This is a genomic window from Aporhodopirellula rubra, assembly GCF_014192335.1.
GTDB classification, from domain to species: domain Bacteria; phylum Planctomycetota; class Planctomycetia; order Pirellulales; family Pirellulaceae; genus Rhodopirellula; species Rhodopirellula rubra.
The window spans coordinates 57,672-163,052 of sequence record NZ_JACHXU010000020.1 but is presented as its reverse complement, the minus strand read 5'-3'; the positions used below and the strand labels follow the sequence as shown (position 1 = coordinate 163,052).

80 protein-coding genes, 1 tRNA gene and 1 pseudogene (1 of these 82 cut by a window edge) are annotated in these 105,381 nt (G+C 55.3%); 51 read left to right on the top strand and 31 right to left on the bottom strand.

Annotated features, from left to right (window positions below):
* Positions 1 to 115 precede the first annotated feature (115 nt).
* On the bottom strand, positions 116 to 1,432 hold the full coding sequence (locus FHS27_RS23195; protein ID WP_184307473.1) for a 3-keto-disaccharide hydrolase: 1,317 nt from the start codon (positions 1,430 to 1,432) through the stop codon (positions 116 to 118).
* 1,155 nt (positions 1,433 to 2,587) lie between these two features.
* Here FHS27_RS23195 and FHS27_RS23190 point away from each other — a divergent pair.
* Positions 2,588 to 3,208, top strand: coding sequence for an outer membrane protein (locus FHS27_RS23190; RefSeq protein ID WP_184307471.1), 621 nt, complete (start codon positions 2,588 to 2,590; stop codon positions 3,206 to 3,208).
* Positions 3,209 to 3,460: 252 nt separating this feature from the next.
* Here FHS27_RS23190 and FHS27_RS23185 read toward each other — a convergent pair whose 3' ends face one another.
* The 4 genes from FHS27_RS23185 to FHS27_RS23170 form a co-directional block, all read right to left on the bottom strand.
* Positions 3,461 to 4,162 carry a CAP domain-containing protein gene (locus FHS27_RS23185; RefSeq protein ID WP_184307469.1) on the bottom strand — a complete coding sequence of 234 codons (702 nt, stop codon included), beginning with the start codon at positions 4,160 to 4,162 and terminating at the stop codon, positions 3,461 to 3,463.
* A gap of 173 nt (positions 4,163 to 4,335) precedes the next feature.
* Positions 4,336 to 5,868, bottom strand: a complete 1,533-nt coding sequence (locus tag FHS27_RS23180) for an ankyrin repeat domain-containing protein (protein WP_184307467.1) — start codon at positions 5,866 to 5,868, stop codon at positions 4,336 to 4,338.
* A complete protein-coding gene (locus FHS27_RS23175) occupies positions 5,861 to 7,198 on the bottom strand; it encodes a DUF1552 domain-containing protein (protein WP_184307465.1) in 1,338 nt (445 codons plus the stop codon). Before FHS27_RS23175 ends, FHS27_RS23180 begins: the two co-directional genes overlap by 8 nt.
* Before the next feature lie 30 nt (positions 7,199 to 7,228).
* Complete coding sequence (locus tag FHS27_RS23170) at positions 7,229 to 9,742, bottom strand: DUF1592 domain-containing protein (protein WP_184307463.1); 2,514 nt, start codon at positions 9,740 to 9,742, stop codon at positions 7,229 to 7,231.
* Positions 9,743 to 9,980: 238 nt separating this feature from the next.
* On the opposite strand from FHS27_RS23170, the gene FHS27_RS23165 reads away from it, so the two are divergent.
* The 4 genes from FHS27_RS23165 to FHS27_RS23150 all read left to right on the top strand — a co-directional run bounded on the left by FHS27_RS23165 (position 9,981) and on the right by FHS27_RS23150 (position 13,134).
* Complete coding sequence (locus FHS27_RS23165; RefSeq protein ID WP_246420656.1) at positions 9,981 to 11,381, top strand: chromosome condensation protein; 1,401 nt, start codon at positions 9,981 to 9,983, stop codon at positions 11,379 to 11,381.
* A 185-nt stretch (positions 11,382 to 11,566) separates the two neighbouring features.
* Complete coding sequence (locus FHS27_RS23160; RefSeq protein ID WP_184307461.1) at positions 11,567 to 11,905, top strand: hypothetical protein; 339 nt, start codon at positions 11,567 to 11,569, stop codon at positions 11,903 to 11,905.
* Between the two features lie 39 nt (positions 11,906 to 11,944).
* A complete protein-coding gene (locus FHS27_RS23155; RefSeq protein WP_184307459.1) occupies positions 11,945 to 12,688 on the top strand; it encodes a hypothetical protein in 744 nt (247 codons plus the stop codon).
* A gap of 20 nt (positions 12,689 to 12,708) precedes the next feature.
* Positions 12,709 to 13,134: a hypothetical protein gene (locus FHS27_RS23150; RefSeq protein ID WP_184307457.1), complete on the top strand. Its 426-nt coding sequence runs from the start codon at positions 12,709 to 12,711 to the stop codon at positions 13,132 to 13,134.
* Positions 13,135 to 13,278: 144 nt separating this feature from the next.
* Here FHS27_RS23150 and FHS27_RS23145 read toward each other — a convergent pair whose 3' ends face one another.
* Positions 13,279 to 14,628, bottom strand: a complete 1,350-nt coding sequence (locus FHS27_RS23145; RefSeq protein ID WP_184307455.1) for a DUF4013 domain-containing protein — start codon at positions 14,626 to 14,628, stop codon at positions 13,279 to 13,281.
* A gap of 674 nt (positions 14,629 to 15,302) precedes the next feature.
* Between FHS27_RS23145 and FHS27_RS23140 the strand changes: the two genes are divergently transcribed.
* Together FHS27_RS23140 and FHS27_RS23135 are read left to right on the top strand one after the other, a co-directional pair.
* Entirely contained in the window at positions 15,303 to 17,474 is a 2,172-nt protein-coding gene (locus tag FHS27_RS23140; protein ID WP_184307452.1) for an alpha-amylase/4-alpha-glucanotransferase domain-containing protein, read from the top strand.
* Positions 17,475 to 17,683: 209 nt separating this feature from the next.
* The gene (locus FHS27_RS23135; protein WP_184307450.1) at positions 17,684 to 18,559 is read left to right on the top strand and encodes a serine/threonine-protein kinase; all 876 of its coding nucleotides are present in this window, start codon (positions 17,684 to 17,686) and stop codon (positions 18,557 to 18,559) included.
* Between the two features lie 149 nt (positions 18,560 to 18,708).
* Here the strand turns inward: FHS27_RS23135 and FHS27_RS23130 are convergent, their stop codons facing one another.
* Both FHS27_RS23130 and FHS27_RS23125 read right to left on the bottom strand, forming a co-directional pair.
* Positions 18,709 to 20,202, bottom strand: coding sequence for a chemotaxis protein CheA (locus tag FHS27_RS23130; protein WP_184307448.1), 1,494 nt, complete (start codon positions 20,200 to 20,202; stop codon positions 18,709 to 18,711).
* 350 nt (positions 20,203 to 20,552) lie between these two features.
* On the bottom strand, positions 20,553 to 21,401 hold the full coding sequence (locus FHS27_RS23125; protein WP_246420654.1) for a 3-keto-disaccharide hydrolase: 849 nt from the start codon (positions 21,399 to 21,401) through the stop codon (positions 20,553 to 20,555).
* 174 nt (positions 21,402 to 21,575) lie between these two features.
* Here FHS27_RS23125 and FHS27_RS23120 point away from each other — a divergent pair, with 174 nt between their 5' ends.
* From FHS27_RS23120 to FHS27_RS23090, 7 genes are all read left to right on the top strand, one after another.
* The gene (locus FHS27_RS23120; protein WP_009102108.1) at positions 21,576 to 21,752 is read left to right on the top strand and encodes a DUF6800 family protein; all 177 of its coding nucleotides are present in this window, start codon (positions 21,576 to 21,578) and stop codon (positions 21,750 to 21,752) included.
* A 270-nt stretch (positions 21,753 to 22,022) separates the two neighbouring features.
* Positions 22,023 to 22,742: an ABC transporter ATP-binding protein gene (locus tag FHS27_RS23115; protein WP_144059233.1), complete on the top strand. Its 720-nt coding sequence runs from the start codon at positions 22,023 to 22,025 to the stop codon at positions 22,740 to 22,742.
* Positions 22,743 to 22,857: 115 nt separating this feature from the next.
* Complete coding sequence (locus tag FHS27_RS23110) at positions 22,858 to 25,761, top strand: Gldg family protein (protein WP_184307446.1); 2,904 nt, start codon at positions 22,858 to 22,860, stop codon at positions 25,759 to 25,761.
* Between the two features lie 138 nt (positions 25,762 to 25,899).
* On the top strand, positions 25,900 to 27,921 hold the full coding sequence (locus FHS27_RS23105; protein WP_184307444.1) for a DUF4340 domain-containing protein: 2,022 nt from the start codon (positions 25,900 to 25,902) through the stop codon (positions 27,919 to 27,921).
* A gap of 104 nt (positions 27,922 to 28,025) precedes the next feature.
* On the top strand, positions 28,026 to 29,090 hold the full coding sequence (locus tag FHS27_RS23100; RefSeq protein ID WP_184307442.1) for a helix-turn-helix transcriptional regulator: 1,065 nt from the start codon (positions 28,026 to 28,028) through the stop codon (positions 29,088 to 29,090).
* Positions 29,091 to 29,518: 428 nt separating this feature from the next.
* Positions 29,519 to 30,991, top strand: coding sequence for a decarboxylating NADP(+)-dependent phosphogluconate dehydrogenase (gene gnd, locus FHS27_RS23095; RefSeq protein ID WP_184307440.1), 1,473 nt, complete (start codon positions 29,519 to 29,521; stop codon positions 30,989 to 30,991).
* Positions 30,992 to 31,271: 280 nt separating this feature from the next.
* Positions 31,272 to 31,436, top strand: a complete 165-nt coding sequence (locus tag FHS27_RS23090) for a hypothetical protein (RefSeq protein WP_184307438.1) — start codon at positions 31,272 to 31,274, stop codon at positions 31,434 to 31,436.
* Between the two features lie 14 nt (positions 31,437 to 31,450).
* Here FHS27_RS23090 and FHS27_RS23085 read toward each other — a convergent pair whose 3' ends face one another.
* Positions 31,451 to 32,131 (bottom strand): GNAT family N-acetyltransferase, encoded by a 681-nt coding sequence (locus FHS27_RS23085; RefSeq protein WP_184307436.1) that lies wholly within the window; start codon positions 32,129 to 32,131, stop codon positions 31,451 to 31,453.
* A gap of 306 nt (positions 32,132 to 32,437) precedes the next feature.
* Between FHS27_RS23085 and FHS27_RS23080 the strand changes: the two genes are divergently transcribed.
* Positions 32,438 to 33,073 (top strand): DNA-3-methyladenine glycosylase I, encoded by a 636-nt coding sequence (locus FHS27_RS23080; protein ID WP_184307434.1) that lies wholly within the window; start codon positions 32,438 to 32,440, stop codon positions 33,071 to 33,073.
* Here the strand turns inward: FHS27_RS23080 and FHS27_RS23075 are convergent.
* The 4 genes from FHS27_RS23075 to FHS27_RS23060 all read right to left on the bottom strand — a co-directional run bounded on the left by FHS27_RS23075 (position 33,070) and on the right by FHS27_RS23060 (position 39,865).
* Complete coding sequence (locus tag FHS27_RS23075; protein WP_184307432.1) at positions 33,070 to 34,593, bottom strand: sodium:solute symporter family protein; 1,524 nt, start codon at positions 34,591 to 34,593, stop codon at positions 33,070 to 33,072. The genes FHS27_RS23080 and FHS27_RS23075 overlap by 4 nt on opposite strands.
* Positions 34,594 to 34,791: 198 nt before the next feature.
* Positions 34,792 to 37,962 (bottom strand): ATPase, T2SS/T4P/T4SS family, encoded by a 3,171-nt coding sequence (locus FHS27_RS23070; RefSeq protein ID WP_184307430.1) that lies wholly within the window; start codon positions 37,960 to 37,962, stop codon positions 34,792 to 34,794.
* 27 nt (positions 37,963 to 37,989) lie between these two features.
* Positions 37,990 to 38,679 carry a helix-turn-helix domain-containing protein gene (locus tag FHS27_RS23065; RefSeq protein ID WP_184307428.1) on the bottom strand — a complete coding sequence of 230 codons (690 nt, stop codon included), beginning with the start codon at positions 38,677 to 38,679 and terminating at the stop codon, positions 37,990 to 37,992.
* A gap of 724 nt (positions 38,680 to 39,403) precedes the next feature.
* Positions 39,404 to 39,865: a CYTH domain-containing protein gene (locus tag FHS27_RS23060; protein ID WP_184307426.1), complete on the bottom strand. Its 462-nt coding sequence runs from the start codon at positions 39,863 to 39,865 to the stop codon at positions 39,404 to 39,406.
* 1,044 nt (positions 39,866 to 40,909) lie between these two features.
* Between FHS27_RS23060 and FHS27_RS23055 the strand changes: the two genes are divergently transcribed.
* Both FHS27_RS23055 and FHS27_RS23050 read left to right on the top strand, forming a co-directional pair.
* On the top strand, positions 40,910 to 41,761 hold the full coding sequence (locus FHS27_RS23055; RefSeq protein WP_184307424.1) for an HAD-IIA family hydrolase: 852 nt from the start codon (positions 40,910 to 40,912) through the stop codon (positions 41,759 to 41,761).
* 357 nt (positions 41,762 to 42,118) lie between these two features.
* Positions 42,119 to 43,642, top strand: a complete 1,524-nt coding sequence (locus FHS27_RS23050; protein ID WP_184307422.1) for a hypothetical protein — start codon at positions 42,119 to 42,121, stop codon at positions 43,640 to 43,642.
* A gap of 152 nt (positions 43,643 to 43,794) precedes the next feature.
* On the opposite strand, the gene FHS27_RS23045 is transcribed toward FHS27_RS23050, so the two are convergent.
* Positions 43,795 to 45,786 (bottom strand): LamG-like jellyroll fold domain-containing protein, encoded by a 1,992-nt coding sequence (locus FHS27_RS23045; protein WP_184307420.1) that lies wholly within the window; start codon positions 45,784 to 45,786, stop codon positions 43,795 to 43,797.
* Positions 45,787 to 46,274: 488 nt separating this feature from the next.
* On the opposite strand from FHS27_RS23045, the gene FHS27_RS23040 reads away from it, so the two are divergent.
* Genes FHS27_RS23040 through FHS27_RS23020 form a run of 5 tightly spaced genes read left to right on the top strand, consistent with a single transcriptional unit; the run spans position 46,275 to position 51,478 of the window.
* Positions 46,275 to 47,396: a DUF1559 family PulG-like putative transporter gene (locus FHS27_RS23040; protein ID WP_449224080.1), complete on the top strand. Its 1,122-nt coding sequence runs from the start codon at positions 46,275 to 46,277 to the stop codon at positions 47,394 to 47,396.
* Between the two features lie 37 nt (positions 47,397 to 47,433).
* Positions 47,434 to 47,844 carry a hypothetical protein gene (locus FHS27_RS23035; RefSeq protein ID WP_009102132.1) on the top strand — a complete coding sequence of 137 codons (411 nt, stop codon included), beginning with the start codon at positions 47,434 to 47,436 and terminating at the stop codon, positions 47,842 to 47,844.
* A gap of 36 nt (positions 47,845 to 47,880) precedes the next feature.
* Complete coding sequence (locus FHS27_RS23030; protein WP_184307418.1) at positions 47,881 to 49,275, top strand: multiheme c-type cytochrome; 1,395 nt, start codon at positions 47,881 to 47,883, stop codon at positions 49,273 to 49,275.
* Positions 49,272 to 50,285, top strand: coding sequence for a hypothetical protein (locus FHS27_RS23025; RefSeq protein ID WP_184307416.1), 1,014 nt, complete (start codon positions 49,272 to 49,274; stop codon positions 50,283 to 50,285). The genes FHS27_RS23030 and FHS27_RS23025 overlap by 4 nt, the downstream gene beginning before the upstream one ends.
* Positions 50,234 to 51,478, top strand: coding sequence for a hypothetical protein (locus FHS27_RS23020; RefSeq protein WP_246420650.1), 1,245 nt, complete (start codon positions 50,234 to 50,236; stop codon positions 51,476 to 51,478). Before FHS27_RS23025 ends, FHS27_RS23020 begins: the two co-directional genes overlap by 52 nt.
* 96 nt (positions 51,479 to 51,574) lie before the next feature.
* Here the strand turns inward: FHS27_RS23020 and FHS27_RS23015 are convergent, their stop codons facing one another.
* Both FHS27_RS23015 and FHS27_RS23010 read right to left on the bottom strand, forming a co-directional pair.
* Positions 51,575 to 52,048, bottom strand: a complete 474-nt coding sequence (locus FHS27_RS23015; protein ID WP_390854324.1) for a YbjQ family protein — start codon at positions 52,046 to 52,048, stop codon at positions 51,575 to 51,577.
* A 119-nt stretch (positions 52,049 to 52,167) separates the two neighbouring features.
* Positions 52,168 to 52,449, bottom strand: coding sequence for a hypothetical protein (locus FHS27_RS23010; RefSeq protein ID WP_144059229.1), 282 nt, complete (start codon positions 52,447 to 52,449; stop codon positions 52,168 to 52,170).
* A 294-nt stretch (positions 52,450 to 52,743) separates the two neighbouring features.
* On the opposite strand from FHS27_RS23010, the pseudogene FHS27_RS31715 reads away from it, so the two are divergent.
* Positions 52,744 to 52,965, top strand: a pseudogene (locus FHS27_RS31715) (hypothetical protein); the annotation flags it as partial.
* Between the two features lies 1 nt (position 52,966).
* Here the strand turns inward: FHS27_RS31715 and FHS27_RS31195 are convergent.
* Entirely contained in the window at positions 52,967 to 53,986 is a 1,020-nt protein-coding gene (locus tag FHS27_RS31195; RefSeq protein ID WP_246420648.1) for a hypothetical protein, read from the bottom strand.
* Positions 53,987 to 54,407: 421 nt separating this feature from the next.
* Here FHS27_RS31195 and FHS27_RS23000 point away from each other — a divergent pair, with 421 nt between their 5' ends.
* Together FHS27_RS23000 and FHS27_RS22995 are read left to right on the top strand one after the other, a co-directional pair.
* Positions 54,408 to 55,346: an archaemetzincin gene (locus FHS27_RS23000; protein WP_184307412.1), complete on the top strand. Its 939-nt coding sequence runs from the start codon at positions 54,408 to 54,410 to the stop codon at positions 55,344 to 55,346.
* Positions 55,347 to 55,794: 448 nt separating this feature from the next.
* Complete coding sequence (locus FHS27_RS22995; protein WP_184307410.1) at positions 55,795 to 56,931, top strand: hypothetical protein; 1,137 nt, start codon at positions 55,795 to 55,797, stop codon at positions 56,929 to 56,931.
* 694 nt (positions 56,932 to 57,625) lie between these two features.
* Here the strand turns inward: FHS27_RS22995 and FHS27_RS22990 are convergent.
* Positions 57,626 to 58,615 carry a metallophosphoesterase gene (locus FHS27_RS22990; protein WP_315854667.1) on the bottom strand — a complete coding sequence of 330 codons (990 nt, stop codon included), beginning with the start codon at positions 58,613 to 58,615 and terminating at the stop codon, positions 57,626 to 57,628.
* Between the two features lie 483 nt (positions 58,616 to 59,098).
* Here FHS27_RS22990 and FHS27_RS22985 point away from each other — a divergent pair, with 483 nt between their 5' ends.
* From FHS27_RS22985 to FHS27_RS22955, 8 genes are all read left to right on the top strand, one after another.
* Positions 59,099 to 59,620, top strand: coding sequence for a MarR family winged helix-turn-helix transcriptional regulator (locus FHS27_RS22985; RefSeq protein ID WP_184307408.1), 522 nt, complete (start codon positions 59,099 to 59,101; stop codon positions 59,618 to 59,620).
* A gap of 28 nt (positions 59,621 to 59,648) precedes the next feature.
* Positions 59,649 to 60,692, top strand: a complete 1,044-nt coding sequence (locus tag FHS27_RS22980; protein ID WP_184307406.1) for an alpha/beta hydrolase family protein — start codon at positions 59,649 to 59,651, stop codon at positions 60,690 to 60,692.
* A gap of 453 nt (positions 60,693 to 61,145) precedes the next feature.
* Complete coding sequence (locus FHS27_RS22975; protein WP_184307404.1) at positions 61,146 to 61,301, top strand: hypothetical protein; 156 nt, start codon at positions 61,146 to 61,148, stop codon at positions 61,299 to 61,301.
* A gap of 935 nt (positions 61,302 to 62,236) precedes the next feature.
* Entirely contained in the window at positions 62,237 to 63,649 is a 1,413-nt protein-coding gene (locus FHS27_RS22970) for a hypothetical protein (protein WP_221225322.1), read from the top strand.
* A 128-nt stretch (positions 63,650 to 63,777) separates the two neighbouring features.
* A complete protein-coding gene (locus tag FHS27_RS31710; RefSeq protein WP_390854318.1) occupies positions 63,778 to 64,026 on the top strand; it encodes a helix-turn-helix transcriptional regulator in 249 nt (82 codons plus the stop codon).
* Between the two features lie 147 nt (positions 64,027 to 64,173).
* The gene (locus FHS27_RS22965) at positions 64,174 to 65,394 is read left to right on the top strand and encodes a hypothetical protein (protein WP_184307400.1); all 1,221 of its coding nucleotides are present in this window, start codon (positions 64,174 to 64,176) and stop codon (positions 65,392 to 65,394) included.
* 41 nt (positions 65,395 to 65,435) lie between these two features.
* Positions 65,436 to 67,364 (top strand): type IV secretory system conjugative DNA transfer family protein, encoded by a 1,929-nt coding sequence (locus tag FHS27_RS22960; RefSeq protein WP_221225321.1) that lies wholly within the window; start codon positions 65,436 to 65,438, stop codon positions 67,362 to 67,364.
* Positions 67,365 to 67,536: 172 nt separating this feature from the next.
* The gene (locus FHS27_RS22955) at positions 67,537 to 67,749 is read left to right on the top strand and encodes a hypothetical protein (protein ID WP_184307396.1); all 213 of its coding nucleotides are present in this window, start codon (positions 67,537 to 67,539) and stop codon (positions 67,747 to 67,749) included.
* Positions 67,750 to 67,932: 183 nt separating this feature from the next.
* On the opposite strand, the gene FHS27_RS22950 is transcribed toward FHS27_RS22955, so the two are convergent.
* Entirely contained in the window at positions 67,933 to 68,322 is a 390-nt protein-coding gene (locus FHS27_RS22950) for a hypothetical protein (RefSeq protein ID WP_184307394.1), read from the bottom strand.
* Positions 68,323 to 68,941: 619 nt separating this feature from the next.
* Here FHS27_RS22950 and FHS27_RS22945 point away from each other — a divergent pair.
* The 6 genes from FHS27_RS22945 (at position 68,942) to FHS27_RS22920 (ending at position 74,497) form a co-directional block, all read left to right on the top strand.
* Complete coding sequence (locus tag FHS27_RS22945) at positions 68,942 to 70,252, top strand: hypothetical protein (protein WP_184307392.1); 1,311 nt, start codon at positions 68,942 to 68,944, stop codon at positions 70,250 to 70,252.
* A 115-nt stretch (positions 70,253 to 70,367) separates the two neighbouring features.
* Positions 70,368 to 71,273 (top strand): DUF5677 domain-containing protein, encoded by a 906-nt coding sequence (locus tag FHS27_RS22940; RefSeq protein WP_184307390.1) that lies wholly within the window; start codon positions 70,368 to 70,370, stop codon positions 71,271 to 71,273.
* Positions 71,274 to 71,646: 373 nt separating this feature from the next.
* Complete coding sequence (locus tag FHS27_RS22935; RefSeq protein ID WP_184307389.1) at positions 71,647 to 72,573, top strand: replication-relaxation family protein; 927 nt, start codon at positions 71,647 to 71,649, stop codon at positions 72,571 to 72,573.
* Between the two features lie 48 nt (positions 72,574 to 72,621).
* Entirely contained in the window at positions 72,622 to 72,882 is a 261-nt protein-coding gene (locus FHS27_RS22930; RefSeq protein ID WP_184307387.1) for a hypothetical protein, read from the top strand.
* A 360-nt stretch (positions 72,883 to 73,242) separates the two neighbouring features.
* The gene (locus tag FHS27_RS22925; RefSeq protein ID WP_184307385.1) at positions 73,243 to 73,704 is read left to right on the top strand and encodes a hypothetical protein; all 462 of its coding nucleotides are present in this window, start codon (positions 73,243 to 73,245) and stop codon (positions 73,702 to 73,704) included.
* Positions 73,705 to 74,230: 526 nt separating this feature from the next.
* On the top strand, positions 74,231 to 74,497 hold the full coding sequence (locus FHS27_RS22920) for a helix-turn-helix domain-containing protein (RefSeq protein ID WP_246420646.1): 267 nt from the start codon (positions 74,231 to 74,233) through the stop codon (positions 74,495 to 74,497).
* 43 nt (positions 74,498 to 74,540) lie between these two features.
* Here FHS27_RS22920 and FHS27_RS22915 read toward each other — a convergent pair whose 3' ends face one another.
* From FHS27_RS22915 to FHS27_RS22905, 3 genes are all read right to left on the bottom strand, one after another.
* On the bottom strand, positions 74,541 to 75,419 hold the full coding sequence (locus FHS27_RS22915) for a tyrosine-type recombinase/integrase (protein WP_184307383.1): 879 nt from the start codon (positions 75,417 to 75,419) through the stop codon (positions 74,541 to 74,543).
* A 198-nt stretch (positions 75,420 to 75,617) separates the two neighbouring features.
* Positions 75,618 to 75,702: transfer RNA gene (locus tag FHS27_RS22910), tRNA-Leu, on the bottom strand.
* Between the two features lie 47 nt (positions 75,703 to 75,749).
* A complete protein-coding gene (locus tag FHS27_RS22905; RefSeq protein WP_184307381.1) occupies positions 75,750 to 76,445 on the bottom strand; it encodes a phosphoribosylanthranilate isomerase in 696 nt (231 codons plus the stop codon).
* Positions 76,446 to 76,524: 79 nt separating this feature from the next.
* Between FHS27_RS22905 and FHS27_RS22900 the strand changes: the two genes are divergently transcribed.
* The 6 genes from FHS27_RS22900 (at position 76,525) to FHS27_RS22875 (ending at position 85,884) form a co-directional block, all read left to right on the top strand.
* A complete protein-coding gene (locus FHS27_RS22900; protein WP_184307379.1) occupies positions 76,525 to 77,418 on the top strand; it encodes a hypothetical protein in 894 nt (297 codons plus the stop codon).
* A 329-nt stretch (positions 77,419 to 77,747) separates the two neighbouring features.
* A complete protein-coding gene (mscL, locus tag FHS27_RS22895; RefSeq protein WP_184307377.1) occupies positions 77,748 to 78,218 on the top strand; it encodes a large conductance mechanosensitive channel protein MscL in 471 nt (156 codons plus the stop codon).
* A 61-nt stretch (positions 78,219 to 78,279) separates the two neighbouring features.
* On the top strand, positions 78,280 to 79,089 hold the full coding sequence (locus FHS27_RS22890) for a TetR/AcrR family transcriptional regulator (protein ID WP_246420644.1): 810 nt from the start codon (positions 78,280 to 78,282) through the stop codon (positions 79,087 to 79,089).
* A complete protein-coding gene (locus FHS27_RS22885; protein WP_184307375.1) occupies positions 79,086 to 80,684 on the top strand; it encodes an efflux RND transporter periplasmic adaptor subunit in 1,599 nt (532 codons plus the stop codon). Before FHS27_RS22890 ends, FHS27_RS22885 begins: the two co-directional genes overlap by 4 nt.
* An 80-nt stretch (positions 80,685 to 80,764) precedes the next feature.
* The gene (locus tag FHS27_RS22880) at positions 80,765 to 83,851 is read left to right on the top strand and encodes an efflux RND transporter permease subunit (RefSeq protein WP_184307486.1); all 3,087 of its coding nucleotides are present in this window, start codon (positions 80,765 to 80,767) and stop codon (positions 83,849 to 83,851) included.
* A 221-nt stretch (positions 83,852 to 84,072) separates the two neighbouring features.
* On the top strand, positions 84,073 to 85,884 hold the full coding sequence (locus tag FHS27_RS22875) for a sporulation stage II, protein E (protein WP_184307373.1): 1,812 nt from the start codon (positions 84,073 to 84,075) through the stop codon (positions 85,882 to 85,884).
* Here FHS27_RS22875 and FHS27_RS22870 read toward each other — a convergent pair.
* Both FHS27_RS22870 and FHS27_RS22865 read right to left on the bottom strand, forming a co-directional pair.
* Positions 85,876 to 87,201 carry an adenosylmethionine--8-amino-7-oxononanoate transaminase gene (locus tag FHS27_RS22870; RefSeq protein ID WP_184307371.1) on the bottom strand — a complete coding sequence of 442 codons (1,326 nt, stop codon included), beginning with the start codon at positions 87,199 to 87,201 and terminating at the stop codon, positions 85,876 to 85,878. The two genes, FHS27_RS22875 and FHS27_RS22870, sit on opposite strands and share 9 nt — an antisense overlap.
* Before the next feature lie 49 nt (positions 87,202 to 87,250).
* The gene (locus FHS27_RS22865; protein WP_184307369.1) at positions 87,251 to 89,440 is read right to left on the bottom strand and encodes an FdhF/YdeP family oxidoreductase; all 2,190 of its coding nucleotides are present in this window, start codon (positions 89,438 to 89,440) and stop codon (positions 87,251 to 87,253) included.
* Positions 89,441 to 89,572: 132 nt separating this feature from the next.
* Between FHS27_RS22865 and FHS27_RS22860 the strand changes: the two genes are divergently transcribed.
* From FHS27_RS22860 to FHS27_RS22840, 5 genes are all read left to right on the top strand, one after another.
* On the top strand, positions 89,573 to 89,758 hold the full coding sequence (locus FHS27_RS22860) for a hypothetical protein (protein ID WP_184307368.1): 186 nt from the start codon (positions 89,573 to 89,575) through the stop codon (positions 89,756 to 89,758).
* Positions 89,759 to 90,125: 367 nt separating this feature from the next.
* Positions 90,126 to 91,691 (top strand): alpha-L-fucosidase, encoded by a 1,566-nt coding sequence (locus FHS27_RS22855; RefSeq protein ID WP_184307366.1) that lies wholly within the window; start codon positions 90,126 to 90,128, stop codon positions 91,689 to 91,691.
* 512 nt (positions 91,692 to 92,203) lie between these two features.
* Positions 92,204 to 92,824 (top strand): RNA polymerase sigma factor, encoded by a 621-nt coding sequence (locus FHS27_RS22850; protein ID WP_009102164.1) that lies wholly within the window; start codon positions 92,204 to 92,206, stop codon positions 92,822 to 92,824.
* 56 nt (positions 92,825 to 92,880) lie between these two features.
* Positions 92,881 to 94,962 carry a serine/threonine-protein kinase gene (locus FHS27_RS22845; RefSeq protein ID WP_009102165.1) on the top strand — a complete coding sequence of 694 codons (2,082 nt, stop codon included), beginning with the start codon at positions 92,881 to 92,883 and terminating at the stop codon, positions 94,960 to 94,962.
* A 264-nt stretch (positions 94,963 to 95,226) separates the two neighbouring features.
* Positions 95,227 to 96,684 carry a sulfatase-like hydrolase/transferase gene (locus tag FHS27_RS22840; protein ID WP_184307364.1) on the top strand — a complete coding sequence of 486 codons (1,458 nt, stop codon included), beginning with the start codon at positions 95,227 to 95,229 and terminating at the stop codon, positions 96,682 to 96,684.
* Between the two features lie 53 nt (positions 96,685 to 96,737).
* On the opposite strand, the gene FHS27_RS22835 is transcribed toward FHS27_RS22840, so the two are convergent.
* From FHS27_RS22835 to FHS27_RS22805, 7 genes are all read right to left on the bottom strand, one after another.
* Positions 96,738 to 97,676 (bottom strand): dihydrodipicolinate synthase family protein, encoded by a 939-nt coding sequence (locus FHS27_RS22835; RefSeq protein WP_009102167.1) that lies wholly within the window; start codon positions 97,674 to 97,676, stop codon positions 96,738 to 96,740.
* Between the two features lie 24 nt (positions 97,677 to 97,700).
* Positions 97,701 to 98,246 (bottom strand): thioredoxin family protein, encoded by a 546-nt coding sequence (locus FHS27_RS22830; RefSeq protein ID WP_236625035.1) that lies wholly within the window; start codon positions 98,244 to 98,246, stop codon positions 97,701 to 97,703.
* 293 nt (positions 98,247 to 98,539) lie between these two features.
* Positions 98,540 to 99,739: a radical SAM family heme chaperone HemW gene (gene hemW / locus FHS27_RS22825; protein ID WP_184307362.1), complete on the bottom strand. Its 1,200-nt coding sequence runs from the start codon at positions 99,737 to 99,739 to the stop codon at positions 98,540 to 98,542.
* A 4-nt stretch (positions 99,740 to 99,743) separates the two neighbouring features.
* The gene (locus tag FHS27_RS22820) at positions 99,744 to 100,583 is read right to left on the bottom strand and encodes an MBL fold metallo-hydrolase (protein ID WP_009102170.1); all 840 of its coding nucleotides are present in this window, start codon (positions 100,581 to 100,583) and stop codon (positions 99,744 to 99,746) included.
* A 93-nt stretch (positions 100,584 to 100,676) separates the two neighbouring features.
* A complete protein-coding gene (locus tag FHS27_RS22815; protein WP_184307360.1) occupies positions 100,677 to 101,480 on the bottom strand; it encodes a segregation and condensation protein A in 804 nt (267 codons plus the stop codon).
* A gap of 161 nt (positions 101,481 to 101,641) precedes the next feature.
* Positions 101,642 to 102,112, bottom strand: coding sequence for a YraN family protein (locus tag FHS27_RS22810; protein ID WP_246420642.1), 471 nt, complete (start codon positions 102,110 to 102,112; stop codon positions 101,642 to 101,644).
* 30 nt (positions 102,113 to 102,142) lie between these two features.
* On the bottom strand, positions 102,143 to 104,629 hold the full coding sequence (locus FHS27_RS22805; protein WP_246420640.1) for a DUF4159 domain-containing protein: 2,487 nt from the start codon (positions 104,627 to 104,629) through the stop codon (positions 102,143 to 102,145).
* A 296-nt stretch (positions 104,630 to 104,925) separates the two neighbouring features.
* Between FHS27_RS22805 and FHS27_RS22800 the strand changes: the two genes are divergently transcribed.
* Positions 104,926 to 105,381, top strand: partial view of an AAA family ATPase gene (locus FHS27_RS22800; RefSeq protein WP_009102177.1) — the beginning only. 534 nt of this gene lie beyond the right edge of the window; 456 of the gene's 990 nt are visible here — the first part of the coding sequence; the start codon lies at positions 104,926 to 104,928; its stop codon lies off the right edge, out of view.

Below are 105,381 nucleotides of genomic sequence, written 5' to 3'. Positions count from 1 at the left end.
GGGACCCACTGACTGGAGAGCCGTGTGCGGGAGAACCGCACGCACGGTTCGGAGGGAGGGGAGTCCGGCTCAACCGGACTTCCCTACCCCTATCGTTTTGAAAATCCGTTGGCGGCTACGGGAGCGTTTTGATTTGGACGTTGCGAAATTCAACGGCGTCACCGTGGCCGGCGAAGCCGAAGAAACCTTGTTTGAGGTCCTTGCCGGGGTGAGGTGAATTCGCCATGAACTCCGTCACGCCCTCGAGATCCCCATCGAGAATGACCGTTCCGTTGAGTTCGACTTTGATCTTCGATCCCCGTACGGTCACTTCTTGGAAATTCCACTCGCCGGTCGGACGCAGATAGCCGCGCTGCGCCGCGATCATGCCGTAAGCGGATCCGTGTGCTTGGCGTGGATCGATGCTTTGGTAACGCGGGTGTTCGGTATCGAGAACCTGCAATTCACACATGCCAGCGTATGCCGGATCACCGGAACCGGGATACCGGATCGCCAAACCGTTGTTACCGGCCGGTGGCAGTTTGAATTCAATCCTCGCGACGAAATCCGCGTACTCTTCGGGCGTGTGCAGAACGCCGCCTTTGCCCTTCTTGCAGCGAATCGCACCGTCGACGACTTCATAGTTGTCTGCCGCACCGGCCCAGTTGGACAGGTCCTGGCCATTGGACAGAACGGTGAAACCGTCGTTGTCGTGCGACCTCAAAATCTCGTTTGCTTCCTCAGGTTCGATTTCGCGGATCATGATATTTCGCCATCGGATTTCGCCACCGTGAGTTTGCAACTGGATCGGCCCCTTGGCGACCAAGGGCATTTTGCGATCCCAGTAGTTCTCCATGATCGCGTGGTCGACGATGTGTTTGTCGTTGAGCCAAACGCTGGTCCGGGTGCCGACTTGGAGGATTCGAAATTGGTTCCATTCGCCGAAGGGCCGGTCGGCGATCTCACTGGGATCTTTGCCAGGTGCGCCGGGTGAATTGTTCCACAAACCTCCCGAGCCTTTGTCTTGTCCCGCCGAAAGTCGTTCGGCTTGGTGATTCCATATCTGAACCTGTGGATTCGACTTCAAATAGATACCGCTGTCGGCTTGGGGGATCGTCTTGTACTCGATCAGCAATTCGAAATCGCCGTACGACTGATCGGTCGTCAAATAGACACCGTGACCGTCGTTGATCAGTTCACCGTCCTCTGCCTTCCAATGCGCGATAGCGTCCTTCTGCCAAAGAGCCATTTTCTCGGCACGCTCTTCCTCTGGCATTGCTGCCAATTTGCGAGGGTCCATCGTGCCCTCGCCATGCCATTGGCTCAAATCGGTCCCTGAGAAGATCGATCGGAACCCCGAGGACGTTGCAACTTGTTCGCCCGATGCCTCCGTCAGATGCAACGTGGAAACCAACACGAGCAAGAACGCAAATCCAGTTTGGATATTTTTCATAGTCAGCAATGTTTGAGAGTTGTGAGTCCTAGGGGCGGCGTGCATCGAAACCATTTCTCGCACTCCCTAATCGCCTCCCAAGGGAAGCCTTGTCGCAGACAACGTCGTCGGGAGTAGGCTCATCGCGGCATGATCGCATTGGGAATCCCGCAGCGGCCTGACACGAGGAAGACTATTTCGATGACGATTGTTCCATCAAAGAGTATGCGATGCGGCGAATCAGGTGCGACTACCAAAGGAGGGATCGATCGGGCGCTGACGCTCACCAAGGAATTCGAGTGCCGTCCGCGGAACGCAGACTCTGAGGATGACAAACTGAACGTCAATGCGCTCATTATGAGCGGGGCTCGCAACCGAGTCCCCACATTCGATTGCCATTTCTAATGAGTTATGTGCGCAACCTAGGTTGCATTCGCGGGTAACCTGCATCGGATTGCGTGTTCTGATACTCAGTGCGCGCTCGCCTGTTCGTGAGTGACGCCCGCTATCGTTCGAAGATTTCACTTAGCGGTTCGTCGTGTTTTTCCTGATCGTCTGGGATCATGCTGAGAGCGTCGGTGAACTTCGTCTCTTCACCGATGGCGGTTTATTCGCCACCATCGTCAAGTAGAGCATGTTCGCTGAGACGCCACCGGCGGCGACGAAACGGGGACCTGCGGGCGGTTCAAAGAAATCCAGTTTGACGTTCGCGATGTCAGTTTCTCGCTCCCGTCGTCTTTCCGCCGCAGGTTGGGTGTTCGTTTTGTTCGAGAAGCTGTTTTCTTTGACGCGCCAGCCTGACTCCAACATCACAGCGTCAACGTAACCCGAAAACGTCTCCATCAGTAAGGTTTGCAGAGTCCCTTAGCGGCGTTTAACAAATGCGTGCAGCACTTTCGTGGTTGAGTATATCGATCGCGAAGGCTGCTCCGTTCGATTCGATCGCACGGGCTTGTCTAAACCGAACTTCCAATTTGGCCAGAAGTTTGCCACCTCTGTGGAGCCCGGCCTCTTTGCTGATAGCGGTACCGCCCAGGCAAGGGCCCTCTTGGGGGAGGAAATTAGGTGGCTTTCATTGCCCCCGGCAGGCTCGTTCGAGCCCGTCGGCCGGCGTCACGGTAGACGCTGCGGTCGGCCACCGTGTGTCAGTCTGGCAATCACAAAAAAGGATTTGTTATGAAACGCTGCATGCTTTTTGGTTTGGTATTCATTCTCCTCGGATCAACTGTAGGGACGCAGGCTCGCGGGGACGACGCGTGTCGTCCGTTCTACGTCGGTGCATCCGGAGGACTCTCACTCATCCATGACAACGAAGACGGAATTGCGGAACTCGACTACGAAGCCGGCTTGGACATGAGTGCTTTCCTCGGTTGGCAGGAAGACGCTGGCAGGATCGCATTCGAAGCCAACAAATTCAACGCGGACGTCAATACCGTTTTGGGACTCAACGTCCCCACGGGCAACCTGGACATCGACAGCTACATGATCAATGGCTATCTCGATTTTCCGATCAGTTCGCGCCTGGAGGTGTACGGCGGATTGGGGTTAGGCGTTGCCCGCGTTCAAATCAACTGTCTTGATGATACGTTCGGTAATGCGATCCAAGCGACGAGTGATTTTGGCATGGCATACCAAGCCAAAGTAGGAACGACGTTCGCCTTCACCCAACGGGCAGAACTGTTCGGGGGTTACCGATTCATGGGAACGGAATCACTGACCAGGGCATCGGACAACTATCCAACCAAACGTTCTCGGATCAAGTTTATCTTCATTCGCTCGAAATGGGGCGTCGTCTGAAGTTCTAAATTGACGGACGCAGTTTGATCTCGATCTGTATCAACCCGCGGTTGTCGAAAACTTGGTCGTCCTCGGTAACCGATGTGGCACATTGGTCGGTTAAATACCGAACAGACGAGACAGTCGTAAATTATTGAAGCGAAAGGGACATCATGAAGTAAACCATGGCGTCTCTTTCGATTTTCTTGTTTGATCGAACAGGGTGAAGCTTGCTGGACCCGCCCGTAGTGAGTTGCTTCAACGGCGGTTCGGTTACTCCTTGATGACTCCATCCTCGGTGATCGTCAGTTCGACAGATTCGTTCACGCTGACTTCCGAGTCACTGCCCTGCACTCGCAAAGTTGTTGGGAAACAACGGGTCATTGTCAAAACGGTTCGCGGCGGCATCTCGATCTCATCCGCCGAGTCGTTCGCTTCGACATGCAAGGTTTGAGGTTCGTCGGACTCGTTTTCGATTTTCAGACGAATTGCTGCGGATTTGGGACGCCCAAAAAGTTGTACGGCGTAGTAGGTCGTTTGATCCGATGTCGCGACGGTGACGCCCGTTTGCGTAACGTAATCGGCGAGCATGTTTTCGCGATGGGGTGGCGAGTCGATCCATCCTTGAACAAAAACGTCGATCAGTCCTTCCGCGGTGATTTCGCCGGTGTTCGTCCGGTAGGCGATGTTCTCGCGGACGACGCAGTATTCGTATCCTGACTCTTTGGCCCTCTGAGCGGGTGATTTCCCATCGGCATGGTGGCCGTACGTTCCCGACTCGGCCATGAATTTCGCGAACTTGGATGCGGTCTTGGTCAGCGCCGAATCTTCTTCGACTGGAGGCAGTTCGTGTTTTTCGCGGAACGTGTTGGTTTGTTTGACGATTGCGGCTTCGACTTGGTCAACCATCGAAGTCTCCGCGTGCAACCAATGGCTAACCCCTGTCGTGCACATCAGCAACAAAACAAATCGCATCACGTCTCCTCATGTTCAAGATTGAAAGGGCCGTGTTGATGCTTGCCGTCACCTCGACGGCAAACCCGCGGCCAATGAGGAGGCACCTATGCGAATGACGTGCCGATCGGCAGGCTCCGCTCGGGTGACGGCAACGTCTGCGTCCACTCGCCGTCCGCAGTCCGCAGGGACGCCTACCGACTGACGGCCTGCAATTCGGCGATGGTGGCGGGATCGGGTTTGAACGATCCAGGGCGGTAGCCTTTTGCAATGTCCATCGGCGTCCAACCGAATTTATTCTTGTGGTCCCACGTTTCCTGATCGGCGCCTAACTGAGCGACCAAGCGAATGATTTCGGGGAAACACCGGTATGCGGCTCCGTGCATCGCGGTTTCGCCCGTCTTGGATACCGAGTTGATATCCAGTCCCAAGCCGACGAGCATCTTTACTGCCTCCTCGACTTCCTCCGGTGTCCCTTCGTGCTCGCCGACGTGATCGGTTCCAATCCCGGCAGCGGCCATCAGCGGGTTCACCTCGTCGATGTTTGTCAGGGTTGGGTCAGCCCCCAGCTCTAACAACAATTCCATCAGCGCGAGATCAACGCGTTGGGCAGCCAAGAGAAACGGCGTCGCGCCTCGTGGGGTAATCAATCCCTTGGCGGCTTTGCCGCGTCGCAATTGCAAATTAACGTCAGCGCCGGTCGCCACGATTTGTCGAACAAACTCGAGCGACGAGAGGTTGCCGCTGCCGCGTGGGGCGGGATCACCCTCGGGATTGTCTCCTTTGCCGGGACGTCGAACCCAACATAATGCGTGCAGCGGTGCGTACCCGCTGGACTCATCGTTTGGGTCGGCGCCTCGTTCGACGAGTTTTATCGCGAGTTCGTAATGGGCGCTCTCAACGGCCAGCATCAACGGGGTCATTCCCTTTCGAGGGTTGCGTCCCCCGGTTTTCTTCGGATCCATCGTTTCGTTTACACTGGCCCCGCGATCGAGCAACGTCATTGCGGCGGCAATGTGTCCTTGTCGAGCGGCAAAACACAGCGGCGAGAAACCGGACGGGAGCGTTCGATTGAGGTCGGCCCCGGAATCGAGCAGCAGTTCAATGACATCGGATCGTCCTTCGGCGGCGGCGAACATCAACGGGCTCTGCCCCGCACGCTCGGTCGCGGCCACGTCTGCACCGTGTTCGATAAGAAGCCGACACAGTTCGACATGCCCACCTCGAGCGGCTAACATCAACGCGGTCGTGTTGCCGGGCAATCTCGCGTCCGGCTTCGCATCATGGTCGAGCAAGGCACGGGCGGTTGGAACGTTGCCGTTCTGGCATGCAATCGCGAGCGGTGTGATCTTGAAATAGGTAACCGCGTTGGCGTCGGCTCCCTGCTCGAGCAATCGCAGCGTCCAATCAGCGTTGTCGTGGGCAACGGCCCAGTGCAGCGGAGTCATTCCATCGGGTTGAGCCTGATTGACGAGATCATGATCGCTCGGTTGATTTTTCAACAACGATTCCGATGTCGCCCAATCCTGTTGCTCGATCGCATCGACCAATCGCATTGCCGGAGACGCGGCCGAGCAAACAGCCGAACCGAGGTCACCGACGCCTAGCGTCAGACCAGCGATTACTAACACTGCGGCAGTGATGCGATTTATTGAGACGTCGACGAGAGAGCAAACGAATCGGCTGTTTGGACTCGGACTCGTTGCCAACGGGGTGAACTTAAACATCGAATAGAGCGTCCACTTGTCCGGTGCTGTCGGAAAACTTCTCGAGCGGCACACCGACTTTGTTGAGCAAGGTCAGGTGCAGGTTCGACAGCGGTTCGGGTTTGTCGTACCGCAGGTGCCGTCCGCCCTTCATGTTGCCCGCGGCGCCACCGGCGACGAGGATCGGCAAATCCTTGTGATCATGAGCATCGGGATCCCCCATGCCGCTGCCGTACATGTACAGCGAATGATCGAGCAGGGTGCCGTTGCCTTCGGAAATGGAATCCATTTTCTCAAGGAACTCGGCAAACAAAGACACATGAAACTGATTGATTTTGGCGATCTTGGCTAGCTTCGCCGGGTTGCCACCGTGGTGCGTAACGGGGTGGTGCGGGTCGGGGACGCCAATTTCAGGATACGTTCGCGTGCTGGCTTCGCGAGCCAACTGGAACGTCACGATTCGAGTGATGTCGCCTTGGAAGGCGAGCAATTGCAAATCAAACATCAACCGAGCGTGATCGGCGTAGGCGACCGGCACGCCGACGGGGCGGTCGAGATCGGGAAGCGGGTTGTCCTTTGCCGTGGCGAGTGATCGGTCGATTCGGCGTTCGACTTCACGAATGCTGTCGACGTACTGGTCGATTTTGTTGCGATCGCCGCCACCGAGTCGCTGTTTGAGTCGTTTGATTTCGGTCGTGACGCTGTCGAGCAAACTGGCCCGGCGCCGCATCGCTTCACTGCGTTGTTCGGGCGTTCCGCCTTCACCGAAGAGTTGTTCGAAGACGATCCGCGGATGAGCTTCCGATGGCAATGGTGTTGTCGGCGAAGACCAGGACAGATTGTTCTGATAGACACACGCATATCCGTTGTCGCACTGCCCGACCGTGGAGAGCAGATCCATCGCGAGTTCGAGTGACGGCAGTTGTGTTTCGTGACCGAACTGTTTCGCCGCGATCTGGTCAACGGTCGTGCCGAGATAGTAATCGCTGCTCTCGGTCAACTTCGCTTGGGCGGCACTCAGGAAGGCGGCGTTGGAGGTTGCATGCGAACCGGGGTACGCGTTCTGCAGGTCCATGCCCGTGATCACACAAAGCTGATCTTTGACCGATTCGAGCGACGAAAGGCTCGAGGGCAATTCATCGAGAGTGTCGTCTTTGGGTGTCCACTCGGCCGGGTTGTAACCCATCGGCGTGTAGATGTATCCGATCCGGCGTAGATTCGCGTCTGCGGCAGGAGTGAGTTCCTCGGCAGTAAGCGTGGGGACCATGGCATCGAGCAGCGGCAATGCAATTGCGGTGCCCATGCCTCGTAACATCGTGCGACGGGGCAATGATTGCTTTTGCAGAAACATGACAGAGCCTTAGGCTGGCGAAGGTGGGGATTAAAGGCGGGATCGATATTGGAATGGTCGGCTCGCGACGACCGCCTGAATGATAGATGTGATTCGGTAGTCGTCTCGTTCCGCCGCACGAACGATGCCGCGTACCGCCGCCGCATCGTGATGAGTCACCATCCTGCCGAGTGCGAACGTCATCATTTTTTCACTGAAACAACTGACGAACATTTGTGGGTTCTCCAGCAGGCTCGATTCGAGATCTTCCACTCCATCGACATCGGTGCCGTCGGGTAACGTCCCTGATGCGTCGATCGGATGCTCTCCATCATACGTTCTCCACCGACCGACTGCATCATAATGATCGAGCGAAAAACCGACGGGATCGATCAACGCGTGGCACGCAGCACAGGACTCGTTTTGGCGATGCAGGGCGAGTCGTTCGCGAAACGTCGCCGCCGTCAACGCCGATTTTTCCTTCAGCGTGGGAACGTCCGGCGGCGGAGGCGGGGGCGGCGTTCCGACAATGTTTTCGAGGATCCAATTCCCGCGAATCGTTGGCGACGTGCGAGTCGCGTACGACGTCACGGACAGGATGCTGCCGTGACGCAAAATCCCGCCACGATGCGAATCGGCGGGCAATTCGACTTTGCGAAATTCGTCACCGAGAACTCCGGGAATGTCATAGTGGCGTGCCAAACGTTCATTGAGAAACGTGTAGTCGGTATCGATCAGCGTCAACAGGCTTGCGTCGGTGGCGAGCACATGCGCGAACAGCGATGCGGTTTCACCACGAAAGGCACGGCGTAAGTTTTCGTCAAAGTCGGGAAACAATCGTAGGTCAGGTGTGATCGCGTCGAGGTTCCGCAGGTACAACCACTGCGCGGCAAAGTGATCGACGAGACTACGCGAACGTTCATCGGAAAGCATTCGCGAAACTTGGGCACTCAGCACGTCAGGGTTCGACAACGTTCCCGACGACGCTAGGTCGAGCAATTCTTCGTCCGGGAGACTACTCCACAAGAACGAGGCCAAACGTGAGGCCAGTTCGAAGTCACTGATCCGAACCAACGATGGCTCACCTGAGTCGACAGAACGTTCGACACTCGCGTCGGGCGTGTCGCGATTTTCGTCAGTGCGTTCGACGGACGATTCGACATGAAACAAGAAGTTCGGGTTCACTAAAATGGACGCCACCGCACGTTCGATCCCGAGATCGAATCGGTTACGCCACCCCAAGTCGCTCTCTCGTTTCGGGGCGATCGCGTCCTCAAAAAAGGTCATCGCGGTGAGCAAATCTTCGTCGGTCACGTCACGTCGAAACGCGACACGCGCGAGACGTCGGAGGATCGTGTCAGCAGCCGCGATTTGATCGTCTACGGCTGATGATTGCGGACGCGTGGTGAAGATGCGTTGGCGACTCGGGGTATTGGTCGTCGTACGGTTGCGTGTTTGTTCGACTTGCTCGTCGCTCGTTAGCGGGCCGACAATTGAAACTTCGAACAACGCCGGTTGTTGACGCGGGTGCCGATGTCGGTTGTAGGCTGAATCGAACGGTTGGCGTTTGATCTCCAGCAAGGAATCGCCTTGACTGACGAACGTGACGGCAATGTCATGCGGCCCGGCGGTGATGGGCACTCGAATGTTGAGGTTCGCGTCGATCAAAGTGTCGTCGCGGTTTCCCTTCGGTGGTTTGAGCGTCCAGCGATGCGTAGGCGTGCAATCGATCAAAACGTCGAGGTCATGCGGACGAGACAACCCTTCAATCATCTCGTCGCGGTCACGTGTTAAGCGAACCGCGATTTCATAAACACCCGATTCAGCAAACGTGTGTCGAATGTTTGTCCCACCCCGTGTACCTAGGGGCAGTCCCGCGATGTGACGTTCCTGCGTGAGATCGGCGGGCAACCGAACGTTGATCCCCATCGGGGTTCCCACGGGACGGCCGATGGCGATACGGCTGATCTGTTCGGCCGCGGTCAGATAGCGACTCATCAATGAAGGCGAGAGGTCACCGACGGTGATATTGTCGAATCCACCGCTCGACTCATCTTTGGGTAACCAAGCGGTGATATCGACTTCGATTCCGAGCAGATCGCGAACACTGTTTTGATATTCCGTTCGGGTCAACCGGCGGAGCGAATCGACGCGAGGAATTCGTGGCGACGTCGAGGCCACCTCGTCGAGCACACGGCCGAGCTGCTCGGTGACGCGTCGGTATTCATCATCGGTCGGCCGGTCGGAGTCGGCGGGTGGCATTTGTCGAGACGCGATCCGCTTCAGCGTCGTCTCCCAATCCGAGAGCGGGTCGGCGTGAGCGTGCGACAGTTTCCGTTCCGAGGATGGAGAGCCCGTCCAATCCACGTCTGATAGGGGAATCGACTCGAGATCGAGGTCGGCAATCGCATCGGATTGGTTGTGGCAATCCATGCAATACTGATCGATAAACGATTCGACCTGCGTGATGTCGTCGCCCAGGGAGACGGTCGGGGACGCCACTACCAAGACCAGAGACACGCCGAGGACGATCCGAAAAAACGTCACCGCTGTCAGAGGAATCATAAAAACCATCCTAAAACCGATAAAAACTGTCTTCGATCCGACTATTTTTGAGGGTTGGTAATCATTAGCGGGTTACGTTTTTGCGTCAGGCGGGCTGTCTGCGATGGGAGGGGCAGATGTTCTGCACGCAAGCCTGAGCGTTTTTCTACTGACGATCAAACGTGAGAAACCGTCCCACCTCGTTTGTCCAATCAGTATCGTTCCAACCACCTCGCCGCCTGATTGCGGGAGAGTATTCATGTCCACTGCCGAAGCTTCCGATGTCGCCGCTCCGGTGCGATCGCCGCGATTGTTCCCATTATACCTAACGCCATTCGAAGAATATATGTTATGGGACGACCGGGTGGACTATCCAATGACATTTATTGTCAAAATGGAGTTCGACGGTGACATCGATCGAGAAGCGATTGCGAAAGCACTTCCGCTCGCTCTGAAACGCCACCCGTTGTTGCAGGCCATCGTCAGTCCCGCGAAAGGCAACCGCGATTGTTGGGTTGCGGCACCCGAACCCGATGTCAAAATCTCCTGGGGCGAACTCGGCGAACCACTCGAGTTGCCGCACGGTGAATCGATTGATTTGCGCACCGAAGTCGGATTGCGAGTTTGGATTCGCACAGGTGAAGGTCGCAGCGTCATCATTACCCAATTTCACCACGCGACGTGCGACGGTATTGGCGCCTATCAAATGTTGGGCGATTGGTTGTGGTACTACGCCAAACTGGTCGGCGAACCCGTCGAGGCTCCCTTGCCGGACTTCGATCCGCTGCACCTGCGGATGCGAGTTAAAGCGTCTTATAATATTCAGCGTTATCGTGGTGACGATGGCAAGATCGACTTCGACCGATCAGAAGCTTACAAGTTGGCGATTCAAACGATGCAGTCACTTGCATCGAAACGCGACAAGAAACCAACGCCTGCACCAGGGACTGTCGAACCGCTATTCCCAGGGCTCAGTGACTTCGAATTCGACAAACTGCGTTTCAAAAAGCTTCGCCACGTCGCCGAGGCACGCGGTCAATCCACTAACGAACTCTTGATCCAGCAATTGCTGGTTTCGCTCAATACGTGGAACGCCGCTCAAGGGGATCAGCATCGCGGACAATTCTGCATCATGATGCCGATGGATCTGCGGGAAGCCGACACGCGACTAACAACGGCAGCCAACCTCGTCACGTATGCGCTGATTCGGCGGAAACGTAGCGAGTGCGTCGACTCACCCGCCTTGGTCGACTCGTTGTCCCAAGAACTGCTGAAACTCAAACACACGCGGCACACGACGCAGTTTATGAACGTGATGGCATTCCTCGTCAAACTGCCCACTTGGTTAAAGCGTGGCTTCGCCGGTCGCCGAAGATTGGCGACCGCGATCGTGTCCAACACGGGCGACCCGACGAAACGATTCAGCGTTTCCTTCCCCAGCGAAAAGGGAATGCTGAAAGCCGGCAACCTTCGCATGACGGACATCAACGGCGTGCCGCCAATGCGTCACGGCACGCGGTTGACGATCTCTGTCTTCACGTACCGACGCGTGTTGAAAATCTGCCTGCGTTGCGACCCGAAGAAATTTACCGTCGCCGAAAGCCGCGATTTCTTGAACCACTACGTCGCCTCGATCGAAGGCTTATTGGAAGACGCGTAAAAAGGACACCGCGACGTAAGTTTCAGTATCGCATGGTCGACCTGCTGGACGCGTGTCTGGCATCGCGGGATGCGTCCTGAGTTCGGACGATTTGACAGGCCCGGCAAACCGAGAGATCACCGGCTCCGCGACTGCCGGGTTCGCAACTTGTCGAGAACGGCGGGCAACCTTTTAGCGAACGGGCGATGATGACGCTTCCTGATCCGACGATCGTCTTCAGAACGCGCAGCTACTCCGCTGCCGATTCCCTGGTCGCATTCTTGCTTGCGGCAGGTGTCAACGCGAGGCTTGTTGCACCGGTGAATGAATACAGCCAAGTCCATGCCGGTGAAGGGCCGGTGTTTGGTGCCGTCTACGACGTCTGTGCAGCCGGTTGCACACAGGACGACGTCCAAGACCTGATGATCACTTGGCAGGAAGAGCAAACACTTGTGTCGGCTTCGGCCGAATGGTTTTGTTTCTATTGCGGCGAGGTGCTTCAGCACTCCGTCGTGACATGCCCTTACTGTGGCAAATCGCTCTGACGATCTACTGCCCCAACCTCGTAGTGATCTGGGATTATCATGACAGCTTTTCGCAACACTCACATGTGGTTCCTGATTTTCCTAGCATGCTGCGGCACCTCCAGCGGCCAGGAGGCTGATCAGCAACAGATCGAGCTGTCTCGGTTCTTTCCGCCTGGGGCTACGGAAATCGAATTTCTCGATGTTTCCATGAGCGACCGAGGAATCGAACTCGCCACAAAGTTCGCAACTGAAACCGATGGTGCTTGGCTGCAGGAGTACGTCGCGAAAGTTGCCAAGCCAGGTCAGCCCTTGCCGTACCACTCGAACTTCTCACTCACCGAAGACGAGTATGAGGAGTTTCTCACCGAGTCCATGCAAAGGGTGGTCAAGCCCACAGGCGACAAGTGGGAATGCTTGATCAAGATCGAAAACAACATCGTCTCATTCGAACCTGTAGGACATTCATCGCCTCGAATATCATCGATTCACTTTAAGATAGATTCCAACGAGGCCAAAGCCTCTGGTGAATACTTGGGGAAAGGAAAGTGGCGTGCCAACGATGGCGCACGCTCCGCAATCGGCCCTTGGCGAGGCTACCTCTGGCAGAAAGAAGTCGGCGAAGTTTCCGACATCGCCACCGGGGGAGATTTCCAGTTGTGCAAGCTCGACATTCTGCATCTCGTTGGCACCGACTACGCGTTCATGAGCCACAAGTTTGTTGAGCGACAAGGAGGCGAGAAACCTGTCTCACAGGAATTCATGCTGCGGTTCAAGAATCCCGCACTGTCGAAATTGCCGTGATCTCGGCTGCGGAGGTCCGAATGAAAAAGTTTTTCGCGATCTGTTCTCTAACGACTTTTGCGTTTGCCGTATGGCTTGGATGGGCGGTCTATTCACAGGAACGCCTTGAAACTCATTGCGACCATCTTGCGGCATCATTTGGAGCGCATCTTTCGAATGGTCGACGGTCTGAGTCCTCGAAGTATTTGATTTGGTGCGGATCGCCTGGTCCCTCCGACGGCGACTCCGCAATGATCCGAGACGCGACGGCAAACATCATTAATGCCGGACTCGGACAAACCGAAATTTCGCTCGATTTATCCGGGACTTCAATTTCGAACGAATCGATCGCTGAGATCGGACGTATTCGCGGTCTCTACGGCATCGACATTCGCGATGCGGAAATCACAGAGCAGGGTGCGAAAGAACTTCGTTTCCGAATGCCCAGAACGATCGTTCGTTGGTGACGCAAACGGTTGGCATTCGACGAGTCGCTGGGACAGTTCCTGAAAACAATCCTGAAATTAACGGCGGCGTCTAATACGTTGCTACGTTTGCCAGGAGGAGGTCCACCGTCTGGTGACGTTGGCTGCATCAAGACATAGGAAGGGTTAGATTCCAACAAAGGGGACGGGGACTAGGAGGGCGTGTTGGCGGATCCAGGTGTCGACTCCGTCCCAGCTTGTGTACTGACTCGCGAAGAGAACGAGCAGATAGACGATCACGATCGAGGGTGCGATTAAGAAACGCACGCTCACTCTCGAGAAAACATTCCACCATCGTCGAGCCCGCTCGGATCGCGATTCGTCCGATCTCGTTGCCCCTGAACTGAAGTCAACCGGCGACGCACTCGACGCGGTTTCGTCACCTAGGGGTTCCGCTGCAACGGTTTGTGCTTGCGACTGAGCATCCAGCCTCCGGCAACGCCGCATCGCCAAACCGGTGGCGATCCGGGCGGGCAGCATGAACGCGACAAAGACGAGGCACGGCAACCACGCGATCTCCTGCGGCGTCGCTTCGACTTTGAGCAGGTACAACGGGATAGGTAGCAAGACGAGCGTCACCAACATTGCGGCAGCGTAGCTCCACGGGGCCGAGCGAATTTCGCGACGAACCCGACGCCAATGGAAGATCGCACGAAAATCATTTTCGGCGGCAAAGTGGGCCTGCAACATCGGCAACGTTAACATCACGTAGCCGAGTGCAAGGAACGCAATCGCACCGACCAGCCCCGCGGCCGCTTGGTTGCCTTCCCGGGTCACGTTCATGATCATCATCGCGGGGAACAACCAAATCAAAGTGCCGATCGCACCGCGAACGCCGAGCCAGAACAGCATGGGCAACTTCAAGGAGACGACGAATCCCCAAAGACGATCCGAGACGTCGGACCAGAGCCTCGGTCGCCACGCTTCCCGAAGAAAACGCACCGGTTCGGGCCATAGGAAATGTCGCAGTCGACCGCCACGGGCCCACGCCCACCAAAGGTAAACCGTTGCCGACATCGAGAAGACGATCGCGACCACGCGCAGTGTCGTCGCCGAGGTGGAATCGGGCTCGATGATTGCGGCGACCGATTCCCAGTGCACGAGTAGCCGGATCGGTAACGAAGCCAGACCGAGGGAGCCGAGCACAATGCCGATCCGCCCCGCTTTCGCGAGCCCCGGGACGCTCTCGCGAACGGTTCGACCGCTCGTCAGACGCCCGGCCACCATCAACAGGTAACCGAGCACGGTCAACTGCAGCAGAGGGATCGCGGTCACGACAGCCAACAGCAAAACCAAGCTGGCCAAGCACCACAGATTCCATGTCGATGCAACCGACCACGACCAAACCCGTCGAAGTAGATGACTCTTTGTCGCAGGCATCACCGGGGACGACAGCACGGATCCCAATTTCGAATCGGAATCAACGAGAGGTGCGTTCAAGCCTTCGTGCTCGAGTGCCGTGCTGACCAAGCTCATCGTGCTGCTTTGGAGATCAAGGATGACGTTCGGATTTCGTTTTCGGGACGCTCGCGTGCGTCCGACTGCGGGAACACCGCGTTTGCGGTAGTCCTTTCAATGTATCTCAAGGCGTTCGCGTTTCCGTGCGTTCGCGTTTCTATTTGTTCGCCGCTCATTTTTGTTCGCCGCTCATTTGCCGGGGATGGGGCATGCCCCAGGGATGCGTAATGGCCTGTTTTTTCATCACACGCGGCTTTATTGATAACACTCGCCCGGTTTCCTCATGGTGGCGTCCGAAATGATGCCACCGACTGAAAAAATTGCCACGGTGGCATCGTCTCGAGCTCGCCGACAGACGGGTTTCGGGCCTAGCCGGCGAATGCGTTTGAGGCACGTGCTTCGCTGTACTGACGAGTTATTCGCCTCCCTGGGGAGGATATTGGCAATCGTTCAACTTTTCCGTTTCAAAGGTCGATACATGCTCTGATGGGCACCCGAGTTTACCGATTACGCGGTTTCTCGACATTGCCTAGCTTTCTCGGGATGTTCAGGCAACGCATAGCCTTGCGGCTAAAAAACCGGAGCATTCGTTCCAATCCGATCATTGACGGGATTCGGTACGAACGAAAGTAACCTTAGAATACGCACCATCGAACTCACGACTTTTCCCTTCCACGTTTTCGCAAAACGCCATGACGCCGCACGTTCATCTCTGCTTGGTTCTGCACAATCACCAGCCGATCGGCAACTTCGACGGCGTTTTTGAGCAGTCCTATAAAGATAGCTATCTGCCGTTCCTCGAGGTGTTCGAACCGTACGAGTCGCTGCAGATTTCATTGCACACGTCCGGTCCACTGATGATGTGGTTGGCCGAACGTCATCCCGAGTATCTCGACCGCGTCCGATTGCTCGTCGAAGCCGGCCGGATCGAAATCGTCGGTGGCCCACAATACGAGCCAATCCTGACGATGCTGCCGAGTCGCGACCGGGTCGGTCAGATCCAATCGTACAGTCGTTGGTTGCAGCGCAACGTTGGCGTCACCCCGGGCGGCATGTGGACACCGGAGCGGGTTTGGGAATCTGGCCTCACGACGGATGTTGTTGACGCGGGCATCCACTACACGGTGCTCGATGACTATCACTTCAAAGCCGCCGGGATGAAGGACGAGGACCTCACGAGTTACTACCTCGTCGAGGACCAAGGCCGATTGCTGCGGATTTTCCCCGGTAGTGAACACTTGCGTTACACGATTCCGTTCCGGCCTGCGGATGAAACGATCTCCTATCTTCACGACGTTGCCCATCGTCATCCCGGCGCGGTGATGACGTTCGGTGACGACGGGGAGAAGTTCGGTACGTGGCCGGACACCAAAGTCCACGTTTATGATGAAGGCTGGTTGCGTTCGTTCTTCGACGCGTTAACCGAAAACCAAGAGTGGCTGCACACGGTGACGATGGCCGAAGCGATTCGCCGTGTTCCTGCCGCCGGGAAAGCCTACCTGCCGGATTGCAGTTACCGTGAAATGACTGAATGGTCGCTGCCCGTTGAAGCCCAAGAGACGCTCGAAGACGTCACCCATGCTCTCGAAAAGAGTTCCGAGTGGCCACGGTTGGAAACCTTCGTTCGCGGCGGTTTCTGGCGTAACTTCAAAACGAAGTACGAAGAAACTAACGAGATGTACGCTCGCATGATGTACGTCAGCGATCGTTTGGCTAAAGCGGAAGAAGCCGGGCTCGATGCTGGTGTGCTCGCCGAAGCCCGCGATCATCTCTATCGCGGCCAATGCAACTGCCCATATTGGCACGGTGCGTTCGGCGGAATCTATTTGCCACACCTTCGCAACGCGATCTACGAACACTTGATCGCCGCCGACACGATCTTGGCGCAAGTCGAAGGGACCGCCAACGTTGCAACCGCGACAGCCGCCGACTACGACTTTGACGGTCAACAAGAAGTCCGTTTGTCAAACGACCAAATGGTGTTGTGGCTCGACCCAGCCTGCGGTGGCCGGATGTATGAGTGGGACCTTCGCGAGATTAAACACAACCTGCTCGCAACGTTGCAACGACGACCGGAAGCTTATCACCGCAAGGTGTTGGCGGGCCCAGGTTCGGGCGACGGAGACGTGGCCAGCATTCATGATCGCGTCGTGTTCAAGCAAGAGGGACTCGACGAGTGCGTGCAGTACGACCGTTTTCCTCGCAAGAGCCTGATGGATCACTTCTATGACAACGAAGCGACCCTCGAGTCGGTGATGTCGGGCGATTCACTCGAACGAGGTGACTTCGTCGACCTGCCGTTCGAAGCCAAGTTGCGTCGCGGCGGTGACCGCGTGCAGGCGCAGATGCGACGCGACGGCAATGCATGGGGGATTCCGATCACGATCACGAAAGCGGTCACGATCTGCCAAGACAGCGATACGATGTCGGTGGCATACCTGCTGGAGAATCTTCCACCAGGCCAACCGCTGCACTTCGCAATCGAATGGAACTTTGCGGGACTGCCGTCCGGAGCCGACGACCGCTATTTCAGCGACGTTGATGGGAACCAACTCGGACAATTCGGTGAGAAAATCGATTTGAGTGACGCCCGAGGGCTATCACTCTCGGACCGCTGGCTCGATGTCGACGTGGATCTGAAATGCGATCGTGATAGTGGCATTTGGGCGTTTCCGATCCAAACGGTCAGCCAAAGCGAAGCGGGTTTTGAACTCGTGCACCAGAGCGTTTGCGTGATGCCTCACTGGATCGTGCAAGCGGACGCCGAAGGCCGATGGGCGGTGCGGATCGATGTCACGACTCGTTGTGGCAAATCTGAAGAACCGGCCACGCACCGAATGTTTGCTGAGCAAACGAACAACTAATCCCGCGTCCCGTTGTCGCGGAGTGACCGATCGCTTTGCTGACACGGAACGTGGAAATGTGCCTCGCCATGTTTCCTGGATGATCATGCCCTTCTAGAGAAATTGTTTCTCGCGAAATCATGCCTTTCAGGATCATGGACCACCATCAAGACGACGGTGGATGCATGTGCGACGAGGATCGTCCCTAACTCCTAACAGAGAAACCGCGAGTGACCGCAAAGCTTCGATTGGTGATGCCGGATTCCGAACCCTCCCGCCGCCTGCGTGCTGGCGTGAGGCTGGACAAGTACCGCTTGGTCCGACGACTCGGCGAAGGCGGCTTTGCCGTCGTCTTTCAGGCACACGATACGATCGAAGACCGGTCGGTCGCGCTGAAGGTTCCGGACCTTTCGTCCGAGACGTTGCATCAATCGTATGACGATGTCCAGCGTGAGGTTCGCATCATGGCCGGGCTGTCTCACCCGAACGTGTTGCCACTCAAAGACGCACGTTACATCGATGGCCAATTCGTGATGGTCTTTCCTCTCGGCGAAGAGAGTTTGAATGACCGATTGTCGCGCCGCATGGCTCGATCAACGACCGTGGAATACATCCGGCAAATGACCGCTGCGGTGGCCCACGCTCACGAGAACAAGGTTCTGCACCGGGACATCAAACCGGAAAATTTCATCCTGTTCCCCGGCAACCGAATTTGCTTGACCGATTTCGGATTGGCTCGTAACCAAACGCGTCGCCACCGAGTGTCCGCGTCCGGCACGCTCGGTTACATCGCACCGGAACAGGCGATGGGCAAACCGACCTTGCGCAGCGACGTGTTTGCACTCGGGTTGATCGCGTACCGGATGTTGGCAGGTGTCCTGCCGGAATACCCGTTCGAGCCGCCGTTGCCGTCTTACGCCAAGTTCCGTAAAGGGTTGCATCAGGACTTCGTCGATTGGGTCCGCAAATCGATCGATCCGACGCCGAGCAAACGGTTCCGTGACGGCGTCGCGATGCACAACGCGCTGACCCGGATTCGCAACATCATCACGGACAAAACCACGTCCACCAAATCAGCCCGTCGCTCAACCCGCCGCGCCGCCTAGCGTTCCGCCGCAGCGTCGCGTTTCAGTGCGAGAGCAGTTTCTCAATAATATGACGCCAGATTTCAGGAACCTGATTTCAGGTGAGTTCGGCTATTGGTGCCGGACGCTCCATCCTTTGAAAACAATAGCAGCAGCCGGCTCTCATCGGCTCATTCGGTTTCGCCAATCGCTGGCAATGTAATCCGGATCGTTGTTCCTCGGCCGATCCGTGTGTCGACTTCGATGGAGCCTCCGATCGCTTCGATGTTAGTCTTCGCGATATCCATCCCGATACCTCGCCCGCTGACCTCCGTCACCGCATGTGCCGTCGAGATTCCGGGCAGGAAGATCAGGTTACACGCCTCCGTGTCGGTCAACGTATCGGCGATGCCTGGCGTCACCACACCTTTCTCGACTGCACGTGATTTCACCGCGACGGGATCGATCCCTCGACCGTCGTCGGTCACTTCAACGATGAGTTTTTCTTCACGACGGTACGACCGCAGCGACACGGTTCCCGCTCTCGACTTACCCGCCGCAGCACGCTCCGATGGCGGTTCCAAACCGTGGTCGCAGGCGTTGCGAACTAAATGCATCAGCGGGTCGGAGATCGCATCCACGACGAGGCTGTCGGCTTCGACGTCGTCGCAGTCAATCTCCGACAGGATCTCTTTGTCGAGCGTGACGCAAAGGTCACGGATGAAGCGTGGGAATCGCGAAAGCAGTTGGGCGATTTTTTGTTGGCGAGCTTCGCGAATCGAGTCGCGTAACTCGGCGCTCACGCGATCGAGGTTAGCGATGATTGGCTCGAGCACACCGCGGTCAGCATTCTCGGGAAACTGCCCCGCGTCGAGGTCGGTTGAGTCGGCGTTCTTCATCAACAGATGCAGCAACTGATCGCGATTGCGAATGAGCTCTTCTGCGACGCGTCCCATTCGATCGAGCGTTTCAATGGAAACACGCACCGAGGTGGCCGGCGGAGCAATCGAACCGTGCGGTTGGCGGGCGTGAATTGTCGACGCCTCGCTCTCGCTGCTGTGCTGCGCTGAAGACGTAGGCAGCGGGGAAGGTTTCTGATTGGCGAGCACGCTATCGATTTGCAATTGAATTTGATCGATCGAGTCGCCGACGCGATCATTGTTGAATTCGCCGTGTGTCACGTCCGGTTTCCGGCGAACGGTCTCGTGTCCTTTCGGCGGCGGTGTCTTGGGCTGGGCGGCCGAACCTCGCAACGTGTCCGGCCCTTGAGTGAACGACCGCGTCTGGCATTGAGTGATCTCCTTGATGTGCTCGTCGAGCCGGCGGCAGATCGCGGTCGCATCGGCATCCGCCCCTGTTTCGACGCAGTCGACCATCACGCCCAGGCGATCAACTGCGGAGAGTATCGTGTTGACGGTCGCTGCGTCCACCGATTGGCCGCCGTTGCGCGTTTTCGTCAGCAAGTCTTCGACTCGATGCGACACCGCGACCATATCACCGAGTTTCAAAAAACAGGCCGCCCCTTTGAGCGAATGGATCGCGCGCAGCGCATCGTCGATCAAGTCGACATCGATCGGTGCATCGGGGGTCTCTGATGTCTCGATCTGGAGCACGCGTGTTTCGAGAGTCCGCAGGTGCAGACGCGCCTCATCGACGAAGACCGCAATCAATTCCGGGGTGTCCAACGTTCAGCTCTTCCGATGCAATGGAGTCACCGACCGAGGTGCGGCCGGTTATGATAATTTCGCGTGTTGGCATTCTGGACAGCTCTCGCGCATGGGAGATGCCGTCAACGTGTTGTGCCGCTCACGCTGTCGGATCTCATTGCCGGAGTCGAACTGTGCAGCACGAGTGTGTGACAGAGTTGCGCGACCGAGACCGGGGATAGAAGTACTTAACGTATAAAAGCGAACCTCACGCGGTTGTTCGCCGAAGAGTCCTCGGTCGGGCAGTTGATATTTGCTTCGCGACCGGAATATTGCGAAATACCGTTAGGGTCGAATCCGTGGTGGCTGCCGCGTCTGACCGGGGGCCACTACTTCTTTTTCTTCCACCCGCCCTGCGGAACGATTTTGATCGCGTTGTCGGGGACTTCCGCTTCGTCGTCCGGCGTTGTCGTGGGGCTCAATCTTGTCAGAAAGAAGTTCCGATATCGGACCTCCATCGCCGGGCCGACATGGACCTGGGCACCGATTTTCCCTGACAACCTTCGTCCCTTCGGATCGAGGTCGAGATGGTCCGCCGTGAGCGTATCGTCGATCCAGTGCTGATGATGGTTGCCTCGAACGACCACCCGGTATCGATGCCATTGCTCGGCGGGGAACACGGGCGGCGGTGAAGTCGCATCGGGCAGCACCCACCCTTGGCCCGATGCGTCCGTAATGACGCTCTCGCCGGTGTGGCACAGGATCCGTCGACCGCGTTCCTCGTAGAGCATGCCGTTGTACTTCGGCACCTTGGCAACGACGTCGCATTGGTATCCCGTCATGACGTCTGGGCCGATCTCGTCGAGCACTTCGCTGCGATATTGCAATCCGCTGTTTCCGGATTCACTCACCCAGACGTCGACATTGAGTTCAAAATCTTGGACAGGTGGAGTTTTCGAAACGATGAAACGGTTCTGCTTGAGCGATCCGTCCGCGGTGCCAATCAGGACTCCGTCTTCGACACGCCAATCGGCGAGCGAACCGGTCCACCCCGCCGCCAAGTCGTTGGTAATCAGCGACTCACTGCCCCCGGGCACCTCGCCGACGGCGGTATCGGTGGCCGAATCAACCTGCGGCACCTGCGAGTAGGCACAGGGAAGGTTGAATGCCGCCGTAAACATGATTTCGGCAGCGAACAAAATCGCGAGAGACGGCGTCAGCAATACATCAATTTTCATCGGGTTGCCGGTTGGGATCGGAGGGCAGTGGGGCAGGAATTTCCCGCAAAATAGCACATCGCTGACTCCCGCACCGCATCGCCCCCTTTCGCAACTCGCCCATGGCGCGATAATCCTCACCGAGATCGCACCATTGTGGTGTCCCCCATCATTCACTCCCACTGACAGAAGACTATGCCTGGAACAGAACGACGCCGAGAAATCGCCCGCCTTCGTGCCCGCCGTAAAAAGACCGCCAAATTGCTCAGCCGAGCCAAAGCCGGAACGATCGACAAAGCAGAAGCCGCACGCAAGCTCCGCCGAATGACTCCCGGTGCGGACTTCATTATCAAGCGTGAAGGCCTCGCCTAAACGGTTCTGAATCAGCCTTCACCGGCGGCTACGCCGGTGTTGAGAGCGATGGACGTGTTCGCCCGGAATTCTTTTTTTTCGGCGAACCATCGGCGAGTGTCTGGCGTAGGCACGAGCCAAAAAACCTTTGCGGATTTTCTCCGCTGATTTCCCATTTCCCCATGCATTTCGGATTTTGACTCGATGGCAGAACCTGCAAGCCAAACCGATTCGGCCGCAATCGAGCTTTCCAAAAAATCGTCTTCGGATTCGCGTTCGGCCGAAACGACGATGATTGAAGCCGTCGGGCTTAGCAAATTCTACGGACCATTCGCGGCCGCCCGAGACGTCTCGTTTTCGGTCAAGAAGGGCGAACTGGTCGCGTTCCTCGGCCCCAACGGTGCCGGCAAGAGCACGACGATGAAGATGCTCACCGGTTACATCGCGCCGAGCGAAGGCCACGCGAAGATCGCCGGCCACAATATGATGGACGACCGGATCGCGGGCAGCCATCGGCTCGGTTACTTGCCCGAAAACGGACCGCTGTATCCCGAGATGACCCCTCTGGGCATGCTCGAATTCTTCGCCGACGCTCGCGGTTTGGCGGGCTCGAAGAAGAAAGACCAAATCGACAAGGTCATCGACATCTGTGACCTCAGTTCGGTGATCTACAAACCGATCAGCAAACTGTCGAAAGGTTTCAAGCAACGTGTCGGCATGAGTCAGGCTCTGCTGCACGAACCGGACGTGTTGATTCTCGACGAGCCGACCGCCGGATTGGACCCGAACCAGATCCGCGGCGTCCGCCGAACGATGCGTAAACTCAGCGAAACCAAAACGATCCTACTGTCGACGCACATTCTGCAGGAAGTCGAGGCGATGGCGGACCGCGTCATCCTGATTAACGAAGGCCGCAAAGTATACGACGGTGATGTCGAAGGCCTCCGCACAACCGGCCACGGCGACCTGAACGAAGCGTTCCACGAACTCACCGGTCAAAAAGAGGGCTGAGCCATGGGGTGCCGGCGCGATCACCGCTGATCGCGATTGCCCGTGCTCCTCACCCAGGCTCCCGCCCGTCCTCCCCCCTGTCCATCATCCTTTGCCCACACCCAGCTCTTAGTCCATGGCTCTTAACTACGTTTCGATGGCCCTTCTCAGTGTACTGCTCTATGACGCAGTATTCCTGTTGTTGTTGCTCGGCATCGTCCTGCTGTTGGCGGGAACCAAGCGGGCCGCTTTTGCGGTGATGAAACGAAACTTCATCGGCTATTTCAGCAACCCGACGGGCTACGTGTTCCTGTGTATCTTCGTCTTCCTGACGTCGGTCGCTGCGTTTTGGCCTTACGAGTTCTTCAACGCCAATCTCGCCACGCTCGACCAGCTTAACTATTGGTTCCCGATGATCATGCTGGTGTTCATCCCAGCTATCACGATGAGTATTTGGGCGGAAGAAAAACGCCAAGGAACCGACGAATTGTTGCTGACGCTGCCCGCGAGTGACTTCGACATCGTGATCGGTAAGTACATGGCGGCGGCGTCGATTTTCACCGCTTCGCTGCTCTTTAGCCAACTCAGCACGTTCACGACGCTCGCGATTTTGACCGAAGGCTCTTTGGACATCGGCCTGATCTTCACGACCTATCTGGGTTACTGGTTCGTCGGATTGGCCATGATCGCGATCGGCATGATCGCGTCGTTCTTAACCGGTAACCTGACGGTCGGCTTTATCCTCGGTGCCCTCTTCAACGCACCGCTCGCGTTTGCCTCGTTGGCCGAAGCGGTCAGCCCGAGCAAGCAGTTCGCCGAATGGATCCAAGGCAGCGGCATCGCTCGCCCGTTTGATGACTTCGGCCGCGGCGTGATCAGTTCCTCGTCGATCATCTACTTCATGCTGGTCGCCTCGGTGGCGCTGTATGTCTGCATGATCCTGATCGGACGTCGGCACTGGACCGGTGGCAAGGACGGCAACCAAATGGCATGGCACTACGTTGCTCGCGCCGTTGCCATGGTCGTGTTCACCGTTGGCGCCGTGATGCTGTTCCGCAGCCACGAACTCGGTCGCCGCGACATGACCGAAGGCAAGGTCAGCTCGCTGGCTGACGCGACGAAAAACCTGATTCGCAACCTCGATGACGATCGACCGATCGTGATCGACGCGTTCATCAGCAACGAGGTCCCCGAGCTCTACGCACAAACTCGCTACGAACTGATCAACCTGCTCAAGGAGTTCCGAGCCGAAGCGGCCAAGCGAAACCGCACGATCGAAGTCAACATGTATGACGGCATCGATCTGTTCAGTGAAGACGCCGCACTCGCGGCCGAGCGATTCGGCATTGAACCGGTCACCCGCACCTTCCGCGAGAAAGGTGCCTACACACAGAAACAATTGATCCTCGGTGCCGCGTTCCGATCCGGCCTCGAAAAAGTCACCGTGCCGATCTTCGAATACGGTATCCCGGTCGAGTACGAACTCGTTCGCTCGATCAACACCGTCGCCAGCGGTGTGCGGAAACGATTGGGAATCGTCAAGTCCGACGCGAACCTGATGGGTGGCGTTTCGATGGCCGGAATGCAAATGCAACGCATCGACAAACACCCGCTGATCGATGAGCTCGCGAAACAGTACGAAGTCGAAGAGGTCGATCTGACCGCGCCGATTTCGCCTGACATGTTCGACGCGTTGCTCGCCGTGCAGCCTTCCTCGCTGGACCCGCAACAGTTCGACCGCTTGGTCACCGCGATTCAAGCGGGCGTGCCGACGGCAATCTTCGAAGACCCTCGTCCCGTCGGTGCTTCCTACATCACCGCTACCGGTGACCCGAAACAGGCGGGCGGCGGATTCATGGGCATGGGCGGCGGTGGCCCTCAACCCAAAGGCGATATCCGCACCCTGTGGAGTGTTCTGGAACTGAACGTTCCCGGCTCGGCGGCGGCTCAAGGCATGTACGCCCCCGACCTCGCATGGCAACAACACAACCCATACCCGGCACTCGAAGCGGCTAACGAATTGTGGCTGTTCATCGACGAGGCCCTTGCCTCTGAACCGGGCGAATCGCTCAGCGATGACAATCCGATCACGGCCGGACTCAACCAAGTCCTGGCGATCTTCGCTGGGGGCGTGGAAGCCAAAGAAGGCGGCAAACTGAAACACACGTCACTGCTGCAAACCGGCCCTGTGTCAGGAACGCTGGATGCCAATTCGGTTCGCCAAATCCTCAGCGGATCGGCCACGTTGGCTCAGGAAATCCAAGGCATCAACCCTCGCATGCCGATCGCGATGGCGATCGAAGACGGTGCGTCGGATGACGGCGCGCAATCAGGCGGCGATGGCTCCGACGAAGGCGAATCGGAAGACACCGAGAACGCCAACAAGGGCATCAAGGTCGTCTACGTCGCCGACACGGACGTGATCTTGCCAGAGTTCTTGATCATCCGAGCCGATCCGAAGCAAATGGAATTGCGACTGCAATTGCAAAACGTGACCTTTGCACTCAACGCGATTGATTGGTTGACCGGCGACACCAGTTTCATCGACGTCCGGAACCACGAGCTGAACTTCGCCAGCTTGAAGATGATCGACGCGCGGAAAGAGCAGGCCAACAGCCAAGTGCGTAAACGAAGCCGCGAATTCCAAACCGACTTCGACGAAACACTCCGCGTTGCTCAGGAAAAGATCGACACCGAACTGCAATCGTTGCGTGAGGAAGTCGAGAAACTGCAAGAGGAACGCGAAGACGGCGAAGTCCCACAGAGCGTTCTGCAGGAGAAGCTCACCGCGTTCCAGATCAAGCAGGAAAACCAACAGCGGATGCTCGCCGTTCGCCGAGAGCGGATGGAACGTGAACGCGATCAGAAGATCCGCGACGTCCGCCGCGAAGCTGACCAGGACGTTACGGCAATTCAAAACCAAGTCAAAACCTTGGCCGTTGCGTTGCCGTGTTTCCCACCGTTGATTGTCGGAATCATGGTGTTCGCGTCACGACGACTGCGTGAACGTGAAAACATCAGCAAGAGCCGACTGAAGTAGAAATTGCCACGGCGTCGCCGCGTTCACGTCGAACGCGACGATCGCCTGAAACGGCCGTCACGCTCGCAGGGAGCGTGGGCCGATCGCGACCCTTGCGACCTCCACTCATCTGAACTCCCTCAACAAAGACGATCAAAAGTGAACGAAGGACAAAAAACCGGACTGTTCTGTGTGATCGGCGCGGTCATGCTAGCCGTCGGTCTATTCGTTTCATGGCCCGCTTCGGAGCGTGAAGAATTCTCCGTCGCCGCGGGCAAGGAGCTATTCGAGAACTTCAAAGATCCGCTCGCCGCAGCGAGTTTGAAGATGGTTTCCTTCGACGAGGCTCAAGGCCAAGTCGACACGTTCGAGGTCCGACGCGATCGCGAAACCGGCGTGTGGACGATTCCTTCGCGTAAAGGTTATCCGGCCGATGCGGTCGAACAAATGAAGGACGCCGCTAACGCGTTGGTCGGCCTTCAAATTCTCGACGTGCAAACTCGTAACGCCGAAGACCACGAAGCGCTCGGTGTTGTCGAACCCAAGCTTGAAGCCCTTGAGGTTGGTGACGTGGGCGTCGGTCGGCTCGTGACATTCCGCGATGAATCGCAAAAAGACCTCGCGTCGCTGATTATTGGTAACCCCGTCAAAGACGAAGAAGGACGACGTTACGTCCGCAAGCCAGGACAAGACCCGGTCTACGTCGTTGAGCTCGACGAAGCCGCCTTGTCGACCAAATTCCAAGATTGGATCGAAGACGATTTGCTGCAACTCAGCAGCATCGACATTCAATCGATGCGGATCGAAGACTACGCGGCCTCGATGTCATCGCGTGGTTTTTCGATTGATCGCAACTACACCGCCGTGGTCGCCGCCGACGGTAGCGATTGGCGTCTGGAGAAATTGCTCGAATACCCGTCGGACAACCCGCTCGCCGATCCCGTCGAAGCCAAGGTGGATCCGAGCCAAGTCGTCAACAAAGAGAAGCTCAACGACATCAAGAACGCGCTCGATGACCTCAAAATCGTCGACGTCGTCCGCAAACCTGACGGCATGAGTGCTAACCTCCGCGCCGACAAAGATCTGGTGTCGGACAACGAAGCGGTCCAATCGCTCGTCGATCGCGGATTCCTCCCCGTCCAAGCCCGGCCCGACGCTCCCGTCGAAGTCCTTTCGGCCAACGGTGAACTCGACGTGACGTTGAATGACGGTGTCGAGTACGTGCTGCGATTCGGCAACGTTTCGGGACTCAGCGAAGAAGACAGTTCCGAGGACAGCGAGGAAGATTCCGATACGGGCACCGGCGTCAACCGGTATCTGTTGGTGACCGCCCGCGTTGACGAAGAACAATTCCCTGCACCCGAGCTGAAACCGGTTCCGCAAACGATCGAAGAACTCGCCGCAATGCTGGGTGTTGAAGCGAACAAGACGCCCGAAACTGCGGAAGAAGCCAGCGAAGAACCCGCCACCGAAATGAAATCGGAAGAGCCCGCCGAGGCCGAGGAAGCGGACACCTCAAAAGACGACACTGAGGAAGCCGACGCGGCAGAAGAATCCAGCGACGAGCCGGAATCGACCGAGTCGGAAATGAAGGAAGAATCCTCCGCCGAAGAGACTCCCGCGGAAGAAAGCCCCGCAGAAGAAACCGAAGCGGTAGAGGAAACCACTCCGTCCGAAGAACCCGCGACCGAGAACCCACCGGCCGAAGAAGCACCGGAAACACCTGCGAGCGAATCACCAGAAACGCCTAGCAGCGAAGTCGGTGAGGTCGAGGTCGAAGGCAGCGGCGAAGCGACTGGAGCAGGTCAAGGCGATGAGGACGACGCAGTCGCGACGTCGGATGAAGATTCCGACGAAATCGCGTTCGCCGACCTCAGTGACGAGGAAAAACAGGAACGTCTCGAAGCGGAGCAAGAAAAGATTCTCAAGGAGAACACTCGCATGCTCGACGCGAGAAAAGATCGCCTGAACGCCGCGAAACGCCGCGTCGGTGACCTCAACGCTCGTTTCGCTGATTGGTATTACGTGATTCCTGAAACGACCTATCGAGAACTCCGGATCGATCGGTCTGAACTGTTGACTGCCGCGGAAGATGCCAGTGCAACTCCTGGCGCCGGACAGCCCGCAGGCCCAGGATCGGTTGGACCGATGCAGATCCCAGGTCTGAACGCTCCTCGCTGAGTCGAACCGAGTCGGCGGGCCGGATTCCGGCCCGCCGCCGAGCCCGGGCAGGCGAGGGAGCTTGCCGTCGAATCGTATGGCCCTCACCACCGGACGGACTCAACGTGGCACGAAACGAACAGCTCATTCGTCAGCACAAGTTGCTGCAACTGCTCGAGGACTCCCGCTTCGGGCGGACCATCGATGAGTTGAAATACGACCTTGTTGCAGACCTCGGCCTCTCCACGTTGCACGGCCGTACCGTCCGGCGTGACATCGAGGCCTTGCAGGCCGCAGGCTACGACATCCAAAACGAGATGGTCGAACGTGGCAAGGTCTACCGCCTCGGTCGTAACCACACCGCGGTCCATGAGATCGCGTTCTCTGCCACCGAATTGATCGCGTTGGCGATCGGCCGGGAATTGTTGACGCCACTGATGGGGACGCAGTACTGGCAGGGCATCGAGACGTTCTGGAACAAAGTCCAAGAGGCGATTCCCGAAGGCGTCTACGAACACTACCAACGGTACCGAAAGGTGCTCTACGTTTCCGGCACTCCATCAAAGACGTACGCTGCCCACGCGGGAATGCTGAAGACGATCACTCGCTGCATTCTCGAGCACCGGGTCGTCGAGATCGAATATAAATCGGTCGGTCGGCCTTCGAGTCGACGCCAAATCGAACCGTACGCGTTGGCTGTTCATCAAAGCAGCATTTATGTCGTGGCCGCAGCCCCGGAAGTCACCGACGCGTCGGAGCGTCTGCGAAACTGGAAACTCGATCGCTTCAAATTGGCCCGTGTCACGGACGAGTATTTCAAACCCGATCCCAAAGTCGATCTTGCGAAATTCCTTAGCAAGAGCATCGGGATCTTCTCCGGCGAAACATCCACCCAGGTTCAAATCCGACTCGGCCCGCGTTCGGCGTCGTATGTCAAAGAGGACCCATGGCACCCCGACCAAGTTCTCGAGCCAGTCGAACCGGACAAGAACACCCCTGATGAGGTCGACGCCGACGACGACATCTCGGGCACTGATTTCATCCTGACCGTTCCCGCCTCGCATCCACGAGAGCTGTTGCCGAAGGTGCTCGCCCTCGGTGCGGACGCCGAGGTCCTCTCGCCGGCTGAATATCGAGACGCCGTCGCGAACGTCGTTGGAACTCTCGCGGATCGGTACGGCACTCCATAGGGAGTTTTGGAAGACGTCGTGCGATCTTCAGAAGTCGTGGAAGTCGCCTGGATTCAGTCCTGCTGCGAACGCTCGCGACATGTTTTTAAATAAGCCTCTCATTCGCTCGCGGTAACCAATACGCTGGCATCCGGCGCCGTGAAGGCCGCTTACACGCGAGAACACGCCCTTGTCTCGCTCGCGGTGAGAGCGACGTGATTGGCGGTAATTCCTCACCGCCGCATCCAACGGATCGTTAGACCAAGTGCCTTTGACGAGATTGGCCGCCGCCTACCTCCGCATCCGCTTCTGCAATCCCGAGTGGCGATCGACCACTAGAAAAGGATGTTGAATGCCACTCACCTTCTCGTGTCCTCCTCAACCATTTAGAATCCCGTTTCTTATTCGGAAAGTACACGTTTAGACAACCTACTGGGTGGACAAAGACAATGAGCGGTGACTGTGATTTTGGGCTGATTGGTTTGGCCGTGATGGGAGAGAATTTAGCTCTCAACGTTGAGAGCCGTGGCTACAAAGTCGCCGTTTACAACCGGACGACTAGCAAGGTCGACGAACTACTCGAGGGCCGGGCCAAGGGCAAGAATTTTGTCGGCACGCATAGCCTCGAAGACTTCGTCGCCGCCGTCGCTCGCCCACGCAAATTGATGATGCTCGTCAAAGCCGGCCCCGCCGTCGACGCGATCATCGATACCTTGATTCCCCTTTGTGACAAAGGCGACATCATCATCGACGGTGGTAACACCTATTACGTCGATACCGAAGAGCGAACCAAACGGGTCGAAGACGCGGGGCTGCTGTACGTCGGCGCTGGCGTTTCCGGTGGTGAAGAGGGCGCGTTGAAGGGCCCAAGTTTGATGCCCGGCGGCACCGAAGCAGCTTGGCCACACATCAAGGACATGTTCCAGTCGATCGCCGCCAAGGTTGGCCCGAACGACGATATTCCTTGTTGCGAGTGGGTCGGCCCTCGCGGTGCTGGACACTACGTCAAAATGGTTCACAACGGCATCGAGTACGGCGACATGCAGTTGATCTGCGAAGCCTACCAATTGCTGCATGAACTCGGCGATTTGACCAACGATGAGCTTTACGACGTGTTCGCAAATTGGAACGAAGGCGTCCTGCAAAGCTACCTGATCGAGATCACTCGAGACATTTTCAGTGCTAAGGATGACCAAGGTGGTGATGGTTACCTTGTCGATAAAATTCTCGATGTCGCCGGCGCCAAGGGTACAGGCAAATGGATGAGCCAACTCGCGCTCGACCTCGGCGTTCCGAGCACCCTTGTGACCACCGCCGTGTTCGCTCGTGGGCTGTCGGCGCAAAAAGACGCTCGGACCCGCGCCAGCAAGAAACTCAACGGCCCTTCGGCTTCGCATAACACTGAGATGTCGGAGCTCGCGAAGAAACTCGTCGGTGACAAACAAGCGTTCATCAAAGCCGTTCACGATGCACTCTACGCGTCGAAGATCGTCAGCTACGCACAAGGTTTCGTGCAACTGCAAGCCGCATCGGCCGAGCATAACTGGGGACTCGACTACGGCCAATCAGCGTTGCTGTGGCGCGGCGGTTGTATCATCCGGGCTCAATTCCTCGATCGCATCAAAGAAGCGTTCGGCGAGCAGCCAGATCTCGAAAACCTGCTGCTGTACCCGTACTTCGAAGAAGCCGTCGAGAACGCACAAAGCGGATGGCGTGCGGTTGTCTCCGCCGCGTCGCTGCTCGGCATCCCAGTGCCAGCATTCAGTGCCGCACTGAATTACTACGACGGTTATCGCCTCGAACGATTGCCGGCCAACCTGCTCCAAGCCCAACGCGATTACTTCGGTGCCCACACGTACCAACGCGTCGACCGCGAAGGAACGTTCCACAGCGAATGGCTCGATTTACGCAAGCAACCCTAGGCAACGGGTTGCCACTGCAAGCCAGATCGGTCGCTTCGTTCCCATTTGCTTTCCTAGGTGAGCGGGGTTCGTGCGGTCGATCGTCGCACTGGAGTGACAAAACCACGTAAATCGCTTGCTGCGAAAGGGCTGCGTCAATTTGGCTCAGGTTGGCGTAGCCACGTGTTTGGTTTTAATTGGGATGATGTATTTCGACGCATAAACGGCAGGCCCGTCGACAGCAGGCCAATGGCAGAGCGATCGCGTTTTCCCAAGAAACCAACACCGAAGTCCCACCGAAATGAAGGCTCCTCTCAATCCGTCTCAGGTCGATCTGTGGATATCGGGAGTCGCCCTGTTCCTGGCTCTCGCGTTGCTCGTTGCCTCCACCGTTGTCTGCGTTCATTCGAAGAGCAGCAAGGCTCGGTCCGACCAGGGGCAATTCAGCCAGCAAATGTTTCAGTAAGCCTCTGCTTAAATCTACCGGATGTGAATCATCACTGGGGCAGAGAGCAGTCCCGTCGTGCAGGTCTTGCTCTTAGAGATCCCACCGGTGCAGAACACCATCGCGAGCCCGAATACTCGCACGACAGCAACGCTGCCGATGGTTCTTGTTGCGTGTTTACGATGAATGTAAGTCGACGCCTTGTTCCATGGTTGCACCATCACGACCAGGTTCGGATAGCCTTCTGAATTGAGGTCATGCGCCGCGTACGGCAGCAACCGCTTGTAGATCCCTTCGCCGCGAGCCTCCTTCGCCACGTAGGCGCAATAAATTAACGCTTGCTCCTTTTCTAACTCGATTTGAAACCCGAGATCGGCTTCGTTGAACTGGCGGACGCCTCCCCAAACTCCGCCGATCGTTTTTCCCGGTTCGTCGGCTCGCGTGATCGCGTATCCGTAATGACCAACGGTTGTATCGACCGGGACCGAATTCCACGTGATCTTGCGCAGTTCATCTCGTTCGGCGGAATCGTCAACGCGTTTGATCGCGTATCGATCACACTCAGATTCGTCCCAACGCCGGTTCAGATGTTCAACGTTTAGGGCATAGACCGTGCCGACCGAAAAGCGAAAACACCATGCCGGGACAACGCGGTTGAACCCGATCTCAAGCGAGTGAAGAACGCCATGGCTTTTGAGTTTTTGAAGGAGCGACATCTTCAATGGCCGTTGACGGCAGGGGAAAATCTCCGTGTCGACGACACGACAAAGCTACAATTCGCTAAAGAATAGGCCACAAAACGGACACTGTCTAATTTTGCCGAAGTGCTTCTCGCGAGGTGTTTCCAGGCAAAGTCGGTACACTGTTTCGATTGGGCGTTTTTCCAGATTGACGTAACTGATATCGCCAGGCTTCGGGGGGCTGATTCTTGGCGGATCCAGTTCCAGTGAACAGGTGCGTCATCATTCGAACGATGCTATTCACTCCATTTCGAATCGTCCGCACGAAACTGTCTCTGAACCGTGGAATTTAAACACAATCGCAAGAGCGTCGATGTTCAAATCGGCACTGACGGCCGTGCCAGGTGTTGGTGGTGCGGCGACGATCAGGACTACCAACACTATCACGACACCGAATGGGGTGAACCGGTGGCCGATGATCGTCGCCTATTCGAAAAAGTCTGTCTCGAGGGATTTCAGTGCGGCCTCTCTTGGCTCACCATTCTCCGGCGACGCCCTGCTTTCCGAACCGCGTTCTTGGATTTTGATTTCGAAGCCGTCGCAGGTTACACCACCGCTGACGTCGATCGATTGGTTTGTGACAAATCGATCATTCGTCACCGAGGCAAAATCGAAGCATCGATCCACAACGCGTCACGGGCGATCGAAATGCGTGACACTGAAGGGTCTCTGGCGACGTTCTTCTGGCGTTTTGAGCCCGCCCGCTCTCACGTTCCGAAACGCCGTGGCGACATTCCCTCCGTGACGGACGAATCGAAAGCCTTGAGCCGTGAACTCAAGCGTCGAGGATGGAAATTTGTCGGTCCAACAACCTGCTACGCATTCATGCAATCGATGGGAATCGTTAACGATCATCTTCCGGGCTGCGCCGACCGCGAGCGAATCGAGATGTTGCGCATCGCGTTTCCTCGCCCCTAAACCGAAGCCGCTTCTTCAATCGGTTCGGGCGGCTGGGTCAGCCCGGCGATCATGATCCCAAAAAGCAGCCCAAGGCAACTGACGAGCACACCCGCCAGTTCGTGCGGCAGGACCCAGCCATAGGGTTCGAACCACGGTTCGAAGAACAATTCCCAACCCGTCACGAAGTGCAGCGTCCATACCGCAATCCCCCAGCCCATGGCATGCCACGCCGCCTGAGGAGGCAGGCTCTTCCAATGGATCCCGCACACGAAGGGGACAAACAAACTGACCAATGCCATCGAGTACGACGCCTGGACCAGCTCGTAGGCGCCTTGCCCGCTCCACGCGAGCGCCGCAGACACGGCTGTGACCGACGCGATCGCGATTCGCTGCAGTCGCAACTGATTGACCTGCGAGAGTGATTGCCCTCGGTAGCGTGTCAACGCGGGCTCGACCAAATTGTGTGCCATCACTGCAGCGGGGGCCATGACCGCGCTAACGATCGTCGACAACACCGCTGAGACGATCGCCAGAAAGAAGACCAGCAACAGCGTCGGATTGAGCAATTTGGCCGCGACGAGCACCACGACGCCATCCAGTTCTCCCGATTCACGCGGCAACAACAAGTGCGCCGCCATCCCGGTTCCCACGGGAAGTACGCCCATCAATAGATAGCCCGCCGCGGCAACGAGGCACGCTTTCACGGCCACCGAATCACTCTTGGCCGAAAAGATTCGCTGCATCAAATCCTGCATCGGCAAATTGCCTAACGCACCGATCGCCAACGCACTGACCGCAACCATTGTGTCTCGCCAAAACTTCTCAGGGTCCGCAATCCGCCATCGATGCTCGGCGATGTCCGTTCTCATCGTCGTGACGCCCGCGAGCATGTTTCCGTCGCCGAGATGTATCAAGATCGCGTACCCGAGCACAATCAATCCGACCAAAATCAACCCCATCTGGATCGCATCCGTCCAGGTGATCGTCCACATCCCGCCCAGCAGCGTGTAGCCCGTTCCGATCGTCGCCACGACGAAGATGCCGATGTCTTTCGGTAACCCAAAGAACACTTCGAGAATCTGAGCGAGCGCCACAAACTGCGCCGCCACCCATCCAAAATAGCTCGGCACAATGATCAACGACGCAATCGTTTCGGCTGCCTTTCCATAACGCTGACGAAAAAAATCCGACACCGTCAGAATCCCCATCCGCCACATCGGCCCGGCGATAAACAAACCGGCCAGCAACAAACAGAGTGCGATCCCCAAAGGGTCAAGCATGGCTTTTCGCAGCCCTTCGTTGCCCACTTCATCAGCCGTCGTCATCAACGATTCGGCGCCGAACCAAGTTGCGATGATCGTAATCGCCGCCAACGACGTCGGCAGTCGCCGGCCTGCCAAAACGAAGTCTTCAACATTGCGGATTTTCCGCCGGGCGATCCAGCCGATCAGATAAAGCCCCGCACAGTAGACGACCAACGCGGCCGCAAACACGCCATACATCCCATCGGGCAGATGAGTCGATTCGGACACGGGCATCAGGCAATTCCGACGCGGTAGGTGATGAAAGCAGCAACACTTTTTTGCGGCAGCAATTTAGCGAAACGCGGATTTCTAGCGACTATCAAAATTCGAAAAATGTCGCTTTTTTTCCACCCGCCTTAGCGGCCACTCCGCGACCAACCAGCCCTCATTTCGCCCCCGCCTCCGCAAATCAAGACTCGCCCAAACCGTCCTTCACCTGACAGTCTGTATCGACCGTGCGTCATGCCATGCCGCCCACCACTCCCGAACGCAATCCGGTTGCTCGGCCGCCCCGTCGCCATCGGCCGGCGGCAGCTTACCCAACCCAAACACGCTGACTTCGATCAAGATGGTCGGCCCGTCCTCCACGAGACCAAAGTGCACCTGGCAAGTCGCCGGGGTATCGCCAATCGTGAGTTGCATGGTGCCTGTCTCGAAAGAATCAGGACTGGCGACATCAACGCCCGCCAGCACCTTCAGCCGAGTCACGATCGCGGTCAGCATGCGAGACGGCACCTGCTCACGATCTACCATGACACCGTCGAGGACATACTTCACAAAAATTGCATCAGCGTTTGGCACCAAAACAACATGCGTCGCTCCTAGCTGAACCGCTTCCATCATGATCAGATTTACCAACCGTATCACCGGAGCGTCACCTGGCGTCAAAGTCCTCTTCGCCTTGCTGGGTCTTCGCGGACTCGGCGGCATATACACTGAAACCGGCAACGATTTTATCATGCAAATGTCTTCGTCTGCGAACTCAATTTCATTTTCCGACGGAGTAAAACCGACCGACGGCTCCGACGGCCAATCAAGTTCGGTATCGTCGTCTGTTTCAGTGAAATCAATGGCCGTGTCAGTGAATTCTTGAAGCATGCTGTCGGCGGACTCGCCTTCGACCTGACCGTAGTAGTGATTGATAGCATGCAGAATCGCATTCGGAGTCGCTAGCATTGTTTGAATATTACGGTTAAGTATGAATCGGAGTTTCTCAATCGTTTCCAAGTCAGACGGATTGCTCACTAGGATAGTTAACGTACTACCCGATTCGCTGATTGGCAGAACTCCATTTTCGCGAGCAACTGATTCGGGAATTAACTCGATCACCGTCATCGGGATCTGCGTGGTCCGCAAATCAACATACGGAATTTGAAATGCTTCGGCCGTGGTCTGGGCAATCTCCTCCGCTGATGCATATTCCAGTCGTACCAACGCGTCACCGGTATTCATTGACGTCGATTTGGCGAGTGCCTCCGCTTCCGAAAACTGGTCCAAACTGACGATCCCTTTCTGAACGATCAATTCATCAAACCGCGTAGGCAGAACGACACCATCCGATGCTTTGGATGATCGGATTGCGGGATGCGGTTTCATCGGTTGTGACGGTTCCGGTCGCGGTATCGCGAGTAATTGGTCTTGATGGATCGGCGAAGGCGTCAATGCCTGCCATCCTTCCGGATACTCCGCCGGTTGCTCGATCGCGTGCGGATTTCCGTGACGGTTAACTCGCTCGGAACGATCAACCGCGACAAACGCTGTGAAGCGTGACAAGACACGGGTTTCTATCGAACATTGGATAATGTCGTTTTGCATCGATCGGTTCGGGGCTGACTCGGCGGCGTACGCGTCCTCCATTTCACGCAGCATTGCCCGGCCCCACATCGAGTGCAGCAGGTTGACAGACCCATCCGGGAAGGCAACCGTTTCGGCTGCAATCGTTTGACACCAAGGCTTGCCGCTGGCCAGTCTCCCTTTCACCGTAATTTGAAGAGCAGACGAATCTGACGCTCGCCCGTATATCGACACGGGGCGTCCAGGGTACAGCATCGCATGCTTGGACGGGGCGAGGCGATCAATCGCTCCGGCATCAGTTCCCGCTTCGATATGCAAGTCGATGATGGAAGGTGATCCGATTTCGTCTCCAAATCGTTGCATGATTTCGTCTAATCGTGACTCCGACTCGGCGACCTCGCAGATCCCATTGGTGAACTTTGCGAGTCGTTGCAGCACACCTGCATTTACGGCGCGATCTATCCCCAGGCAAAACATGCGTGGACGATGCTGAGGCGGAAGTTGGTTCAACACCCTCAATAAGGAATCTTCACCGGTAACCTGACCATCGGTGACGAGAACAATAGCCGAAGACCGCAGTTCATCTCCGCCGGAAAGAAAAGGCTGCAGTCCCTGATCAATGGCCATGCCTAACTCAGTTCCACCGCGTGATTCGATACCGGCGAGCCAGCGTATCGCGTGATAGCGATTGGCATCTGTCGCAGTTTCCCATTGATCGACATGCGGTTGACGCGAACACGATTCGATTCGGTGGTCAAACGCAATGACTTGAAATCGATCCTTCGCTCCAAGGGTATCGACAAGGCGACTGATTCCCCGCCTAGCCGCGTTCATCTTCCACCCCGACATACTGCCACTGCGGTCCAACAAAAAAACGACGTCCTTGGGAAGTGTTGACTTCTCGACAGGAGGAATCACTTGCAGAGCAAACACACCACTTTCGCAATCCACCATCAGTGTTCCGATGAGCTTCGACGCGTCGAACGTCCCACGCAAAATGAAGTCGCGGTCGACCTTTTCTCCCGGTCGAATTCGAATTCGGCATGAGCGATCGGATTCCTCGTCATCACCGAGCGTTTCGACGGAAACCGCATGCAGGCTGCTGCGGAGTCGTGAGGGCCAATCCGATCGACCGTCCAAATCCCGCATCTGTGCCCCTGGCTCAATTTCTACTTCGATCGACAAGTCAACGGGGCTGGGGAATCCTGGTAACCAAGTTGCAGGCGTTACCATTGATGCATCGGGAACTTGATCGGTATCAGCGGATGTTCCACAGCCAACCGAAGTGCCCGGCAGCGCAAATCCTGACGTGTATCGAGGCGCGACGACGAGCGGCATGCGAAGAGTCCATTCGCCATGCGCCACCGCTAGGTTTCCGATCGTCTCGATCCGCACCTGGATGGCTTCCCCTGGAGGAATGTTGCCAACCTTCAAAGAAAACGTTTCACCGCGATTCTGTTCGAGTAATGCTGCACGATAACCTTGCTTGATAGCATGTTGATACTCTGATCGCGCCTGAGCACGTTCCTTCAACTCGGCACAAACCAATCGGTCGGCGACCCATATTTCGCACCCGACAACGGCCTGCTCTCCCTCAATCGGGAACACATAGGTCGCTTCGATACATTCATCGAATGGATTGTAAAACGTTTGCTTGATAGTTGTTTGCACCGCCAGCCCAACGACGCGACTTCGATAGGCAAGTTGCTTCAGCGGTAAATTGCCCACGTCAGTCTTTAGCGTCCCAACACCGTGATCGTCTTCATCGGAATCGACTTGTTCAATTCGCGGCAACGTGAAAGAGGTCATTGCAAAAGGCTCCAAAAAGAAAAGACGTCAAGACCCCGCATCGTGCCGAGGTGGTGACGGGGGATCGATCAATCCTTGGCGAACCAGTTCGCTGATCAAGGACTCTGCGGCCGACTGCAATCTTTGAAGTCGGGCAGCATCGACGACTTCAGCGGGAGCGGTCGTATCGATGGACATTTGGACTTGTGGGCGCAGCCGGATACACAGTGACTGAGCGACCCCCGTAACCGACTGGTCGCGATGTGGTGACCGCGGCCGCGTCGGTGTCGCCGCAGTGCGGCTCCAAAACTCCTCGCCCGATCGATCTGGCTGCGCGTCTACAGACGAGACCGAAATCGCTTCATGGTTCGCTTTTAACGGCGGTGCATCGAGGTAATCTTTCGCGTTTTCCCAAAAGTCAGTCGGCAACTTGGCCAGCGTCTTAAGACGCTTCGGCGGCAACGCGACGAGTCGCTCTTGGATATCTGACAGTGTTAGGTTTTCGGCTTGCAATCGCTTGATCGCAACCAATTGCATCACGTGTTTTGGGCCGTAGTATGCCGTGCGTCCTCGCATCTGCTTTGGTCGATCCACTAGTCCCAGTGTTGTGTAATAGCGAATCGTTCGAGTGTCTGGCACTGCCCGAACCCGAGCCGAAGCGGTGGGAACATAGTCCGCCTGCTTGAGCGCTAGAGCGACCAGAGTTCGCAAATCGGCAATGGGGAATGTAAGATCCATACCGTGATGGTAACACTGTTATATGACAGTGTCGAGCTTTTTCTTGCACGGAGACTGCTATCGTCTTCGCTCTGGGAATCTCCTCTTTGGCGACGACCTACCGATTTCCAAAGACTTGGCGTGGTGCCAATTCACGGTCAATCAGTTCGACGTTAGTTCACCGCGTGCACCCATGGGTGTGTCCCTCGTGGTGGTGGGCGAGACTGAGTGCGTCGGCAGTGCGATCGTGTCCGTAGGGAGCTCGTGTCCGTAGGGATAGTTAACGCGGGACCGGACGACATCGCCGGAGCAATTTGCAGACGGTTCGTCAGCAACCGCTACCCCACAGGCAAATCCACTGCAGAGACGTTGCCGGACGTATGTATGAAAGCAATCACAGGGGGCAGGCCACTGACATTGCTAAGAGTAAGGCAGGCCAGCAATACCAGCACGGAATCGTCTGCAATTCATCGCCGTCGATGATCTCGCCGATTCGCATCAAAGTCGCGGCATGGCGTTCTCGAGATCATTTGAAAACCATGTTTGTTTACCACGCCGAGCAACCAGCCACTCTGAGCGGTCATCGTGACGGGCATGTGATCAGCACCGTCGGACATCGCCGCCTATTCTTCGGGTGACAGACCTGTCCAACGGCGCTGGGATCAGAGACGAGCAGTTGCCACGTCGGGTCGCTGGGGAACGCGATCAATAACGAACAACTCTTCACCACAATGTTGCATTCATTTCACCATTTTGAAAACGGATGCGAAACCAGATTCGCGTTGTAATAGCGACGATCTTCGGTGACCTCTTCTCCCAACCAAGCAGGTCGTTCAAACGCTTGCCCCTCTTCGTTCAATTCGATTTCGGCGAGTGTTAGGCCCTCGTTGTCTCCAAAGAATTCATCGATTTCCCACACCATCCCTTCGTGCACCGTGCGGTACCGCCGTTTCTCGATTAGCGGCGGTTCGCAAAGTTCGTCGAGCATCTCTACCGCATCAGTGACGGGAATCTCATACTCGTATTCGCTTCGCTTGGATCCCTCGGTGATTCCTTTGATCGTTAAGAACGCCTTCTCGCCCGCGACACGAACGCGAACAGTCCGCTCCTTAACGGTGCTCAGGTATCCTTGCCGCAACAACGTGCTGTCGTCGCTGCGATAGCCCTGATCGATGACCAAAAATTTCCGTTCGATTTCGATGCCCATGGAGCATTCATTCCTGTCTGAAGGATGGTGTTGATAGGTTGCCTGTGCCGACCATATCACGGATGGAAATCAACACTCCGTAAACCATTGCTTTCCCGCACACGAACGAAGCCTGCGAGTCTCGCAAAACCGAGTAATCGAACTCCCGCGGGTGGGGATCGCGGCGTTAGGCGGTCCCATTGAATGATCGGTTTGCCGACATCAAATGAGTGTCGACTTAGCAGGTTACTTCACTAGCATACCTCGTCCATGGGGCGGGCCGAAATACGGTCGTCTGATCACGCAATCTTCATATCTACAGGGGGAATATTCGACGTTTGCTATGCTTCGGTGACACCGTCGATCCACCTCGATTGATTTCTCAAATCTCGCTCCCCGCTCACATGCGTATTCACCTGCCACCCGTCACCCCAGCATCACGATATCCCACTGTGCCCGCGTTTAACCATGCCGAGGGATGCCTTGCTTCGCACCGTCCTCCGATTTGAGTTGTCTAAGGAATGGATGCCTCCCCTCTCCTAATCGACTGGTCGTTGTCGAACCTCCTTGGAGGCATAGCGTCCAAAACCTGTGCGCATTTGTTCTTCATTGCTTGCGGTATCCACTAATACGCATCAACGGGTTCCCGAGAGTTCGCTTTACGGCGTACACACCGCCTATGTGTCTCCCGCCAACGCAATCACCAGCCTCCTTGCAAGCATTCGTGTCCCTTTTTGAAAAGAATCGATCAAACACACCACGATGGCGAGAGGTGAGAAGCCTCATCTAAACGCGAAAATAAACTGAAATATAGAAAAGATGAAAAAACCTTCGTTAGTTCGGTTCGTTTTCTACCCTACTCATCGCGCAGTGTCGGCGTTCGTGCCGCGTCTTGGAATCTTGGTTGACGACCATTTTTACACCGCAATACTTCGAATCAGACGACGATCACGTAATGATTGTCAACGCACAAGACTGACCTTCCGCCGCAGTACCAATCGAGTTAGCGGGAGAATTCATGAGTGCCACAACCTTCGATTTGAAGAAAGATAAAAAGGGATACCGATGCAGACAGGACTGTTGATCGACATGGACGGGGTGATCTACCGGGGAAGCCAATTGATCCCCGGCGCAGATCGCTTCATTCAAGCGCTCAAACGTGAACGAATCCCGTTTATGTTTTTGACTAACAATAGCCAACGCACCCGCCGCGATGTAGCTACCAAGCTCGAACGCATGGGCATTAAGGTTGGCGAAAAACACATATTCACTTGCGCGATCGCAACGGCGCAATATCTGGCCTCACGCAAACCTTCGGGAACCGCTTACGTGATCGGCGAAGGCGGACTGCTCCATGCGTTGCACCGCCACGGTTACTCGATCGTTGACCATACGCCTGACTTCGTCGTTGTCGGCGAAGGACGAACGATCACGCTCGACACCCTCGAACGTGCAGTGAATATGATCATGGATGGCGCCAAATTGATTGCCACCAATTTGGATCCAAATTGCCCGACGATTAACGGGACGCGTCCCGGATGTGGTGCCACGGTGGCGTACCTCGAGGCCGTCACTGGCATCAAGGCGTTCGGCGTTGGAAAGCCGAGTCCCATCATGATGCGGGCCGCACGCAAAGAACTCGGGTTGGCGACATCACAGACCGTGATGGTTGGTGACACGATGGACACCGATATCCTCGGTGGGGTTCAGATGGGATACCGTACAGTACTCACTCTGACCGGGACGACCAAAGCCGAAGACTTAGACAAATATGCCTTTGGCCCCGATGTCGTGATTGATTCGATCGCCGACATGGAAGATCCACTCAGCTTCCTGGCACACGCTCTCCCTCAAGGCAATCAAGAGGATGACACCGTCACCAGCCTTGCGGCGTGGCGTGAAAGTCAGCTCGCGTAACGACGGCCTCGGCTTCGTTTCGCCAATAAAAGGCAGCGCCGCTGATTAGGCGGCTTCGTTTCAGGCACACGCTCGTATCGCGAGATCGGTTCTCGCATTCGCCGCGTGTGCCTTTTGCATTGACCCAAGGTTGACTTTGACGATTACGGTATCCGTACCGCCTTTTCTGTGAACACCGATTAAACGGAGTGACAATACCGAAGAACTGTACAAACGACATCATTTCCAAACCGCTTCGCACCGGCGGGGCGCGACAAAAAGCGTTCTGCTGTTAGCGAGACTTCCGGAAGCTGCTGACGAGTTGCGTGTCACTCGAAAAAGTCGGTGACAAACTACTAGATTGGTCGATCGAAGAACATGAACGGCTCTACTAACGGACGACAATGTTACTTTCTCGCGGTATGCGTCGCAGCGAGCTGTCTCATCGCGAGCATCGGAGTCTCCGGAACGTCCTCTGCCGATTCGTTTGATCAACTGTTCGGAGACGACGGCTTATCGGAGTCGCTATCGTTGCTTCCCGAACACGGTGAATCCTCCACCGTGAGTGAGGACGCATCGCCTGACTCGAATTCACTCGATCTGACATCACTCGGCACGGATTCGTTTGATGCCGTGTCGGTGGCGTCCTGGCTGTCCGAATCCAACGGCACTACCGAGCCTGATGAGATTCAGTTAGCAGGTTGGCTGCCTCCGCAAATGCCGAAACGGACACAATTCTCCGTCGCGGGTTTCGAGTTCAATCCCTATGGCACGATCTGGTCGGACATGACCTATGCTTCGAGTCGAACCGTGCCGGGGCGGTTTACCTTGTGGATTGACTCGGAAGAATCGCAAGGCGAATCAGCGTTCGAGTTGGACGCTCGTCGCAGTCGCATTGGAGTCGACGTGATCGGTCCACCGATCGATCTGCTCGGTGGCTTTGAAAGCGCAGCAAAATTCGAAGTCGACTTTTTAGGTAACTTCACCACTGATAACCAACCCGACGTTCGGCTGCGTCACGTGTACTGGGAAGCGAAGAACGAGAACGCTCGTTTTCTCGTTGGCCAGACATGGGATGTCGTCTCTCCGTTGCTGCCCAACACGGTCAGTTTTCCCGTATTGTGGACGGCAGGGAACATTGGATTTCGGCGTAACCAGTTGCGATTCGAGCGATATTGCTCGCTCGGCGAAACCACATCGCTGACCTTGCAAGCTGCACTTGCTCAAAATGTGATTCAAGACTTCGCGACCGGTGCCAGTGCAACGGGTGTCACTCGCGAAACCGGTAATTGGCCCATGATTCAGGCTCGTGCGGCGCTCGAGTGCTCGAGCATCCAAGGGGGCGGGAAAACGATGGCGATTGGCACGTCGGGGCATATCGGCGATACCGGCTTTGACTTTTCCGCTGGTCATCCCGCCAACCCCACCCTCGCTGCCGAAGACGATGTCCGCATTCGAACCTGGTCCGCGAACATCGATGCGGTCATGCCACTGACTGAACGACTCAGTTGCCAAGGTGAATTTTTCATGGGATCCAACTTAAGCAACCTGCTCGGCGGCGCCGGACAGGGCGTTTGCCCGTGCCTTCGTGTTCCCATCCGGTCGATCGGCGGCTGGGGCGAAATTGAATATCGATGTGGTAAGAAAGTGACAACACACGTTGGTTGTTCGATCGACGATCCCAACGACAACGACAGCCTCATCGGGCGAACGAAGAACCAAGCGATCTACACCAACCTGTTCTATCAATTCAACGCCAATCTTACGACAGGCGTTGAGGTATCTCACCGACGCACCGAATACCACAACCGAACGAATGAACCCGGATACACGTTCGTCGATTCCCTGACGGAGCCCGGTGAAGCTGTACTGATCGAAGGCACGCTGCGTTATCGCTTTTAGGACGTTTCAAGTCCGTGAGTCGCAATTGCGTCTTGCTGGCACGATGCACCGAGTTGAGATGGTGACGGCACCAAGCAGAAATCGCAAATGCCAGACTCTCGGCCCGCTGCGATCGTGCGCCGCGGGCCGAGCGGACAGGCAATGTCCGAGGTCTAGAAGCTCGGAACGAGTTCAGCGTTCACGCCGAGGGTGCCATGGATTGCCGACGAACTGTGGTCCAAGAGGAATGGGCCAAGCTGCCGGTCGAAATGCAGCAACATGATTGTTTCGTCGGTTGGAGAAAACTTGCGTGGAGGCGTGAAGTTCGCTTGATAGACCTCGCCTTCTGAAATTTTCACTTCGTCGATCTTGCCGTCAAAAGGGCGTGTCGCCTCGCCGCCTTTGCCGGGATCGGCACCAATGTAAAGCGGCAAGCGATTCAATTTCCGTTTGCCGCTGCCAGGCTTCGAACTCACCATTTCGCCGTCGACGTATAGTCGCACTTCACTGCCATCGTAAACGCCTGCCAAATGTGTCCACCGCCCCGATGAGAGCACATCGGTGGCTCTCGCCGACACATATCGTCCGTTGAGATGCACGCTGAATTGCGGCACGCCTTCCTTCATAAAAAATGAAAATTCGCTGTCATGCATTTTGGCAACGATCGCTTGATCACCGGCAACCTGTTTCGGGTTCACCCACGCTTCCAATGTGAAAGGCCCTGCAGGCAGTGGAAGTTCAGATGACTCGATTCGGACCGCCGAGTGTCCGTCGCTAACCTTGAGGCAACGATTCTCTGCACCGTTGAAAAAGTTCGCTGGCAGTGCAGCCAGATTGACGTTCACAGGAGTCGACGTAGGCGGCAGACTGATTCGTGCGGACTCTCCGAGGTAATCTTTTGTAAAGATCAACCGCGGTATCGTGAGTACTGAATTGGTTTCCGCGTTGCGTTGGAACGCGATCTTGAGCTGCTTCGTTTCACCTGCGGCGATTGTGAAGTGATCATGGTCGAGCGATGTCAACCAATCTCGTGTTGCCGGATCGAACGACACCGTGAGGTCAATGCTGCGGGGTGAAGTGTTTGCGAGTTCGTAAACGACGACCCCCGACCCATTTCCATCGACACCCAATTGAACGCTGTTGCTGAGTTCTTTCGGGCGGATTGAGCGAGCGGCGTCGACCTCAGCCAAGAACTCGGGCGTGAAATCTGTTGGGTCGATCACGGCTCCTACCGGTAGCGCCGCAACGGTCACCGATTCCGGGCGAACGGTCACAACGTTCAAGTGATGCAGGTATCCGGCGCCAGGAATGTCCGCCGACAGATGCCCACCCGTTGTGGCCAAAGCGTAATAGGCGATCCCATCTTTGGGCCCGTCGAATCGCATGTGGTGAATGTGTCCCGCGAAAACTGCACTGACGTTTCCGGCTTCACGAAGCATTTCATGAACGACGTCCCAATTGCCACCTTCGTAACCGCCGCCGATCCAGCGTGGGTGGTGCAGGAAAACAAACACGTGATCGAGATCTTTATGCATCTCGAGCGATTGTTTTAGGAAGCTAAGCTGCTCGTCGCTCATCATTTGCAAACGACCTTCGCTGAAACTCTTTTCGTTCGTAACCGGATCTCCCTCGTCGCTGTAGAGCACGACGAAACCGGCGTTTTTGTGTTCGAAGGAGTACCACAACGGTCCAAAGTGTTCTTCGTAATTGGACTCGTGCTGGCCTTGCGGGGCTTCACCCTTGCCACGCCAATAAACGTCATGATTTCCGGCGACCGGGAACCATTTCATTTTCAACTTTTCCATGATGTCACGGTACTCCCGCATCTCCTGCATCCACTTCGGTGCCTCGTTGTACCCCTGGACGAGATCGCCGACTGTCATCACGAGATCCGGATCCAACAGGTTCGTATCCACAACCGCTTGCTCGAGAACTTTCAATCCGGCGGGCACGCCGCTGGTGCGGTCCCCATAGATAACGAAGTGAAACGCATCTTCATCAGTAGCCAATGGCAAGACACGAGAAGCACTGCGAGTGGTAAACGGCTTGTCCGACGGATCATGAGAGTGGTCGTGTGCGCCTTCGTGGGCACTCGCTTGACAATGCGCAGAGGCAACGATGAGGAGGGAGGCAGCGAGTCGCTGCAATAGGGAGGGGCGGTTCATGGAGTCCAAATTTGTTGGAGATAAACGGGCGAGTCACAATCCCGTCGCGTCGCGTCATTGACGCATCGGGAACAGGGGCAAGAACCTATCGTTCGTAAACGAGAATGCTGTTAAGAAAAGCAGCCCTCAGTGTTAATTTCTGATGTGTGTCCACTTTTGCGAAAACGAGGGTGCCGGCCAACTGCAGGACGGTCAACGCCATCTGAACGCAGAGTCATCGCCCTGTAGGTGGTTGCTCGGCCCCACTTCAAAAAACGCGTAAAACTTTTGGCCTAAAGGGACACACACCTTCATTGCTTTCACGTTAATGAGACCTGGGCCGATATTGAGAAGCCGCGTAATACCATTCACGCTTCCTTCACATGGCGTTTGCGGAAAACACGCAATCGATCGGTATTGTTTGCCGCGTTGAGCCCGTCACCGAATTTTGTGTTGGACCGTGCCGGGTGTTTGTCAAACCTATCCCTTCAAGGAGGACATGCGTGTCCATCGTCTCCCCAGTCACAAGAACTATTGAGTCCAAATCAACGCATCGCACGCCGATCCAACGTGTCGGCTTCACTCTGGTGGAGCTGTTGGTCGTGATTGCGATCATCGGCGTACTTGTCGGCCTGTTGTTGCCCGCAGTGCAAGCCGCTCGTGAAGCTGCACGACGGATGCAGTGCCAAAACAACATGAAGCAGTTCGGGTTGGCAATGCACAACCACATGGCTGCTTTTGAAGCGTTCCCACCAGGCAGTGTGAACTATGACGAGGCGGGCAACCGTTACAAAACCGGCGGCTGGCAGCACGGGCAAAATGAGATGGGATGGCACTGGTTGCCAATGCTGTTTCCGTACATGGAACAAACCGGAATGTGGGAGCGAGTGAATCAATGTGAAGATGACCGTGCCGATGATCATACGAGCAACCCGTGCGACCACTGCGAGTCGATTGATGCCCAAGGAAATTTGGGGCGTGAGCAGTTGACCGGATTCGACAAGTGCCCTTCGGCACCTTCGGATTACACGCAGTTCTCGGACAGCAGTTACGGCCTCGAGGCGTTAGCAAAAGGCAACAATTACGCCGCATGCTGGGGTTCAGGCGACATGCTCTCGTGGGAGCAGAAAGAAACACGCGGTGCGTTCGGCACCTACTATGTCGATCAGGACAAAATCATCACGACCGTCGGCAGTTCGACGACTGCGGGCGACCGTTTCCAAAACCGCAACGGAATGAAGAGCCGTGACTTCTTGGATGGTCTGAGCAACACCATGGCGATGAGCGAAATCATCTCCGGTGGTGGAGCCGATGACATTCGCGGTGTTTGGATGTCGCCAGCAATGGGGGCAACCATCTTCTCCGCGTACGCCAATCCGAACTCGAGTGAAAAAGACGTTCTGGCGGCCTGCGATGAAGACATCCTCGAAGATTCCAAGCCACGGTTGGCGTGTCTGGAAGAACGTGACACGGCTGCCGTCTATGCTGCCGCTCGTAGTCACCACGTTGGTGGTGTCAACGTCCTGATGGCAGACGGTGCGGTGCGATTCGTGACCGACTCGGTTGACAATCTCAATATCTGGCGTCCGATGAGCACGGCGCAGAACCACGAAGTCATTACCGAAGACTGAGCGTTCATTGCACCAATTATCCGACCGGAGAAAGATCATGAAATATCAAAAATTGTTTGCCTTCACGTTGGCGATTTGTACGTTGACGGGAATCGGTTGTGACTCATCGGAAAGCCTGAAGCCGACCGATGAGCAGAATGCGTTTGCCAGTGTCGCGGGATTAGGCGATTTGGCGGGCGACGAAGAATCATTCGCTAACGCATTCGTATCGGGATCAGTACCCGAGAATCGCAAAGACTATAGCGAACGCGGATACGAAGTCGCCGGAGAGGCAACGTTTGACGGCGATACCGTGACCGTGCCCGTCAAAATCTTCGGTGGCGTGCATGCCACCGGCAGTGGCGAAAAACGTAACGCGAAAGCCAGCACCGCTTCGGAAACGGAGAAAACCTGGACGCTGATTCGTGTCGACGACAAGTGGAAAATCAAAGACGCTCCACTTAGCTGATCCTTCCCCTTCAAGCGTTTTTCGACGTTCACACCCGTGGCGTCGAAAAACGCTCTCGTCTTCCGCGAGGACGATGAGACCACCATCGCCGTCTTGCCACACCTTTTCGTTTTCGTGCCGAAGAAGCCCGCAACCATTTCGCTTCCTCCCATCTCGATTCGCATCGTTATCGCGTCTGCACTTCTGGCCGGTATGGTCGCGTGGGCTGTCCTCAACGCGGCCTCCGTTTCGATTTCAAATCAAGAGTTCGTACGAAATTCGCCCCCGGGCGGCTCTGCGAATCGCACGAACCGACATGAAGTTCACGCGGTGAATCCCGATCGACGGTTGCGAGTCGAAAACCTACCTCCGCGTGCTCAACAATCGCTATTTGCTTGGCGCAATTTCGTTTCCAACACATTCGCTGGAGATCAGGCGTGTGCGGAATGCCACGCCGCCGAGTACGCCGCTCATCAGCGATCGGGACACTCACGCACATTGACACTCATGCCGCAATCGGATCTCGCGAGCACGTTATCCAACCAAGGAGTCTACAAGGACTCTCGACGTGAGCAGCAGTTTACATTCACTGCGACGGAAGACACGTTCGTTGTCCGAGATGATTCGAACGCGCCCGGAGTAGCGGTTCCGGTTACCTGGTTGCTCGGTTCGGGAACCCATGCACAAACACCGATCGCGGTGGATGAAATCACGCAAAAGGGCGTTGAATTGCGGTGGTCGTCGTTCCCCCGTCACGACGCCACCCGTCCCAGCGAAATTGGACTAACGCCCGACCATGAACGCTTCGACGACTTCCAACAAGGTTCGATTGAATGCTTTGGTCGGCCGTTGGACTCTTCCGACATTCGCGCCTGCCTCGGGTGTCACAGCACAGTGACCTCCCCACCATCGCTGCCGATTATGGAGTCGATGGTGATTGCAAACGTGGGCTGTGAACGGTGCCACGGTCCTCGGAAAGATCATGTGGATCTCGCCAACCAAGGACTCGCTGAACAAGCCAAGCCGAGGTTGAAATACGAAAACGCCGAATCGTACATGAATACGTGCGCGGCATGCCATCGGGATGAAACATCGGTCCACCCGTCGGCAACACCTGACGAACTAGCACGGTTCCAACCCTATGGAATCAAACGCAGTCGATGCTACTTAGAATCGCCGGGACATCTGACCTGTTCAACCTGCCACGACCCTCACGACACCGTTTCCCATGACCGGGCGAGTTCGATCGCACAATGCCAAAGGTGTCATGGCAACCCGGATCATGGTTCCGGATATTACAGGTCCGCCGATCACGATGCCGCCACATTCGCTGACGCTCCGCAGGCCGTTTGCACGCACGAGCCGACGGGAGACTGCATCGAGTGCCATATGCCAGCCGTGCCATGGTCGGAGGGCATCTCGTTTCATGACCATTGGATTCGCATTCCATGAGCGCAGCAATCACTTCCTCTCGAACCAACCAAGGTGGTTTTCTGTTTTCACCGGGAATCGATCTGTTCTTCGTGATCAATTGCTGCTGGCCGTTGATCCTGTTGGTAGACCGAGTGGGCGGCGTCACGACCCATCAAAGCCTCCTGTTCTGGCAAATCTATTTTGTGACCGCGCCCCATCGCTGGATCACACTAGCGTTGGTCGCAGTCGACCACCACAAGGGCCATGACCGCCGCCGTCAATTCATCGCGTTCGGAAGTGCCATCCTGATCGGATGCCTCTGCGTGAAGATGGGAACAGGATCGCTGCTGTGTTTGGGCGCGATCGACTACATCTGGAACGCGTGGCATTTCGCATCCCAGCATCATGGTGTGTTCCAAATCTATCAACGACGGTCGCAATCCAGCATGGGCGGAGCGAAAACGCGATTCGACAAATTTGTCTTTCGTGGATTCATGCTTTTTGTCATCGCACGCGTCGCAGGATGGGGATGGACCGCAGGACCATTTGAGCATTGGCACTGGGTTGCTTCGGTGGACTGGCTGGTCCTCATCATCCCGGTCGGTCTCGTTATACGGCAACTCGTCCGATACGCCCACGGATCCAATGCGAACCTCGCGAGCCTCACCTACCTGATCAGTGTGATGTCTCTTTTCACCGCGTTGCTGCTCGCGTCGCACTATGAAAACAGTCAGTGGGTCGTGCAGTTGGCGCTCGCCTCCGCAATCTTTCATTCATTGGAGTACATGTCGATTGTGACCTGGTCGATGAGTCGGTCAGGGGCGACGTCACAATCGGCAATACTCTCGCACCTCGCAACGGTGTGGGTGTCCTTTATGGCTATCTTCATTATCGTCATCGGGCTGGGTAACTATCTGCTTTCACGAGGTTATTTCGAGTTCTGGGTGTTTATCAATATCATCGTCGCGTTTTGGCACTATTGCTTTGACGGCATGATTTGGAAATCACGCAAACCGAAATCAACGTCCGCAAACGCGGTGGCAGCATGATCAAAGCGTCTTCGAGTCATCAATTCCGATGGCTGATCTTCGCCGCAATCACCATTGCCGCAGCGACGCTAACGTGCGGGCAACTGGCGACTCCGAGTGGCGTGACAAGACTCTTTGCGAGATGGGATGTCTTGATGGTTGCTCTTTTCGCGGCTGCCCCCGTCACGCTCATGATCGTGAGCCGTGTTGAATGTACGAATCGAAAGCAGAACGCGGTCGCATGTCTCGGCGTAATCATCGCCGCAGTCATCGTCTTGCAGCTTTCTTCGTCTCTCGAAATCATCAACCGGCACGGTCTCATCGTCGCCTCGCTGTCCCGGTCGACCGTCGCCTGTGCGGTGACGTTGGTGGTAGTCATGTTGACGCGTGTTATTGCAACCGCGTCCCAATCGCCTTTGTTTTTGGAAAGTTCCTGGGCAGCAAAATTGACGCTCATCTCGATCGCTCTCTTGGTTCCGGCGGCTTACGTGGATTCGGTAGCCGAGGGCAGCCGCATCGAGTTGGAAAAGGCGTTGCAGTCACGTCGATTTGCACTTGCGAAACAACACGCTGAAATGCTCATGCAACTGCATCCGAATACCGAAATCCAAGACCGACCTCTCGACGCACTCAGTGTGGAGCTCGACGCCCTGGTAAAAGATCTCGACTCGGCGACTCAGCATCCGTTGCCTCGTCGGCCGTCTTCATCCGAATTGGGCCAACGCGTCATGATCCTCATGCAATTGGACCGTAACGAGGAAGCCATACGACTGCTATCACCCCTCACGCATGGTCCTCGGTTCGAACCGATCAGTCTGGATTACCTTGGGCTCTGTTTTCAAAGGCTCGAACGTTTTGAGGAAAGTCTCCATGCCTACCAGGCCGCAGTGACGTACTGGAAATCGCAAGCGATGAACGAGCGTTCCCGAGCCAGTCTAGCGAGCGCATGGAAAGGAGTCGGGTTTGCTGCCCGACGTCTTAATCATCGACGTACCGAAGAGCACGCTTACCAACAACTCGTCGAGCTAGCACCAACCGCGGAAAACCACATGCTGTTGGCGCAGTGCTACCGGGAACATCAGAAGACTCGACTCGCTTCGGAACACACGACCCGAGCAGTTCAGCTCGCTCCAGAGATGCAGGCTCAATCCGATTCCATGCTGTCGTCCATGTCGACAGATCATTTCGGCTGTTGGCTCGTTCCGCGGCGCTGATCGGTATTGAGTGCTGTTCGGACTCACTCCCGCGAGCGACGCCGACATACGTTGGTTACTCGGCAAGGGAGTGTCGTTGCAGGCTGGCAGCCTGCTTTACGGCGTCGACGATTGCGTCGGCTCGTCGACAGACTGTTTTGGCGTCGCAAACACTGCCGTTCCGCTGCAGCAGATCATGAGCATCGAGTTTCCGAGCGATGAGTAGTCCATCTGCATTCCGACGATCGCGTTCCCGCCGAGCGATTTCGCCTGTCTCGCCATTTCGGCAATTGCGGTCGATCGACCGCGAGCAAGAACGGACTCGTATTGGTGCGAGCGACCGCCCGTAATATCGGTCAACGCCGCGAGAAAGTCACGCATCATATTCGCACCATAGATCGTTTCACCAAATACCGGGCCTACGTATCGGTCTATGTTGTGAGTGTGCAGCGACGGAGTCGTGCTGACGAGCAAATCGTTCGTCGGAAACTCGCTGCCCGGTTGAGTCCCCGGCCTGGGAGCTCTGCAGGTCCAACAGATGTTGAACCCCAGGTCGGTCTCACCGTTGCATTGAGGACATTTCCAAGGCATTGTTTGGGGCGGCTTGAGGTTTAGGCAACTGAAAAATCGTACGCCCAGCATATCTCATCGCCGCCGTTCGACGCCATGAGTCGTCACTCCCATAGCTCCAGACTTCCGCGATTCCGGACTTAGCGTCGCAGCCAACTCGTTCCATACGATGTTACCGGCGACACGATACTTCGTGGCGATGGCGTAACGACACCGCGGTAGTGCCGTCGGCGAACGGTATTTCCATAGAAGTGAAATGGGCGGTTCGGACGCTGCTCAATCGGAAGCGACTTGATCTGTTCCCGGTATTCTCCTGTCGCGATGATTACGGGCGACCAGCCTGGGGAGGCAGCCGAGGCGACGTCTGTGCTGGAGAAAACGAGGAGGAAGGCGGCGACGATTGCGAAGTTGACTGGTTTCATGTTCATTGTTTGTAAATGGCCGGCCTCATTCGAGGCTTCGTAAATCGATCAGACCGTCTGTTCTGGGATCGAGTTCGGGAAAGTCTACCTTGCCCAAACCCCCTACGGTATTGTGCTTCCCAACAGAGGTCACGGAAACTCTACGCCATGGCAAAACACGTGCCGAGTCAGCCGCATCACCTTGGGAAAAAATATTGAAGGTCACTCGACGCATCGGCAGAAGCCAGTACGGCCGCATTCCTGTCCGCTAAAATCCGATATGGGATCGGTTTACCACTTTGCCAGAGGGATGAGATGGGCGGAATGCATTCGCAGCGAAAATACATTGCGCACGCTATTGATTTGATTGCGTCCCAATGTGCGGTAGTGCTTGCCGTTTGCATTTGCAAGGCGGACGAGATCGACGCGGCACGACAATGGTCAACCGCCGATGGCCGATTCACGGTGACCGCTTCGATGATCGACTCCCCCAAGCCTGGTTCCAAATCGATCTCTTTGCGCCGCAAGGATACAGGCGTCACGATTCAGGTCCCCGTCGCGGTACTCTCTCAATCCGATCAAGATTACCTCCGCGAACGGATAACGCATACGTCGGAAAATGCCTCCGCAAAACACCTTCATTGCTCGGCCGGTAACTTTTAGGTAGCTCGTGCTCTCCCGAACCAAGTGCCCAACCAATCCCAATCTTCCGCCCCCGCCGGACTGGCGACATGCCAGTCGACGAAACTCGCGATTCTTTTTTTAAATCACTCATCGATATTCTCGTCGTCGCATAAGTCAAACGAGAGACCTTTCGAAACTCGCGTGAAGACGCGATCGGGTCAAAATTGTTGTTGGTCGTTCCGCCAAATCGCAGGTCCAGAGTGTCGAATCCGTCGCCACCGTTAAAACTGGCTCGACCAGCTTCGGATCGGATAGTACGCAGCGAATCGTTTCCGTTGCCAAGGTCGGCAAACAGCAAATCGGCAACTTTGGTCGTGCTGAAATTGACCGTATCGTTTCCGCCACGTGTGCGAACACTGATGTCGTCGGCACTACTATTGATCACGGTTACTGCGTCGTTGCCCGCACCGAGAGCGATGCCAATGTCGTCTCCCACTTTGGTCGATATTATCGTCGCTCGCACGTTGGACTGCGCAGTCGGGTCAGCCGTGATCCAAATGTCGTCTTGGACGAACACATTGTTGATCGATACAACTTCCGAGTCATCACGATTACCGCCCTCGGTATCGATCGACAAATCGCTAAATACGAAATTGTCGAGGACAACGTCGCGAACCTTCACTTCGTCACCTCCGTCACCTGTGCGAGTATCGATACTGTCGAGCGTTCGTATGCTGCTATTGATCAGCATTCGCTGAGGGATGATGAACGGCTTTTCTTTGCCGTTGATTGTCGTGATGCTGCCATCGCGTTTGAGACCTGTGATTTGGATAATTTCGTTGGAAAGTTGGCGAACTTGGACGGCGTTATCAGCATTGTCGCCGGTGATCCGCACGTCAAACTGTGTGCCGTTGGGCAACAGTTGAACGGACATATCGCCGGCCATCAGTTGACGAGTTTCGAGTCATTGCAGCGCGAGCTGCCGCTTTGCAAATTGAATAGACATTCGTTTGGCCCATATAAGAGATTCTGGAAACTGAGAATTTCACTGATCGATCAAGGCTGGTCGACGAAAGCCGATTGCCCATCAATCAGTCCTTAGTCCAAGCGGAAAACGTTCTGATTTGCTACTGGCGATCAAAAAGTTGTCGCCGCGTTTTACTCGTTCAATTGGTTTCGTTTGTCGTCGATCCACGAATGTGGGTTCTGATCCGAAAAGGTGACTTGCCGCGTGGTATAAATCGTTCGATTGTGTGTCAACCGCGACTGCGGGCACATTGCTCTGTTAACTCACAATCCGGCCATGAGACTCGTGGGCTTTGCAATCAAGCAACCGTGCTGCTGGAATCCGATCAATGCTGAATAACCTGAATCTCGATGACAACCGTATGAAGCTTTGCGTTCTTCTCGTTCTGTTGGTTGCCACAACGAGCACCTCCGCCCAATCGCAGAACACCGCTCGTGATCGTCAACGGATGACACACCTTCGACAATTGTCGAACGCATTGATACCTCTTCATCAAAAGATGCGACCGGTTCAGCCGGGAGATTGGCTCGCATCGCATGACGAAAAAGGCCAGACCTTCACTCGGTACGTGCGATCGAATCCGATAACACTCACCGCGACGCGAAACGTCCTCTATGTGTTGCCAATGGGCGAGTTCGACGAGGCGCGTCTCAAGATTGTTGAGTTGAGTGCCGAGTTTCTTTCGATCTACTTCAATTGTCGTGTTGAGACCTTGGATTCGTTGGCGATTGATGACGTAATCCCGGTGGGTGCCCGACGCGTTCATCCGGAATGGGGAATGCCCCAAATCCGGTCGACCTACGTGCTCGAAAAGATGTTGCCTGCGCGGGTACCGAAAGACGCCGTCGCGTTGATTTGTTTTACGACTTCCGATTTGTATCCCGACGACGATTGGAATTTTGTATTCGGGCAGGCTACGTATCGTGAACGCGTTGGCGTTTGGTCGCTCTACCGAAATGGCGATCCCGAATCCAACTTTCAACTCTGTTTGAAGCGGACGTTACGAATCGCAACTCACGAGACCGGACACATGTTTTCGGTCTCACATTGCACGGCCTACGAATGCAACATGTGCGGATCCAACAGTCTTTCCGAATCCGACCGGCGACCGTTGTACCTTTGCCCTAATTGTGTCGCCAAAATCATCTGGTCAACCAACAGTGACCCGGTCGAACGATTCGAGAAACTGCTCGATTTTTGTCAGAAACATGAACTCGACGACGAAGCCGAGTACTACGCCAACGCGTTGAAAGCGACGCGGCGCTGAGTATTCTCGTTCAAAGGACCGAGCGTTTGAGTCCATCAAACGCACGCCGCGGCAGAAGATCATTCGTTTGACTTTATCGCGTCACCACATTTTGACTATCTTGGAGCCTTGATCTCCAGTTGGCCCTTGTCCAGACAGCATCTTGACTGAAACGCACGAGGCAGACGACCGTAGTTCGATGCCTACCTGTCCCTCAAGTGATGTGGCGAACTCAAATCTGCTATCGATTGTTCCCTGATCTGCACCGCCACCTGTTGGGAAACGCATGTTTCGCGTGACTCGAGACAGCCGACGTGTTTCCTGAAAGGATGTCGTCGAAGTATCCGAACATCGGGGCTGAATTCTGGCGTGTGCAGTTGCTGTGAGCGGAGATGTCATCATTTAAACTGGTCTGACGTTATCGGCCCAACGTCAATACTCGGCCGCTTCGAATAGCAGGACATGTTGAATGAATTTTGTCTCGATACCCAGTGCGATTCGATTTCTCGTGTTCGTGGCCGGCCTTCTTGTATCGCCGGTGTTTGTGATCGCCCAAGATGCGTCTCGCGAATCAGAATCGCCAAGTTCGAATCTTCCACTGTCCTCGAAAGATCCCGAGGAAATTCGCAGCCAGAATATCGACGAATTCATCGACGTGCCGGTAAGTTGTCGGATGACGCAGCGGTTCGAAATGTACTGTCCGCATTCCGAAGCTGATCTTCGCGAATTGAAATCGATGGGGTTTACCCAAGTGATCTTGGATCGCGTTGAACTGCATGAGTCCGCAACGCGTCTGGGGCTGCAAGTCGTGCTCGGTCATTGGTGGACACATCAGACTTCACCGGAGGATATCGAGCGAGGAATCGAGTGGGCTCGTGCGGTCGATCCACGAACACTGATCGGCTTCAGCGTGCAGGATGAACCTGAACGCAACTCACCTGAAACGCATTTCCGTTTTTACGTCGATCTGTATGAGCGTCTGAAGCCCATCATTCGCAAAGAGTTTCCGTTGGTGCAAATCGAAATCTCTCACTGGGGACCGATGGCCTCATTAACGGACGCGCAGCTTCGCTACTACTCACTGCTCTATCGTGCGGCCGACGTGATGCGAATCATGCCTTACCCCGACATTCATGAAGCTCCGCTCAGTGATGTCTTTTTTATCATGCAACGAAGCCGGAAGGTGATGCATCTAGCGGATCGTGAATTGCCTCTCGTCGTTGTTTTGCAAACGTGGATTCACCCGCCCAAGAACCAACTTCCCGAAATCGATGAGCTTCGGGTGATGGCGTATCAAGCGATGCTGTCCGGTACAGAAACGCTTTCGTTCTACGACTTCAACAGGCAGGTCTGGGGCCAGGCACCTCAGTTCACCGATCATTTTCGCGAACTGATGAAAGAACTGACTGAAATGAGCAAGCTATATCAGAAGCACCAGATCAAGACGTTCATTACAAACGATGGCATCCTGAAATCAACACTGACATCACCGGAGGGAAGCGTCACTCGAATCGAGCTCAACACGAGTCGCCAAGCAACAAGTGGATTTAATCCACTCGAAGTCCGATGGCTTCCCAAACACACCACTCCGGAAGAAGAAAGGTAAGCAATCCAATCGGTGATGCTATCGCAACATCCGCTTAGACACCTCGCATCCCTGGGACGATTCTAGCTAAGAAATACGCAGGAAATCGCCCTCACCTTTGTCCGTTGTCAGCGATCATTCGAACATCACCGAATGCGTTTTGGAGCACAGCGAGCCCGCTCGTGGTCAATCGCTCAGGCGACTCGCTACTGCCCATAGTTGCGAAGCCACGGTATAAGCCAAGCGACGCCCACCCCAACGGCATCGATCAGCACAACCGCAAGAATGAATATCACCGCAGCTCTGTTTGATTGCTCCGAACCGAGTTGGGGACGAATTTGTTTCGGTTGCAAATCAGACATTCCTGCCCCTGCCATGTAGGTCACGTGCGTGCATCTGAGTCATGCTAAGGAAGCGTCCTCGTGTTTTCGGAAAGTGATCCCGCGGAGGGGCGAATCTGCTCCTCGCGAAGCAAGTGACGTTGAACGGGGAGTCGTGAATCGAAATGCTCTAGAACCATCGTTCTTTATTCACTGCCTGATTCGCCGCAGTCCTAACGAGAGTTGCTCCAGGAAACGCTCGATTAGGCGAGGCCTGTTCTATGAACAAACGCAGACGCATGCAAATTTTGCAATTGAGGGCACCACTAGCTTTTGCAACGTATGAGAAATCACCGGATGTTTCCGTTAGACGCAGCGATCTCGGAAAACCGGGGTCACATGTAATTGAGGTGCCAGAGGCGATCTTTGCAGACGGGGTCTAGCCGTGGGACGCGAATGAAATGGAAGTTTGGGCCGTGTCCATCCTCGGGGATTTCGACGGCGGTTAGGTGGCCGGCTTCGAGGAACACGCCGCTGTCGAGATTGAGCGTCCCGTTATGAATGACTGACTTAAACACCAGCTCATCGTCACGCCAGGGTTTGGTGTCTGGAACGAATGAGTGCAGATAGGAGAGTGGTGTGTGGCCATGGACCATGAGTTCCGGGAAACCCGGTTGATGTCCCAATGAATCGCGATTCCAGCAAAGTTCTCTTGCGTCGTCTTGAATCTGTGCGTCGACGGCTCGATGGACATCGGCCATTTTAACGTGAGCGAGTCGGATTCCTGAATGGACGAAGAGGCAGTTTCTTTCGATGTGATGTGTCTTGCATCGACACAGCAGATCGAGATGAGCTTGCGGTAGTTTCCAATCGATGTCGTTGAGCCTTTGCGAGACTTTGTCAAAATGCCGTTGGGGATCGTCGTGCCGAAATGCCCATAGCTCGGGATCGTCCGCGCTCTCGAGTCCGTAGGATTTGAGGGTCGCCCAGGTCTCGTTGTCACGCATCAGGAAACTGATCGCTGCTCCTCGGAACAGGGACTCAGGGTACGCGTCTAAGTCGACATTTGCGCCGACGGAGCGTTGCATGGCGAGCAGCATGAGTTCATGGTTGCCCAGCAGCACGATGACGTTCACCCCCCGCTGCTCCAGTTCCAGTATCTGGCTGTGAACGCCGCGAGAGTCTTCACCTTTGGATGACAGATCGCCCGTGGAGAGCAGTGTGTCGCCTGGCTCCAGGTCAAGAATTTCCAACAACTTAGCCAACGTTTGGCTGCATCCATGAATGTCGCCCACTGCAACAAATCTGCCCACGTTCTGTTCACCCCATGATGTTTCGAATTGAATCAGACAGACGTCCCGCCGTCGATCACTGAATTGTCTCACTACGATCTTGTTCGATTGACGTAACAGTATACAGGCCCCGGGCGAGATTCACCTCGGCACTGAATCGAATGTTTCAATGCTGGCGCAGCAATGCAGAGTTCCGCGAACACGGCGGGCTGTCGATGGCGGGTTGCGGGTTCTCAACGCGAGGAGGAATTGTTGAGCGTTCGTCTGCTCAGATCGGTTAGGGCGTTTCCGCGAGCAGTCGTTTTGCATCGCATCGACTAAATCGTTTAGGCAAGCGAACTGATTCCTCCTCGAAGCAACGCGGCAGAACGATCGCCGCCCATTTCCGATCCATGCCACACGGCAGCTACGGACTCGTTGACAGAGGAAGCGTTCCGGTCAGCAACTACCTCCCGGGTCTGGCTTTCATGGAAAATCGACAGTGCGATTCGTGGCTTGCACAATCAAAATCTTGACAATGGTACGGTACCGAATTATGTTGTTCGGTACCGTACTACCTTGTTCGAGTGATATGACATGGGTTTTGAACTGCCATCCGCGACGGTCGCGCCGACAGAAGACAACCAGATCAGCTTGTTTCTCGGGCGAGCCTACTACTCGTACCTCGGAATGCTCGCGCGTCATCTGAAACTGCGTCAACTCGACGATAAGCTCCAGCCGGGGATCGGTAATCTCCTGTTCGCCCTGTTTCGTCAAGACGATCAGACCGCATCTGAAATCGCCACTCGACTGGGATTGGCGCGATCGACCATGACGGGGTTGGTGAAGCGAGTTCGTAAGTTGGGGCTGGTAACGACGCGTCCAGATCCTTCCGACGGCCGCGCGATTCGGATGTCACTCACTCCCGAAGCGCGGGCGCTCATGCCGGATTGTTTTTCGCTTGCCGAGCACATGGAGTCTGTGATTTGTCGAGAGTTCTCGACGTCCGAACGCGAAGCCTTTGCGGACCTATTGATCCGAGCGACAGAGAACATCAATCGAGAACTCGCGTCGCTCGGAAACGACAACGCGCCCTCTGCAAAAGAAAACAAGTCCTGATTCGCTTTCAATCCTTTGGAGATTCATCATGAAGCCACGCTCCTGTTTGTTGCTCGTATGTGTTATTAGCGTCAGTCTGCTGACGACCTGTTGGGCGGATGAAATCGACTGGGACCGCGCACGTGTTCTGCGACAAAAACAAAAACGCGGCGTGGTTTTAACCGCTAACGAAGCCGAATACCTCAGCCGCGCCATTAAGCAGCGAAGTGCGGGAACAGGAGAACGAACGGGCGATCGCAGCACCGATGGTGACGGATCCCGGGAGAGAGCGACCGTACCGCCGGTTCGTGTGTCGGAGGAAGACAGTCCAGTCAAAACGCTTACCGTCACGGCGGCTGATGGAGTCCGCACGGAAGTGGCTTACCGGGTACCCCGCAGTGCCGATCGACCTTTGCCGACCTTCGTCTTTTTCCACGGTGGTCTTGGAAAACGAACGCCCCGAATGCTGCAAGAGGACGCTCGTTCCAATCCGACGCACACACGATTTTTGGTGGCGGGTTACGTTGCGGTCTCAGCGACGTTTCGCACCTATGGCCGCGAGCCGCTTTCTCGCGGTCCCATTCTTGACGCAATCGCCATCGTTCGCGCGGTGAAGGAGCTTCCTGAAGTCGATGCGGACCGCGTGATTGTCTTCGGAGGCAGTGGTGGCGGAAGCATCGTGTTGGACCTCGCGAGTTCCCGCGAAGCTGCGCCGTTTGCCGTGGTGGCCGGTGAGCCAGCGTCCATCCTTTACGCTGGAATGATGCATGATGTTTCAGTGAGGGAAGACTGCATGAAACGCCCGCTGCACTACTATACTGACATCCAACGCCAGCAGACCGAACAGAAGATCGACGCAATCCGGTGTCCCATTTTGATTCACCACGGTGACACTCATCCGCTCAAAAAGATGAACAATGAAATCCTCTTTCCCGCGATCACCGCCGCGGGCAAAGATCTCCGAGTCATCATATATCCCGGTGAGCAACACGGATTTTACTGGGGCAATCACACGCAAACATCGACCGTCGATCGCGTCGTCGCCAGCACCCTACAGTTCGTCGAATCGCTATCTAAAACGCAGGCCAACTAGCAGTTTGCCAATCCCGAAATCAGATAGCAGAGAACGTATTGAGAAGTCGTAAGGTAGCAGGATGGTTGGCTGAACGGTTTGGTTTGGTTGGTTGAGTGCCGGTGGAATTTGACATCATCGTCAGGGCTCCGGCTGAGTATTGACACTGCTGCTGCGATGGATGGCTTGCTGATGTTTGCCGGCCTGTGAATGTTTGGGCCGCTGTTTGCGGCGTATTCAGGCAAGCGTGGTAAACCAGGGGGCGTTGGTGGCCGTTCAAGCGACGTCGCAGTGGAATCGAGATTCCGTCGGCGCACGAAAAAACCCCGTGGATCACGGGGTTTATCGAATGCGGCCGAGAGGACTCGAACCTCCACGGGATTAACTCCCACTAGGCCCTCAACCAATGCGGACGGCGAATTTAAAGGCCCAGAACCCCGTGAAATTGGGGATTCTCACGAAATCGCCGAACGCTTGCACCAATGCTTGCACCAGATCACGGAATCAGGCGAACGGTCGGCCGCTTCGGTGTTGCTCGATGCGATTGCGGAAACGCTTGGCACCGATGCCGCTGGTCGGTTGCTCGCCGCGTTGGAACGGCAAGCCGAAGCGGTCGCCCGAACCGAGTAGTTACTACTTCGCAGTGGCCTGCTTTCGATGCCAGTAAGAACCATCGCGTCACGATTCAAATTGGACAGACTTCGACCTACGCAAATTTGACTGGGGTGGGTCCTTCCGATTGGATCACGTATCGCGGGTAATGCCTCCGCGACGTGTCTCTGATTACGAACCTGCAAAAATGACTTCGCTTCGCTTTGTGTGCCCCCCCCACTATGAAATTCTCTGAAATGGCATGATCACGACCTATTACTGCCCGTTTCACGCCGCGTATGCAGCAAAATGATTTTTGCACAGTGGGGCGGGGGAAGGCTTATTAGGTTCCCTTTGCCTGCTCGATCGCGGGTGCGGTAAATTAGGTCCCGGTGGTTGTTCAACACCGTCCGGCGTTTGCTTGTGGCGGGGAGGGGGACGCTACACACGCAATTGCTTGTGGGGGCCAGGGGGAACCTGTGCACACTCCCCTCTTGGGTCCTCCCGGCTGGTTGTTGGCGTCCTATGCCATTCCCAGCCCCGCACGGCTGAGAGAGAGTCCGTCCGATTCGGATTCACAGGACCGGGGGCCGGCTACTTGGGTCCTTCCGGCGATTCGCTTTGCGGGTTCATTCCCCCGCACCCGGCGGTTTTCGCATAGACGTGGTGTGATTTGGCACCACCCCACCCCCACCTATTCGACAACCGGGAAGCGGTCAAACGCTGGGGGGATTATGAGGGGTGACGACAAACCCCGAAATTGTCAAAATTCGGACCGCGGGTTTGGTCGCCCGTTTTTCTGTTGTCGCTCGACCGGCGACGACATTCAAGGGTAGGCGGATCGCTTCCGCCGTTGTGCCCTACCGTAGCCGCTACCTACCCAGCGGCGACGGTAGGGCCCGCCCGTCACTATGGGTAGGAGCCGAGAAGTGGACCGAGATAAGCTAGATCAATTGGTCGAATGTCTTACAGAATTGACACTGCGAATAGAGAGGCTGACGCTACCGGTTTTCGACCTCAATGGTGTCGATGATATCTTGCAACTTGGTAGCGAAGTCAATCGGCTTAGAAACGAACTTTCGCTTCCGCGAATGTTAGAGCTAACTAAGACCGACAACGCGGACGTGATTAAATTCAAGGTATGGGACCCCCGATTCCCAGACCGTCCCGGCACAATGGGAGGCATCGCCCAGAACCAGATCGCTAGCGAGTACTCCATCGCCCTGAGCGAGATCAATCTACCGGTTGTCAAAGACTACTTGCAGCGTTCGATTCGCTACGTGAAGCGAACGCTTTCCTCTACCATCGAACCGAAGGGCACTTTCGGGGTAGGCCCAAAAGAGGACCAAGCCGAGAAACGACGAACGACACCTGAATTCAGGGATCGCGTAACGAATGCTGACAGCCCAACGGCCACCCCCAGCAATATCGACGCGGCCTATATGGCTGCGGGTGAACTTGCTGCAACGATGCTTCAGATCTCGTTATTTCAATATCGCCAAATCACGATGCTGGTGACTTACCCGGAGACAGGCAACGCCGAGCAAAACCAAGAACTGAAAGTGCGAGCGATTGCACAATTTCGGAAAGAGTTGGACGATTCAAGTGATTCCCTGCGAGAATTGCAGCGAACGTTAGAACGGCAACGTAGCGAATTCCTGCCGGCGTTCGCACCGTTGTCGGGATTGCTCGAATTCGCTCGAAAGGACCTATCCGAACTGCCACCGGTTGCTTTGCTTGGCACTTCCAACGTCGATGTTCGGGCCCCCATGAATAGGCTGGCGTTTAGCATGGCTCATTGGGCAAAACAGATGCAGCATTGCCTGCGATTTGGCGACGCTTGCAACCCTCACCATGCGGAGAATGTTCGTTGCATTCAACATGCGAAGTCTTGCCCATACGACGAGGAGAAACATGCGAGACTGCAACAACGAATCGCCGATGAAAAATCACGGGTGATGCAGGCTTACGTTCCGTTCCTGCATTTCAAAGGAATGACGCAATCAGCCACGGAGCCGAACTTGGGAAAAGCCAGCTACACAGCCGAATATGTTACGCTCCCGCCGAAGCTGGCAACTGACGAAACAACCTCCGAAGTTGTGAATCCGGCAGGTGACAAGGGCATTCCTAACGCACCGCCGGCATTTGATGGATCCGCTGATTGGATCATGTCCGGCGACTTTGCACGCTTGCTTAACATGACGTCGAAACAAGTAAGCGAAGTTAGAAAAGCTGCGAAACACAACGCCACTGATTCGCATGGAAGATGGGGCGTCGATGCGATTGGAACGTTTCGGCGAAACGTGCAATCGAGGCTTGCTGCGTATTACGTCCCCGAATTGACCCCGCTCTACAAGAACCGCTATTCGCATGCAAAAAAAGCTTAGGTAGTTCATGGGGGTTCTATCGGAAATCGAAAGAACCCCAAAAGACACTCGCTGCTTGTCTCCCAATGATTGCCCGTGACAGGCTCACATTTCGTGGGTCTGCGATGTCCTCGAAACACGGGTGAAGGATGAGAAATCAATTGGCAAACGCCGATGCGATCGCTGACGGTCGCGGGCGGTCGATGCTTAGCGTCGATGATCTTTCAGAACGCTGGAGGTGTTCAACACGACACGTCCGGCGAATGGCTGACGCAGGCAGAATCCCGCGACCGATCAAACTTGGGAATTTGTGTCGCTGGCCGATTGCTCTTATCGAGCAATGGGAATTGGACGGCTGTCCTAATGTCCGCAACGCTAACAAGCGGGGGCGGTCATGAACCAACAACCACTCTTTGACGCCGGGCTACCGGTGTTCTCGGCTTTCGTTGGACGCCCGATTGAACTCTCGAGCAAGGGTGACAAAAGCCGCGCTGCTCAATTGGCACTGCTGATCCGTAACAACTGTCCCAAGGGAGACAAGTTCGGTGAGACTACTTGCAAGCTATTGTCTACTAGCGGCTAACGACGGTGTAGTTGGTCCACTGCTCTTCGGAATTTTCGCCATCGGCGTTGTGTTTTTGATCTTTCACTCGATGTCAGATCAACGTAAATCGGAGGAAGAAAAGACGCGGGCAGACAAGGAAAAAACGCGGGCGAATAACCTCAAGGACCGTTTTGAGTCGCAAGATAAAGGTGTGCCGATAGGTTCGCTGATTGAACCTGCTTCCAGCTCGATTTCCTACGTACTTGAAGCGATTTCCAGCTACTCGTCTTCCGTCTCACCGGCAGATCAGATGGATCTTCCGATCGAGCTTGACTGGTTACGTTACGCTGACCCTTCCAAAATTGAAGAAGATTCACAGCTTGTTCGCGAAACTCGCGTCGCCACCAAACTGGCAACTGAGTTGAAGCACTGGGAGACGGTGGCATGCATCTGCTCAGCCCCTGTCGATTTGGTTCTTCCGATAGTTTGCAGGTATCGCCAGGGAGAGATTCCGGACGAAGAGACCATGACGGTCAATTTAAAGGAGTGCAGAAGACATCTTGAAGCTGAATTACCAAGGCTTCGATCATATTGCGAACCGCTGATCAAGAATCAGCAACGTCTTTTCTACATGAAGCAAGTAGAAGCTACAGACGCTCTTGGCTTTTCATGGGATGCCCGTACTTCTTTCCCCGAGTTCTTGGGCCGAGCGCGACTTAAGCGACCGATGCTAGCATTTGCGACCGCTCTTGATCGAGTTCGCCAAGAAATGCGAGTCGAAGCCAATGAGCAACTTGCAGCTCGAAATTCAGAGTATGAAAGTCGCAGGTTGGAGTATCAGAGACAACTCGAAGAACAATATGAGCAACACCGTGACGAACTTGAAAGCGAGTTCGACCAAAAGATCGCTACCATTCAGAAAGAGATCCATGTGCAGTACACGGAGAATTTTAATGTCAACAAATTGAGGCTGGAGGCAAAGCGCGAGCGCGAACGTCGTCTCCAAGAGATCTCAAACGACGTCCACCAAAAAGCCATGCATCACCACGTCCCCACTTCAGAGGACGAACTCAATGCCGCGATTCAAAAGACCTTTCGCCGCTATTTGGAGAGCCATCCCGAAATCGATCTTCCGGAGCCGGACGATGATTGGCTAGCGAATTTAGAAAATTTCAGCGGCGTTATTAGAACTGAACCGCCAACTCAGGAGACCAGAGCTTAGTGTATTCTTCCAAAGTTCTGAAATTAGGAACACTTACGCGCTTGTTCTCAGGGGAAGCCATTCCCAATTCACCACGAATTCAGATTGAAGAAGCTTTGCTGCACACGCACATGGCCATTTTTGGCGGAACGCGGCGAGGCAAGAGTAAGTTGTTTGAGCTAATTGGTCGCCAGCTGATTGATCAGGAGCGAGGCTTTGCTTTTATCGATCCGCATAGCGACACCGCTGACGATCTATTCGCGTATTTGGCTTACAGCAAGAATGAACTTGGTTATCGGGCCAAGAACATTCACTACATCAATCCGCACGAGAAACTCTTTGCATATGATCCGTTTCACTACGAACCTGATCCTAATGATCCAATCTCGATGACACGGCAGGGTTACTACGAATGGCTGTACGCAAAGTGTTTGGATCTCTCTGCGATCATCACCCGAGGATTGGGTGAAACGGAGGCTGAGGCCAGTAAACAGGTACGACTGCAGCGATGGATTGGTGCAGTTTTGTACGCGATTGGAATCAGAGATGAATCAACTGATAAGCATCTGGGCTTGGCCGAGGCGTTGATACTTCTCGATCCTTCCGACGAGCGGTTCACTAGTGTATTTCGAATCGTAGAAGGGCGTCTGGACACCCATTCGCAAGGAATTGATGTCCTCAATCGATTGCGATTGCTTAAGTCAGTGAAAGATCCGATTCGTCGAGAAGGTTGGGTGGAGTCAACAATCAATCGCATCCAACGTGTCGTTAGCCCAATCCTTAGAAATATCTTCAATCCCCGTGCCGAAAGAATTGATTTTCGAAAGATCGTTGCCTCTGGCGGAATCATTCTTGCTGCGTTGGGGAAGACGAGGCGTTTTCACCAGTCCGAGGGACGAATCGTTGGCGGATTGATCATTCGAGAGCTTACTGATGCGGTAATGTCCATTCGCCGGGAAGAGCGAAGACGCTTCTATTTGATGATCGATGAGGCGCAAAACTACATCGGAGAAGACCTGATGCACTTGCTCAAGGAGTCTGGCAAGTATCGATTCACACTTGGACTTGCGATGCAGTCATTGGACAATCTCAAGCATGGTGAGATTGATCTGACCGAAACAGTTCTCGGTCAGTGCGACATTCGCATCACGTTTCAGCAGAAATACAAGCCGATTGCGGAAGAGCTCGCGGAGTCGTTGGCTTATCGTTTACTAGACTTCACTCCGCTTATTCACGAAGTTCAGCGACATGCCGGATACGATTTCATCGTGACGCCAAGTTTTGGCCGCAGCGCCGGAGAAACTGAATCTCATGGCACATCCGAAGGGGCATCAATCGGGACATCGACGGGCTATACTGAAGGAACCTCGTATGGATGGAGTGAAGGTTCCGGCTCCTCCGTAGGTTCCAACGTCAGTCAGTCAACGCACATTCCAGGGGGCGACGGTAATCCGTCGTCAACATTCGGCGACGGAACTAGTGCAGTCGAAAGTGTCAATCGGGGGACCACCGGAGGAACGACTTCCCAACGGTCTACGGTCAACAGCACCGGTACCAATACAACTAAAAGTTCATCTGAAGGAAAGTCTCGATCAAGCAGCGTAACGTTAAGTGTTTCTCCAATTGCGAAGTACGAACTCGTCGAGCAGCGAACAGGAAGCTTGACTCGATCACTCGATTGGCAAGTAAGCGAGTTGACAAATGCATTTCAACGTCTGCCACCGCAGCACTGCTTTCTTGCTGTGGATCCATTAGGGTTGGCGTCCTTTGTGCGGATTGCCGACGTCATCGATCCGTTTAGCCTTCGGGGCGATTCAGCCGAGGAAAAAGCCCACGCGATCAAGATTTTTAAGGAATTCATTTACGAAACTCACGGATACTTCTTTGACCGTTCAGAGGAAACTGAAATGCTGGCTGATTACACATTGCGATTTCGCAACGCAAGCGATGAGCCGCTCGACTCTTCAATGTCTGGTCCTTTCGAGCTGTGACTGCGATGGTTAGCGCCGGCCTGGGACGATCCGTGGGAAATCTCGTTGCATTCGTCATTCCGCGACGTTCTAATGAATGGGCGAGCTGTTAGTTTGGTCTTGAACACGGCAAACCAGTCTGCCATTTCGCATGCAGCAGAAATGCTGTTTTTGACATTTCCCCCTTTGTCCTATGGAAAACATTTCAAGGATGAGTCTGGCCGGTTTCTTGATCGGCTGTATTGTTTGCTGGCCGCTTCGTGCGTACTGGCGTTTGGCAAAGAGATCTGCTCGCGGTGCTACCGGTAAGCAGGCTCATTTGCCTGGACTCGGACTCGAAGTTTCGTTGATCGCGGGCTTCGGTCTGATTTTGATCGGCAACATAACGTTGGCGATCGGAGGGTGAGAACAGAATGCCTGACGAGAGCTTGCCGTGTCAAGCAAATCGTTGGCGGTTGGGCGAACTCGCATGCGACACCTTCGTGGTGTTCCTCGCGTTTTCACTAACTTAATCGCGTCTCGCAAGAGACGTTCTCAATGAAGGGCAGCTTTCCGCTGCTCTTCACTCTTTTGGTTGGGGAATGTTTTTCTAGCCCCGCATTGTTTGGATAAACTGCGTGATCGTCATTTGATTCGACTCACGCAACGTCACGCCGAGGGCGTAGAGTCGCCAAGATATGTCGAAGATAGTTGCAACGATGCCGATGCCAGCAAGAGCATCTAGAGCGTTTAGCCAAATTGGCATTTCTTCTATGCGTTCAAGCCGAACGTACACGAACCAGGACCACGTAAAGACTACGAATGCGAACATTCCTATCGCACCTAAGTGAACGAGTGACTTGGCTAACTGCCTTTTTGCTTGGTTAAACTCATAGGTTCGCATCATTGAATCGTCCTCAAAAGTCGAACGGTCAACGAGTTGTATGCCAAGTGTTACGAAAGCGACAAGCAGAGCCAACAAGGCGACCAGTGTAGACATATCTTCCCCTCAGTACGGTTTGAACTTTCGTATTGGTTACTAACAGCTTCGAAGAACTGTCAATAGAGATTGTCACACGGTGTCCGTTGGGGTGTCCATCGCGTGTCCAGATTAGGTCAATCGGCGAGTTAACGTAAGTCCCATATTCAGCAGCATTTAGGGTGCAGCGGGCTTGCTCCGCAACCCCTTGCCCCAAGGCGTTCCAGTCAACCCCGCTCAATACTTCGCGGATGCCTGACGCTACGCTAACCCCTTGGGGCAAGGGCTGTGCTGCCCGTCTCGATCGGATGGCAAGTTGACCGATCGATCCGGCCCGCTGCGCCCCTGCACCCTATCGGAATCGCCGGCCTTCGAGGCCGACCATCCCGAGCCGTCCCCCACTCCGGCATGCTGCTGAAAGACGAGTGCCTTTCGACGATCAATTATTGATAGATCTTCAAATCCACCAATTCCCAGTCAACGTCTCCGGTCGATGAAACCGGAACACCGGCGTCGGCCACCGGAGCGTTAAGCGGACCCCCGACGCACGGGACGTCATGCTGTTCAGGTTTTGCGAACGAAATTACAATTCTGGACAACAAATTAGCGGTTGCTGAAGTTTGTAGAGAGCGAGGCCAACGTGGAAGAATACGACGATGAGGAATTGGAAACTTTACTCGACCGCGCGCAACAAGAAGATGATATGCGACGGAGGGCAATCCTATGGGGGAAATGCATCCTCCACGTTCTCAGCCTTGAGGACATCCAAGAAGGACTAACATTCGAGAAGATCGGTGAAATGAGCGATCTGGAAGCCGGTAGTCTAGCAAATCAAATGCAGGCTGTTTTTGAAATGAGAAGTCCGCCAGCATTTCTCAAAAAAGAAGAAGCGGTTGACGCGACCTCTGTATCGGATATCCAGCCAAAAGATGACAACGCCGACACTTCGGAAATTGAAATGAGCAATAGAAGACCGTGGCCCAAGAAGGTGGTGGACAAAGTTCTAACGGATTGCCATCACCGGTGCTGCATTTGCCCTGACCATCGACGTGTGGCGAACATTCATCACATCGACGGGGATAACTCCAACAGCGTTGAGGACAATGCAGTCGGGCTGTGCGGTGAGTGTCATCCAGACGTTCACACCAAGTCAACAATGCGACGAAACATCACGGAAGATCAAGTGCGCATTTATAAACGAGAGTGGACAGAAAAGTGCCGAAACATTGATTCATTTTTGAGGACGAGCGTAAGCGAGTTTCGAGGGATGTACTATGTCAACGTGCATCGGCTCGATGCGCTGTATCGAGAATGCGGCAAGCCATCGTTCCTGCCGAACATACCGCACCAGTACCCGGCACAGGATGGACATTACAATACGCTTTGGGGTAATCCGAAGAATTCGCTGGACTGGATCAAGCTGGCAGAAAACAGGGCGTTCTATGAAGAATGTCTTTGCGAGCTCACACCCGAACTAACGATGTTCGACATCAACTTGTTTGAGGTTCGCGCGATCGAACCAGAAGAAAAAATTGGGAGTCTGGTCGGGTTTTCCTGTCAGTTCATTGGCCAGGATATCCCGACGCAAAGTGAGTTAACTGCGGGCAACGGTGAGTATATTGGGCCACCGCCAACAATGCGGCGCGAAGTCGTGGATGCAATCGAAACAGAATCCGTTACGGAAACCTGCATGATCCTAGATTCGACATACATGTTTGCCGACTCCTCTTTCATCCATTTCTCCGATCATGGGATTTGGAACGGTTTCGGTAGGATAATGAAGTGTCGGAATGCCGTGGGATCGAACGATGGCCATTTGTTGCGGCGTCAAATCGTGGTGTCACCAATTTGTATCGGGACACCACCGGACCATTTGCGGCAAAGTCGGATTCCTCCCGATGCACAGGACGCAGACAACCAACACAACAAGTTGGTAGACCTAGTGGCATAACGCAATCACCGAGGACGGCCAATGAGTATTGGCAACGATTATCTGTGCGGCCGAACCCGCAAGTCAATATTGGTGTCGGAGTTCTTAGCCTAAATATTTTTTGGAAACCCCCGATATGAATGACCGCCAGCTTCCAAGCCTTCCACATGAAAAGGATAACGCCGCAGAGATCGTGAGCGAATATCCCGAACACTTTAATTTCGCGGCGGAGTTGCTCAGCTCGGGACTTGATCTGCTTGATCAGCTTTCAAAATCAAATCGTTTCGACGATACCCCGATCGTCAAAGCCGCTGCAGGGGGAATCCTGGCAAGGGAGTTGCGGCGATATCGCTCGATAGCACACATGGCTGAGTACGGTTTTATCGAGAACGTTGATGTGCTGACGCGAGTTCTGTTCGAGGGTACATTGGCGGCTCGGTTTGTTCTTTATGAATCTATTCCTGTTGAGGAACGAAGTGGCCAGCTCCGAGGAAGGCTGCGCAACCAGCCGACGATACCAGACGGCGTTTCCGAAGTAGAATTCCGAAGCTGGCTCTATTCGACGATGCCGAACATAAAGATGGCATTGATGGCCGACCAATTAGGCATGGACAGCGAATCAAAACAAACGATTCTAGACGGGGTTTCAGAAATCGAACAAATTATCGGCCCCGAATGGATGGAGGTCCTCAAGACGCATCCGAAAACTTATTCTGGTTTGAGTGTACGCGACTTAGCGGAAAGCTGCGGTGTACTCTCAATGTACGTTGAAATGTACGCACTGCAGAGCATGGACGTCCACGCTTCTGATGGGCTAGCATCGTTGGATCACGACTCAGAAGACGGCAGGGATTCTGTTTCATTCATGATTGGTACCGCTAGGCATCGAATCGAAAAACTTCCTACGCACATGCAGATGGCGTTTGGCGTGCTGCTGATTTTGCTTTCCGATATTGGCAAGGCGTTTGGTCTCAATCTGACAGCGTTGGAAGGGATCCGTGACCGCTACCACGAATTAATTCACGTATGTGATAATTCCTAGCGGACAGGCAAATGTAACTAGTGATGTTGGCGAATACCTCATTGCTTCCTATTGCGCACCGGTGGCCGACGCCGGAATTGGATCACACCGACCCCCGTCCTGGTGATCGCGACGAAGGGGTTGCTTTTTGGGTGGCGATGGCATAGTTTTAACTTCAGCTCGATTTGGCTGAGTTTCAACTCAGTTCATTTCAGCGGCGAGGCGAACTGGCCAAGTGACACCGTTTTTTCGGTGTTCCCGGCTTTTTCACTGGCTGAATCGAGTCTCTTCGGAGACTGACTCCCTGAAAAGCAACGTTCCGTTGCTTTTCTCTCTTATACTGGTCGTATTCTAACGACAGAGTCAGTTTTCATTCCGACGGGACGTTCGCACGATGCAACTTCAACCACGCGACATCGACGCCTTAGCGTTTCTTGCACGCTATTTCTTGCTCACTTCTCGGCAGCTCCGCGCGATCTGCTTCTCTGACGACTCTACCGGACGGGTAACGCGTCGCCGTTTGACCAAGATGAGTCACGAAGGGTTGCTACGAAAACGTCAGATGCTCGTCGTCAACGCGCGTGATGGTGCCGCAAGTCCCACGTACCACCTGACCAAGGCAGGCCGAGAATTACTGGCGGCTCACTTTGATGATTATTCGTTTCTGACAAAGCCTGTGGAACCGTCACAGCCTCAGCATTTGTTTCACTATATCGGTGTCAGTGACACACACATCATGCTCGACGAGGCATTGAAAACGCAGCCTGAAATTTCACTTGTCCGATGGGTCAACGAAGATGAGTTCATCAATAGCGACGAACTCGACCGAAAACTTCGGTTCAAGCTACTGACGCAATTCAGCACGCCGAGCAAATTGGTTTGTGCACCTGATTCCGCATTTGTTTTGGAATCGCAGGGGCACAAAGCGGTGATGTATGTCGAATACGACCGCAACACCTACTTTCACGATCGGGTGGCTGCAAGAAAAACGCCGGGATACAAAAAATTGTTGGCATCAAAATATCACCGCAAGCATTTTTCAGAAACAACCCTCGATCACTTTTACGTCTTGTTCTTCGCGCCGACCGAAAAACGCGCTCGCCAACTCCGCGATGCCTTCGCCAAAAAGAATGCTGACGATCCTGCGTTGAAGGTCTATCGCTTCGGATCATTCGAAACACTGACGGCCGAAAACATGTTGACGAGTCCCCTATTTCGCTGCTGCCACCATGATGATTTGGTGCCGCTAGTTAAGGCGAGTGTCCCAACGAACCACGCACCGACCGCCGAATCTCCGTTACAGAGTTCAGGGACTATGTGACGGCTTCGGCCTACGTGTGTGGACACAATTTTCATTCCCCCATTTCCTATGACCAAAGAGTCCAACGAAAACAATCAACCCGTGAAAAAATTCCGGCTTCGCGGGATCTCGGCCAGTGTGTTTGAGAACAAAACGGAAAAAGGACAGGCGTTTTTCAAAACGACGATCCAACGTACTTACAAGGAAGGAAAGTCGTTCAAAACCACGAACACGTTTTCGCGTGATGACTTGCCGATGTTAGTGGAGGTCGTTTCAGCAGCGTGGCGAGAGATTTTGAAACGCGAGTCCGAAGTGTCTGCTGAAGAGTAGATGCGACCAAATCACGAGGGCTGCCCTGACAGCTCTCAATCCCTTGCCTTGTGCTGGGGAGCTGGGCGACACCGCTCTGCGACATCATTCGATGTCCCTTCCGGCGTCACTGGCTTATTTGTCAGTTTCGATTGACTTTTCTGTAAAGCGTTTCTTCCACGTCTTTGCCTCGCTTGATTTCTTTCCGTCAACTCGCGTTGCCGCGACGACGGCCAACAATACACCGATGACTTGGCTTACTTCATGTGACGGTTACGGACGTCTCTTAAGTAAGCCAGACTTTCGGTTTTGTCGACTCGATTGGATCGAGTCATTTCTATTTTCTTTCCACTTACAACTATGGGACAATATTTCAAACCGGTGAACACAGACAAAAAGGAGTTCGTCTGCCCTTGGTGTATTGGTGCGGGTGCCAAACTTTGGGAATGGGCTGCGAATCGACATGGAGCGATTTTCACACTGCTACTGCGTCAGAGCGATTGCACTGGCGGTGGTGACTACGGCGGGCAAGGCCCGCAAGTCATCGAGCTAACTGAGAATCAGGACATTCGGGACGTGATTGCCAAAGGCATTGCTCGCGAAGGTATGTCGATGCCAATTCCCAAGGAATCGATTGTCGGCCGCTGGGCGGGTGATCGAGTGGTTCTGATCGGCGACTATGACGAGTCAGAGCTTTATTCGACTGCAACAGAACTCTATCGGAACATTAGTGAGCCTTTGGTCGAAGCATGGAATCAATTCCTTGGCGACGAAGAGTTCACCTTGCAGTACCATCGCTGCAGCGGATGCACCGAACGGTTCTATGCGGCGGAACAAAGATAACGAGATGCGGCCGTAACCGCGTATCAAACTTGGTGGCTTCGGCTACCAGAATCGGGCGGATGCCTTTGTGAATGCCGATTGGTATTCCTGGTGCAATCACCGATGTTTTCTTGGCTCGTTCGTGAGCCAACTCTCCTGAACGCCTTGTTTCCAAGGCGTTCACTCTTTTGCGATTGCATGTAGCTGATTGTCGGTTGCTGATCGCTCCCCTTTTTGCTCAATGGAGAGTTGAACGATGAAAGTAGTATTGAGTGGCCACGAAGAGAAGGCCAAGTGCGTTTGGTGTATGCGCGAAAAAGAAACGGTGAAAGCGAGCTTCTCCGATCGCATGTTCACCAATGCTTCAATCTGTTGGAAGTGTCTCGCGACCATCGTGCGGGTCAAAGCCCAAGACATGGTGGAACCTTCGTCCCAGGCGGTTACTGAGAGAAAAGAGTAGCCGTTGTAGATTTGCGTGGCGTCCCAGCGACTCGCCGGGGCGCCACCTCTTCTTTAAGAAACTCCACTGAACATACGAGGCAGGACGATGGATACCGACGAGATTACCAGTCGATTGAACCGCATCGAATCTTTGTTAAGCACATTGATAAAAAAGGAGAAGCCAAGGGATTACTACACCACCGCCGAGATCGCCAAGATCTTAGGCAAAGCCGAATTTACCGTTCGTGAATGGGCGCGAAATGGACGCATCTGGGCGGAGAAGAGGCAGTGCGGTCGCGGTCGCAGTCGCGAATGGATGATCTCCCATGTTGAATTGGAGCGGATTCAGGATGAAGGACTTTTACCTGACTAGCCAAGCTGATCGTCAATTTGTTTGTTCACTGAATCCCCCACTGCTAGGCTACCTCCAGATGAATCACAACGAATCTCTTCTTCTCGCGAATCGTCATATGGGTGGCATCAAAGTCACTGAGCTTCGATGCGAGCAATTCACTTCGTCGCGCACCGGTATGGGCTGCCGTGAACACCATTGGATAAATAAACGGATGCGTCGCGACTGTCCGAACGAATTCGAGCAGTTCGTCCACTTCGCTCCGCTGGAGGAAGAGACAATCCCAAAGGTCTTCAACTTCGGCATCGCTCAAACCACCTCGACTGATTTGGGCGGTAATCTCGTCCCAGGTTTGAAAGCGTGGTTTTTCTTCCCCTTTGGGGTATCGCAACCCTTTGTTGGGAAACGGCGTCAACACGAGGCGCTCACCCAACGCCCAATTCCAAACGCTACGCAGCGTGGCGAGCTCTTTTCGGATGGTCGTGGGGCTGAGCGTCCGACCTCGAATTCCGGGCTCCTTGGCCCGCTTATTGACGTACCGCTGCAAGTCTTCGCGGATCAGTTGCTGAATTCGAAATCGCGGCCCCAGATGACGCTCTAAATGACGTTCATGGATCTTCATCCCCTTCTCCGTGTTGACTTCCAGGGAGTCATCGGGCATTTGTTCGAAGAAGGTTTGAAATAGCTCGCTCAGATTGATGTTTCGAGCAACCTTGGGTTTGCCGTCGAGCCGGCCGTCGGAAAGCAGGAACATGGCGATGTCGGCGTTCTCAGGAACTTCGAGTCGCCCGCTTTCCACCAACCGAATATTTTCGATCAACCGCTGCAAACGGCCTTCCGCCTTGGAAAGCTCCTGTGTCTTCAGGGATCGTTTGAACTTTTTCCCGCCAAAACGGAAGCTGAGATGAATGTTCCCGGACGGGTCAGTTTGCAGCCAAGCCATGATTCGCACTCCAATGGTTCTAGGAGTGAGTTTGGACAAGACAGCGTGTCATGCCCAGCGACGCAACCGCGATGCAAAACCAGCGTTGCCACCGATCTGCCACTGAACCGGTCTGACCAAGAAAAAAGGACTCAGAGCGGATTCGCCCTAAGTCCTTTGAAGTCGCTTTTGACACCGCAATTTACGGTGTTTTAAAGATGCGGCCGAGAGGACTCGAACCTCCACGGGATTAACTCCCACTAGGCCCTCAACCTAGCGCGTCTGCCAGTTCCGCCACGGCCGCGTTTGCTTCGTGTGGTGCTTTTTTGCAGAGGGCAGAGTGTGCGAAAGTTATCGCTCCGCGTCAACGCCCCTTTGGCGACACTCGGCCACGAATTTTTGAATCAATTCGGCCGATTTCGTCCCTTTGGGAGATTCCACCCCGCTGGCGACGTCGACTCGCTTCGTTCCGCTGGTGCGAATCGCATCGGCGACGTTGTCGCAGTGGAGTCCGCCGGCGAGGATCCAGTCGGGTTGGCCGGGAAGACGGGGGGAATCGCGGTTCCACGCCGCGATGGACGGCCAATCGAGTTGTTTACCTCCGCCTCCGAATTTGACCCCCGCGTCGGCATCGAGAAGCAAGGTTACCGGCAGGTCCACCCAGGGCAGAATCGTGTTTTGGATTTGTTCGGAAGACTGGGGCATCGTCGGCAGCCGGATTGCTCGAATGATCGCAACGCCCGCATCGATTAATTGTCTCGCAGCGGCGGGAGTTTCGTCACCGTGGAGCTGGACGGCGTCGAGTTGCAGGGCGTCTTGGGCGCGGCGAATCGCGGCAACGGGTTCGTTGACAAACAGTCCGACGCGAGCGATTTTCGCGTCTTTTGCGGCTTCATTGATGGACTTAGTGATGGCCGAATGCGGGGCCAAGTACCGGATGCTTTGGGGGTAAAAGTTCAAACCCACGCAGTCCGCTCCGGCAGATTCACAGGCGTGCACGTCGGCTTCGCTGCGGACGCCACAAATTTTGATCTGAAAGTCAATCATCGCTTCCTGCTATCGTGCCAAGTGTTGCAATCGGAGTAAGTTTACTGGACGGTCGAATCGTCGCGAGCCGATATAGAGGATGTCCACGAATCCCGACTCACTTTGGGTGTGTTTTCAGTTGAAGATCCTAACACGCTCCTTCCTGATCGACATCGTGCTCGTTTCGATGGGCGCCTTCATGTTGGTTTGTCTGATTGGGCAAACGCGTGGGGCGATGGAACGGCGAGGCACGGAGTTGCAGACCTATTGGGTCGAAATACGACAGCCGAGCGGCCAGGAAACTCGATTTTTGATTCCTGATTCTTCCCAAACAGAAGAGCAGATCAGGGAAGATCTGGTTCGACGAATGATTGGGCCGCCCGCACCGGAAGCTGCCGTGGTGCGTTGGTGTCAGGAGACGTCTGAAATCTACGCTGCGACGTTGGTCAATCTGGGCATCGCAGCGGCCGACGATTCACCAAGCAATGAAAGCTCCTTCCGCACCGTCTCGGTCCGACGTGGAGGTAACGAATCGTCAGCCGATCCGGATGGTGAGCAAAGAGCGTCGGCGTGGCGCGACTACTGGATGTCGCGTGACGCGAAGGCTCAGCAATGGTTGGCCTCCTATGAAGCCAGTTTGCAGAGTCGAGTGTCGGGCCTTGGGCAATCGATCCTGATTACCAAACCGCGTTGGTGGATGCCTTCGGTCGCGATCGTTCAATTGGCGATTGTGGTTGGATTGATTGTCGGGCTCTTGGGATGTGTTTGGCGTTACGTCAGTCCGCCATTGATGGTGGAGGCCGACGGCGTCACTTTTGAGGCGGTGAGGAGCGAGCCGAAAAGTCCGACGACGGCGGCGATGTGTTTTCGACGCTCGTGGTTTCGCGTCCAACAACCGATGAGTGTCACTCTTCGAGTGATCGCCGGTTGGACGATTGTGGGATCAACCGTGTTGGCGGTTGGAGTGGTTTCGGTAATCGCAGCGGTTCAATAAGCGAACCGTTGCGGCACGCGCGGACGCATGTGATTCGCGTGCACGAGAATAAACACTTCACCGCGAGAGTATTCGCGAAGTCGTCAATTTGATGACCTTCCTGGGGATATGGTGCGATGTCGGCTGCGTGGGTTCGTAAAATGGTTTCATGCCGTTTGCCGTCTTGAGGTTTCCGTCAGAAACGCGTTTGATTGCTCAAAACGCACCCGAATTTGAAAGCACTGCTTTCTTGTCTGACAATAGCAAAGGCTGCATACTTCCCGCTTGGTCCACCGGTTGTATTCGGTGACACAAAACATGTTTTAAAGTGAATCATCGGAGTTGTTGAAATGAGTTTGTTGAAAGAGTTTAAAGAGTTCGCGATGAAGGGTAGCGTCGTCGACTTGGCAGTCGGTGTCGTAATCGGTGGCGCGTTTGGCAAGATCGTGACGTCGTTGGTGGCAAACGTGATCATGCCACCGATCAATTTGTTGACCGCGAGGTTTGGTATCAATTTCAAAGAAGCCGCCTACACGATCGCGACAGAGAGTCCGAAACTGAAGGCGGATGGCACGATGGAGACGCTCGAGAACGGCGATCCCGTGATGGTGATGCAGGACTACCCGATTTTGAATTACGGTCCGTTCGTCCAAACGGTCTTTGAATTCTTGCTGATCGCCGCGGCTCTGTTCGCGGTGATCAAGATGATTAACGTGGCGCGATCGAAAATGGAAAGCGAGCCCGAAGAGGAGAAAGTCACCCTGCCGAGCGAAGATATTCTGTTGCTTCGCGATATCCGGGATTCGTTAAAGAAGGATTAATTTGACGGAATGTCAAAAATGGCGCGTTGTCATTTTCTGAGGGGGTGATCATAGTGGGGGGATGTCTGTCTCACCATCTCTCCATTCGTCCTGTTCTGATTCCAGCGATGCTCGCAATTTGACTGCGAAACAGCGGGAGATCCGCAATCGCGGGAGTCGAATTTTGGATGCCGCGTTCCCAATGGTTCGCGATCAGGGGTTATCGGCGGTCAGCATGGAGGCGATCGCCCGCGAGATGAATTGCACGCGGGGCACGATCTACAATCACTTTTCCAACAAGGAAGATATCTTGTTGGCGTTGGCGGCGCGATCGGTGCGGCGGCGGATGGAGTTATTTCGGTTCGCGGTCACGCTGGGAGACGACCCTCGTCAGTGTTGCGCCGCGATCGGAATTGCGGCAGAAGTTTACGTGGATTGTTTGCCTGATGATTTTTCGATCGAGCAGATCACTCGCCACGATCCGGTTTGGCAGAAGACGTCTCCGGACCGTCGAGAGGTCTTGGCGGAGTGCGAACAGCAGTGCATCGATTGTCTCAGTGGTGTGATCGGTGCGGCCCTTGCGTCCGGTGATTTGGTCGTAGGCAAGGGCGTCTCGCGGGATGCGTTGGTTCAGCAAATCGTGTTCGGTTTGTGGTCGCTGGTTTACGGCGGATTGGTGCTGGAGTCGACGAGTCCTTCACTGGGACGAGCGGGGATCTCGCAACCGCGTACCGCAATTCGGCGGAACTGCAACGCGTTGCTCGACGACATTGGTTGGCGACCGCTGTTTGATCCGTCGGCGTACAAGAAATTTGTTTCGAGTATCACGCCGAAGTTACGACGTCATGCCAAGAGCGTGCTCGAACAGTCGTTGGAGGATGTTTCGTCATGAGTCATCCTATCTCGAAATGGAACAAGGTGGCGGATGCGAGTGACTCAGGCCGGTCGCGGCTGCGCGTCGTCGGTGGATTGGTTCTCGCGTCGACAATAGTCGCGTCAATCGTCGGCGTGTGGGTTGTTCGGGCAACGGTATTTGCGGAGTCCCGCCCGCGAGACGACTCGGGTGCTGCGAATGGTACAGCGTTATCGATGGCAGGCGAGGGGCGTGTGGAAGTCGGTGTGATTCGCGCCGGTGATGTGTCGACGCCGCTGTTGTTTGAGTCTTACCGAGGCGAAGTGCAGGCGAGGCGATCGAGTTCGTTGTCGATGCGACGGAGCGGTAGGCTGGTCGAGGTTTTGGTTCACGAAGGCGACAGGGTTAGTCAGGGCGACGTTCTGGCGAGGCTCGATGTTTCGGATCTTGATGTTCGAGAAATGATGGCGGACGCGGACGTGGCAGCGGCCTCGGCGGCGTTGGATGAGGCGGTTGCGGGACCGCGAGAGCAAACCAAACGAGCGGCATCGGCGAGAGTGCGGCAGTTGGAATCGCAATTGGCATCAGCAGAACGCCGGCTCGAAAGGCAGATGCAATTGTCGCAGAGGAGTGCGGGAACGGAACAAGAGCTCGATGATGCTCGTTATGCGGCGGATGAATTGCGTGCGACGCTGGCGGCGAGAACCGCGGAGCTCGACGAACTCGAAGATGGGACTCGTGACGAACAGGTCGCGGCCGCGAAGGCGAGACTCGCGTCGGCCACTGCGGCGAGTCGCCAGATTGATGTCGAACGCGACGACAGTCAAATCGTGGCTCCTTACTCTGGTGTGATCGCGATTCGGCAGTTTGACGAAGGGGAAATGATCGGGCCGAGTCAGGGCGTGTTGACGATTCTAGAGTCGGAGCCTTTGGAAGCCCGATTCGGTGTGCCACCTAGCGTGTGTCGGCAGTGGAAGCTGGGGGATCAGTTTTGGGTCAGCGTCAACGAAACGACATCGCCTCCCGAAACGGCGCGGCCGGGGCACTCGCGATCTTCCTATCTTGGTGCCAAGATAGTGAGGATGCAGCCTCAGGTTGATGAGGTGACACGGACACGCGGCGTTGACTTTGAGCTCGTGCCCCGTACCTCGAGTACGGATTCTCTCGCGGGGATACATATCGGGCAGACCGCAAGGTTGTGGGTGCCGTGGGGCGAGAACGGAAACAGCGAGACGATGCGGCAAGCCTTGAGTGACCCCTTTTGGGTAACAACGGAATCGTTGGTTCGCGGTGTGCGTGGGTTGTGGTCGGTTTACGTCGCGGTGCCCGATGAAAAGGAACGCGATCAGCAGGCGAACGCGACCGAGATTGCGAGCGAAGACGCACGTGGCGTTGATGGAATGACGAACAACACCGTCAAAGATGTCGCGTTGGCAACGATCGAACGACGAGAAGTTCAGGTTCTCCGCAGTGCCGGTCCGTTGACGTTGGTGCACGGCATGTTGTCACCGGGAGAATGGATCGTTTCGGAGGGAGTCGGACAAATCGGACCTGGTGTTGCCGTTCGTGTGCGATGGAAGGACGTTGATCTTTCGCTCACTGAGATCACGCCCGCTGAGGTTTCGCGACGGTGACTAAATCAGGCGATGTGAACGCCGAGGGACGTGATCCCGCGAACAGTCCTGCGCCGAGCGATGGCGGTGTGATCACACGTTTGGCGGCGTTGTTTTTTCATGACCAGCGATTGTTGGTTTTGATTGTCCTTCTGATCTTGGTCGCGGGGCTGAGTTCGATGGCGGTATTGCCTCGGATGGAAGATCCGGTGCTCGAGCAACGCGTCGCAATCATTCACACTCGATTGCCGGGGGCTGACGCTAAGCGTGTCGAGACTCTGGTAACTGAGGTGATCGAGAATCGGGTTCGGGATATCGAAGAAATCAAGGAAATTCACTCGGTCAGTCGCGTCGGCATCAGCGGAGTTTCGATCGAACTGCGTGATGACACGACGGCGACTGAGAACATTTGGTCGCGAGTTCGCAGTCGGCTTGAGGACAGTATCGGGGATCTGCCGAGTGAGGCGAGTCGTCCGGAGTTTCGAAAGTTGGAGGTTCGCGCGTACGCGTTGATTGTCGGGTTGGTGTGGGACCGACCCGAACCGGTTGACGTGCGAGTGCTGCGACGTTTGGCGATTGAACTGCAGGATCGTTTGCAGGCGTTGTCAGGAACCGATTTGGTACATCGATTCGGTGACCCCGGCGAGGAGATCGAAGTTCGCGTTCAGCCGGCGAGAGCGGCCGCGATGGGGATCACGCCGGCTGACCTTGCCGAGCGATTGTCGTCGTTTGACGCCAAAGGATCGGCGGGGCAACTGCGCGACGGATCGATGCAGATGTTGATCGAGATTAACAACCAACTCGATACCGTGGAACAAATCGGGGCAACGCCGATCAGTACGAGCGATGGCCGTGACGTGCGACTTGAGCAAGTTGCAGACGTGCGCATCGGAATTCCTAATCCGCCCGAGACGGCCGCTTGGCTCGAAGGTAAAGACGCGGTGGTGCTGGGGGTGATGGTTCGTCCGGCGCAACGGATCGATCATTGGACTGAGATCGCGGAGAACTTGATCGATGAATATCGCGAGACGTTACCGGCTGGAATTTCGATCGAGCGCATCCTTCGGCAAAGTGATTACGTCAACGAACGGTTGAGATCGCTAGCGTTCAACTTGATGTTGGGAACGATCGCGGTCGGATGCGTGATTTGGGTTTTGATGGGATGGCGGTCTGCGTTGATCGTGACGTTGACGCTTCCTTTGGCCAGTTTGATGGTGTTGTTCGGGTTGCGAATCTTTGGCATTCCGATTCATCAAATGTCAGTGACCGGTTTGATCATTGCGTTGGGCTTGTTGATCGACAACGCGATTGTGATGGTGGACGAGGTGCAGTCGCGAATGCGTCACGGAGAGTCGCCGGTCGAGGCGATGTCGCACAGTGTTTCTCATTTGGCCGTGCCGTTGTTGGGATCGACGTTGACGACTGCGTTGGCGTTCGCGCCGATCGCATTGATGCCGGGACCGGCGGGTGAATTTGTGGGGGCGATCGCGATCAGCGTGATTCTTGCGATCGTTTCCTCGTTGTTTTTAGCAATGACCGTGATTCCGACGGTCGCGGCGCGTCAGCTCGCGCGGCGAATGAATTCAAACGCACGATCGCCGGGGTTGCGTTTGCCGTGGTTGACGAAGATTGTTGAGTCGGCACTGAGTGAACTGATCCGGAAACCGTGGAAGGGGATCGCGATTTCGTTGGTATTGCCGGTCGCTGGTTTCGCGGCGTTCAGCACGCTTGAAGAACAGTTTTTTCCTGCCAGTGGGCGAGATCAATTTCATATTACGGTCGAGGGGCCGGCCACCGATTCACTCGCCCGCACGCAAGCGACCGCGTCGCGAGTTGACGAGATTGTGCGACGGGTGGGGGCATCACGGATCGATTGGTTCTTTGGCGAAAGTGCGCCGCAGTTCTATTACAACGTTATCTCGAGTCGTCGTGGTACGCCGAATTATGCCCAGGCGTTAGTGAAGTTGCCGCCGGGGATTCCACCCGAGCCGGTGATCACCTCGTTGCAGACGGAGCTGAGCCGTGAGATCACGTCGTCGCGTGTTCTCGTCAAGCAGCTCGAGCAGGGCCCGCCTTTCGGAGCGCCGATCGAGGTACGGTTCTTCGGGCCGGATTTGGATGTGCTGCGTCGTTTTGGGGAAGAGACCCGTGCGATCTTGAGCCGGATGCCGAAGGTGGTTTCTGTAAAAACAGATCTCGCGGATGTGTTGCCGCAAATCAGTTTTGATATCGATGAAGCGAGTGCGGCTCAGGCGGGGATCTCTCCGAAAGAAATCGCCCGTCAATTGGCGACTTCCTTGGAAGGTCAATCCGGTGGTAGTGTTTTACAGGACAACGAAGTCATCCCGATCGTCGTGCGAGTCGGCGACGCCAATCGTGGCGAGTTGGCGCGAATTGCGAGCGTCGATCTCGTTCTGCCCAACGCGAGAGGCTCGGGGTTGCGGGTCACGCCGTTGTCCGCGTTCGCAACCGTTGGTCTCGAACCGGAGGCGGCGGCGCTGCCGCGACTCAACCGAATGCGAATGAACGAAGTCGCCGCTTATCTCGCCGCGGGTGTTTTGCCCAGCGAAGTGCAGGCATCGTTGCAAGCGGAGCTCGATGAACTGATCGATCAATTGCCGACTGGGTATTCGGTTGCGTTTGGTGGCGAAGCATCGAAGCGGGATGACGCGGTGGGGAATTTGTTTTCGACCGTTGGCGTTCTCGCTGTTTTGATGTTAGCGACGCTGGTGCTTTCGTTCGGATCGTTTCGTATGGCGGGCATCATCGCGTTGATCGCGGCGTTGTCGGTCGGGTTGGGAATGGGAGCTCTGGCGCTGAGTGGTTATCCATTTGGGTTTATGGCGATTATTGGAACGATGGGATTGATCGGTGTTGCAATCAACGATTCCATCGTCGTGTTGGCGGGGATTCGAGCCAACCCGATCGCGATGACGGGTGATGTCGAGGCGATTCGAGATGAGGTGATGCATTCGTCGCGACACGTGGTTGCAACGACGTTAACGACGATGGCCGGGTTCACACCTCTGATTCTCGATGGCGGTGGGTTCTGGCCTCCGATGGCGGTGTCGATTGCCGGTGGTGTGGCCGGCGCGACGTTGCTCGCGTTGGTGTTGGTCCCCTCGTTGTACCGGTGGTTGTGCTTGCACCGAGCCGATCGCCGTGTTGATCGAAGAGCGAATCGTTGAGCCGACACTCGTGATTGAGTGTCGTTCCGTTTGGTCGGATTATGCGGCCGTCGTGGCAATAGATGGAAACTTTACCGGTTGATCGGCTGAGCGAATTTGGGTTGACGGGTCGATGAGTTGGGTACGGAGGCGAAGTGCAACCGCGCTGAGCCAATGAATGCTTGTTTAAGGACAAGACTCCCGTATTCCCCAACTCATCCTTCCATCTGGTAGAAGACAACGTGTCCACACCACCACCGAGTTATCTGAAACTGCATCTCTGTGATTCCGAATCTGATTCGGGCGTCGCGACAAGTGCCCAATCCACGCAACGAGTCGATCACGAGAGCGGAAACAGCGAACAAGCTGTCGAAGGGTTTTGGCGGGCGTACACGGAAACGACCGGATGGAGGATCGATTCAGCACAGGGGGCATCCGAGCCTCAGAAGACGGACTCGAAGTCGCGTTCGGCAACACTCACGGCGAGCGATGCTCAGCGGCTCGCGGATGCGGCGCGGGCAATGGCGGAAGAGTTGCAGCAGCAAAAAGCGATTTTACGTTCACAACAGGCGGAACTCGCTGCTCGCGCATCGGTGATTTTGGATGTTTCGAAAGCCGAGCGAGGTTGCGAGCAAATTGATCGTATACTCGCTGACGCCACGCTCGCGACCGGAACGGATGCGGCGGCAATCTACTTGCTCGACGAAGTGACCGAGCGATTGGCGACGCGTTTCGTATTCGGGTTGTCCCCGGCGCAAAGGATTGGCACATCACGGCCGCTTCGGGGCGCACGCGGTGACCTTGAGGCAATGATCCAAGGTGTCGTCGCGATGGACGACCTGCAAGGCGGACCCATCAACCAATACACGCCTCCCGAGCCGTTCGCGTCGGGTATCTGTGTTTCACTGGGCGGTATCGAGTTGCCGATCGGTACGATGTGGTTGTTCGGTCGCGAAGTGCGCCAGTACGACGACCTGGCAACGGCGGCGGCCCGTTTGGCGGCGTCGAACGTTTGTCACGCGTTGACGGAGATGACTCAACCTGCGACGCCGGCACGCTCGGTTCAGCTAAGCGTTGCTGCACCCGCCGAGACGGACATGGTGGATGCCGAATTGGAACGTATGTTGGCGACGGACTTCAATGAAGCCGACTTTGATCTCGATGAGGAATTGGACGCGGAGTTCGATGCGGCTCATTTCGTCGAATCGATGGAGCCTCTTTCTGAAATTCAACGAACGGTCGCGACACAGGCTCCTCCAACGATCCGTCAATGGACCGATCAAATTGCCGATTGGCAACACGACATGTTGCCGCTCGGCGCTCGACTGGCTCCGAACTGGTCGGTCGACGGGATGATCGAATCGCCTTTATCGATCGCACAGAGTTGGCATCATTGGGATGTGTTGCCTGATGGGATTATCTCGTTGTCGATGTGTCAGTTCGGTTCCGGATGGGCTCCCACTGCTGACATGGTCAACACGCTCGACGGTGCGATTGCTCGTGCCGCGTTTCAAGCACACGCGAGCTACCGTCATACGCCTCACGACGCGATCATGAGAGTCCTGCATACCTTATTGCAGGTGCGAGATTCGGCGATTGACGAAACCGGTCGGCCGAATATGTCCCTGTTCTATGCCCACATCGATCCGGAATCGGGGCATGCTCGCATGTCATCAGTCGGTGATTGGTCGAGTTTGATTGTTTCCAAATATGGGTATCGACCTCTCAATCTCGCCCCTACGTCGCAGGTCCGGGCCAACGAATTCATGGGCGAGCAAACGGCGATTAACCAAGAAACAACTTTGCTAAGTGGTGAGGTGTTGTTGGTTGGTGGTGCGGGGTGGCTGGGCGTCGCCGAAGACGCGGAGTTGTCGGACTTGCCCGATCTGCCTCTGCGTGAGTCGGCGCAAAATCGAATCGGGGCGTCGTTGAAAGAGGCAATGCGGGAAGGCGAGCGGAGCCCGCTGTCGGCGATTCGTCGATTGACCGCGTCGTTGCCGCTGCGGCGTGAGCGGACTGCGATCGCTTTGTTGCGAGAAGAAACGTTAGCGTGAACTAGGTCGCAGACCAGCCTGCGCGACCGGTGTGATGGTTTGCGCGTCCGACGTTGTGAAGCGTTTGGACGACATGACGTTGACGATTGCTGAGCAGAGGTTTTCGACGAATGGGGTAGGAAGGTTCAGTGGCGGCGTGACGTAAATACAGTCACCGAACGGGCGGAGCCATACGCCGGCATCGACAAATTGTTGACGCAGTTGATCGAGGTGAGGCAGCGTCTCGACTTGGATGACACCGATCGCACCGCGGGTGCGAATATCAACAACGCCGGGGATTGTTCGGCACGGCGATAGTCCGGCTTGCAGTTGGTTCTGCATCTCGCGTGCTCGTTGCACCTGCGGTTCACGTTCGAAGAGATCCAGTGATGCGTTTGCGGCGGCACATGCCAGTGGGTTGGCCATGAAAGTGGGGCCGTGCATCAACGCGTCGCCGACGTCGTCCGACCAGAATGCGTTGAATACCTCTGATCTCGCCACAGCCACGGCCATCGTCATGGTGCCCGCCGTGAGGGCTTTGCCGAGGCAAATGATGTCTGGAACAATTTCGCAGGTGTCGATTGCGAACATCGATCCGGTGCGTCCAAACCCCGTGGCAATTTCATCGGCGATTAACAAGACGCCGTGCTCATCGCAGAGTCGGCGGATCCGTTGGACCGTGGACGCGTCGTGAAAGCGCATCCCGCCCGCGCCCTGGACCAAGGGTTCGAGGAACACTCCCGCAACCTCCTGTTGATGTCGAGACAACATCTCGTGCAGCAGGTTTTCCGATTCCGGGTCTTTGGGTAGCGGGCAATGCAGTTGTGACAAAATCGCATCACCGTATGCGGAATGCATGCTGCGATCTGGGTCGCACAGAGACATCGCACCGGTCGTGTCCCCGTGATAGGCATGATCGAACGAGAGGAAGCGTTGTCGCTCGGGTTTTCCGCGTCGACGCCAATAGCCGATCGCCATCTTCATCGCCGCTTCGACGGCAACGCTACCGCTGTCGGCAAAGAAGACATGGTTTAGATCGGCGGGGAGCATTGTCGCCAGACGTGTCGCCAACCGTTCGGCAGGTTCGTGGGTGATACCGCCGAACATCACGTGCGGCATCTTCTCGAGTTGTTTTGCCACCGACTCGATCACATGAGGATGCGCGTATCCGTGACAGACCGACCACCACGACGCCATTCCATCGATCAATGCTCGGCCGTCCGCAGTTTGCAGCGTGAAGTTTTTCGCGGAAACGATCTCAAGGGGCGGTGGAGCCGTTTTCATCTGGCAATAGGGACGCCAGATCGCGTTTTTGTTAGTTGTGGGTGAGTCGGGCATAGTGCCGTGGTAGCGAGGGATCGGCGAAACGGAAAGCGATGCGTGTGAATTACGTGTTCGGCATCGATTTGACGTTCACGACAACGCCTTTGAATGCGGGCGTCCTGCTTTGCGGATCCGCGTAGCGTGATACCAGAACATTGCACTCGGGATAATACATCAATGCGTTTCCCGGGCGGATGTCATCGTACCCGCGAGCAAGGATCGAATCCATGTGGCCGGTTTCGTTCTCGACACGAACCCGTTGATCGTGCGTCAGTCCGAGTCGCGTGAGGTCGTCGGGATGCATGAGGATGATGTCACGGCGTTCCTGATTCCGGTAGAGGTCTTCCTCTTCATAGACGACGGTATTGAACTGTCCTTCACTGCGTACGGTCATGAGTCGCAGCTCACCATCGCCGGTTCCCTTGAGAGCAGGCAGGGGATGTGCATGCATGACGGCTCTGCCGTCGACGGTACCGAACGTTGGTTCGTGATAAATACGCCCACCGATATGAAACTCTTCCTTCGTCGTACCGATCGACTGGATCTTTTCATAACCCGGGACCACGCCACCGATCCATTGGCGAATGGTTTCGGTGTGTTTCATTTGGTCCCAGTCGATCCCTTGGGCGTCCTCGAGTAGACGTTTTCCGAGCGTCGAGATGACCTCCACTTCACTACGTGGACCGGGTAAACGCCGCGGTCCGCCGTCGCTCAGCCGAACGAAATTGAACATTGATTCCTGTGTCGTCGGTTCCGGTTCTTCATCGCGAGCGAGTACGGGGAGGATGATTGTTTCCGCGGCGAGACCGTGCACGTGTCCGGTGTTGAGCGTTGTGCTCATCATTACATTCAATTCAAGATTTGATAGCGCGCTGTCTGCGAAATTAGCGTCGGGGTTGGACCCGAACAGATTGCCACCGAGACAAAACGCGGCTTTGATCGTTCCCGCCGCGGCGGCTTCCATGCAGGCGAGCGTGTCGAGACCCGGACTCGTCGGCAGTTGAACGTTGAATTTGGATTGCAGCGAATCGAAGATTTGTTGTTTGAGTTTGGGAGTCACTCCGACGCTGCCGATACCCTGCACGTTGGAGTGCCCGCGGATCGGCATTAATCCCGCACCGGGCCGACCAACCATCCCGCGACACATTGCGAGGTTCGCAATCGCTTGAACGTTGTCGACGCCATGGGCGTGATGGGTGATGCCCATCGTCCATGCAAACACGGTCCTTTCGCTGGCGGCATACAGCTTCGCGAGCGTTTCAATTTCATCCCGTTCGACACCGGATTTTTCTTCGATCTCTTGCCACGACAATTCGTCAACACGTGCGAGGAAGTCTTCGTCGCCGCGGCAGTGCTGTTGGAGAAAGTCGAGTTTGATCTGATCGTGTTCTCGCAGTGATTTGGCGATGCCCCACAGCAACGCAAGGTCTCCGCCGATATGCGGCATCGTGTAGTGCGACGCGATCTTGCTGCCTTTGATGAGCGAGATCGGATCCGATGGAATTCGAAAGTCAACCAATCCGGTTTCACGCGCTGGATTGATCACGACCACCTTTCCGCCATGGCGACGGACGTGCAGCAGGCTGCTCATCAAACGCGGGTGATTGCTGGCTGGGTTGCCGCCGATCAAAAAGACCAGGTCCGCTTTCTCGAGGTCGTCGAGGTTGATCGTGGCCGTGCCGCTGCCGATGCTCGTCTGTAACCCCACGCCGCTGGCTTGGTGACAGTAGTAGCTGCAGTTGTTGACGTTGTTGGTTCCGTAGACGCGAGCGAGCAATTGCAACAGGAAGCCGGCTTCGTTGCTGCTCCGGCCGCTGAAGTACCAAAACGTCTCGTCGGGAGAGAGCGACATAAGCTTCCCGGCGATGCTATTGAAAGCTTCTTCCCATGTGATCTTTTCGAAATGGGTGCCTCCGGCGCGGTAGCGTACCGGGTGCAGCAGTCGTCCGAGGTATTCGAGTTCACGAGGCGAGAGTTTCTGTAAATCGTCGACCGAATTTTTCTGCCAAAACGTGGGAGAAATCCCGGGCTGCATGTCCGAGACCATTGCTTGCATGCTTTTTTTGCACACTTCGGGGAACGCGCCCTTCTCGTTCACCATGCCGCCTTTCTGGCCGCCCATGCCCAACGCACAGGTCTTGCAGGTGTTCCGCGACCGCATGGCCTTGAAAAATTTCCAGTAGCCGCCCGCTTCACGTCCCTTTTTGAGAGAGTAAAGAATGGCACGAAATCCGCCGCCGCTGCGTACCTGCATAATGTCGAATCTCTCTCCGATGAACGATGAACATGGCTGCCCCATTTTAGCGGAGTGGGGCTGTCCGTTCGAGAGCGTGAGAAAAAACGGGTTTCGGGCACATCGGAGTCAAACCAGTGGCCATGGGAACGCATGAGCGAAAGTTTGCCGAACCGGTTCCTCCAGAAAACGCAATGTGCAATCGGCAGTGGTCTGTCTCGACGTGTCTTCGCGAACAACGTTGACGTCGGAACGCGTACGGGAATGGAAGTCGACGATTGCAGCAGCAACGCCGCGCAGAATCTACTTCGAGATTGCCTGCAACAAGAATTTGAGTGAAACGCAGAAATCGATTCAGCAGTCGTATGCGTGTCTTGTAATCACGACGGCGCTAACGGCTTCGTTATCTATTGAGTCAGGTCGTCATGAGTTGATGTCGTTTGTCGAGGCACCTGATACGACGGGACGACTGATAAACCGTTTGCTGTGTTGGAATCTATATGCTTGGCGAGGCTGTCGCTTTGCGAGAGCGAGCCGACGTGCCCAAAAAAAGGGGCATGTTTTAGCGAACGTGCGATTACTCTTTTAACGTACGAACGTAGAATGCAGCGGTGTTGTCGTTTCCTCACCATCGGGTCGGTTACAGGTTGTTCCGTATTCGACTGAGCGACAATCGCAAACACTCACTCTCCTTAGAACAACATCAATGAATCGAATTATGAAGTTCGCGACGCGAACACTAATCGCTGCTTGTTTCTTCTGCGCCCTTGGTTTTTCACCTGCGGTGGAAGCGCAGGATGCGGCGAGCGGCTTTCAGGCGAACCAATACCCGGAGGTCTATGCACCGGATTGGGAGTCACTTGGCAAACACGGCAGTGCACCTGAGTGGCTTAACGATGCCAAACTGGGGATCTATTTCCATTGGGGGCCGTACAGCGTTCCCGCATACCGGACGGAGTGGTATCCGCGTTGGATGCACATGTCGAAACCTAAGAGTTGGGGCGCGGGCACAAAGGAATATCACGAGAAGCATTACGGCCCGATCGATGAGTTTGGCTATCACCATTTCATTCCAATGTTCACGGCTGAGCATTTCGATCCCGAGAAATGGGCAGATCTGTTCCAGTCCGCGGGCGCTCGGTTCGCGGGACCCGTCGCGCAGCATCATGACGGATTTTCGATGTGGGATAGCAAAATCAATCCGAACAATGCGAAAGCCGAGGGGCCGCAGCGAGACGTTACGGGAGAATTGCTGGCCGCGCTTCGCGATCGTGGCATGAAGACGATCACGACATTTCATCACTCCTTCACTGGCCAACGACAACGTGATGGCCAGCCTGACGGTGAGCGAGCGCTGAGCTATTACCGGTACGACAAAAATCTCTTTACTTCCTCGGACGATCCCAAACTTCGCAAGCTCTACGGCAACATGCCGGAAGAAGAGTTCAACGAGTATTGGCTCAGCCTGGTCCAGGAAGTCGTTGACGAGTATTCCCCCGACATGATCTGGTTCGATTCCTGGTTGGACGTGATTCCGGAAGAATATCGTCAACGTATGGCGGCGCATCATTTCAATGCGGGGGAACATCGTGGCAAAGAAGTGGCCTTGATCTGCAAGCAAGAAGACATGCCGGATGATTTGCGTGTTTTGGATATCGAACAGGGTGGAATGAAAGACATGCCCGATCGAGTTTGGATGACGGACATCACTCTCAGTGCCAGTGGGTGGTGCTACGTTCAAAATCAGAAATACAAGCCGTTGCCGTTGTTGGTACGGAACATGATCGACGTGTGGAGTAAACGCGGCGTCGTCCTGTTGAACGTTTCACCTCGGGCCGATGGCGTCATTCCGGACGAGCAACTCGACCGCTTGAAAGGGCTGGGCCAATGGATGGAAATGTATGGTGAAGCCGTCTACGGAACCCGTCCGCATTCCATCTATGGGTACGGCGAAGCGGCGATCAAGGACGGCAGTCACGGCGGGCAAGCAGCCACGATTCAGTACTCCGCTAAGGATGTACGATTTACCCGGTCGGCGGATGGTAAAAGCATCTACGTCTTTCTGCTGGGACAACCAACGCCGGGCGAGGAGATTACGATTAAACACCTCGCTGACGGAAACAATGACGATCTCGCGGTTGCCACGGTTTCTCAGTTGGGGGCTGATTCGGATTGCGAGTGGACGTTCGATGAAGGCGTTCTCAGCTTGACCGCCCCGCCGGCAACTGATTCGAACGCGATCGCAACCGTGTTCAAGGTCGTCATTCAGTAGCCAGTAATCACGAGCACGAAGGTGAGAATTCCGCCGAGGTGTCTTTGGGCGCCTCGGCGAGTTATTACACGGGGGCTCGTCACGTTTGAGTTGAATCGCCGTCTAATTCGGCTGGAGGCAACACGCCGTCGAGATTGTTAAAAATCTTTGCGGCCTTGCGTGACGTTATATTCGTTGCACGATGACATGAAGATAACGGTGCATTTCTAACACGGGTCAGCCGTAGTCTTCCGTTCACACTCGCTCGTTTTCAGCCGCATGCCAATGTGCCGCCGGCAAGGACCGTTTGGCTGACCTGCATCGGCGAATTTGAGATGTGCTGGGTTTCCAAAGAGGCGACGTCTGCCTCCGCGGGGCATGCGAATTTGGCTCTCTCTTTTTGGCGTTTGAGGCCGGAATTTTGCGAGTCATCGGCGTTTGAATGAAAATGATGTATAGATCTTCGATTCCGTCTGCGGTGACAGCCGAGTATATTTAAGGTTCCCAACCGACCGTGTTCCATCGTTGAGTACATGAACAGTCACTCGCAAAACTTACCGACCCGTATTTCGCTGTTGGAACTCGCCCAATCGGGCAAGGATCATCCAGCGTGGGAGGAATTGCTCGACTACTACCGGCCGTTCGTTCGACGCATCTTGACCCACCTTGGTGTGTCCGGATCGGATCTCGATGATGCTTGCCAATTGGCGTTAATGCGGCTTTGGCGTGATCTGGTGAATTACCGCCATCAGCCAAATCGGGCACGTTTTCGCAGTTGGCTTTCGCGACTGATCCACAACACCGCGATGGACTGGCACCGGCATCAACGGCGAAACAGCAAAACGATGAGTACGGAAGTGGAGCAGATCCAGCATTCACTGATGTGTGAATCCGATTTGGAAGAACAGATTGAGAAAGAGTGGCGACAGCACATTGTCAATCTCGCCTTGGAACGTCTCAAATCGGTCTTTTCCGGTGATGCGTTGGATGTGTTTGTTCGCAGCGTGGAGGGTGAATCGGCAGCCCAAATCAGTCGGGATTTGAACATCCGTGAAGAAAGCGTGTATGTATTGAAACATCGAGTCAAAAAGCGATTGATTCTCGAAGCGTTCGAACTGCGACGCGAACTCGAGTTTCCCGACAGCACGCCGTAGTTCGTCGGAATTGCACGAAATTATCCATTCAATCGAAAATTCACTGATCAATTTTAATGTCCGATAGTTCAATTTCCCGAGACGCCATCGACCGTATCGAACGGATCAATCCGATCGTAGACGACGTGTTCGACCAAGCGGATCCGACGAAGGCGTACGGGCAAGGCTTGGAGTCCGACGACGACATCTGTCCGCTTTTCTGTGCGATTTCACGAATCAAATCTCGCTATCAGGATCCGGAACTGATTGGGCGCGGGGGCATGAAAGAGGTCTATCGTGTTTACGACGCGAAGGCGGCGCGACATGCTGCGTTGGCCAAGCCATTGCCTGAGTTTTCGAGGGATCAGTTCGACGCCTTCTTGCGAGAGGCACACCTAACCGCGCGGTTGGACCACCCCAACATCATCGACCTGTTTGACATGGGCGTCGATGACGAGGGACGCCCGTTTTTCACGATGGAGTTGAAACAGGGGCGTTCGTTACGAGACGTGTTGAAATCGTTAAAGAAAGCGGAGCAACTTGCTGAATTCCCGTTGCAGAGACGGTTGGAAATTTTTCAGCGAGTCTGCGATGCCATCGCCTATGCCCACTCGCGGCGAATCTTGCATTTGGACATCAAGCCTGAAAACATCTTCGTAGGTGACTATGGCGAAGTGAAAGTCTGCGACTGGGGGATGGGCGTTGTGATGGCGCAAGAGCAGAGCCAAAACAACTCTGCTGTGTTGCTCGATCCCGATCTGTATGGATCGCTGTTGGAGTCTGCGAAGGGGACGCCGGTGTACATGGCGCCGGAACAAAAGGATAAACGCCAAACGAAGACTCCTCAAATGGACATCTACGCGATGGGATGTCTGTTGCGCGAACTATTAACACTCGAGGTGCCAACCGGTTCCGTCAGCGGTTCTCATGCCGATTCCAAATTAGATGCGGCATTGGCAGCAACGATCGCCAAGGCAACTGCGACCGTTCCAAGGGCGCGATATCAAAAGGTCGCGGAGCTCAGGAGCGACATCTCGCGCTTTTTGGGTGGATACAGCACCTCGGTCGAGCGATTGAGCCTTCGACGCGAAGCGGCGTTGTTCTATCGGCGGCATCGTGAAGCCTGCGCGATTGCTTTTGGATTGCTGGTGATTTTTGCGACATGTGTGGCGTTTTTCATGATTCAACTTCGGCTCAGTCGACAGCAAGCCGTCGAAGCTCTCGAACGATCGGAGAGAGCGCAGATCGTCGCTGAGCAATCGCAAGCGGAAGCGGTGACGTCGCTCGCCCAATACCTCGCGGAGAAGGAGGAATCTGAAAAACGCCAATATCGGCAGATCCTATCGGCAATCGACAATTCAGATTTTGTGACGGATGCGACTTATCTGCGAGATGAGGCGTTGCCGATGGCGATCGCACATTCGCAGCAGCATCTCGAGTCGATCCTCAGCTTTGAACCGCCACCGGCTTCGAAAGCATGGTTGCAGAAATATTACCTGCACTTCATGACTCAAGATTTTGCGTCGGCATTGGAGCTAGTCGACGATGGCAAGATTATTGAACCGGACCTTGTATTGCTCGCAGAGAAATATTTGCAACTGCAAGATGCCGAGGGCTATCTCGATACTGACGAATTCATCTCACTCATTCACGAGTTGTGCGCGCCCGGCCCCGGAGAGTTGAAGTTACGTCGAGGGCAGCTTGCGGAAAAGATGCTGATTTTCGATAGCCTGCGCCGCACGGCAATCGACGACAAAATTGAACTTACTCGGGAGTGGATTGCGATTAATAATCCCAAATGGGAAAATCCAGAAATGACTTATGAGGCCGCGACCGAAACCATTCGATTGCGTGGCGAAGGACTGACTCGGTTGGCAAGGGTGTTCAGCGGCGGAAGGCATGTTGCTGAGAAATTATGCTTGGTGTACCTCCTCAAACCGCGAGTTCTGGATCTTCGCGGCACGGATATTTCCAGGCTTTCCGACCTCGTCGGCCTCGAACTTCAAGAGCTCGATATTCGTCAGACGCCGATCACGGATCTATCGCGATTGCAGAACAATCGTAGCCTGCGAAGGGTCTACATTGATCCAGGTCAAGTCTCGGAATTTCAACTCGCGATGGTGCCTGACTCGATTGAGATCATTCAAGGGACGGAATGAGTTCAGCCACTTAAGTTGTGAAATCCTCGTGATTTCAAACAGATTTGCCGGATGCGATTGAGAAGCTTTTACGGTTTGGTCACATCGGTTTAAGCGTGACCGATTGCGTTGTACCGGCTCGGATTGAGATCTTGGTCTGGTGTTCGTTGATCGCGTGCCATCAATCATGTGGTTGCATTCCGTAGGGCACGGGCACGGGTGATTACGTCTACAATCAGACTGTGCGTTTCGTTCTTTTGACGAGTTTGGTAGGGATCTTTGGTAATGAATCATCCGCTTTTCTTGGCTCACCTGTTGTGCGTTCTCATCCTGATGGGGACAGGCAACCTCAGCGGTCAGTCGCTCAATAGCGACTCAACGGACGACGAGAGAACGCAACCGCCCAATATTATCTTGATCATGGCGGATGATGTGAGTTGGGAGTGCTTTGGTTGTTACGGTGCTGAAGACTATCAAACGCCCCACATCGACTCGCTCGCAAATCGAGGCATTCGATTTAATCATTGCTATTCAACTCCGATTTGCACGCCGTCACGCGTGAAAATCATGACAGGACAATACAGCTTCCGAAACTACACTCATTTCGGATACCTCAACCCGCAAGACAAGACGTTCGGCAACTTACTGCAGTCGGCGGGTTACGAAACGGCGGTCGCGGGTAAGTGGCAGCTCAATGGTCTGTATCACAAGGCCGAAGGTTGTACCGACAGCACGCGTCCTCATCAAACAGGGTTTGACGAATATTGTCTTTGGCAGTTAACGAAGGAGAAGAATGCCGTCGGGGGTGGCGAGCGATTTTGGAGTCCGCCGCTGGAGAGCAACGGGCAGTTCTTGAGTTCGCAAGATAACGCGAATCAGTACGGCCCCGACATCATGTCCGACTTCGTTTGCGATTTTATCAAACGCGATCGCGACAAACCCTTCTTTGTTTATTATCCCACGGTGCTGGTACACAGTCCGTTTGTTCCCACGCCTGATACGATTGGTGACCAAACCCGAGACCATTCCGCGAACAAGGCTCCCAAGAACAAACCCGCACAGAAGGCCAACTTCGTCGCCATGGTGAATTACTTGGATAAGATCGTTGGCAAGATCGTTCGGACGGTCGAGGAGGCTGGCCAGCTCGACAACACGCTTATTCTGTTCACGGCCGATAACGGAACCAATCGCGGGATCGCCTCTCAGTGGAACGGCCAGAGGATCCAAGGCGGCAAGGGCGGGACGAAAGACATGGGAACACACGTTCCGATGGTTGCCTATTGGAAGGGGCATACGCCCGTAGGAAGCGTTTGCGATGATCTCGTCGATTTCACGGATTTCTATGCTACGTTTGCCGAGGCAGCGGCCCTGACGCTCGGCGAAGATGACCCGATCGACGGGCGAAGCGTTCTACCACAAATCAATGGCGACAAGGGAAATCCGCGAGACTGGGTTCTTTGTCACTATCAGCCGTATTGGGGTTCAGTCACGGGTGCGCAATACGTACGCGACCAGCAGTTCAAACTTTATCGTGACGGAACGTTTTATCTTGTGCCGAACGACCTGAAAGAGCTGAACGACCTCGCGAAAGGTGAAGCGGGAGAACGTGGCGAAACGGCACGTGGGCAGTTGAAGAGCGTGCTGCAAATCGCTCCGCCGGCGCCGCCAGCAAAAGGGGGCAAGAACGCGAAGCTTCGCCCCATCCATCCAGATTGGCCGGTGATCACGAATGGGAACGAATGATATTCCCGCAAGCGATGTTTGATGTCGGGTAACGCTCGCGTCGTGGCGATACGTTAGGGAGTTCGGACGCGTTGGACGACGGTGTTGACCAGTGACGTGATCGACGGTTGAGCGGTTGCAATCTGCTCGCTTCGCTCAGTCGAATACGGCAGACGCCCTGGCCCGAGTTCCCAGCCTCGGGCACGAGCACCGGCACGAAAACCATCCGGGAACTCTCCTATGGCGAGCAACTGGTCGAATAGGTTCAGCAGATCGTATTGCAGTCGCATGGCGAGGCTGGTTTGTCCGGTGATGACGTGGCGATGGATCGCTCGGGTTAGTTCGGGCACCACACCGCTGGTCGCGTTCGTCCCACCGTCGACTCCCGCGATCAACATCGGAGTGAGGGATGCGTCCCATCCGGTTAGAAACGAAAAATCGTCACGGATCGGTCGGACAGCCGCCATCATTCGCAACACGTTGGCAACGTCACCGGTGCTGTCCTTGATTCCGATGATTCGTGGTTGCTCGCTAGCGAGACGGCGTACGGTTTCCACATCGATCGGCGACGCGAACATGGGAATGTTGTACAGCGTCACGTCGACTTCGACTTGCTCGGCGATCTTTGTGAAGTACGCGTGGACTGACTCGCTGCCGAGGCGATAATAGAAAGGGGCGACAATTGCGACGGCGGCAACTCCCATGTCGCCGTAGGCGTTGCATGCCGCAACGGTTTCGTTCACGTTCGATTCGGCGGCGCCCGCCAGGACAGGCACGCGCCCTGCCGTTTGGTCGATCACCACTTCGACGATGCGACGTCGCTCGGCGGGGGTAAACCGCACGAACTCGCCCGTACTGCCGTTGGGATAAAGTCCGTCGACCCCGTGTTGGATCAACCAATCGACGTACTCACGCAAACGTTCCTCGTCGACGCGTCCCTGATCGTCGACCGGCGTGATGTTGGGGCAAAAGATTCCTGAGAGACGGCGCGGATTCGGAGGAGCCTCTAACATCGTTGCCGTTATTTCTCAAAGAGACTATCGGATTGCAATCGAATCGTCCGCCGGTGCCACTTCGCTCAACATCTCGTGGAACTTCGCCACCGGTTGGTAACCGATCCGATGGGTCATCACTTTACCCTTCGGATGCGCGACCAGGGTGGTTGGATAGGCCGAAATTCGGATGCGCGAGAGCACTTGGTTATTCGTTCCGGGGCGTAATCGGATCGGAACGAAACGGGAAACCAATCGTTTGCGAACGGATTCATCACAGAGTGTATCGCGTTTCATTGCGTCGCAGTAAACGCACTGCTCGCTGGTGATGAAAATGACCATCGGTCGTCCCGTCTCTTTGGCTTCTTTCCAACCGCTTTCGAGGCTGTCGTGCCACTGCAGCCCGTCTGCGGAAACTGCTCGGCTGGACGTCAACTCGGACGCCGGTGCGGGCATTTCGGCGCGTGCGTTGGCGAGAGGTGACAGGAAGAAGACGGAGGCCAGCAAAGCAGCCCGGCGAACGATACTGTGATCAATTTGTAAGAAACCACCTACGTGACTGCATCCCGCAGCCGTTTGACGCTTCGACAAAGCATTATTCCTCGGAGAAGGGCTCAACGGTAGAACCGAGAACAATTGAGGCGTCACAAGGGAAGATCATCGACCGTCGCAGCGCCGTAACGAAAAGATGCTGGTTAAAATAAGATGATTAAGCGGGCTGGGCAAGTGTCCAGTTGTTTCTCACCCAGCCAGCGTTTTTCTCCTCCCCCGACGTTGGTTTGGGAGTTTTGCGCAAACCAGGTGACGGAAAGGATGCCTTACGCTACCGCCAACGGGACCGGTTCCGGCACGGCTGGGATGCCAGCATCGATCGGTGAATGTGGTTATTCAAGAATTTGTGATTCGACCGAATCCGCAAACATCAGCCCTCGCTGAGTCAGGCGAACGTGACTGTCCCGGCGGATCAGCAGCCCGGCCTTTTCGCACGAATCGATTATCGAATCAATGGATGAAGAAAAGTCGTATCCCACACGCCGGTCAATTTCGCGCAGATCGATACCGTCGATCTGCCGAATGCCGAATGCTGCGATCTCTCGGGCATGTTGGTCGAGAGAAATCGGTTCGCATTCCGTCGTCGCATCGGATTGTTCGATCATCCGTTTGATGTAAGTCGTCGGGCTACGGTGGTTCACGTTGCGGTCGCCGCCGACAAAACGTGCGGCACCGGGGCCGAGGGCATACCAACCGTGACCGTTCCAGTACATCGCATTGTGGCGACTTCGAAATCCGGGTTTTGCGAAACTGCTGATTTCGTAGTGTTCGAATCCGGAATCCGCGAGACTCCGCCGCGACACGCGATACATTTTCACGTCCGTGTCTTCGTCGACGGGCGTCAATCCTCCGCGTCGCCGTTGCGACCAGAACTCGGTGCCTTTCTCGTACGTCAATGAATACGTGGAGATGTGTTGAATGGGCAATGACGTCGCCGTGTCCAAATCCGTTTGCCACTGCGCGAGCGTTTCGCCGGGAACGGCAAAAATCAGATCGATCGATAGGTTCCCGATCGATTCGCTCGCCATTTGGATCGCCGCAACTGCTTCGTCGCCTTTGTGTGAGCGTTGGAGGGTTTGCAGTTTTGGATTTTGAAACGATTGCACGCCCAAACTCATTCGGTTCACGCCGGCGTCAGTGAGCGCGGCGAGCGTTTCCGGATTGATGTCTTCCGGGTTCGCTTCGCAGGTGAATTCCGGATTTTGCGAGAGGCTCACGTTTTCCATCAGGATCGCGAGCAGTCGTTGCAGTCTTGGTCGTGTCAGTTGAGTCGGTGTACCGCCGCCGAGATATAACGTGTCGAGATCGATCAATGCCTCGCCGTACTCACGTGATCGAACGGTTTGGATTTCAATCTCGATCGCATCGAGGAAACGGTCTTGCAAATCATCTCGCCCGGCGAGGACACTGAAATTGCAATATCCGCAGCGATGCCGGCAAAAGGGGACATGTACGTACATCGCACGCGGTTGCGGCCATCCGCCTGGTGGCGTTGGGTGATGCGATTCGGAGGCAATCATCTCGCCGGTCATGCGTTTAGATCCACAACTTCAGTCGTTGATCGAGCATGTCGGGCAGCACCTTTTTAACGAAGCGTTTGATTTGCGCGTCGGTGTAGCGGGTCGATGCGTGCGATCCGATGATCAACTCATTCTTGAAGTTGTCTTTTCGTTCGCGGTAATCGTCGACGTGCATGTGCCCGTGTTTATGGATTTTTTCGCGTCGATGCTCGGGGGCGGCGAACGTTAGCTCACTGACGAGAATTTTTGCGTCGTAGAATTCGGGGTTATCGTCGAGGCCTTTCGGGGCAGTGTCGCCGGTGTACGCGAATACCGGAACGCGGCGTTCGGTCGTGATTTCCGTTCCGGCGAGACGCAGGTTACGGATCTCTTCTCCGGAGAGTTCGAGATACTCGGGTTTGAGTTTGTGGCGTCGTTGGTAGACGATGAAACCGAGTGCATCGATGGTGTGTTTGACGTCGACACTCTTGACCACATATTCCCTACCGATTTTGGTTTCATCACCACCTAACAAACCGACCAACTCGCATGGCATGGCGCCACGGTCGAGTGAGCGGAAGAGTTGCAGCATCTTCCACGCGGTGTCAACGGCGGAGTCCGGCAGATAGATCACCGGCGGTTCCATCTTCATCATCCGTCGGCGCGAGACGTACGCGGGCAACGCGGCGATGTGATCGAGGTGGGCGTGCGAAATGAACATGGTCGGCGTTCCCATGAAATCCCATGGTTGAATACCGGCGTCGAACAAAAGTTTCAGTTCATTGACGCGCCAGCAGGTTTGCACGGCGGCTCTCGAATACCCTTCGATGGTTAGTCCGTCATGAACATGTGAGAGGAGGGGAACGTTTTCGGTCATGTACGGAACAAAGGGTGAAGTGAATGAGTAAACAAATGAAAAATCGAGCGGGAAGATTTCCCGACCAGGAGAAGAAAACCACGGGCGGCCTGCCTATCGCATCCGGATAGGCATGTTGCTGTTGTCGATCGCCTTGGAACCGTAATTGTCAACTTCGTTGACGTTGAGTTCAGCGTGGTAGTCGGTCGTGCGAACGACCTCGATGTCACCGTTTTGATTTTCGGTGACGGCGGCACCGTGGTGACGAGTGAGTTCGAGCATGGCGAGGAACCAGCCGATGTAGGCTGACTTATGCATCCCAGGCTCGACCAAGTCGATCAATTCGACGCGTTCTTTTTGCGCGAGGGCTTCGTGGATCCGCTGCATGTAAACGTGGATCGGGGTGTCATCGTAGATCACCTCGGTCGGTGGCGGTCCAGCGGATTCACGCATGATTCGACCGAACGCGGAAACGAGATCCCAGATCTCGAGTTCGACAATCGGTTGATCGGCCGGATCGTTTCGCCGCGACGGTAAGTCATCGGAGAGACGTTCGAACCGCGTTTGCCAACGGGTCGACATTTCGTCGAGCACCGAGGCGGCGTCGCGGATCTCTTTGTACTCCAACAGTTTGTGCACTAACTCGTCGTGCGTTTCCTCGATCGCCTCTTCCTCGCTCTCGTCTTCGATCTTTGGCAAAACGGCGAGGCTTTTCATCTCGACCAGCGTCGCGGCCAATTCCAAAAAGTCACCGACTTCGCCGAGATCCAACTCTTCCAAGACATCGATGTACTCGACGTACTGCGAGACGACCTTGGACAACGACATCTCCGACAACGACAACTCTTGACGCCGCACCAGATAGAGCAGCAAGTCGATCGGGCCACGATAGACCGGCAGGTCAATGCGAAAACTCATGAGTTGCTACGTGGCGTTATGTTTTGAAATCGGGATCGAGGTCGAGTCGGGCTTCGAAAGGAAAGCGATCTGCGGTGGAAGGTTCACTGCTCAAGTTGACCGGTTTGCCCGTGTTTTTCAAGTCGTGACGGGGTGAATGAGGAGGAATGCGTCGTTTGGGCTCAGTAAAACGAGTACTCGATCGTGGATTCGAACGCAGCCTCATAGTGCTCGATTTTGGTCGGTGTGGGCTCGTCAGTGGGCCACCAAACGGCGATGACGTCGAACCGGCAGGGGGTGCCGAGGATCTTTTTCCGTTTGAGGTACCTCAGTGCGGCCCGGCTGATGCGTGCCTGTTTCTTTTCGTCGACTCGATCGGCGGGATGTCCCGGACGCCGCGTCGCCAGCGTTTTGACTTCCACAAAAACGATCAGCCGGCGGCGGACGTCCATCGCGATCAGGTCGATTTCGCCCGCCCGGTCGGATTCGCTCTCCGCGATCACCCGGAGGCCCTTGCGTCGCAGTTCGATCGCGGCGACCTGTTCGCCCCGCTTGCCGAGCTTTGCGTTGGGATCAAAATCGCCGTACCGCCAAGACTCAAATCGATCGCGAAGTCTCGTTGGCGAGAACCAATTACGGATTCGCCCTGTCATCGCCAAGGTTCGCCGAGCCTCGAGAGTTGTTTATTGCTGCAGCGCATACAGAATCACCCCTGCAATGATTTTGGCCGCGTCGGCGGTCGGGTAACCGGGGCACTGGATCGAGTTCTGGCTCTCCAACGCACAGCTCAGGTCCAACGGCGAATAGAAGATGGTATCCACGCCGTTGACTTGAATCGATTCCATCACTGGCGATCCGGAACGTTGGGCAACGACGAGTGATTGGTCGCCCGCCCGTTTTTGATTGGGAACGCGGATCTCGACATTGGTGAGATCAAACCCTCCGAATCGAGTCGTCCACGCCGGGTGGTCGCTCGGCATGGCAGTGAATTCTCCTTGGGGAACGAGAGCGGCGAGTTCACGACGCACCGACGAAGCGAACGCCTCACTGCCACAGATCGGAGACGCGATCACGATGCCTTCGCGGTCGATGTAGTTTTTCAATGCGGCTCGCGACACATCGTCGAGTTCAAATTCGGTTTGGCCTGTTAGATAGAGCACGCCGATGCGTCGCAGCGATTGCTCGGTCAACGCGATCGGTTCATCGACGGCAATCACCTCGACGGTCAGTTTCTCGCGAATGATCAACGCGGCGTTGGGAAGGGCACGTTGAACCTGTTCCTCGCCAGCACCGAGAGCTCCGGATGCGATCGGAATCGCACCGCGAGTCGGCTGGGGCGCATCGCCGGCAACGATGACGCCGGAGCCGTCGAGTTTGTCTTTGAGTTCGCGTCCGGTCGCGTAGGCCAGAATGTTCTCACCGATGGTGATTCCCGCGACCACTTCGCGTCCGATCTTAGGCGGCAGATCGACGCCGCGGAGCAAAGGACCACCGCGGGACCAACGGCACGTTAGGCTGCGAGGCGAATAGAAGACGGGTGTTCGGCAACACGCGCCGACACCATAGACCCAGTAATCGTTTGCAATCGCGGCAGGATCCACGGGAGCTTCGGCAAACCAAACCGGGTGCGAGGTCGGCAATCGCTCGAGTTTCGATTTAGGGAACCACTCGCTGCACAGAGAAACGACGCTGCGTTCGAACGCTTTCCCGTCGCCGCAACCGTCACCCGAGAGTGAGTCGAACAGAATCGTGCCGCCTTGATCGAGATACTGTTTGAGATTTTCTCGCAGCGCCGCATTGAAATTTAGGGTGCTTGATCCCGTAATCACCAACACAGGTGCCTTCAACAGATCCTGCGTGGTGGCTTGGTCGGCGACGATCGTTTGCCAAGTCAGGTCTTTGGACCAATCACGTTCGACGTGTCGGACGAGTTCGCGCAGTGCGCCGGAGTGCGGGAGAGTTTCCGTTTTGACTTCGTTACCAACTCGCACGATGACGTTCCCGCGTCGCTGCTCGCTTTCGGATCGCAGCGACGGATGGTCGAGACGTCCGACAACGACTTGTCGTTTCCCCTTTGACAAAAACAGTAGCGCAAACGATGTCGCGATATCGCGGTTGGACTCCACGACACCGCCGCCTTTCCAGAATCCCTGGAATGCGTCCTGCAAGCTGACTAATCGTTCGGCGCCCTCGCGGTACCAATCGCGGTTGCCGATCAGCCGCCGGCCCGACAATCGACCGACGCGTTCGACCGCGTAGAGGTAGTAGTAATAGCTGAGCAGTTCGCCGCCCGGGTTGGCTTGGATCGAGAAGATGTCGCTAAGGAAGTCCAGTCCTCGTTCGAGTGCCTCGTCTGATTCTCCGCCGCCACAGCAATTCAATCGCTCGCCGTTTTTGGTATCGTCGAGGTCGTTCAGGCTGCTGCCGCAGATTAAGAGCGAGGCGATCCCGGCACAGGTCATTGAACCGCTCGGTCGTGGACCGCCGTAGGACCATCCGCCTCTTCGCAATTGGATCCGGCGCCAATAATCGGCCGCGGCTTGAAACACTTTCGGGTCAACTTCGATGCCACGTTCGGCTGCCGCGCCGAGGGCCAATACTGCGAATTGGGCATTGGACGGGTCGCCGTTTCCTCGGCCGTTGCCATACGTCCAGGCGCCCTTGTTTCGGTCGTTGGGGCCCTTTTGCTGCTCGGCCAGCCACGCGACGTTTCGCCGAATTCGTGGCAGGTCTTCCAACGCCCCGACGGCGCAAAAAACAAGGGTTTGCAGCGAAATCGAATAGGTTTGTTGTGGTTCAAATGTGCGGAGATATTCGATCGCCCGGATCAAGTCCGGATCTTGGCGAGACACACCTGCGTTCACCCACGCGAGAGTGCAGAGGGCGGACAATCCACACGATTGGCCACCGTATTCCTCCCATCCTCCGCGTTCGTTCTGTGACTTCCGCAAATATTCAATGCCACGGTCGATCGAGCGCTGGACCGTGATCGCATCAATCTCTGCACGCGATGGTGTTGATTGAGCGACCAACAGCAACAGGATGATTAGGCATCGCATGATTGGTTTGCCCGCCCATCCGGCTTTCGTGGGGGATTGATCGAGACCGGGTGGTTCCAATTTGTGCGTCTTCGTTACCATTGCCCATTCCATTGGGTTTGTTTTAAACATTGTTGTCATCCTCGAAGCTGAACCCGATTTTGATTTTCACTGGCAACGCCTAGACTGATAACATTACGCTGCAACCGACAGCGGATCCTGGCTGTTCTCGCAATTCCAAACGTTCCACGAGCCAAAGCACCACGATGACAGACTCGTCTTCGCCAACCCCACCGCCCGTGGTGAATCAATCTTCAACACCCCCAGTCTCTCCGAAAAGCGGTGGATCTGCAAATCCACCCGCGGCGCCAGCGGCACAACCGACCTCGAACGCGCCCGCGGCGGGAAAACCACGCAACCTTGCCGATGTGTTGCGAGAATTCGCCGAACATCAACAAAAGATGCGAGACGAACTCGGGAAAGTGATCGTGGGGCAAACCGACACGATCGAACAGCTCTTAGCGGCGATCTTCACACGCGGCCACTGTTTGCTCGAAGGTGTTCCGGGACTCGCCAAAACATTGATGGTCAGCACTCTGGCTAACATTCTGGACGTCACGTTCAAACGGGTGCAGTTCACGCCCGACTTGATGCCATCGGACATTACCGGAACCCAAGTTCTCGAGGAAGACGAATCGGGACGCCGGATGTTCCGTTTTGTCGAAGGTCCGATTTTTACGAACATCCTGCTTGCGGACGAAATCAACCGGACGCCGCCCAAGACGCAAGCTGCTCTGCTCGAGGCGATGCAAGAACGGCAGGTTTCGATCGGTCGTGACACGCACACGTTGCCCGATCCGTTCTTCACGATTGCCACGCAAAAC

What these genes read in the sequence shown, in the direction of transcription:
- FHS27_RS23115 (WP_144059233.1), top strand. Translation starts at nt 22,023, where the DNA reads ATGATTGAAGCCGTCGGGCTTAGCAAATTCTACGGACCATTCGCGGCC.
- FHS27_RS23140 (WP_184307452.1), top strand. Translation starts at nt 15,303, where the DNA reads ATGACGCCGCACGTTCATCTCTGCTTGGTTCTGCACAATCACCAGCCG.
- FHS27_RS23195 (WP_184307473.1), bottom strand. Translation starts at nt 1,432, where the DNA reads ATGAAAAATATCCAAACTGGATTTGCGTTCTTGCTCGTGTTGGTTTCC.
- FHS27_RS22930 (WP_184307387.1), top strand. Translation starts at nt 72,622, where the DNA reads ATGACCAAAGAGTCCAACGAAAACAATCAACCCGTGAAAAAATTCCGG.
- FHS27_RS23185 (WP_184307469.1), bottom strand. Translation starts at nt 4,162, where the DNA reads ATGCGATTTGTTTTGTTGCTGATGTGCACGACAGGGGTTAGCCATTGG.
- FHS27_RS22865 (WP_184307369.1), bottom strand. Translation starts at nt 89,440, where the DNA reads ATGCAGGTACGCAGCGGCGGCGGATTTCGTGCCATTCTTTACTCTCTC.
- FHS27_RS22915 (WP_184307383.1), bottom strand. Translation starts at nt 75,419, where the DNA reads ATGGCTTGGCTGCAAACTGACCCGTCCGGGAACATTCATCTCAGCTTC.
- FHS27_RS23120 (WP_009102108.1), top strand. Translation starts at nt 21,576, where the DNA reads ATGCCTGGAACAGAACGACGCCGAGAAATCGCCCGCCTTCGTGCCCGC.
- FHS27_RS22920 (WP_246420646.1), top strand. Translation starts at nt 74,231, where the DNA reads ATGGATACCGACGAGATTACCAGTCGATTGAACCGCATCGAATCTTTG.
- FHS27_RS22950 (WP_184307394.1), bottom strand. Translation starts at nt 68,322, where the DNA reads ATGTCTACACTGGTCGCCTTGTTGGCTCTGCTTGTCGCTTTCGTAACA.
- FHS27_RS31710 (WP_390854318.1), top strand. Translation starts at nt 63,778, where the DNA reads ATGAGAAATCAATTGGCAAACGCCGATGCGATCGCTGACGGTCGCGGG.
- gnd (WP_184307440.1), top strand. Translation starts at nt 29,519, where the DNA reads ATGAGCGGTGACTGTGATTTTGGGCTGATTGGTTTGGCCGTGATGGGA.
- FHS27_RS23045 (WP_184307420.1), bottom strand. Translation starts at nt 45,786, where the DNA reads ATGAACCGCCCCTCCCTATTGCAGCGACTCGCTGCCTCCCTCCTCATC.
- FHS27_RS22860 (WP_184307368.1), top strand. Translation starts at nt 89,573, where the DNA reads ATGAGCGAAAGTTTGCCGAACCGGTTCCTCCAGAAAACGCAATGTGCA.
- FHS27_RS23160 (WP_184307461.1), top strand. Translation starts at nt 11,567, where the DNA reads ATGATGACGCTTCCTGATCCGACGATCGTCTTCAGAACGCGCAGCTAC.
- mscL (WP_184307377.1), top strand. Translation starts at nt 77,748, where the DNA reads ATGAGTTTGTTGAAAGAGTTTAAAGAGTTCGCGATGAAGGGTAGCGTC.
- FHS27_RS23155 (WP_184307459.1), top strand. Translation starts at nt 11,945, where the DNA reads ATGACAGCTTTTCGCAACACTCACATGTGGTTCCTGATTTTCCTAGCA.
- FHS27_RS23090 (WP_184307438.1), top strand. Translation starts at nt 31,272, where the DNA reads ATGAAGGCTCCTCTCAATCCGTCTCAGGTCGATCTGTGGATATCGGGA.
- FHS27_RS22955 (WP_184307396.1), top strand. Translation starts at nt 67,537, where the DNA reads ATGGAAAACATTTCAAGGATGAGTCTGGCCGGTTTCTTGATCGGCTGT.
- FHS27_RS23015 (WP_390854324.1), bottom strand. Translation starts at nt 52,048, where the DNA reads ATGCCTTGGAAATGTCCTCAATGCAACGGTGAGACCGACCTGGGGTTC.
- FHS27_RS31195 (WP_246420648.1), bottom strand. Translation starts at nt 53,986, where the DNA reads ATGTCCGTTCAACTGTTGCCCAACGGCACACAGTTTGACGTGCGGATC.
- FHS27_RS23050 (WP_184307422.1), top strand. Translation starts at nt 42,119, where the DNA reads ATGAACGGCTCTACTAACGGACGACAATGTTACTTTCTCGCGGTATGC.
- FHS27_RS22820 (WP_009102170.1), bottom strand. Translation starts at nt 100,583, where the DNA reads ATGACCGAAAACGTTCCCCTCCTCTCACATGTTCATGACGGACTAACC.
- FHS27_RS22840 (WP_184307364.1), top strand. Translation starts at nt 95,227, where the DNA reads ATGAATCATCCGCTTTTCTTGGCTCACCTGTTGTGCGTTCTCATCCTG.
- FHS27_RS22810 (WP_246420642.1), bottom strand. Translation starts at nt 102,112, where the DNA reads ATGACAGGGCGAATCCGTAATTGGTTCTCGCCAACGAGACTTCGCGAT.
- FHS27_RS22855 (WP_184307366.1), top strand. Translation starts at nt 90,126, where the DNA reads ATGAATCGAATTATGAAGTTCGCGACGCGAACACTAATCGCTGCTTGT.
- FHS27_RS23170 (WP_184307463.1), bottom strand. Translation starts at nt 9,742, where the DNA reads ATGATTCCTCTGACAGCGGTGACGTTTTTTCGGATCGTCCTCGGCGTG.
- FHS27_RS22885 (WP_184307375.1), top strand. Translation starts at nt 79,086, where the DNA reads ATGAGTCATCCTATCTCGAAATGGAACAAGGTGGCGGATGCGAGTGAC.
- FHS27_RS23110 (WP_184307446.1), top strand. Translation starts at nt 22,858, where the DNA reads ATGGCTCTTAACTACGTTTCGATGGCCCTTCTCAGTGTACTGCTCTAT.
- FHS27_RS23055 (WP_184307424.1), top strand. Translation starts at nt 40,910, where the DNA reads ATGCAGACAGGACTGTTGATCGACATGGACGGGGTGATCTACCGGGGA.
- FHS27_RS22995 (WP_184307410.1), top strand. Translation starts at nt 55,795, where the DNA reads ATGAATTTTGTCTCGATACCCAGTGCGATTCGATTTCTCGTGTTCGTG.
- FHS27_RS23075 (WP_184307432.1), bottom strand. Translation starts at nt 34,593, where the DNA reads ATGCCCGTGTCCGAATCGACTCATCTGCCCGATGGGATGTATGGCGTG.
- FHS27_RS22870 (WP_184307371.1), bottom strand. Translation starts at nt 87,201, where the DNA reads ATGCCCGACTCACCCACAACTAACAAAAACGCGATCTGGCGTCCCTAT.
- FHS27_RS22850 (WP_009102164.1), top strand. Translation starts at nt 92,204, where the DNA reads ATGAACAGTCACTCGCAAAACTTACCGACCCGTATTTCGCTGTTGGAA.
- FHS27_RS23000 (WP_184307412.1), top strand. Translation starts at nt 54,408, where the DNA reads ATGCTGAATAACCTGAATCTCGATGACAACCGTATGAAGCTTTGCGTT.
- FHS27_RS22805 (WP_246420640.1), bottom strand. Translation starts at nt 104,629, where the DNA reads ATGTTTAAAACAAACCCAATGGAATGGGCAATGGTAACGAAGACGCAC.
- FHS27_RS22835 (WP_009102167.1), bottom strand. Translation starts at nt 97,676, where the DNA reads ATGTTAGAGGCTCCTCCGAATCCGCGCCGTCTCTCAGGAATCTTTTGC.
- FHS27_RS23145 (WP_184307455.1), bottom strand. Translation starts at nt 14,628, where the DNA reads ATGAGCTTGGTCAGCACGGCACTCGAGCACGAAGGCTTGAACGCACCT.
- FHS27_RS23035 (WP_009102132.1), top strand. Translation starts at nt 47,434, where the DNA reads ATGAAATATCAAAAATTGTTTGCCTTCACGTTGGCGATTTGTACGTTG.
- FHS27_RS22940 (WP_184307390.1), top strand. Translation starts at nt 70,368, where the DNA reads ATGAATGACCGCCAGCTTCCAAGCCTTCCACATGAAAAGGATAACGCC.
- hemW (WP_184307362.1), bottom strand. Translation starts at nt 99,739, where the DNA reads ATGACCGGCGAGATGATTGCCTCCGAATCGCATCACCCAACGCCACCA.
- FHS27_RS23190 (WP_184307471.1), top strand. Translation starts at nt 2,588, where the DNA reads ATGAAACGCTGCATGCTTTTTGGTTTGGTATTCATTCTCCTCGGATCA.
- FHS27_RS22900 (WP_184307379.1), top strand. Translation starts at nt 76,525, where the DNA reads ATGTCCACGAATCCCGACTCACTTTGGGTGTGTTTTCAGTTGAAGATC.
- FHS27_RS23065 (WP_184307428.1), bottom strand. Translation starts at nt 38,679, where the DNA reads ATGGATCTTACATTCCCCATTGCCGATTTGCGAACTCTGGTCGCTCTA.
- FHS27_RS23085 (WP_184307436.1), bottom strand. Translation starts at nt 32,131, where the DNA reads ATGTCGCTCCTTCAAAAACTCAAAAGCCATGGCGTTCTTCACTCGCTT.
- FHS27_RS23175 (WP_184307465.1), bottom strand. Translation starts at nt 7,198, where the DNA reads ATGTTTCTGCAAAAGCAATCATTGCCCCGTCGCACGATGTTACGAGGC.
- FHS27_RS22890 (WP_246420644.1), top strand. Translation starts at nt 78,280, where the DNA reads ATGTCTGTCTCACCATCTCTCCATTCGTCCTGTTCTGATTCCAGCGAT.
- FHS27_RS22815 (WP_184307360.1), bottom strand. Translation starts at nt 101,480, where the DNA reads ATGAGTTTTCGCATTGACCTGCCGGTCTATCGTGGCCCGATCGACTTG.
- FHS27_RS22905 (WP_184307381.1), bottom strand. Translation starts at nt 76,445, where the DNA reads ATGATTGACTTTCAGATCAAAATTTGTGGCGTCCGCAGCGAAGCCGAC.
- FHS27_RS22985 (WP_184307408.1), top strand. Translation starts at nt 59,099, where the DNA reads ATGGGTTTTGAACTGCCATCCGCGACGGTCGCGCCGACAGAAGACAAC.
- FHS27_RS23180 (WP_184307467.1), bottom strand. Translation starts at nt 5,868, where the DNA reads ATGTTTAAGTTCACCCCGTTGGCAACGAGTCCGAGTCCAAACAGCCGA.
- FHS27_RS23010 (WP_144059229.1), bottom strand. Translation starts at nt 52,449, where the DNA reads ATGAAACCAGTCAACTTCGCAATCGTCGCCGCCTTCCTCCTCGTTTTC.
- FHS27_RS22980 (WP_184307406.1), top strand. Translation starts at nt 59,649, where the DNA reads ATGAAGCCACGCTCCTGTTTGTTGCTCGTATGTGTTATTAGCGTCAGT.
- FHS27_RS22845 (WP_009102165.1), top strand. Translation starts at nt 92,881, where the DNA reads ATGTCCGATAGTTCAATTTCCCGAGACGCCATCGACCGTATCGAACGG.
- FHS27_RS23150 (WP_184307457.1), top strand. Translation starts at nt 12,709, where the DNA reads ATGAAAAAGTTTTTCGCGATCTGTTCTCTAACGACTTTTGCGTTTGCC.
- FHS27_RS23025 (WP_184307416.1), top strand. Translation starts at nt 49,272, where the DNA reads ATGAGCGCAGCAATCACTTCCTCTCGAACCAACCAAGGTGGTTTTCTG.
- FHS27_RS23165 (WP_246420656.1), top strand. Translation starts at nt 9,981, where the DNA reads ATGTCCACTGCCGAAGCTTCCGATGTCGCCGCTCCGGTGCGATCGCCG.
- FHS27_RS22935 (WP_184307389.1), top strand. Translation starts at nt 71,647, where the DNA reads ATGCAACTTCAACCACGCGACATCGACGCCTTAGCGTTTCTTGCACGC.
- FHS27_RS23060 (WP_184307426.1), bottom strand. Translation starts at nt 39,865, where the DNA reads ATGGGCATCGAAATCGAACGGAAATTTTTGGTCATCGATCAGGGCTAT.
- FHS27_RS23125 (WP_246420654.1), bottom strand. Translation starts at nt 21,401, where the DNA reads ATGAAAATTGATGTATTGCTGACGCCGTCTCTCGCGATTTTGTTCGCT.
- FHS27_RS23070 (WP_184307430.1), bottom strand. Translation starts at nt 37,962, where the DNA reads ATGACCTCTTTCACGTTGCCGCGAATTGAACAAGTCGATTCCGATGAA.